This is a genomic window from Planococcus sp. TJ-302, assembly GCF_058268455.1.
In genome coordinates this window covers 1,901,245-2,016,587 of record NZ_JBZDOI010000001.1, presented here as the reverse complement: position 1 = coordinate 2,016,587, position 115,343 = coordinate 1,901,245, and the positions used below count along the sequence as shown (strand labels likewise).

Sequence of the window (115,343 nt, the reverse complement as noted above, 5' to 3'; positions counted from 1 at the left end):
CTGAAACGAAAGTGCTGGAGAAGATTGCTTCGGATGATTCAGTCGCGATCGCTGTTGGCAGCAGAGGCGTAGCGGACTTGGCGGTCATGGTCCGCGAAACGGTGGCAGCAGTCAAACAAGTGGGTGGCCGGCCTTTTATCGTGCCAGCGATGGGGAGCCACGGCGGTGCAACGGCTGAAGGGCAGATCGATGTGCTGCGGCAGCTCGGTGTGACAGAAGAAGCATGCGGCGCGCCAATCCGCTCGACAATGGAAGTCGTGAAAATCGGTGAATTGCCGAACGGCTTGCCGGTATATATCGACAAAAACGCTTACGCAGCCGATAAAATTATTGTCATCAATCGGATAAAGCCCCATACCGCCTTCCGTGGAAAAGTGGAAAGCGGCTTGATGAAAATGATCACGATCGGATTGGGCAAACAAAAAGGAGCAGAGGCGGCGCATTCGTTCAGCTTCAAATACATGGCGGAACATGTCCCGGAAATGGCCAAGATTTCTCTGGCGCAAGCACCGATCATCTTCGGCCTTGCCTCATTGGAAAATGCCTATGACCGGCCGGCGAAAATCATTGCGGTGGCGGCCGAAAACCTGGAAGCAGAGGAACCGGAGCTGCTGGAGGAAGCGAAATCGCTGATGCCGAAGATTTATTTCGACAAGTTTGATGTGCTCATTGTCGATGAGCTGGGAAAAGACATTTCCGGCGACGGCATGGATCCGAACATCACTGGCAATTTTGCAACCCCTTACGCAACGGGAGGCCCTGACATCACCCGAATCGTCGTCCTAAGCCTCACGGAAAAAACCAAAGGAAATGCCAATGGCATCGGGCTGGCTGACATGACCACAAAAGCGGTCATGGATGAAATTGTGTGGGAAAAAGGCTATGCAAACGCGTTGACGAGTACGGTAATCGACGTCATCAAGCTGCCAATGGTGCTCGAAACCCAAGAGCTGGCAGTAAAAGCGGCCATTAAAACCTGCAACGCCTTCGACTTGGAAAAGGTTCGGGCGGTGCGCATCCGCAATACACTTGAGATCGGAGAAATCTGGATTTCAGAAAGCATGCTGTTAGAAGCGAAAAATCATCCGGATCTGGAAATCGTCTCAGAACCCGAAGAATTGGTTTTTCAATAAAAGCGAAATAGAGAATTCATGCTGCATGCAAAAAGGGAGGAAAAGAAGATGGATTTTCATGGTATTATTCCGCCGGTTGTGACACTTTTCGATCAAGCGGGTGAACTGGATATAGACTTAAACAAACGGTATCTGGATGAACTGATTTCCCATGACATCGATGGCCTGTTGCTGATGGGAAGCTCAGGAGAGTTTTCGGCATTGACCTTGGATGAGCGAAGACGGTATGTAGAGGAAATGCTTGGGCATATCGCGGGCCGTGTTCCCGTCATGGTGGGCGTTGGGCATACGTCGTTGAAAGAAGTCCTCGGACTGGCTGAGCATGCTGAAACGCACGGAGCTGACGGCATTTTGGCGGTCAATCCGTATTATTGGAAGCTGTCGGAAGAACAGCTTTTCAAGTTCTTTTCAACTGTTGCCAGCCAAACGGCTATGCAAGTATTCATTTACAATATTCCGCTGCTGACCGGCCAAAATTTATCCGTCTCTCTAATCAAGAAACTGGCGGAAGCGCATCCCAATATTGCGGGGGTAAAAGAAACAGTCAGTGATTTCGGCCATCTTCGCCAAGTCATTGAAGAGCTGTCGGAAGTACGGCCGGATTTCAAGGTTTTTTCCGCCTACGACGAACATCTTCTCCCGGCCCAAATGATCGGGGCAGCCGGAAGCATTAACGGCAGTGCTGTTTTTCTTCCTGAGATTTCAGCCGATTTGTATCAGGCTTATAAAAACGGCGATTTGCAAGAAGCAGAAAAAAATCATCGGCTGCTGTCCAAGTTGATGGAAATTTACACATTCAGCCCCACGTTTTTTAGTGCAATGAAAGAGGCGGTTCACTTGAGATGGTTTGATAAGCCTGCTGGCCATCGTGCGCCATGCGATATCATCCCCGTCAATTTGCAGGGCAATGTTGCCAAGCTGTTGAATAAAATAGAACAGGAAAAAGAACGCCAAGTTTCGGGCAATCCGGCAGCGCGTTCTAAAATTACAGAAATTCATTCTACTTTTAGTAACAAGTGAAGGGAAGGAGTAGAGCCTAATGACGTTTAAAGTATTGATCACCGACTACGAATTTGAAGATCTGAGATATGAAGAAAAAGTGTTTGCGGAAAGCGGATTGGAAATCGAATTTATCAAAGCTCAATGCAAAACAGAAGACGATGTCATTGAAAAAGCGCAATTCGCTGACGCCATTCTAAACCAATACGCACCACTGTCACGGCGTGTTGTGGAGTCGCTGCAGGAGACGAAAATCATCTCCCGCTACGGCGTTGGCGTAAACACGATCGACTTGGAAGCTGCAGCCGAAAAGGGCATCATCGTTGCAAACGTACCGGATTATGGGATGGAAGAGGTATCTAACCATGCCCTGGCGCTGATGCTTTCATGGGCGCGGAAAATACCGCTTTTGAACAATGAAGTGAAGCAAGGGGTCTGGGATTTTAAATCGGGCGTGCCGATCCATCGCTTTAATGAACAGACGCTGGGTGTCCTCGGTTTTGGCCGCATACCCCGAAGGCTCATTGAAAAAGCGAAGCCGCTCCACATCAAAACCGCAGCGTACGATCCGTTTGTGACAGCGGAAGAAATGGCCGCTTGCGGCGTCGTAAAAATGGAACTCGATGAAATCATCCGGGAATCCGACTTTTTATCTGTCCATGTACCGCTTATTAAAGATACGTTCCATTTGCTGGACGCGAAACGCTTCAGCCAGATGAAAAACAATGCAGTGGTGATCAATACCGCCCGCGGACCTATCATTGACGAAAAAGCATTGATTGCAGCGCTTGAGCAAGGGGAAATAGCGGGTGCGGCACTCGACGTAGCGGAAGAAGAGCCGATCGGCAGGGATAACCCGCTGCTGAAAATGGACAATGTTATTCTTACGCCCCATAGCGCCTGGTACTCCGAAGAGGCGATGGTGGAATTGCGCCAAAAAGCGGCAATGAATATTGTCCAGGTGCTGAGCGGTAAATCATCTCCCTACGCGTTGACATAAGAGGCTGTCTGCTTTTTACAGGGCATAATTGAAGGAGTGAAAAGGATGACTTATTATTTTGACGGTTATTTAAGAGAAAGCGGCGCTGCAGGGACTCGGAATTATATCGGCATTATTTCTTCGGTTATTTGTTCAAGTGCAGTGGTCCGTGAAATTGCGGAAAAGGTGCCTGGAACGGTTCCTTTTGTCCATGCAAACGGATGCGCCCAGCTGGGAGATGACCTGAAACTGACAAAAAACATGCTGATCGGTGTCGCGTCCAACCCCAATATCCACTCGGCCCTGATCGTCGGGCTCGGGTGTGAAACGAACCAAGTCAGCGGCTTGCTGAAAAGCGCACCCACAACGAAAAAGGTAAAAGGCATTGGCATCCAGCAGCTTGCAGGAGGCGGGAATACCATTGAAAAAGGGACAGCCATTACGAGTGAGTGGGCAGCCGCTGCGGCACAGCAGGCAAGACAGCGCTTGCCGCTGTCGTCACTGACGATCGGCATTCTTTACGTAGATTTAGATGAAAGTTCTTTGTCTGTACTGGCGCCTGTTATCGGTCAAGTAACGGATAAATTAATCGATGAAGGAGTCAATGTCATCATCGGCATGTCCAAAACATTAGAGCCCGCGGGTAGTCTCTTGGCGGAACGGATGGAAGACCCGATTGAAAGGGAAAAGCTCCAAAAATCAAGCGAAGGGCTGCAGCGTTTGCGGTGGGATGATAGAAGAAACGGCAGCGCCACATTCAACGAATTCACGGAAGAGCACATCCGCCATGCTGCGCGTGAAGTGGAATTGACAGGGAGCCGCGCCATCAGCAGCCTTCTCAGCTATGGCGAAGAACCGGAAAAAACCGGTCTTCATTTGATGAATACGTCGAGCAATCTTGTGGAATCGTTATCGAAAATGGCGTCTAGCGGCTGCAGTGCGGTGTTGATCGTCAGCTCTAGAGGAGTGCTGACAGGTTCTGTCGCGTTGCCATGCATCACGATTACTGCTGAAAATGAAGAATCGGCATTCAATGAATTGGTCGACTACAGCGTGGCACCCGATGCAGCTGACCACGCCGGAAATATAATCGGGCTTGTTCAGGAAGTCAGTTCCGGAAAGCTGACGAAGCTTGAAGAACTCGACTTAGGCGAATTCTCCATTCCGCATTTAGGCACGACATATTAATAGAGGCAGGATGTGATAGAAGTGGAAAGAAAATCGAATGCGCTTTTATTAAACAACATGGACAATGTGGCTGTGGCACTGGAAAATTTAAAACCGGGCGATAGGCTGTCAATAGCGGGAATAGCGAAAGACATCGTGCTAGCCGAACACGTCCCTTACGGCCATAAAGTGGCTTTGCTGCCAATACCGGCAAACCAAAAAATCCTGAAATACGGAGAATGCATGGGAATTGCCACCACGGACATCGAGCCGGGCACCCACGTCCACGTATCGAATGTCAGGGGCTTGAATGACGAAGACAAAACGGAAGTAGTGCTGACAGGAGGCGACAGTTTTGAAAACGTTTAACGGATACCGCAGGTCCAATGGCAGCATCGGTGTACGGAATCATGTCATCGTACTGAATATCGCCGGAGAATTATCGAGCCTGACGAAAAAAATCGCCGGACTGGTGCCGGGGGTCATTCCGATTGTCCACCAAGCCGGGCAGTCCCAGTCTCTGGAAGACTTGGAACAGACGAAGAAGACATTAGTGGGCACGGCCGGCCATCCGAACGTCAGCGCAGCTTTATTGCTTGGCATGGACTCGGATCTGGCTGCGGAAGAAATGGTACAAACCTTAAAAGATGACGGCCGACACATCCATTTCATACGTTTTGGCAAAAACCAGACCATCGTTGAAGGGCTTAAAGAAGCGAAAGCGTGGCTTGAAGAAGCAGTAGAAAAGAGCAAGCAGGAACCGGTTGAAACTGCGGATGTCTCGGAACTGATCATCGGCTTGGAATGCGGCGGATCTGATGCCTGGTCGGGAATAACGGCAAATCCGGCAATCGGATCATTTTCAGACGCCATCGTCAGAGACGGTGGAACCAGCATACTGGCTGAAACGACAGAAGCTGTCGGCACCGAACACATCCTGGCACGGAGAGCTGTAAATAAAGAAGTCGGCCAGCGCTTTTTGGATATCGTGAAAAGGTACGAAGAACGAGCGCGTGCCGCGGGCGAAGATATCCGGGTTGCGAACCCTTCCCCAGGAAACAAAACAGGCGGGTTGACGACATTAGAGGAAAAATCCCTGGGCTGCATAAAAAAAGGCGGCAACTCGACTTTGATGGAAGTCATCGATTATGCGCATCGGCCTTCGGAAAAAGGATTTGTATTCATGGATACGCCGGGATACGACGTGGAATCGGTTGCCGGGCTGGCTGCAGGCGGCTCGCAAATCGTCCTGTTTTCCACCGGTAAAGGTTCGCCGACGGGCTCCCCGATTGTTCCTGTCATCAAAATCGGCACCAATACGAAACTCTATGAAAATATGCCGGAACACATCGATGTCAATGCCGGAAAAATCATCGATGCCAATTACTCGATTGACGAGATCGGGGAAGAAATTTATGCAAAAGTCTTGGAAGTTGCCGATGGGGCAGCTACAGCGTCGGAAAGGCATAAAAATCAGGAATTCAGCATTTGGCGGCTGGCTGAAACCATGTAGCCACATGGGGAGTCACGAAACCTTTTTTAGCAAGTTCATGTAGTTTCTTCTTCAGCCAGAGTCCAGTTTTACATGAGCTCTGGCTTTTTGGTTGCTGTTTTTGAAGCGAAATCATGGTAGATAGATTGGAGTTTTTGCATTATTTAAACGAATGTAGCCAATTCGGAAGATGGAGCGCCTAAAAACTGTATAATGGGACAGAAGAAAACCTTAGACTGCGCAATGCAATCCACAAGCCATATGGGCACCACCTTGTAATCAAGAAGGAGGAGATTGAAGATGCGATTGGCAATGATTCAAAACGGACAAGAAGAACAGGCCGCAATCATCAGCGGTGGCAGAGCCGCCACGGTTGCCGCTGTCAATAATACCTATAATGAAAATTGGGAAACGGATATTTTCGGGCTGATCGAATCCGGAAGGCTCGATGGGCTGACACACTGGTTCAACGAAACCGGCAAAGCCGCAATTGAAAACGGAGAACTTCCTATAGCCGATGCGGAAAGCCTGGCGTATGGCCCGCTGTACAGGCGCCCGCGCAAGATTTGGGGCATCGGCCTCAACTACGTTGACCATGCGTCAGACTTGGGTGAAAAAGCGCCGAACACTGAACCGGCGAGCTTCATGAAACCGGATACGTCGATCATCGGCCCAGGAGACACTATCAAAATTCCGTTTCAGTCAGAGCGGACAACGGCGGAAGCGGAACTCGGCGTCATCATCGGCAAAGCGTGCCGCGATGTTGAAGAAGAAGACGTAGCGGGGTACATAGCAGGGTACACGACAATCATCGACATGACGGCAGAAGATATCCTGCAGAAAAATCCGCGCTACCTGACTCGTGCAAAAAGCTTTGATACGTTTTTCAGCTTCGGTCCGCAATTCGTGACAAAAGACGAAATCGGCGATCTGCATGCGTTGGAAGTCGCAACGGTCATTAACGGAACGGTCCACCGAAAAAACACAATCGACCATATGACGTTCAGTCCGGAATTTCTGGTATCGTTTCATTCCAAAGTGATGACGTTGCTGCCGGGCGACATCATCTCCACTGGAACTCCAGGAGCGGTCCAAATCCAGGACGGTGATAGAGTAGAATGCCGCATTAAAGGCTTGGCGCCGCTGGCCAACCCGTGTGTGGATCTGAAAGCTGAAAAAACAGCTAACATCAGTGAGGTGTAAAATGAGAAAAAAATTTTTTGAACCTACTATTGGACGAATAAAACAAAATATTGAAGATCTTGCGCAGATAGTTGATAAACAAGCTCCTGGATATACGAGAAGGCCTTTTACGAAATGGCAGCAAGAAAGTCGGGAATGGCTGACTCGTGAAATGGAGGCGGCCGGTCTTGAGGTGTATATTGATGCGGCGTCCAATTTAATTGGGAAGCTTGAAGGGGAAAATAATCTTTTGCCTCCTATCATGCTTGGTTCGCATACGGATTCAGTCATTGGCGGAGGTCGTTTTGATGGCATTATTGGTGTTGTTGCTGGAATTGAAATTGCTCGTCAACTGAAAGAAAAAAACCTGCATTTAGAGCATACATTGCTTGTCGTAGATTTTACGGCTGAAGAAGCAAGTGAATTTGGCATCTCGACCATCGGAAGCCGAGGAATGGTTGGGAATTTAACAGAAACTGATTTAAATCGAGTAAATGGCGAAGGAAAAACATTAAAAGAAGCTATTGAATCAATAGGAGGCCGTCCTGATGACATATTGCCAGATGCACGCCAAGCTGGAGAAATAGCTTTGTACTTGGAATTGCATATTGAACAAGGCCCGGTCTTGGAGCAATGTGACAAAGAGCTCGGGGTGGTTACGGGAATTGTCGGAATTCAGCGCTTCCGAGTACAAGTGGAAGGTATGGCTAATCATGCAGGTACCACGCCTATGTCAATGCGAAAAGATGCCTTAGCTGCTGCAGCAGAATTAGTTTTAGCTATCGAAGAAATTGCTCAAATCAAATACAGCGAACAAGTAGTTGGAACGGTCGGCCGCTTATTCAATGAACCAAATGGAGCCAATATCGTACCTGGCCGAGTAACTTTTGATTTCGAAATCCGTTCGCTTGATTTAAACGTTTTGAATGAAATGATGGAAAAGTTTAAGGCAGAAGTAGACCGTGTGACAGAAAAGAGGAAGATCGGTATTACGTTTGAGCAGTTATCCAATGCTGAAGCTATTTATATGGATTTAGAAGTAATGATTGGCATTGAAGAAAGCTGCCAGCAAATCGGGAGCACAATGAAACTCCCAAGCGGTGCAGGGCACGATGGCACCCACATTTCCAAAGTGGCTCCTGTGGGAATGATTTTCATACCGAGCAAAGATGGCAAGAGCCATTGTGCCGAGGAATGGTCAGCGTATGAGCACGTTGCCAAAGGAATGCAGGCCTTAGGCAACGTGTTGCTATATTTTGATTCCAGACTGCAAAAAAAATCAGAAAATGAGAATTGAGTGAGAGATCAATCAGGAAGTTTTTCAAAAATAGCTAATCAGGAAAGAGGAGGAATTCTAGTGGATTTAGGATTAAAGGATAAGTCGGTAATCGTCATGGCAGGAAGCAAAGGGCTTGGCAAAGCAACCGCTTTGGAGTTTGCAAGGGAAGGTGCCAACGTCGTAATCGGCAGCCGAAATGAAGAAGAATTAAAGAAAACCGTTGCCGAAATCAAAGAAAAAACCGGCCACGCGAATGTTTCCTATCAAGTATGCGACGTAACAAAAGTGGAAGACATCAAAAACCTCGTAGCGTTTGCGGCTGAAACAAACGGAGGCGTCGATGTGTTGATCAATAATGCCGGCGGCCCGCCAGCCGGCGGATTCGACCAGTTCACCGATGAGCAATGGCAAAAAGCTTACGAACTTAACCTGCTCAGCTTTATTCGTGCAATCCGGGAAGTATTGCCGTTTATGCGTAAGCAAGGGGGCGGCCACATCCTCAACTTCGCGTCTTCTTCCATCAAACAAAGTCTGGATAACCTGTTATTGTCAAACACATTCCGCGCAGGCATCGTCGGTTTGGCGAAAGGCTTGTCCCAGGAATTCAGCAAAGACAATATCCTCATCAATACGCTAGGCCCGGGAAGAATTGCCACGGACCGCTTAGCCGAGCTGGACCACATGCGGGCTGACAAACTGGGACAGAACTACGAAGACCTGAAAAGCGAAACCGAAAAAAGCATTCCGATGGGCCGGTATGGACGCCCTGATGAATTCGCCAAACAAGCGGTCTTCCTGTGTTCCGGCGCCAACACTTACGTAACGGGACAGACGTTATTGGTTGATGGCGGGCTTGTTAAGGCACTTTAATCTGTAAATTTTAATGAACAGCTGAAAAAGGCTGCCACTTCTGCATGAAAACGGAGTGGCAGCCTTTTTAAGTGGATTGCATGGGAGAAGGATCTTAGACTTTCCAGCTCCAAACGTATTACTGCATCTATCGAAAATTGACTTTCAAATGGGATTCCTGCATCATACAATTCAACTTCACTGACAATGGAATCGGAAGGGGGAAGAACGCATGGACACGACGGGAAAACCTTGTTGTTCAGCAAGCAGACCGCGCCAAGCACAAGAAAATAAAGGCGAACCTAAAAATGGATTTCCTGAAAAGAACAGTGAAAAAATCCGTTTCAAAGAAAAAATGATTTTCATCAACGGCGGAAATTTTTTGATGGGCACGAACAGCGTGGAAGGGCATCCGGCAGACCTTGAAGGTCCTGTACGAAAACAGCAGGTGGAGCCGTTTTATCTGGACAGCTATGCTGTGACAAATCAAGAATTCATGCAGTTTATAAAAGAAACCGATTATCAAACAGAAGCCCAAAATTTTGGCTGGTCGTTTGTCTTTGATCAGTTTATTGCCCCGGAAATAAGAGCGGCTGCCAGGCGAGTGGCCGGTACACCGTGGTGGTGCGCAGTGGAAAGAGCTTACTGGTTTCAACCGGAAGGGCCAGGAACCAGTATTGAAAACCGTATGGATCACCCTGTCGTCCATGTTTCATGGACGGATGCAAATGCCTATTGCAACTGGGCAGGCAAGCGGCTTCCGAATGAAGCGGAATGGGAATATGCGGCACGCGGCGGGCTGGAACAAAAAAGGTATCCATGGGGAGATGAGCTGAATCCGGATAACGAACCCCTCTGCAATATTTGGCAAGGGGAGTTTCCTTCTTTGAATACGGCTGCAGACGGCTATAGCGGGACAGCGCCCGCTCGTTCTTTTCCGCCCAATGGATTCGGTTTCTTTAACATGTCGGGAAATGTTTGGGAATGGTGTTCAAACTCCTTTTCAGAAATTCAAAATTCAGTTGGCAGCCGAATGCAAGATGCCTCAGGGCCGGCCGAAGCCAAGGCGATGCGGGGCGGCTCTTACTTATGCCACGAATCTTATTGCAACAGGCACCGTGTAGCGGCGCGTTCTTCGAATACGAGTGATAGTTCAGCTGGCAACATCGGTTTCAGGTGTGCAGTGAGTGTATAGCAAAAAGAAGGAGGCATTTCACGAATGGAAAAACCGAATATCTTATTGGTCATCTCGCATGATACAGGCAGGCATTTAGGAAGCTACGGGCGCAAAGTAGAGACGCCGGAACTCAACAGAATGGCGGAAGAAGGAATCCAGTTTGACAATTACTTTTGCACACAGCCGCAATGCAGCCCAAGCCGTGCCAGTATCTTAACCGGACAATACGGGCATAACCATGGGCTCATCGGCTTGACGCATTTAGGCCATACCATGAAAAGCGGAGTCAAAACCCTTCCTTCCGAGATGAAAAGAGCGGGATACGGCACGTGGCTCTTCGGTTTTTTCCATGAATCGATAGACGGTATTTACGAAGGGGAAAAACTGGGCTATGACCATGTCGTGAAAGTCCCAGGAAATGCGGCAGAAAAAGTAACGGATCGAGTGGAGAAATTTTTACTCGAACGAGTGGCAGCCGGCGATGGGTCTCCTTTTTATGCGTCAGTCGGATTTGAAGAAACCCATCGCCCTTTTGATAATTTTGAGCCAGATCCTATTGATGAAGTGGAAGTTCCGCCTTACTTGCCTGACACAAAAAAAGTACGGGAAGATATCGCACGCTTTCAAGGATCTGTAAAAGAACTGGACCGTGCGCTCGGCAGGATCAGAAAAGTGCTGGAAAAAACCCAACTGGATGACAACACCCTTTTGATTTATACGACGGATCACGGCATTGCTTTTCCACGAGCCAAAGGGACGCTGACGGATGCGGGGCTGGAAACGGCTTTGATCATGAAGTTGCCGAAGGGGATGGAGCGAAAAGGAATCAGGCAAAACGCGCTCTTGTGCAACATAGATTTGATGCCGACTCTGCTGGAATTTGCGGGTGGAGAGATTCCGGCTGGCATTGACGGGAAGAGCTTTCTGCCGTTGATCAACGAGGAAAGCTACACGGAACGGTCGCATTTTTTCTGCGAGCTGACGTGGCATGACCGATATCATCCGATGCGAGGCGTGCGGACTGCCAAATACAAATACATTAGAAACTTTGAAGATGGCCCGAAAGTGTATCTGCCATTCGATATTCATGAAAGCTTATCCGGGCAAGCGGTCAGAAAAGGATATTATGTTCCCAATGCAAAAGAAGAATTGTATGACTTGGATGCGGATCCACAAGAGCAAACCAATCTCGCGAAAAGCAGCGAACACCAACGGATTTTGCAAGAGCTGCGGGGGGAAGTCGAGCAATGGATGATAGAAACGGAAGATCCCTTGCTGTCAGGCCCTGTCGAAGGGCAAGAGGCAGAAGAGTGGGAAAAAGAAATCCGCGATGGCAATGTCTATAAGCCGTGAAGTAAATCCGGAAAATGAATAAGCAGAATTCTTTCGACGCTAGCCGTTGTGGAATTCTGCTTTTTGTTTTACCTATTTGATTTTCTTGACTATTCAAATTTGAGACTCTATAATGAAAGAATGAAAGCACTTTCCATAAATATGCCAGAAATTCATTTATTTTAAAAGGCAAGCGTGTTTGAAGAGAAGCTGGAAATGTTTCTCAAAAAGCAGCTTGAATATTTTTTTCCGAAAAAACTAAAACGTTTTCGTAAAAGCGAAAGGAGGCAGCCGCAATGATGGATTACTCGACTGGAACCGGTGATTTGAAAGACTGGATTGTGGCAGATACAGCCTTCTCAGTCGATTCGCTGGGTAAGAGCGAAGCCGTTATGATGCTCGGGAATGGCTATATGGGCTTGCGTTCCGCAGCAGAAGAACCGTACATACGAGAAAAGAGAAATTTGTTCATCAATGGAACGTTCAATAAATCACAGGAAAATGAAGTGACCGAGCTGCCAAATGCAGCGGACGTCACCCAGTTGGACATCCGGGTCGACGGCGAATGCTTCAGCCTGGAACTGGGAAAAACAACTGAATACATCAAGGGGCTCAATTTAAAAACAGCCGAACTGACGCGCTCGTTTGTATGGGAATCGCCGAAAGGCAAAAAGCTCCGGTTTCAATTTAGCCGTTTCGTATCGCTCGCCGACTTGCATGTGATTGCGATGAAGGTCGAAGTGGAAAGCCTGAACGATTCAGTGGCCATTTCTTTTACCAGCGGCATCAATGGACGGATGACCAATTCAGGGGCGCAGCATTTTCTTGAAGGCGAACGGAGAATACTGGAAGATCGCTTTATTCAACTGGATCAGAAGACCAGCGAATCGGGTGTGGAGATGGTGTTCAATGCCGTACATAATTTCAGCTTAAATGGCGTGGCGATTACGCCGGCTGCAGACAAGGACATGGGGCGCCGGAAAGTGTGGATGGCGTATGATTTCCAACTTGAGCCGAATGACAAACTGACAATGGAAAAATTGGCCACGGTGCATACGAGCCGGGACAGCATTGACTCACAGGAGCCGGAAAATTTCCAGTCCTTGCGCGAAGGGTCACTTCTTGAATTGCAGCAGCATGCAGAAAAAGGATACGACGCGCTGTTCCGTCAGCATTGCGAGGCATGGCAGGAAAAGGTCTGGGACAAGTACAACTTGGAAGTGGAAAGCGATCATGCGTATGATCTTTTGGCGCTCCGGTTTTCACTGTATCATTTGACGGTGATGCAGCCGCCTCCCGCCCAAGAGCATTTGGGCGTCGGAGCGAAAGCGATGAGCGGAGAAGGCTATAAAGGCCATACGTTCTGGGATTTGGAGATTTTCGTCTTGCCGTTCTTCATTTATTCCAATCCTGCAGCGGCAAGGTCCTTGCTCACCTACCGGTATCACGGCCTCGCAGGAGCCCGCAGGAAAGCGATCGACAATGGCTATGCCGGAGCGATGTATCCCTGGGAAATGGCGTGGCCGGAAGATGGCGAGACGACGCCGGTGTGGGGAGATATTGATATCGTGACAGGAGCGCAGTCGAAAATCTGGTCGGGTTTTATCGAACAGCATATTTCGGCGGACATCGCTTTTGCAGTGTATCAATACGAGAACGTGACAGGCGACCTCGAATTCATGGAACGCTGCGGCTACGAAATGGTGTTCGAAACCGCGAACTTCTGGTCTAGCCGGCTGGAATGGAACGCGGAGGGGAACCGCTATGAAATCCGCAACATCATTGGCCCAGACGAGTACAAAGAGCATGTGAGCAATAATGCTTTCACAAATTACATGGCGTATTTCAATTTGAAGCTTGCGGAACGCTACGCTGAAGAGCTTTCCGTCCGGAATCCGCAGCTCCTCCAAACATTCGGTTTGGGAGATGCCCGTCAGGACTGGAAAAACAAAGCAGAAAGTCTGTATTTGCCCGAGCCGCGCGAAACGGACTTGGTCATTCCGCAAGACGATACGTATTTGCAGCTTCCGGAAATCGACCTCTCGAAATACAAAAACCAAGCAAAAGTGAGAACGATTTACCGGGACTTCAATTCACAAGGGATCAACGGCATCCAAGTGACGAAGCAAGCGGATACGGTATTGATGTTCTACTTGCTGGAGCAGACATTCCTTCGCGAAGACGTCCGCTTGTCGAATGCGTCGAAGCTGGCGAACTACCGGTATTACGAGCCGCGGACCTTGCACGATTCTTCGCTGAGCCTGGCGGTGCATGCCGTTGTCGCGAACGACCTCGGAGAAGCCGATACGGCATACTCCTTGTTCCAGCAAGCGTGTGACATCGACCTCGGTGAAAAAATGGACACTTCGGATGACGGAATCCATGCAGCGGCAATCGGCGGGATTTGGACATCGGCGGTGTTCGGCTTTGGCGGTGTCCGGTTCTCGGAAAAGATGCTGCAGATTAATCCAAGGCTGCCGAAACACTGGCGCCGGATGCAGTTTGCAATTTGCTGGCAGGGTACGGCATTAACACTCGAAATCACCCGAAACTCACTCAAAGTCACCGCACACGGTGGAAAGGCGACATTTGAGGCAGGCGGGCAGATCTACAATGTGCACGGCGTGATCGAAGTGCCGATCGGCAACGGGATAGCGATCGATTCACGATAATCAAGGCAGTAATAAAATGATCTAATCATTTTATTTACTATATAACAACCAATTCAAAGGGGGCATTACACATGGTGTTTAACAAGAAGTTCATGACTGGCGTAGCTTTTGCTGCGATGATGACAGGCCTGGCTGCATGCAGCGGCGGCGAAGAAGCAACTGAAGGCGGAGGAGAAGGCGGCGGCGAGAAGATCACGATTTTCCAGACAAAGGTGGAAATTTCCGATCAGCTTGAAGCAGCGGCAGAAACTTATACGGAAGAAACTGGCGTAGAAGTGGAAGTTATCGGAACGACCGGAGATGACTATCTTCAGCAATTGCAAATCCGTTTGAATAACGGAACGGGACCTTCAATCATGAGTTTGCAGAACTCTACTGTAGCTGAAAGCTTGAAATCGTATGTACATGACTTAAGCGACGAAGAATTCGTCAGCAATATCGCACCGAACATGGCGTTGGAGCTTGATGGCAAAGTAGTTGGCATTCCGTACGGCGTAGAAGGATTCGGACTTGTCTACAACAAAGATTTGGTTAAACCGGAAGACATCAAAGACTTTGAATCATTCACCAGCACATTGGAGAAATTCAAGGCAGAAGATATCAATGGCTTAGGCTTATCATCAGAAGATTATTTCCTGATCGGCCATATCAGCAACTATCCGTTCTCGCTTCAAGAAGATCCAGAAGCATTCATGGACGGCTTGACTAGCGGAGATGTAACAATGGCAGAAACAGAAGAATTCCTGCGTTTCGGCGAATTCATGGAATCGATCAGAGAAAACACAGCAAGCCCATTGGGTGTTGCTTATGACCAGCAAGTCGGTGATTTTGCAGCTGGTAAAACAGCCATGATCCACCAAGGCAACTGGGCATCTAGCTTGCTTTCAGATTTCGAAGTGGATTTTGAAGTCGGCATGGCTCCATTCCCGCTTGAAGGAAACACGAAGCAGGCAGTAGGCGTCGGCAGCAACTGGGCAGTCAACTCTGAAAAAGAACCGGAAGAAATCGAAGCAGCTGTTGATTTCCTTGACTGGTTGCACACAAGCGAAACTGGCAAGAAAATCATCGTAGAAGAGTTCGGATTCATCCCGGCGATGACGAATATCGAAGCCAATGATTTAGATCCATTGTCCCAAGCAGTATTTGAAGCTTCAAACAGCGGCAATACCATTCCATGGTCGCATAACTACTACCCGGCAAACCTGGTACCAAATGATTTTGCACCAGCTGCTGAAGAATTCTTTGCGAATCCAGACATGACAGGCGAAGAATTTATCGGCAATTTGGATGCAGCTTGGCAGAACGCTGTAAAATAAGTGTACGAACGATGGCCTATAAATAAAGAGAGCACGCCTTTGCAGGCGTGTTCTGCTTTTTCTCAACGAAAAGACCTTTAACCAACGGAAAGAGGGGGATGGACGTGGCAAACAAGAAGAATATCGGCTGGTATCTGTTATTTACGTTACCGCTGCTCATTATTTTTACAATCATTGTCGTCATTCCGTTTCTAATCGGAATCTATTATGCGTTTTTTGAATGGGATGGGATTAATGCCAACCCGAAAGTGTTCGTCGGCATGGATAATTTCCTGGCCTTGTTCACGGATGGGCGGTTCATGAAATCGACCTGGCTGACGGTGCTGTTTACCGTGTTGTCCGTTCTTACGGTGAATATAGTGGGGCTCGCGTTTGCGTTGCTTGTCACCTCGAAGCTTAAATTGGCAAATCTGGCACGGACCATGTTTTTCATGCCATACTTGATCGGCGGCCTGATTTTAGGCTATATCTGGCAGTTTGTATTTTTGGACGTCTTTACCTTTATCGGCGAAGTGACCGGGCTCGAGCACATCTTTTTCAATTGGCTGGTCAATGAGAATTTCGCCTTGTTTGCCTTGGTATTCGTCTTTACATGGCAGATGGCAGGCTACGTTATGATCGTCTATATCGCAGGAATCCAAGGGGTGCCTGGTGAACTGATCGAAGCGTCAAAAGTTGACGGTGCAAGCCCTTGGCAGCGCTTGACGCGGATCACCTTCCCGTTGCTGATGCCTGCATTTACCATTTCGTTGTTTCTTACCCTATCGTATGGCTTCAAGATCTACGACGTCAATTTATCATTGACGGGCGGGGGGCCGGCGAATGCTACAGAGCTTTTTGCAATGAATATTTACAATGAAATCTTTGGCTACGGAAATTACGGATACGGACAAGCAAAAGCCATCCTGTTCTTCGTAATTATCTCAGCCGTTACATTGACCCAAGTTTACCTAACGAAGAAGCGGGAGGTTGAAATGTAATGCGCATACTAAGCAAATGGTCGAAAGAGATCTTACTGACGCTGGTTGCTTTGATCTTTTTGTCTCCCATCTACATCATTATCGTCAACTCGTTCAAGACGCGGCAGGAATTGTACGAAAGTGCGTTAGCCCTTCCTGAACAATTCAGTTTCCAGTATTACACGGAAGCGATGGAACAGATGGATTTCATCAACGCGTTTATCAATTCGATGTTTGTCACGGTTGTTTCAGTGGTGTTCATTGTCATCTTGTCATCGATGACGGCATGGATGCTTGCCAGATCCGGCAACCGCATCAGCACCCTCATTTTCATGACCCTTATTGCCACGATGCTGATACCGTTCCAGACCCTGATGATGCCGCTTATGCAGCTGGTTACAGGAATTACAAGAGATTTCGGCATTCCGCTGTACAATACGCTTGGCGGCCTGGTTTTCATGAACATCGGCTTCAACGCAGCTCTTTCCGTTTTTCTTTACCACGGCTTTATCAAATCAATCCCGATTTCGCTTGAAGAAGCGGCAACGATTGACGGGGCTTCAAAATTCGGCGTGTTCTGGCGGATCATTTTCCCGATTCTGACACCGATTACGGCGACCGTCATGATTTTGAATGTCATCCTGATCTGGAATGACTTCTTATTGCCGTCATTGACACTGGTCGACAAAGGGCTGCGGACGATTCCGTTGTCTGTCTTCTACTTTTTCGGAGAATTTACGATTGAATGGAACTTGGCCATGGCCGGCTTGACCTTAACGATTATTCCGGTTGTTATTTTCTATATGCTTGCTCAGAAATACATCATCAAAGGAATTGGAGAAGGGGCTGTTAAATAAGCCCTTTTTCATTAGGAGGCGGAAACATGCAGGAGACGAACGGGCTTTTGGGCGTACTTTATACAGCGAGCGAATGGTTTTTGAAGATGGCGGTCGTCAATTTCTTGTGGTTTTTAATGGGCATCCCATTATTCACTGCGTTTATGGTCATCGACATCAGCAACGCAGCTGGAATTGTGCTGTTTGGCGCTGCTGTCCTGTTGTTTACGCCTCTTTTGTTTTTTCCGGCGACGGCCGCTGTCTTTGCGTCCGCGCGGGATTGGCTGCTTGATAACGACACTTCTTCAGTGAAGATGTTCGTTTCCCATTTAAAGGCGAATTACAAAGAAAGCGTGAAAATGGGGGTGCCGTTTGCGGCCGTTTGGCTGATTTGGTACTTCGGATTTTTTTATCTCCGATCGGGGAGCGGTGCCCTCGATTTGTTGTTTCTGATTACGGGACTGGCATTGTTTGTTTACACCGTTAACTTCTTGTCCATCAGCGTCCATTACCGCATGAGCGGCATGGAACGCGTGATGAATGCATTTTTCGTGTCAACCGGCAGCCCGCTGCTGGGTTTGTTCATCCTGCTCAGCAATGGCGTGCTCATTTGGGTCAGCGTTACGAAGCTCTTATTGCTTTTGCCGCTATTGACCGGTTCTTTGAGCGCGTTTCTGTCGTTCTCGGCATTCTACAGCTTTACGCTGCGTGTCAAAAACAAACAGGCAGCCAAAACGGCTAGCTGAAACGGCGTTGTGCCTCCATAAATTCATGTAGGAAGTGAAACAGCGAATGTCCACAATAAAAGATGTTGCCAAAAAAGCGGGGGTATCCGTCAGCGTCGTTTCCAAAGCGTTCAATAATTATGCCGATGTCAAAGAAGAGACACGGCAGCGCGTTTTTGCAATCGCGCAGGAATTGCATTATTCACCGAATCTCAATGCCAAAAATTTATCGTCCAAAAAACACACAACGATTGGGCTGATTTCTTCCGGCGTGCTCAATGACAACGAAAATGACAGTAATGCGTTCAATATATTCAAAGGCGTTTACCAGGAAATTTCAACCAGCCGCTTTGAGTTGTCGATTTACCTGACCGATTCCCAGCAGCAAAAACACCAAAGCTACATCAGCTATTGCCGCGAACGAAACATCGGCGGCGCGATTTTACAGGGCATCCGGACAGACGACCAATATTACAAAGAGCTGATCGGCTCCAGCCTGCCGTGCGTCGTGCTCGATATCATGGCCGAAACGGAAAATGGGCTGATTGGCAGTGTATCCATCGACAACGCCCAGGCGACAAATGAAATGGCTGTCTATTTGCTGGAACGCCATCACCGCAAGCTGGCGGTCATGGCGGGGACGCGGCAAACCTACGTCAATTCAGAACGCATGAAAGGCTTGGCGAAAGCACTCGATCAATATGGCATGAACCTTAGCCATGTCGACGTGTTGGAAGCTTCTTTTTCGGAAGAAAAGGCGTATGAGCTGGCGAAAGCGTATTTGCAGGAAAAACAGCCGACTGCTTTTCTGTGTTTCAGCGATTTGATGGCGTTCGGGGTCATGAAGGCCGTGAAAGAAGCCGGCCTGAGGATTCCGGAAGACATCTCGGTCACGGGGTTTGACGACCTTGTGCTGAGCCGCTATACACAACCGCCGCTTACGACAATCCGGCAGAATTTCGTGGAAATCGGAAAATTATCCGCCCGTTTGCTGCAAGACATCATCGACGGCAAATTGGAACGGCAGCATATTTGGGTCCCGCATGAATTGATGGAGCGGGATAGCGTGCAACTTTTGCCGGCGGAACCCGCAGCGGAAAAAGAAAAGAGGGAGATTACATGACACATAAACCGAAGCTTTTTATCTACGATTTGGACGGCATCCTGACTGATACCGCTGAATTTCATTTTTTGGCGTGGCAAAAACTGGCTGAAGGGCTGGGTATTTCATTTGACCGCGCATTTAACGAGCAGTTGAAAGGCATTAACCGCATGGATTCCTTGGACCGCATTTTGGCGCTGGATCCTTCGATCGGCGCGCTGTCAAACGCGGAAAAGCTGAAACTGGCGACGCAAAAAAACGAGTACTATTTGACGCTCATCGAAGAAATCACACCTGCCCATATCCTCCCGGGTATGGTGGCTTTCTTGGATGCCAATAAAAAAACCGATGCCAAGATTGCATTGGGCTCGGCCAGCAAAAATGCGCCGGCCATTTTGGAGAAATTGGGCCTTGCCGGTTATTTCGATTACATAGTAGACGCAGGAAAAGTAGAAAAAGGAAAACCGGACCCGGAGACATTCACTGCTGCGGCAGATGCACTCGGGATCGACTACCGGGACTGCATCGGCATCGAAGACGCCAGTGCGGGCGTCGAAGCGGTCAACCGGGCCGGCATGTTTTCAGTAGGCGTCGGCGATGAAAATCATTTATCGCACGCAGATTATTTGGTGGCGGACACTTCTGACTTGGTGTTTGAAGAAGTGATCCGGCAGTTTGAGAAGAAAAAAGCCGGCTTGTAAAGGAGTGGAAGCATGACCTGGACATTAACGAAGTTTGAACTCGATAATCCGAATCTTTTGGTGAACGAAAGCCTGCTGTCTTTGGGCAATGGCTATTTGGGCGTCAGAGGAAATTTTGAAGAAGGCTATACCGAAGGATTCAAATCGATCCGGGGAGCGTATATCAATGCGTTCCATGATGAAACAGAAATCACCTACGGAGAGAAATTGTACGGCTTTCCGGCAACGCAGCAAAAAGTGCTGAACGTCATCGATGCGCAAAGCGTCGAGATCTACTTGGACGGGGAACGGTTTTCTGTATTTGAAGGAGAAGTGGTTTTCTGCGAACGCAAGCTACACATGGACGCGGGCTTTGCTGAACGCATCGTCCACTGGATCTCACCGCAAGGCAAAGAAGTGAAAATCCATTTTAGGCGCCTGGTGTCGTTCGTAACAAGAGAATTGTTTGCGATCGATGTGAAAGTGGAGCCGATTACGCCGATCGCAGAAGTGAAGATTGTTTCCACACTCAACGGCGACGTCTCCAACTACGTCGATAAAGAAGATCCGCGCCTCGCGTCAGGCCACACGAAGCGCCTCCACGTCACAGACGTACGCCAGGAAGGGCGGGTCAGCATCGTCAAAGACACGACCTACCAAACTGAACTGGAAGTGGCTTGTGTATCTGCAGCGGTGGTCCAGTCAGAAGGCTGTGAATACAGCAGCCATGTGACGGACGTAAGTATCGAAGAAACGTTCGTCTGTGCAGGCAACGCGCCGGTAGGGTTCACCAAATACGCCGTTTATACGGATACGCTGCGCCACGGCGACGACGTCACCGGCAAAGCGCTGGAGACCTTGGAACTTGTGCAAAGCAAGCCGTTTGATGAGTTGCTGACTGAGCAGAAATCCTATCTGGACAATTACTGGGCCATCTCGGACATTGCGATCGAGGGCGATGAAAACGTTCAGGAAGGCATCCGCTTCAACTTGTACCAGCTCCTGCAATCGGTGGGCAAAGATCCGGCGAGCAATATCGCCGCGAAAGGCCTGTCCGGCGAAGGCTACGAAGGGCATTATTTCTGGGATACGGAAATCTACATCTTCCCGGTGTTCCTGATGACCAATCCGGCCATCGCCAAAAATTTGCTGCTGCACCGCTATTCGATTCTGGACAGCGCGCGGCAGCGGGCAAAAGAAATGGGCCATGAAAAAGGCGCATTGTTCCCGTGGCGCACGATCACCGGTCCGGAAAGTTCGGCATTTTTCCCTGCCGGCACGGCGCAATACCACATCAGCGCGGACATCGCCTACAGCTATATCCAATATTATTTGGCGACAAAAGACGAAGCGTTCCTGAAAGATTATATGGCAGAAGTGCTGTTCGAAACGGCGCGTCTGTGGGCGGACACGGGGCATATGCAAAACGGCGAATTCCGCATTGACAGCGTCACCGGCCCCGATGAATACACGTGCATCGTCAACAATAATTATTACACGAACGTCATGGCGAAACACAATTTGCTGTGGGCAGCCAAAGTCTTTAACCTCCTGAAAGAAGAGGACAGCGAGCGGCTGCAGCAGCTCACTGGAGCGCTGGAGCTGTCGGAAACGGAAGTGACTGGCTGGCAGAGAGCAGGCGACACCATGTACTTGCCGTACGATGAGACGCTCCAAATCAATGCGCAGGACGACAGCTTCCTGAAAAAGGACCGCTGGGATCTGAAAAACACGCCAGCTGAAAAATTCCCGCTGCTGTTGAACTATCATCCGTTGACCTTGTACCGCTACCAGGTGTTGAAACAGGCCGACACCGTGCTTGCGCATTTCCTGTTGGAAGACGAGCAGGATTTCGACACGATGAAAAATTCCTATGATTATTACGAAGCGATCACCACACACGATTCGTCGCTGTCTTCGTGCGTCCACAGCATCATGGCGTCCAAACTAGGCTATCACGACAAAGCCTATGCTTATTTCAATGAAACCGCGCGCCTGGACTTGGAAAATACGCACGGCAACACAAAAGACGGCCTGCACATGGCGAATATGGGCGGCACGTGGCTCGGCATCGTCTACGGCTTTGCCGGATTGCGGCTGAAAGAAAGCGGCTTGTCGTTCGCGCCTGCGCTGCCAGCCGAATGGAATTCCTACGAGTTCCGGCTGCAATACCAAGGCCGCCTGCTGAAAATCCGCAAAGACCGCGAAACTGCCAGCTACACCATCCTGCAAGGCGACCGGCTTGAAATCCTCCACAACGGCGAAGCGCTCGTTCTGGAAAGTGGGAAAGAGACGGTTGTCGAATAACGAGGGAGTAGGTCAGTAAAAGAATAAATTCTCCTTCAACCGCATAGTCAACTGGCCATCCTCATGGAAATCAATCGATTTCGGGGATGGCTTTTGCTTTTCTTGAAATATACGAGCCACAAAAACGGTATAATAAAGGATAAGACTAAGAATGGCATAGCCATTTGCACTGGAGGAAATACCACATGAACAAAAAAGAACTGATTGGAGTTATTTCACATAAAAGCCAATTACCTAAAGACCAATCCGAGAAAGCGTTAAACGAAATCCTGTCAGTGCTCACGGCAGCGCTAGCAAAAGGCGAAGAAGTGAAAATCAACGACTTCGGCGCGTTCCAAGTCACTTCAAAGGGTGAGCGAAAAGGCCGCAACCCGCAAACCGGCGAAGAAATTACCATCGCTTCATCCAAAGCGCCTCAATTCAAAGCGGCGAAAGTGCTGAAAGACATCGTCAACCAGCGCGACTTTATCGAGAACTTCGTGTCTGCCGGCAAGATAACGGAACAGGAAGCGGAGATTTTAAGATTCGTAGTGGCAGAAAGCCGCAAAGCCAAAGCAGCGGGCTCCAATCCCGACGAGCCGGCAATTATCGAAACGCAGAAAATCGCCGATGCGGTAAGTTTGGATTTTCGGGAAGCGGAGATTATCGCAAACCGCTTGATCAGCAAACGAATCTTGAATACGGAAGTGTATTCGAGCCAGATTGATACTGTGTTTTTGAGAGGGAATTACCGAAAGTATTTATAAATACAATAAGAGGTCCGTGCCAGAAAAGAATAAATGATGCATGAAGGGGTAAATAAGCTTAAGTCAATTTAATTCGCTATATATCCTTCTATTATTTTCTTCTGAAGGTACAAATAAATAAAACCTTTTTCGGCTTCTTAATTGGCCGGAAAAGGTTTTTTTGTTATTCTCAGTTCCGAATAAATAAAGAGTACATGTATATTATACTTTCTATTTATTTTTGTAAAAAGCTTTATTCGCTGTATCGCCTCACTTTAAGACACAATTTATATGAAAAGTTACTTATGCCTATTTATAATTATGCAAAAATAGCCGATAATACCTGTAAGAGATAAATAGGAGTATTTTACTTTTCGTGATATAGAAAGTTAATTAATGCAATTAAAATAACGCTGTTTTAAAAAAAAAATGAATGCTCTGGGAGGAAGCAGCTTATGTTTATATTCAAAAGGAAACCATCATTAAGTGAGCACGATATGTTGGAACTTCAGAACATTGTCGGAAGAACAGTGGAGCTTGCGCTCGAATCCAATGAAGAGACGATTCACTTTCTAAAACAATACGATTTGATTTTAATCCTTTCTTGGGAATTCAATTCCATGGAATGCTCCATATATGATTATTCCACTTTTGAAATTTCAAAAAACGGATCCAGCCGGTTAAGAAATCCTGCCCTCTATACGGAGAAACGAGATTTAATAAGAAGAGACGACACCGTCGTGTACATAGACGACGAAAAAATTAAAAACTTGTCAAAACGAAATCTTCTCGTTTTTTATTGTCTCAGTGAATGGATCAATATCTTCGATGTTGAAGTTCATGCATGCAATTTGTACAAATGCATTTGGTGAAGGCTCGCCCCTTTATCGACTCGTACGATTAGACGGGGATTTTGAATTGAAAGGAGTTGCTTTACATGAAGCAAATCGCTAATAAGTTTTTCTTGAATTTGATCGAGGTTAATGCACCGATGGATAAAGAATTTTACCAGGAGATGTTCGAAGTCACCGTGCAAAACGCACCCGTGAGCATGTATGTCTTGAAGGAGAATTCCTACTCGTTCGTCAATAAGCAGTTTTGTGAACTCCTCGGATATGCTGAAGAAGAAATCCTTAATGGCCAGATTGCTTTTACGGACTTGGTGCATCCAGACGATATCGGTGTCATGAAGGAACGTTTGATCAGAAGGCTTGAGGATCAAAACAAGCACGATCAATACCGCATCCGGTTCTTCAAAAAAAGCAAGGAAATGATTGTCGTCGAAGTATATGGGAAAAAGATGGTCCGCAATGGTGAAACGTTTTTAGTAGGGGCCATCGTTGATGTGACGGCAGAAGTTCAGGCGACAGCACAGTTGAAGGAAAATCAGGAACGGTTCAAGTCGTTGTTTGATAATAACCCGGACGCTGTGTACACGTTTGATCTGGAAGGCAATTTTATCGATGCTAATCCGGCCTGTGAACGGATAACAGGGTATTCTGCTTTAGAGCTGTTCGAAATGGCTTTCATGCCGCTTGTCGTGCCGGAAGATTTGCCGACCACCCTCTATCATTTTGAGAAAGCAGCGCTTGGGGGAACCGTTACATATGAAATCTTCATTACGCGAAAAGACGGACAGCGAAGAGCTGTGGAGATTTCCAATTTTCCGATGAAGCATAATGGTGAAATCATCGGGGTTTATGGCGTAGGTGTTGATATTACCGAACGCAATGAAAACACAAATTTGATGCAAGAACTGATTTACTTTGATTCCTTGACCAAACTGCCAAACCGTAAGCTGTTCGAAGACCGCTTAAGGCAAGTCTTTCAGATTTCGCAGTTCCATGACCATAAGCTGGCTGTCCTGTTTCTCGGATTGGATCGCTTCAAATTCATCAACGACTCATTGGGACACAATCGGGGTGATGAGTTCTTGAAAGCCGTTGCACAGCGTTTGGAAGCAATAGTAGGTGAAGCGGATACAGTGGCGAGGGCGGCAGGAGATGAATTCGCTATCCTATTGCCGCATGCGACAGAAGAAGAGGTGCGCCTTTTAGCGGCAAAACTCAACGAGGTGATATCCCAGCCGTTTATCGTCTTGGACCATTCTCTGTCGATTTCCTGCAGCATCGGCATCGCATTCAGCGGCGGCGCAGAAGAGACAGTGGAAGAGTTGATCAGGAAGGCAGACGCGGCGATGTATTTCACGAAAAAGTATGGCAAAAACAATCACACGGTCTACTCAGATGAACTGGATCAAAAGACGTCATACAAGCTGATCCTTGAAAAGGACTTGAAGGAAGCGATCCGGAACCAAGAACTTGAGCTGCATTATCAGCCCATCACGAACCTGAAAACGGGAGAGCTGAGTGCAGTGGAAGCATTGATCCGTTGGAATCATCCAATGCTTGGCCGCGTGTCGCCTGATGATTTTATTCCGATTTCAGAAGAAACGGGGCAGATTGTGCCCATCGGGAAATGGGTTTTGCATACCGCTTGTGCGCAAATCAAAGAATGGCAGGAAAAGGGCTATCCGCCTTTTGAAATCTGCGTCAATACCTCAACCATCCAATTGCAGCATCCCGGCTTTGTCCAAACCGTCAAAGATGCGCTGGATGAAACAGGACTCGATGCCAAATGGCTCGAACTTGAAGTGACCGAAAGCATCTTGATGGAAGATACGAAGATCCTGAAACAAAACTTGGTGGATTTAAAGAAGTTGGGTGTATCTATCTCGATCGATGATTTCGGCACCGGTTTCACGTCCCTCAATTACTTGCAGCAATACTCGTTTGACCGGGTTAAAATCGACCGCAGTTTCGTGTCGGACATCACTACAGGGCTGAAAGGGAAAGCAATCACTTCCACGATTATTTCCCTGGCCCATCAACTGAACATGAGTGTAATTGCAGAAGGCATCGAGGATGAAGAGCAGCTGGCCTATTTGATCCAGGAAAACTGCGACGAAGGACAAGGCTATTATTTCAGCCGTCCCGTTCCGGCAGAAGAGCTGGGATTGTCGTTGGTGGCGAAGAAGTTTTGTTGATGGGAAAGACGTGAAGGCGAAGCGGCGAGTGTTAAACTCGGATGAGCATCCATTGTGCAAACATCATCTGAAAAAATCAAAAGGGCTTTCCGAGATATATGGAAAGCCCTTTTCATATTCAATTGATTAGGAGTATCTCATTTCCATATCGACAAGTTAAGGTGAAGGGGTGTCCATCTATTTAGCCTGCAATTCCTTCAACCATTTTTCGTGCTTTCGATTATCCGGTTCCCAGCTGCGAATCGTTTCTTGCAGTTTCACAAGTTCCTGCATGTAATGATAAATTTCGGCAGAAAAGATCCCGTCTTGTCCTTCAAGGCGGTAATAATCCCGAAACGGTTCGAGTGTTTCATCTAGCCATTCAATTAAATCTTTCTTCTTTGGATATCCAAAGTAAATGCTTATGTGTAAGTCCTCTTCGTAATTCATCATCCACTCGCCATAAATCCGTCTCATTGATTCATAATCATCAATGTAAGGGTGATCGAAATCATCTGGTCCTCCTTCAAATTCTTCGAAGCAATCTTCCGAACAAAAACCATTTCCAAAACTGTCTACCCGCCGTGCGATACTTGGTTTCTTTCTGCATACTTTACACCGTTTCATTCTATCCCTCCTTGTCTATTGGTAATATACATAGGGATTTTGAAAACTGTTATTTAAAAATATGTAGAAGGCTGATGAAATGACAGCGTAAATTATCTTGGAATACAAAAAAAGCCTCACATAGCCACTTTTTAGATGTATACCATGGGGGCAGTTTAATCTGTAAAATATCAAGTTTAAACTTTTATATGTTTATTAATTACTAAGATAAATATATATGCTAAATTTATCAAGATTTTTGTAGCGGAGAATTACTAAAATCTAAGAAATACGTTTCCTCATCTATTTTAAAAACTTCTACGAATGTTTTTCCGTATTGTAAAACATCTTCTACTTCTACTTTTGCACCTAAAGGAACTCCTAGTCTCCTTCTAAAGTATTTTCCCATTATACTGTTAGCTAAGCTGGTCTCAATTGCTTTTCGATTTGCTTGAGCCATAGTACAAATAAATTGTTGACCATCATCTGTTATCAAAGTAAATGGATTTTCTAATGGAGGAAAAAAGTTGGCATCGCGATTGTGTACAGAAGATGGCACAGGTATGTATGCTTGGTTTGGTTCACGGCCTGGTCTTTGGCCCCAATTAAGTCCGGATTTCTCTTGAATTTCTGTATCATTCTTAATAAGCAAGGGCAAACGCACAGAGGGGTTCACTAAAAAGTTTTTTTGATTTTCAAATTCATGAAACTTGTTAGAATTTAATTCATCTTGAGTAGGTAGTCTATTATAGAACTTAATATATCCTTCTACATTTGGATCTACACAAGAAATCGAATCAGCTTGATTAAATACGTCTTCAATATTATTAAAATTTGAACGGCTAACTAATTCTAATTGATCTCTAAAGCCATTCCATGAAAAATTTGCAGAACCTGTATAAATTATTGACTCTTGATTAATACCATTGTTTGTCCAATAGTAGATTTTCGTATGAACGCCAGGAAGTGTCTTTTGGTAATTAACAATAATATTTGGAAAACGGCTAATTATATCAACATATTGAGAGTGATCTACTTTACTTACTCCATCTTTCTTTGTCATACCAATTGTTAATTCAATATTTGCTTCAGGGAAATTATCAATAATATGAAACAGAAAAGAAGGTGATGCATAGCCGGTGAGAATTTTTAAGTCTCGATAGCCTTCTTGGTAAGGCACTAAAAAAACATGATCTTGCAAATTAGAAGTTAGGTACATTAACTTGGTCTCCTTATAATCAGATGATTCTATTTTACTCAATAATTCAATTAAATTCCATAAAATTAAAATTAAATTTTCCGTTTAAACAAACTCTTTAACTCCCTCTACAACTAAATATATATATTAACAAATTATTTGAAAAGAATTGATTTTTTTCACTTCCCTTACTCCCTAAAGACTTAGAATTAAAGATAATAATATAAGTAGCATGAAATTAAAAAAATATATGTATTTTCTTATATGAAGATTTGTAAAAAGATGTAAGGTATAATACTTATTAAAGTCAATATTGTCAAAGGGGTAATATAATAATGAGTAATTTTGCACATCCAAACTATGATCAAATTAGAGACTCTATTAAAATTATGGGTAAAAAAGAAGGATGGGAAAAAACGAAGTATGCTATGGGTTCAAACTATGACGATTTAAATTATTTTATAGAATTTCAAAAGCGTTTTCATATGATTCCAGAGTTTGCTACTCCTGAAATTTGGTTAGAAATAGTTGAATGGTCTAAAAAAACTGAAGAAGAAGAGAAATCTATTCATATAAAAAATGAACAAAGCACATTAATTGATAATGGTTCAGATAATGGCGTTCATGTTCCAACAAGTGCAAGGTCATCGTGGCAACTCTACAAAAAGAAACTTAAAAATGACAACTGGACAGAAGAATCCATTGAAGAAATAGAAAAAACAACAGTAAAAATTCTTAAAAAGCTTACATTAAACAGTGAAGAAGTTGGTTCTGTAAAAGGATTAATGGTAGGACATGTACAATCAGGAAAAACTGCTAACATGGCTGCTCTTATGGCTATGGCCGCAGATTGGGGTTGGAATTTTTTCGTTGTCCTTTCTGGGCTAATTGACAATTTGAGAAAACAAACTTCAGAAAGGCTGATTTCAGATTTAAACCATAACGGGAATTTGAGCTGGCATCCTCTAGAGAAGCCTTCTCCAAATTCGCCATCAGGTCATAGAGCATCGGACCTAGTCTGGGAGTCAGGTGCTAACCAAAGGTTTTTAACTGTCGTTTTAAAAAATCCAAGCAGATTAAGAAAGTTAATAGACTGGATGAACGAGGACATAAATAAACTGAAACAAATGAAAATTCTGGTGATTGACGATGAAGCTGACCAAGCAGGCATTAATGCAAAAGATATTGAGAAAGAAGAAAGAGCAAAAATAAACTCTCTTATTCTTGAATTAGTAAATGGAAAAAAAGATTGTCAAGATAAGCCGGGCGCAATGAATTATATTTGTTATACAGCTACGCCGTATGCAAATATATTAAATGAATCTGGGAAAGATACTCTTTATCCGAAAGATTTTATTGGCGTGCTGAAAACTTCAAATGAATATTTTGGACCTAAAGAAATTTTTGGTTTATTTGACACAGATGATCAAGGACTGGATATTACTAGATGCATCATTAAAGAAGATCTAGAGCAAATTGAAGAAATTCATGATAAGGGCCTTGGACAGATTCCAAATTCGTTTGCAGAGTCTATCTCCTGGTTTTTATGTACAGTGGCAGTAAGAAGGCATTGGGGACAGAAAAAACCAGTAAGTATGCTGATTCATACTAGCCAAAAACAAAGTCACCATAAATCAGTGGCTGAATCCGTAGAAAGTTGGATCAAAGAAAAATCTATGAAAGAGATTATTGAATTATGCAAAGAAGTATATCAAACAGAAACCAAAATATTTGATAAAAAGAAATTCAGAGAAGGGTATCCGAATTACAGTACATCGAACGAAAAAATTACTGATTATCCAGATTTTAGTTTGATTAAAGATGAAATTTCAAATTTATTGAGTGAAATTACTCATATTCCACTCAGTGATTTAGGAGAGCCTAAATACCACAATGGAATTCATTTATGTATAGATAACTGTGCAAACAATGGGATTACAGATGAAAATATGCATGTAAGACTGGTATACCCAAAAACAAGCGGAACAAATGTACCTAAAACAGCGACAGCATTTATTGTTATAGGAGGAAGCACTTTATCAAGAGGACTTACAATAGAAGGACTTACTAGTACATACTTTCTTAGAGCAAGCAAACAAGGTGATACGCTTATGCAAATGGGAAGATGGTTTGGCTACAGAAAAGGATATGAACTGCTTCCAAGAATTTGGTTAACTGATGACACATATGAAAAATTTCAATTCCTGGCTTCTGTTGAACAAGAACTGAGAGAAGACTTAAAGGCCTTCTCGGATTTCGGCTTGCGTCCAGAAGAATATGGCCCAAAAGTTAAAAATTCTCCAGAGCTATCATGGATGAAAATTACGGCGAAAAACCGAATGCAAAGTGCAATTGAAACAGAATTAGATTTTTCCGGTATATCGGCTCAAACGACCATTTTTAAAAATGAAAAAGAAATATTAGCACATAATATAAAAGTCACTGAAAAATTCTTGAAAGAATTGCCGAAACCGGCAATGACTAGTGAAAAATCAGGCTTAATATGGAAAAATGTAAAGTTTGAAGATTTAAGAAAAAACTTACTAACTCATTTTAAGTTTGATCAAAAGTCACGTATTTTTAATCAAATCCATGCATTTGCCGACTGGTATAAGCAGGTAGAAAAAGAAGAAGATTTCGAAGGATGGAATATAATTCTAAGTGGTACAGGTAAAATTCCTGAAAATAAAACAGGTTGGGATATAAATGGAGAAAAAGTTGGACTGGTAGCTCGAACAAGAAAAGGGAAGGGCGTTTTAACAAGTAGCTCCGTCAGCATAGGCGTGTTAAGAGCCCCGAAAGATCTGTATGCAGATATAGATGCCAAAGAATTAGAAAAAGCAAACATACCTGCAAATACTTTAACGGCCTCTAACGCAAGAGTGCGAGAGGTCCGTGAAAAGACAGGTTTGGAAAAGACACCGCAATTAATAATCTATAGAATCAATCAAAGCTCGAAAGCGAGCCTTGACAACGATCTAAGGTCTGACTTAAATTTTGATGAAGATATCATTGGTCTCAGTATGTTAGTGCCAGGGAAAAAGAATAAAAATTTAGCGAAAAAATTAACTATAAACTTAAAAGAAGATAATGTTACAGATTTAAATGAAGGTGATCTCGGAGGGGAAACTAGTGAAAATTGAAATTGCAAAACATGAAAGAATGTCAGAGCGAGGAAGTTCTTTGCTCAAATTGCTACAAAATGAAGATACCCCAGTATTGGATTTGCTGGTTCGAGAAGCTGTTCAAAACAGCCTAGACGCTGCAGATTCGACTATTCAACCATCCGTTATTGTAGATATTGGCTTAACAGAATTTCAAAGTAATTCTCTTATATCAAATATGGACGGAATAGAAGAAGCTTTAAATAAAAAATTTGGAGGCAGCAGTGCAAAAGCATTGTATATCTCAGACTCTAATACTGTCGGTCTAACAGGTCCTCTTCATATTGATGAAGTAGTTAATAATGACTACGGGAACCTTCAGAAACTGGTATATGAAATAAGCATTCCACAAAATAAAGAAGGGGCTGGAGGTTCGTGGGGACTGGGAAAAACAATATATTTTCGGTTCGGAATAGGTCTAGTCTTTTACTACTCAAGAATTAAGAAAGCAAACGGAGAGTATGAACATCGGTTAGCAGCAACAATGGTAGAGAATGAAGAAGGAGAATTCACCTATATACCTTCAGTAGACAATAAACCGAAACGTGGCATTGCTTGGTGGGGAGAAGAAACAAAAGATGGCTCGACGACAGCAATAACAGAAGAAACTAAAATAAGAAGCATATTGGAGATCTTTTCAGTTCCACTTTTCAGAGGAGAAGAAACGGGCACGAAAATTATCATTCCTTTTATCGATGAGGAAAAAGTGTTGCCTAGGAATCCGGACGTATGGTGGTCTAGCAGTATAGAAGATTATTTGAAAATAGCTCTTCAAAGGTGGTATGCACCTAGAATAGATAATCACTATTATCCATATGGAAAATGGCTGGATGCAAGAGTAAATAACGAATCGATAAATTACGACAATATGGAGATATTCTTTAAGATAATGCATGATTTGTATAATCAAGCTATATCAGTCGACAAAAAAGTTCCAGAATCTCAGATTCTTAAAAGTTTAGAATACGAAGTTACAGATATAAATTTAAAAAACAATTTTATTAATACGTCCAACGGAAATGCTGGAAAAGTAGCTTTTACAAAGCTAACAAAAGAAAACCTGAAAATGTTGCCGCCAGATAACGAACTAAGTCCATATAAATATTTGAATTTTGAAGAAATCGATGAAACTGTAAATATACCAATCGTTGCATTTCTACGTAAACCCGGAATGATTGTAAATTATGAAGTTGGCAGTTTGTGGTGTAACGATATTAAACAAACTCCTGAAAATGAGTTTATCATAGGACTATTTGTTCCAAATTCAGATAGTGAATTTAGAGATTTCGAAGATTTTTCAGTTCTTGAAAATTATTTGAGAAAAAGCGAAAAGGCTGACCATACTTCTTGGAAAGATTTAAGTGTCCCGGAAGGCAGGATAACAATAATCGCTAGAATTCAGACCAATGTATCTAAAGCAATAAAAAATAAATACTCTATTTCAGATGAAGAAATTGCAAAAGGGAAAAAAGGGAAATTAAGCAAAGCGTTGGCAGGAAAATTGCTTCCTCCGCAAAATTTTGGCCGGGGTCCAACAAACCCGGTTGTGCGTCCTCCTGGAGGCGAGAATACTTTTCTGAAAAACAGAAAAGTAGTTTTTGATATTCTTGAGCAGAATCATAAAAATGATGGGTCTTTAGAGATTCAATTCAAGTTAGACATTAAGAAAAAAAATACAAAAGCAATTTTAGAAATTGTAGTGCAATCGGAATCAGGCCCTATAAAGGGGAATGAATGGGAAAAGGCTGAAATAATAGGTACAACGTTTCCGCTTGAAATTAAAGAATTTACTATAACTAATGTAGATAATATGGACACATTAATTACTTTAAATAGAGAGTGCAGAACAAATAATTTGTATCCTGTAAGTTTGCATCAAACAGAGAAGTTTAGCTCAATTAACGGAGCCGAAATTTTTAACCCTGGTGACAGCATGAAAATATTGGGGACTTTAAAGCTGCTGAAGAAAGATCCGTTAATCCAAGCTTCGATCTCTTTGACATCAGAGGAGCATAGCCAATGAATAATGAAATACTTTTTCACAAAGAATTAAATGAAAAGCTATTTATGAAAATCGGATATGAAGCAGAACCTTACGCTTTTTCTTACTCCGATGATGGCGAGATAAAAAAAATCTCTATTAACCAAACTCATGATATTGAACACAAAGGCGATCATATATTTATACAAGATGAAGATGGTATTTGGGAACCTAATAAGTACAACTTAATAATTGAAAAGAAATTCTATATAAATAATCCTGCATTTCTTTTTACGGAGAATGGTATTGTGGCTCCTGATGCAGTATTAGGAATTGCATTAAACTGGTTTTCTAAAAGCTCCAATCAAAGAGGAACTATAAAAATAGATTCAATTAGCAGAGACCATAGTGGTCCATTTTCAGCCAATCTAAATCAAAAGTTCGATAAAAATCAGCTTAGTGGGGAAGTCACTCTAGAGCTTATACTTTATTTAGAAAAAGCAGCTAAATTCCAGGCATCTTGGTACTCTAGTCAAAGTGGTACAATTTTAGGTAAGCTTGATACTCAATTACTCATTCTAGATGGGGCGGGATCCTCATTTCCTATCTTGGAAGTTTCAGCACCAAATATGCCGTTATGGTATGTAACTTTTAATTATACTGACCTATTAACAGATCCGTTTACTGAAGAATTTGTATGTATTAATATCAATACAGCCCACAAAAATTTTAAATATATAAATGATAAAAAAGGAGATTTCAATGGGCCTATGCTAGTGGAAGTATTGGCCAGTGCATTGCAGGTAATTGTCCAAAAAAGTTTAGATAGTCCTGAAAGAGAAAATATTATTAATGGTATGAATTTAGAAGAAGGTTCCATTGGCCAAGCAGTGTTTTATTTCTTGAAAACATTTAACTGGGATGCTTCTTCACCAGAAAAATTGGCAGAGACGATCAGAAAAGATTTAGAATCAAGAATAGAAGGTGAATAAATTGCTATCAGTAATAACTAAAAAAGAAGCAATTTCTAAATTTGAAAATTTTAAAACAGAAACCATTCAAGATTTTAAGCCGGAAAACAAATACAGTGTACTGCGGAAAGAATTTGAAGAAATTCATGAAAGCGTAAATCTTGAATTAGACAGTATGGGCGATTCTTATACTGTATCAACATATGATTTTGACTTATTATTCGGTAAACAGATGTATCAACTATTATCAGAGAAATATCAAATTTCCGAAAGACAAGCGTCACAAGATGGAACATGGATGTTTTTATCGATTGAGATTGTTCCCGATATCGTCTTCAAAAGATGGAAAGGACTCAATGAAAATCGCTATTACAAGGAATCGCGTAGAATATGGCTGAAAACACTTTGGTGGTATATGCACTTATCATGGCAAGGTGATTATGACGGCACATATAAAATATTAAAAGATAATACTACTGACGACTTGGTACAATTAGTTGAAAGATCTGGAAGACAAGGGTACCGGATTGAGTTATATCGCGAAATTATGAGAAATTACTCACAAGTTAAAGATGATGAAAAGGGAAGGAAAAATCAACTTTTTCGTAAAGTAATGAAACTTAATACAGCTAGAGCCCGTGTAGTAGAGCCTGCTTTGACAGAAGGCGGAGAAAAGCAGTATGTAAAGGAGCTATTTGAGTACTTTGATAAAGATACAGCAAAGAAAGTTTGAAGTTATTGATTTGTTTTCTGGATGCGGCGGTCTAGCATTAGGTTTTAAAAAAGCCGGCCTAAATATTATGAGCGGCATGGAACTCAATGAGCCGGCGAGTATAACAGCTTCTTACAATCTTCATTGGAAAGACGGAATTGATAAGGAACATCTTTGTGGAGATCTAACATTAAATTCGCCGGAAATTTTTAACCACTATCAAAACCCCGTAGTAATTGGAGGGCCCCCCTGTCAAGCATATTCTCTTGCTGGCAGAGCCAAACTGAATTCGTTGGGTGAAGAGCGCGCTGCATTTAATGACAGCAGGGGATTTCTCTTCGAAGATTTTTTGAGATTTGCCCTGGATTTAAATGCCAACGCAGTAGTTATGGAAAATGTCCCAGAATCTGTTAATTACAATGGTATGAACATTCCAGAAAAAGTGTGTGAAATACTAACTGAAAATGGTTACAATGCTTTATGGACTGTATTAAACTCAGCAGACTATGGAGTGCCCCAAATCCGTGAAAGAGTATTTGTGATAGCAGTAAAAAAAGAATTTGGTGAAATTAGCCATTTACCTATACCGACTCACCAGCGGTCAAATAAAGAATACAAAACTATGCATGAGCAACGCTTTCTTAAATTTGAAAAAAGCAGGTTTTTCAGAACGCCAAATATCCCAGTAAGCAGCGTTCCGGCGTGGGTTACTGTTGGAGAAGCATTATCAGATCTGCCATCTTTATTTCCAAAATACGATGGAAAATATACTCTGCACCCACCCCATTTGAAACTTAAATACAGTAGCGAACCTCGAAATGATTATCAGTACAGATTGAGGATGAGTAATAATGGAATCTTAGATGCCGTAAGTGGGAACGGATTTAGAAATACAAAAAGAGATTTTATTATTTTTAATAAAATGAAACCAAATGATAACTACCGAGATGCACATGATATTGCGATGAAGTTGCTTGCAGATGAGTGTAGAAAAAATGTTGTAGCAAAAAAATCTAATCCGGAAAAGTATGCTGAACTAAAAAAGAAAATAGTGCCGCCATATTCGATAGAAAAGTTTCTTGGGAAATGGAAAAAACTTGACCCTGAAAAACCGTCTCATACTCTTGTGGCTCATTTAAGCACTGATACTTATAGCCATATACATCCTTGGGAACCCAGAGGAATATCGGTGCGTGAAGCAGCACGATTGCAGTCTTTTCCAGACGATTTCTACTTCAATTGCAGTATGACAGAAGCATTTAAACAAATTGGAAATGCAGTGCCACCGTTGCTTTCGCAAGCAGTTGCAGAGGCACTTTTGGAAAATCTAAGCCAAAAATAAGGTGATTAAATGAATCCGGTAGAAGAAATTAGAAATTATTTTTCATCATTAAATGAAGGGAAAATTATTCAGCTAAAAAGTTTTGGTGACGAATATTCTTCGTGGGCAATAAAGTTAAATAGTTCTTTCGGTGTTGCAATTACAATTGAGCCGAAATATCTCATTAATGAAAGTTTTTCGAATGTTAGGTATCATACAGAAACATTTGAAGTTGATGGGAAAGAAGCGCATTTACTAATGCTAACTTCCAGTGTGATGGAGCTAAGATATGAATTTGCTTCTTTATGTGCCATGTTTTTAGATCCAGGCAGAGAAAGTGAAGAGAGAAAAGAAATTTTAATTGATCCTATTAAATGGTGGATTAATTTTAAAGAGCTTATCGGCAATAAAACTTATGAAAAAACAGTTCATAGTGTTTTGGGAGAATTGGTTACATTTTTCTATTTATATTCAAATAACAAGAACTTGGAATGGAATGGACCGAACGGCGCTTCTGTTGATATTGAAGATAGTCATTCTTCACATGAAGTGAAATCAACGTTATTGAGGTATGATTCAGTTATTGAAATTTCGAGCCAGTTTCAGCTCTCTGCAAAAAATCAGTTTCTTTACTTCTGCAGGTTTGAAAAATCTAATACAGGGATTTCGATAAATCGAATTTCTCATATGATAGCCAATTTAGGGTATCCGAGAGTGAAACTTGAAGATATGCTAAAAAAAATGGGGTTTGAGGAAAATAGTTTGGTCCGTTCTGAAAATTTTAAACTGCTTGAAATGAAGAGATACGTTATAGACGAGAATTTCCCTAAATTAATCATCAATGATGTTTTTGAGCAACGATTTATTGATCATATAGTACAAGTGAAATACAAATTAGATTTAAAAGGATTACCTTTAGAAGTAATTAATACTAACTATTTTAAGTTTTAACCATTCAAATACAGCAATAGACCATGCTCTTTGCTGTATTTTGGAATTTAAATATAATTGAGTAGGTGTAAACAATGATTGCGGATGTAATCTTAGGTAATAATATTGATACAATTCCTTGGATAGAAGAGTTAGTTAAACAAGATTTTGAAAATATTATTGTTATAGATTATGATTATTACGAGGAAGCAATAAAAAAAAATAACGTAGTGTATATTTCGTCAAATGAAGCCCAAATATACCTTCGGAAATTTGATACAATAAATTTTTACAAATCGCTTTATGCATACCCTGGTATGCATGGGAGAATGTCTAATCTGCATAAACGGCCTAATAGTAACAAGTAAACTTATAATATGTAAGGAATTCTTATAAACACAATACTTGAAAATTTATAAGATATATTAAATTAGATAATATGATTTTAAAAAATATTAAAATAGATATAGATTAATAAAAAAACTGAGTTCTCAGTTCATAAAAGCCAAAGGGTTTCTTCTTTAGGAAGAATGCTCTTTGGCTTTTTGAATAAATTGAGACAGTTCTTCGGCTGTTTTTTCAAGATCTTCCTTCACCTGATGCTCCCAGATCCTTTTGATGAACCACCCTTTTTCCTTATAGTATGCCGTGACTTCTTGGTCCCGTTCTTTATTTCTAGCAAGTTTCTTATTCCAGTAATCCTGATTGCTTTTCGGCTGGTTTCCGTGAATCTCGCAGGCGTGCCAAAAACAGGAGTCAATAAAAATAACAATTTTATACTTCTTTATGGAAATATCCGGTTTGCCGAATAGTGTCCGGTCATTTTTCCGGAAGCGGTAGCCTTTGTTCCAGAGTATACGGGAAACCTTATTTTCCAGTTTTGACTGAGACCGGATCGCCTGCATGTTTTTTCGGCGCTGTTCTTTGCTTATTGTATCTGCCATAGCCTGACCCCTCGCTTTGCTAATATTATTCCCCGTAAAATAAGTAATACACTAAACAAAATCCGGATTTACTAGAATAAACTGACATAAAGGCTGGGGGCTGCATTTTTTTGAGTTAACGTGTACAATATAAAGCATAGAGGTATGCAAGAACATACTTTCGTATAAAACCAACCACTAAGGAGCGATTTTCATATGATATTTAAAAAAGGCGAACTTTTTAACGGTCCAGGTGGGCTAAGTTTAGCAGCAAAAAAAGCACGGGTGGTTCATCCGGAAACAGGAGAGGAATTTCGAGTTGAGCATCTTTGGTCAAACGACTACGATGCTACAGCTTGTGAAACCTTCCGACTAAACATATGCGAAAATCCAGACGATCCTTCTGTACACTGGGTACCTGTGGAAGACCTGCCGATCGGCGATAAATCCATTCTTGGGGATATCGATTGTTTTGCTTTCGGTTTTCCTTGCAACGACTACAGTATAGTAGGCGAATCAAAGGGGCTGGAAGGTAAGTTTGGTCCTTTATATACGTACGGAGTCAAAGTGCTGAAAGACTACCAGCCGAAGTTTTTCGTGGCTGAGAACGTCGGCGGACTTCAAAGCGCCAATGAAGGAAAAGCCTTCATTCAAATCCTGACGGAACTGGAAGAGTGCGGGTACAAACTGACGCCTCATTTGTACAAATTCCAGGAATACGGAGTACCGCAGGCAAGACACCGCATTATCATTGTCGGCATCCGAAATGATCTGGCTGAAGAAGGAATTGAATTCAAAGTTCCGGCGCCGACTACACTGGCCTCAACCGAATACAAAACGGCATCTGAAGCCATTCTGAATCCGCCGATTCCGGAAGATGCACCGAATCACGATATGCCGAAACATTCGGCCAAAGTAAAAGAAATGCTGAGCTACATACCGCCGGGTAGCAACGCCTGGTATCCGGGAATTCCTGATCATTTGCAGCTGCAAGTAAAAGGCGCGCGAATGAGTTCTATTTACAAGCGTTTAGATCCGGAACGTCCGGCATACACGGTGACTGGCAGCGGCGGCGGCGGAACGCATATGTATCACTGGGACGAACTGCGCGCTTTGACGAACAGAGAAAGAGCCCGTCTGCAGACGTTTCCGGATGACTTTGTATTTGCCGGCAGCAAAGAAGCTGTGCGGAAACAGATTGGTATGGCCGTACCGCCACTTGGGGCACAGGTTGTATTTGAAGCCATCCTAAAATCTTTTGCAGGAATTGAATATGATTATGTAGAACCGGCTCCAAAACTACAATTAGAGAATTTGAGAGGGAAAAAGAAAGTCGTCATTAAAGAAGTGGTAGAAAGCGTCGTATAATAATAGAGGTTATGATTTAAAGTGATGCAGAAAATATTTCTGCGTCTCTTTTTGTATTGAATTTTACAATTTCCTTTAAAAGTATTTAGACTATTTAGAACTTAATGGTATTATTAACTTTAATGACCAAAGTCTTTGTGCCTAAATACTGGAGGGTGACGTATGATAATAGATTTAGAGAGTGAAGAAATCTCAATGTGTGTAAAGTTTGCTGAGGACGCATGGAATCTGAGAAGTCAAAGTCAAAAACATTTTGGAGGTTCAAAAAGAACAAAAGAACAATTTATCGCGGATCAAATTGAAGGGAAGCTTGCAGAATGTATTTTTCTAAAGTATATGAAAGAAAAAGGGACAGAGATTAGTCTTGATTTTGATCATTACGAAGGAGAATTGAATACGGATTCGGGAGATCTTACATTTAGTAAAAATGGGGTTATTTTTGAGGTTCCTGTAGATATAAAGGGAACCTCGCATTTTGCACAATGGCTTTTAGTTGAAGAGTACAAGTTTTTCGATATAAATACACGCCTTCACAAATCACGTGCCTTTGTACTAATTGCTTTTGATAAGACATTTCCAGGAAATCGCGTATTGAGAGAAAACCCGAGAGCTATATTGAATCAGAGAATCTCCGGAGAATGCAAAGGGTGGGCAAAAATTGAAGACTTTTATGCCCATGATAAAGGTTTATGGTTTTCGTGGAGAAGAGGTGACTATCCTTGGCAAGGGCGTGTTTTGCCTGCAACTGTTCCTTACAATCGTGTGGCACTCGAAAGATACTTGCAAAAATCTGTTCCTGGATGTGAGGAACGAGGAAGAGCTACTAAAATTTCTGTTCCTTTAGATGCCGAGTTAAATTATGGATTACCGGTAAAGTGGCTGAAAAATAATTGGACTGATTTTATATCAGAGTACATAAAATAGTGAAGCAGTTGTTACACAAAAGTGCAGAGATTTATTGTCCTCATTTTTATTAATAAATATTCAATACAAGTGCAACAAATAATTATATATTTAAGTCTGTATCTAGGAATGCAGTTTGCTTAAGAAACTGATGAACGAGAGTATGGAGTGAGAAAAGGGAGGCAGAAATAACCATGAAAATTCTAAAAGATTTAAGCAACGAAGTTCTAACAATACTCAGAACTGGTATTACTAAAGAGAGTGATTTACTTCCCTTTTTCGGGCAAAGAGACGGTTGCGAGTGGTTAGAAATAAACAACGTGGTTGTACTAACGCGGCAAGAATTAGCTAAATTTGCTAATGATTACTTCTACTCAGAAGAAATCTCTGATCTAAGAGGGGTATCGGTAATAATGCTTGAAGCAGATGCAGAACTGCCATCGGAACCTGAAAATTTGCCTTATACAATTATTCAGCGAAAAGGCGCTTCTGCTGAATTCAAGGTAGGTTTACCTATTCACTTAAACCTAACACACTCTTCAGGGGATGGTTTAATTATGGTGGACCACTATTATCATGATGGAATAGATAATGACGATTTAGACGAGGAAGAAATTGCTGCTGAGTTATGGAAAGACTATCATTTCACACCGGATGTATCGTAAAAAATTAGAAGACACCTTTGAAAAGGTGTCTTTTTTTTAGTAAAATTTAGCACTGATAATATGTAAAGCGATTATATGTTTTAGATCAACTAAAATCTGAGCCACCTCAAAAAAAGAGTATCAAGTTTCTAAGCTTCCAGATGCTCTTTTCTATTAATACAATTCCGTTTGTCAATATAAGCTAGACAACTCTACTCCATTCAGGTGACTCAAAAATGCCTCCAAGGGGTACGGTAATCCAGCGACTTCCTTGGGATAATATTTCGCTTATCAGCGTATAAGATACTGCAAAAACCAAAGATACAAGATTGAAATCTCCTCCTACCCCGCATCTGTCACCATCGCGTCATCGATGAGAAGCTCTTAAAATCGACCAGCAATAATGGTCTAATACTTCTGCATAATATTGCTATTCCGTTTATCACTTCAAGTATTCTATCTTTTTTAATTTCACATAAAAAATATCTCCGTTAAAATGATGAAGAAAACTGTACCCTTTGGGTAGATAGCATTGAAAATAAAATTTCAAATTTAATTGACTTAGTACCAACTGTATAATATATTTAAATTAATATAAAGTACTAAATCACTAATTATTTAAAATAGCTTTTTAGTACTTTTAGTAAATACTAATACACTAGTGAATGGAGAGGAAAAGATGAAAAGAGTGATTGACGGTACAGTCTATAACACAGAAACTGCTAAAAAAATCGGTGAACAACAAATAAGCGAAGATTCTTTTGATAAAGGTGCTTATGTAAACCAATTAAAACAGCTTTATAAAACAAAAAATGGAAACTACTTCTTTTTCATTAAGAACGAGTTTCCCGCTTACGTTGATGTGAATGAGGATGATTTAAATCCAAAATTCGAACTCATGGATATGGAAGAAAAGAAAATCATACCCGTCACTTACGAATTAGCAGTTCAATTCGCAAGTGAAATTATTATATCTGATCCTGAAACAAAAAAAGTTATCGGTAAGTTTTTCCCCGAACTAATCCGGAATGAAAAGGATGGAAGCGACAAGGTTCAAAAAAAAGTTTACATGTCTGAAAAAGCAAGTTGGTATTTAGAGATGATGTTAACTGAAAACAAAGAAACAAACAGCAGCTTTATTGAAAAGCTAATTGTCGACAAATACCGAAGCCTTTACAAAGAAGGGGTTATGCAAAACGATCCTTATTATGAGATGGACGATGAGTAAACTTATTATATGAGGGAGGCAGATGGGGTGACAGGACAACTAGTCGCAATGAATACAGACGGAATTGCTTTAACCTCGGACAGCACAGTTAATGGAGAAACATGGCAGAACTCAGTAAACAAACTATTTGGTTTATCGGATGAGCATTCAATCGGTGTTATGGTATATGGCACCGCTTCAATGTTTCAGACTCCATGGGAAACACTTGTACAGGACTACAAAAGCAAACTTCCTAAACCATTTGATACAGTACACGAATATGCAGAAGACTTCTTGCAGTTTCTTGATCAACATGAACACCAAGAATATATGGCTGAAGCAAATGAAATAGTCTATGCAGAAGACTCCTTATACTTCCTGATAATGAAAATCTATAAAGATTTAACTAATATGAAAATGCGCTTATATAGTGAAGAGTATATGTTGCTACCGCAAGGCGAATTCCAAAAAATATATTTACAACACGCAGAAGATTACTTGGACAATCAAATTGAACGAATAGATGACAAAAATTTACCGAAAGGATTCACCACTTTCGATTATGAATGTTTGTCTGGAAAGTATGCTGAAAAAATAACTAAAATGGTATTTCGTACATTCGAATTTCATCTCTACTGCATTGAATGGCTTGAAAAAATCATTCACCTGATAAGTGTTTCACTAATCAAAAAGTTCTTAAATAAATTATCTGGTGTCATTTTTACCGGATATGGAACTACTGAAATTTTTCCATCGATGTGCGTACTGAGCATCGATGGGAAACTTAATAATAAAATCAAATACCATATTAGAAAAAGAACCATAAGTCATTCAACACCTGGAGCCATTTTCCCTTTTGGAGAAAGAGACACCCTAAAAAGCTATTTGACTGGCATTCGCAAAGAAATGATAGGCTCTATCGCGCCATTTTTGAAAAAAGAAGTTAATAGGCTGTCCGCTATCATGGTCGCCGAGTTAAAAGATCATCTTAAGACAGAGAGTGATTCGGGTGTAATCGCAACGGAGCTGGCAAATGCATTTATGCAAATACACCAGCAGTATCAAAAAGAACTGCCTCACTATGAGCGCCAAAAATTCAGCGACCCGATTGTAGGATTTATCGAATCTTTACCGGTAACAGAGCTGGCGTATCTCTCTGAATCTTTACTAAAAGCAGCATCTCTAAAAAAGAAAATCTCAAAATCTATAGAGATGGCCAGCGATATTGTTGAGGTAGCCGTAATCACAAAAGACGAAGGGTTTAAATGGATCAAAAAAGAGTAAGCACTGAACTTCCAAGACCCGAAAGACGCAGTATGAATGAGCAAGGTCTATAAACCGAAAAAGGCCTGCAAATAGTTTTAGGAGATAATTTCAGAAATCATTAAATGATACATTATACCCTGGTTAGTCATTACGAATAATAGGTCTTTAGTGTATAATTCAGATAAAAGAGGAGGTAGAATATGAATAGAAAAATCAATGCATGGGTATCGGAGGAAATACCAGAAGATAAGAAGTTGCTTTTTTTTGCCTTAACTTTAATTTTAACTTTCTTTTCAATTAATATTGCAAATAGAGGATTAAGTAATCTGATTAATTTTGTTAATCAACCAGCTTATCCATCTAACTATTCGTTCGGTATTTTCGCGATATTACTAATAATTCCTGCAGCACTACACTACTCAGCGTATGGATTGTAAAAAGGATAGATAGTTTACAACAGAGACTTTTAAATTCACGAATTGGCGATAAGATTTGGTTTATAACATATTCGTTCAAAAAAAACAGGGTCAATAAAAACAAGCGTAAGAAATCTAGTGTTAGAAATTCAAATACTATGCAAGGTTTCCAAGCTCCCCCACAACGGCAGGCTCAGAATAGCCAAGAAGAAACTGACTTTGCCAATAAGCAAAAATGGCAGGCACACATGAGGCAAGAAGAAGACTCCGCCTATAAGCAAAAACTACAAGCTGACACCCAACGAAAAGAACATAAAAGAAAAGCAGAAGTTGATTTAGCCAATAAGCAAAGTTTACAAGCCAACGCAGAACGGCTGGCTCAAAAAAGGCAGCAAGAAGAAGACTTAGCCAATAAGCAAAGATTAGAAAAAGAGGCAAGATGGCAGGCCAGAAAAAGACAAGAAGAAGCTGACTTTGCCAAGAGACGTGCAATTGAACAGGCTCAATATAATAGCAAACTTCTTCTTCAAGAAGAAACCAACAGAGCAAAGGTAATGCAACATGAGGCTAACGAAGCAAAGAAGAGAGTGAGAAAATTTTAATTATATATTGCACATGATTAAACTGAAACTAACTGAGAGCAGGGATGAAATGTTTAGAGAGAGCAAGATTTTTGAAAATGAAAGGTCTGAATATCAAAAAGTTGTTGATTACCAGGGCATCTATCCAATGGGTACATTTATGCCACAAGAAAAGCAGAAACTTCAACAAACCTTTGTTCAAATGGTGCCAACACCGAACACGGTCTTGATGTATAATTCGTTACGAGAAAATTTGGGGTATGCAGAGTTTGAAGACAGTTATAACGATGACCCAACAATCTATACCTTGTCTGGAATGAGTGCCGGTAGGATTGTTCAGCGCTTTTACAATGCAACCACTCGCATCACCAACATGACTGGAGAATTTCTGGACACTGCAGGAATCTACATGACCAACCACACCATTCAATTAGTAGAACTCACCGAAGACGACGGAATCTATTACTATGTCTTAACAGGGGGCAAAGGGGCCATTGAAGCGAAAGCAGACGAATTGTATAACGCAAATAAAATGCTGACAGAGGGATTGCCTTTTCAATTAGAGAATGGAGAAATCAGTATTAACAGCATGTCGATTGTTGAATTAGCACTTGCTATGGCAAATGATACGTTTGATCGAAAATGGACAGTTATGGACCCTTTGAATGCACATGAGTTATTTGCTGTCGAGTCAGACCAAGCGACCGACATAGCAGAAAGCACTAAATGGCTTCCACTTCGAGACTTTGAAAACTGGACAAATGCGAAGCGATTGGGGATTGTTTTTAGGATTCAAACCTATTAAATCCGAACTGTTATTATACTACTTGCGAATTAGGTCTGAGTCTTATATTTAAAGTAGAGCGCTTATATTTTTGCGAAAAAAAGAGCACTTCAACCAATTCAAATGAAGTGCTCTTTGCTTTTGGGTTTATCCAGAGTATATTATGGTTTGGCTTCATTTAAGAAACTGTGTTTTGTTTCTTCTTATTATTAATAGAGGATTGTCGATACTATTCTCATTTTCTATTACAACAATGAACGCATCAAACAAAAAATGACTGGCATGAACTCGGTATTACACCGGGCTCATGCCAGTCATTTAGCTGCATAAACTAAAGCTTTGGCTTTATGGGCTCACTATCTAACTACTCTTTTCTAAAACTTTTGTTTAGTTAACCATGAGTCCCCATTCCTCTGTGTATCCTTCATAGGGTTTACTTAATTCGTCAAGTCGTTTTTGTATATCAATTATCTCTTCGTAATTTAAAAGCATTGTTATAAAACAATAACAAGTCCATTCTTCAGTTTCCTCATCTTGTTCTAATTCACAAGTAAATCCATCACTTCTTAAAGTTTCTAAAACAGCTTTACCGTTCTTTTTATTTGGAACTGCAACCACAAAATTAACATTTTGTGGTTCTTTAAAATCAACACCTTGTTTATATAACATTTTTAATACTTGTCCATCTTCATCTTTAGGAAATACTGTCATGTTTTCGTCTCCTTCAGTTCTTGAGTAGCGAATTAGTTATTGTTGATATTTTACCACTTTTTATGATTAAACTACTTCGTTAGAAAAGTAATCAAAAAAGTGTCGATTATTTTTGAACTAATGCATGTATTAGCAAAAAATATAACTGAACTGTTCATTTATATTTGAAATTCAAATACACTAGCCGTCGTGTTAAACAACAGAGGATCGTCTTAATTAAAAATTCGGAAAGCAACTTATATACCAATGTGATAAAATTTAGTATGAAATTAACTATAGAAGTGAGTATTATTTGAAATAAATAAAATGGCAAAATTGACTTTGTAATAATTAGAATTACATCTTTGGAAATCATTAGCTTTTCATCTTTACTTCCTATATTTAAATATATAATAAGCAATTTTAAAAAAGAACTAATGAAAGGAAGAAGATATGGAACCAATAATTATAGGGAAACTATTGATGATGTCTGTTACTACATTGATTAAATATAAAAAATCAGAAAATGCCTCTGATGTTTTAAAGGAAATGCTTTTATTAAAAGAGAAACAAGAAGAGTTATTTCAATCGCTCAAATTAGAGATAAAGTCACTTCAGGAAGGACCTTTTTATACAGGATTAATATATTTGAAAGAAGCGAATAAACTACACGGTACAGAGGAAGAACGAAAAGAAAATCTTGTTCTTGCAAGACAACAATTTATTAGTTGTTTAGGTATTTTAAATGTAAAAAAAAATAAAAGCTCTTCCGAATTTTATCAGATTGGTTTTATTCAATCTTATGTAGGGTTTTGCTGGTTATTGCTGAGTAAACCACTTGATGCTTATAATTGGTTTACTGATTCCCTAATTACAATTGAGGAATCTTTAAGCATGAGCACAAGAGAAATTGATGAAAATAAAATAGAGTTAGTTAAAGAAAGAAATATAAAAGTTGAATTTGAAGAAAAGTTTGACAAGATTGATTGGTATAAAACAAACGTAATAGATCGAGCCTTTATTTTTGCACCATATATGAAAGTTGGAAATGATTATACTTTTAAATTGATGAAAAAATTATCAAGAAAAACTATGGAAAAAAGACTTAATGAATTAGAAGAAAATATACATAAAAGAAAAGTAGAAATTCTTACTTTGAAGCAATACCAAGAAGCACCCTTAAGTTATAAAAACAATTTAGAAATCATAGTAAATAACTTAAAGAGTATCCATTTAGAAAACTAAGATATTGGTAGAAGTTATTTAAAGTTGTCTATACTACTATCAAAAACGATGGTTTTTTAAAGGATAATAATTGTTAATGATTTTTGTACCACTGGTTAAATTATTAACTCAAAACACTTTTCAAAATTATTCTTTCAAAGAGGTACGATTTTGACTCTATAAAGCAATAAGAGTTAATCAGTTAAAGTAAAAGTAATTAGAAAGATATAAAATAAAAATGGCAGCACTTCAAAGATGAAGATGCTGCCATTTTCATAAAAGAGAACAGAAAACGTTAACTCATTGAGTGATTTCTTAAAAACTGTTTATGCGGCTTGATTTGCTTTTAAAATCTCTACAAAACGTTCCTTATCTGCCCACATTTCTTTAAATCGAATAGCGTCTCCTGTAGGTGAATCTGGATGGTACTCTTTAGCTAATGATCTAAAACGTTTTGCAATGAAAGTTTCATCTGCCTCCAGAGGAATATCATACTTATTAAGAATTAATTCTAATATCTCTAATGAGGAAAAATCCTTATTTTGATAAGCACCTTCTTGATAATTTGAAGAAGTTTCTTCATGTTGATAGCTATCCTTTTTATCATTCATTTTACTAGAAGATTCATCTTGGTTACTTGTTGAAAAATCAGCGAAAATATCCTCTAGTTCTTTAATGAGTTTCAAAGTTGCAATACTGGAAAGGAAAACAAAACCTGCAATAACACCAGTACCTACAAATTTCCCGAGCTCGACTAGCTCTTCTTTTGTTACCAACTGATTTTTATTTCTTAAGATAGCCATTTTACAAATTGTTGTTTGAAAATAACACTGAAATGAAAACAGTACAATTACTATAAAACCGTAGTAAACAAATAGGCCAGTTTCGTAAAAGAACTGCGCTATCGTTCCAAGAATCAAAACAGTGACAAATGGAAATATAAAGTTTGAAAGTAATAGATAAGGATAAATTTCCTCTAGCTGACTGTCCCTTTCTTTTCCTTTCTCTAGGTCATATATTTTCCAAAAATAAAAAGCTGCGCTAAATCCATCGTAGTCTGACTTTAACAAAAATTTTCTCCTCGCTTCATTCTTCTCCTAAATTGAATAGATTATTTAAATTCCTTTTTCTATTTTATTCCAAAAAGTAGTGGCAGTCTATATCTAAATAATTATAATAAATTTTATCGATCTTTTAGCTAATCTCGCTTTTCCTCCAGTACCCGTTGCGCCCAGTCCTTGAACGAAAGACCCTTCGCCGCAGCAATCCCCCGCAGCTCCTCATAAACCGCTTCCTCAAACACCAACTGAACGGTCCGATCACTACGGGCAAACACCCAGTAACCGTCTTTGCTTTCCACTTTCCCAGATGTGATGGCTGCTTGCAGCACACGGAACACCTCATCCGTCGCCAACCCATTGACCAGATAGCGCCCGTTCCGAAAAGACGCCACCAGCTCCCCGTCCCGGATTTCCGCATTGGAATTCTCTACACCGCAGACTGCATATAAGACATCAAGAATTTGATAGAAGGCTTTCTTTCCAGTCGAAACCGTCAGATCCGTGAAGCCGAGCTGGGCCACTTGCCGCTCTTGGTGGAGATCATACCGCGACTCGAGATCATGGGAGCGGAGCGTCTCGAGGTACGGGAGAAACACATGGTCATCCAGGTAAAAGCCGATTTCTCCTTGCTCATTCCGTCGCAAACGGATCAGCTGCTCGCCGGCCAATAAAAAGGACTGGTAGAGCGCCGTGTCGGAAGCAGGGAAGTAGAGGTGGTTCCGCTTAATTCGCGTCGTTTTCTGCCGTTTCAGGTACTGGCCGATTTCCCGTTCCTGCTCCTGGGTGATGGCGTACCGCTGCTTCGCGGATTGGATGCTGCTGGGTACCTGTTGAATATCCAGCTTCAGCGTGGCAATGGCGTCCTTTACTTTCTGCGGATAGACGCCGACGCCAAAAACGACCGATCGGCTCGAACGCGAACGGAATACGAAAACGAACTGCGGCAGTTTATCGAACACCTTCTGCAGCACAGTGCCGAAATTGGGCTGGACATTGAAAAGATCGAAGAAGGATCGCTGTTCAAGTCTCTGGAAGCACGACATTTGCGCCGGTATCAGGAATGGCTGGTTTCAGCCAGCCCCTATGTTCAAAAAGGGAAGATCTACAGCCCCGCGACAATTGCCCGGAAAACGACCATTCTCAAATCATTTTTTCAGTACTTGTACCAAGTGAAGTACATCCAACAAGACAGTAGTAACGGTTTCCGGATTGCGACCGTGCGGAAAGACGACCGCCCGGATCGGGATCTCGGGCCGCAGGATGTCGTGACGATTTTGCGCGGGTACCGTACAATTAACCATCCGGTGCTGTTCGGCATCGTATTGGTCCTGACAGCGACCGGTATCCGCAACGAGGAGTTCTGTAAGCTCCGGGTCGGCGATGTCAAGGCGGACCGGATCCACGGTGGCCAATACTTGGAGGTGACGGGAAAAGGCAACAAGAAGCGGCAGATCCCGCTGAAGCCGAAGGTCACCGACAGCATCCGGCACTTCCGCCAGGCGCGGGGCTTGCCGATGGGATCCGGCAGCGCCGCTGTTCACTACCAGCCGAGGGACGGCGTTCTCGCCGTCCTATTTGGTTTCTTATATGGCGAAGGAACTGACGAAGATCAAGCTGGAGGGGATTGACGTCAAATTGACGCCGCACGTGTTCCGCCATGCGTTCGCCATCACGTCGCGGCTGAGCGGGACGGACCTGTTCGACATCATGCGCTCGCTCGGCCACGAGAAGATGGAGACGACGATGATCTATTTGGAGAAAGTCTTTGCGCGGGAAGGGCATGCGGTGAATCAATGGTCAAGCAATGCACTCGAAGAATTTGTCTAAATAAGTTTTCAATATGTGCAGCTTTTTTTAGAAATATGTTAACCCCTCTAACCGAAGTTAAAGGGGTATTATTTTTGAAGCGTATTCGGTTACATTAGTAACATATTATTAGGGCATTGAACTTCTTAATCTTTAGAAATTTGTTAAGAATATTGCTTGTTGTAAGTTATAGTGCTATTAACAGGATTATCAATTGAGATTCTTTATAAAATCTTTCCTGAAATTAAAGTTAAGATAACATCATCTTAATTTTGGCAGATCTCTATAAGCTTCAATCAAGAAAACAATATTAGTAGCACATAGATGCAAAGTATAACTAACAAAATGTTCCGGTACAGGAACAACATTCTCCCCTTGACCATGGCTAGCTTTTTTATTCCGAACATTGGAGATACCCGAAAGCATATTCCTTAAAGAATTCACATGCGTATCCAGATAACTAGGAATTAATTCGTTTTCTACCAGTGTATTTATCAATTGTGATGCAGTACCAGTTCCATTTACCTTCCAATCTTGCTTAGCACATATCGTTTTCATTGTACTTTCAAAAGCATTAGAGGCACTGACGATGCATGGTTTGTATTCTCTGTTCCTGAAGTGATCGTGAGCTTCTAAAAATTCTTCTAACGCTCCTTCGAAGCCTTCCTCTTGAAGTAAATAAAGGGCAGGCTTCGTAGTTTCTTGATGAAGAAACTCAGAATCTTTACGAATCAAAATTTCATTTGAAAATTCATATCCAACACCATTTTCTCTAAATCTCTGATTTAATTCTTTTATAGCGTCTTCTTCATTCATCGTTATTAAGTACCTATCTAAGTTTGGCCATCCTACAGTATTTCGTAAAGGCTCAATTAAACGAATCGATAATTCAATCATATCTAACAATATTTCAATACTATGGCCGTTTCTCAGATACAATTCGCACTCCGATACCCTGTCTATTCGTTCTGAATAAAGAAATTGAAGTCCATGTTCTCTGCATAAAGTATCTCGAATAGTAGCAAAGGCTTGAAATGGTGGACTTGAACCATAAGTCTTAGCATATTCAATTCCTAAAGCATATTTCCAAATGTAATATATTTGATTTCTCAATTTATTCGGCAATAAGTCGTATTCTAAAACATCGAATTGAAAAGTTTTATTTCTTTTCGAAAACAGGTCGAACGTTTGCATTAAATCACTCTCCATAAAACGTTAAATTTTCTTAATTATACCTTAAATTGTTCGTAATAGTGGATTCGAATAAGCGGACGTTCGTAAAGTGTTTTGATACGTTATCGAACGTTCTTTTTATGGATTTTGGGGTAGGTTTATGGCGTTCGTAAAAGTGTACTTTTACGAACGGTTATCTATAGAATCCAATTCATGAAGGTGAAGATGGGTTGGTACGTCCACTACTACAATCACTAACGTATCAAAGAAAAATTGGCCGGCATGAGTCAGGTGAATTACCGACTTCATGCCAGCCAATTAGCTGCATAACTGAAACTCTAACTCTAAGGGGTCACTACCTTAAACTTTATCCCATAAGACCAGAAGTTTAGTATTCCAAGAATTAAAGAAATAGTAAATAATGATGATTGTTCGTTGTAAAAATTATGCAAGAAATTCCCCAAAAGATTACCCATATAACCTCCAAAATAGAACTCCTCTATATCCTCTTACCTTCCTACCGTGCTACGTAATTCTTCATCAGAATAACCTCTGCTTTTCAACTCTTCGAACGCCACACCAGCTTCGGCCGTTAAACTTCCAAACGGATTTGCACCTGGTCCTAAATTTGAACGAAGGATTGAAATCAGAAAACCATCACTTTTACTAGAATACTGATCTTTAAGATTTGATATATTTTCTCTTCTTTTTTCTAATGATTTACCTAAAATTTCAAAAATACCCATGAATACATCTCCTTTTGTATAGCGTAAATTTCTATTTTTGAACGTGTATTGTATACAGTTAAAGTTTTTTAAATAAGCCATTATCGAATTAGAAAGACAATATGGTGAATTTTACGACCTATCATACAGTCATATTAATGAGTAATCAAAAGAAAAATGAGTTAGTTCACAAAAAAGAACTAACTCTTTAAAACCAAGTTACCACCCTTTTTGGTCTTTATATTTATCAGCTTTATTACGATTTTCTTTTGCTTGGTCTTTAGCCCAACTTACTTTTTCTGTGTTTCCTTTTTTTGCATATCTATCAGCTTCTTTATCAAAACGCTCAGCTCGGTGATTAAACATATTCTCTTTATCTTTAAAAAACGCCACTAAATTTCTCCCCCTAAAAGATAATATTCTAAATATTTGAATCATATGTATATTATAACTTTTATTTTCTGGAAAAATAGGTTTTTTTTAAAAAAAGAAGAGTATTTTTTACTAGTGAAAATCATTATGGTAAGTCTAATGGCTGAGAAATTAAATAGCTCAAATAGATATACGACAGTTAACGCCGATCAACTATGGAGTATGTCTAAATGAATTATGCACCTATCGTAATCCCGAAACATGTGTTAATCGAGAGTTATTCTCTGAATTTCCAAAGCGACAGCTACTCGAAAATTACAGGGAGACGTTGCATGAAAACCAGTTAGTAGTTGGCCCAATATTCTGTTTTTTACGTCCTGGCGAGCTCCTGAGCGCCGTCTGAGCGAAGCGATGGCTGACTCTTAAAAAAAACGAAAAGGCGCCGGTCTCGTGACGCTTTATGGTATACACCAACAATAGAATCTCTCGCCAGTAATTTACCTGTGATGCCTTGGCTTTAGGTCTCAGTCTTCGCTCTAGTCCCAATCTCAAGATGCTTGTAACCCTTCAAACCGTTAAGAAAGCCTTCTAGGCGATTCCCGTGCCGACACCGTACCGTAAAACGGGGCATTCAACCGACCACACATTATTTATCACTTTTGAATCGTTAAATTCTATCCAGCTAAATTTTTTCCTTTAGCATGTATATATAAATATATACATATAAAAATATACAAATATATGCCCTTTTGCGTACGGCATCTCGTCTACTGTAACCGCTAAACTAAAGAGAGCAATTTATCACAATTAAGATAGGGCAGTTCCCCACAAATAAGATTGACCAATTTCCCGACAAATATGACAATTTTAATAGACTGCGACTAATTTATTGAAAGTGAGGAAATTGGAGTGAACAGATTCATGAAATACGTAGAAATTCGAAAGCTACAAGCAGAAGGGTTTTTCATCAACTCGATTGCGAAGAAGCTGAATATGTCGAGAAATACCGTAAAAGATTATTTGAGTCACAAAAACATTTAACATACGAAAAAACACCCCAATAATAGGATGGGCACTGAGTATCGTATTTGAGACAGTAAGAAAACACCTTTTTATTAGGCAGTCAGTTGTCGGTAGTTTACCGGCGACTGGCTGTTTAATTTCGTCTGGATTCGGATATGGTTATAATAATCTAAATAGGCTTCGACGGTTTGAATGACACATGCATTAGTCGTGCTGTGAATGCCGTCAAGGTAAAACGTTTCAGACTTTAGCGAGGAGTGAAACGTTTCGATTGGGGAATTATCAGCGGGCGTGCCTTTGCGGGACATGCTCATGATCATTCCTTTTTCTTTGACCGCTTTCTGGTATTCATACGACGTATAAACGGACCCTTGGTCGCTATGCAAGAGAATGCCTTCCGGCACTTCTTCAAGTTGGCGAAGCGTATCCAAGACAAAGTCAGTGTCTTGTGTTGTTCCAATGGTATGGGCAATGCTTTCGCCGTTGTAGAGATCCATGATACTTGAAAGATACAAGACCGACTGGCCGAAAGGCAAGTACGTGATATCCGTGGCGAGCTTCTGAAACGGAGCTGTTGCGTGAAAATCGCGATTTAGCTGATTTTCGGCAACGTGCGCAGGTTATCCGGTCCGTTTCCGTTTCTTCACTTTCACACGGCATGACCACCTGTATTTTTGCATGACGCGCTGAACTGTCTTTTCACAGGCTCCTGGGAATAAAGCAGCGATCTTTCGGTAGCCATAGCGGAATTTATTAGCTGCGCACAGCTGGCCGATTGCTTGATCTCGTTCGTCTTTTTTCGCCGTTTTGTTTCTGTTGTTTTTCCATCGGTAATACGTGGAACGCGCGACGCCCATATGCCCGCAAATGGTTTGGACGGACATCGTTCCCTTCAATTTTTCGGCCAATTCTACGAACGCTCCTCCAACCACTTCCTCTCCAACTCCTTGTACTTTTTTAACACTTCAATCTGTTGTTTCAAGTAACGGTTTTCCACCTGCAGGCGATCTGTTTCTGACTCATATTCGGGTCCTTTGCCGTATACATACTGTTTGCCTACCGGTTGGTGCAACCGATGATGCGCACCTTCCCGGTGCCATTTCATCCATTTCTTCAGTGGGAATAGTTTTTAATAGTTAATTCCTCCATGACGACTTTGACCGGTATCCCGGCCAGTCTCATTTCAATCGCCTTCATTTTGACTTCTACTGGATAACTAACTCGCGTAGCCATAGAAAAAACACCTCCATGTTGATTTACTGGTATTTTCATACCCGTTTTTCAACGAAAGGTGTTTTTATTTGTCTCATACTCTTAGGTCAGTGCTATGCATAAATAGTCCTATTATTGGGTGTTGTGTTTGCTCAACACTTCTTACTTGTCGCAAGGAGGCGAGGCTTTTTTATTTAAATTATTCTAACGTGGATAGATCAATTTCTGCTATATAAGGATTACTATTGAATGAGAATAGTTCATCTAGTTCCAATTCTAGCGGCTTGGTTGTATCAGATATACCCACTGTGCTCTGGGCACCTTCGATTCCCCCCCTAGGTCTTACTTCTTTTTGTCCAATCCCTAAATCTACACCTTCAACCATAATTGCATGATCAGTTTCAACATCATCTTGGAACCCTTTTAACATGAAGGTCATGAACGGTGAAACTGTATCTTCCGAATTATTGACCCAGTCATAATCAATGATTAAAGCATTATTTCCTTCATAATCTTCACCAAGGCTATATTTTTGAATAGTTAATGTGTATTCTCCTAATTTTATAGGTTCTCCTAAAACAATCTCGTTTCCAGCAGACTCCTCAACTTCTTTCTCTTCTACCTCTTCATCAGCGTCATCTGTAAATTCTATTGAACTAAGTATGTTTTCAAATTCATTGCTATAATCTTTATCTGAATTTGATAGCGTTCCCATAAAAAATCCCATTATTCCATCATTATATTCGAAAATAACTAAAGAAGATTTATACTTTTCGTTGGACATTTCATTATTAAAATCGTACTGATATGCTGTTGTATCTGCTACGGTTGTTTCTGAATCTGAAATTAAATTGAATGAATCAAAAGAAGTAGCAACACCCTCCATAAAATCCGCTCTTGTTACATCATCGGAAATAGTTCCGTCTAACGCCTGAGACATAACCATTAGCATACCTTCTTCAGGGTAATAATATTTCATGTTTTCATCAGATACCTCTTCAGTCCAACTTTCAGGAACTGAGTACCCCATGTTACTCATATCATATGATTTAATTTTTTCATCTACTAAGTTAGTTTCGGTCTTTGAAACTACTTCTTCCGTTGTCTCAGTACTCGCATCCGAAGAGCAGGCACTCAATACCCATATAGCACTTAATAACATCAAAGAAATTTTTTTCATTTTTGTCTCTCCCTTTCAATCAGTAATTTCATTTGTAACGGTTTTCATTATTGATGTACTAGACTAATTATATCACAAAAAATCATTATTTTTCCAATTTTCACTTTGTTAATAAAGTGATTAATACTCTTAATTTCGAGAGAAGGGGCTAGAAACAACTCCCCTGAAAGTAGTTTCACTTTTAAGTGTTGGTATTTGTCTATGAAAGTGTACTTTGGAGAACGTTTGAGTTGAAGAGCAATTGGGCAACTGCGTAGAACTGGATAGGAGGAAGTGGTTGTGAGTCTCCTTAATATGTTTTTCAATTTCAATAACTAGTGATTTTTTCCTTATATATAAATACCTTCCAATTGCTGATTTTCGTATGATATACTTTTTCCGAAGCAATCGACAGGAGGAATGGATATGAAAAGATGGATTGGAGCATTCGGTGCTTCGTTGTTATTGGCAGGCTGTTCGGCTTTCGGGGAGGATGTGCCTGAAGGCTTTACCGAGGAAAGCTATGAGGATTTTGTGAATGCCTACCGCACCTATGAAAAAGCCGAAATTGCCCATGAACTACCGACTTCAGTGTTAGATGACTTGTTTGAATACAGAGAGAAGGCGGAGAGAGGGGAACTGACCGAAACGGAAATGGAGGTCAGGGATGCCATCAGCGGACTCGCCTACGCCTATATCAGTGCCTATCAAGGGCTCAACAATGAAACCTACGACATCGTTACCTTGACCCCCGATACACTTACAGCCGAAATTATATCAACTTTATCCCTGGAGGCCATCAAAGAAACTGAAGAACGGGTACTTTCCCAGCTGAAATTGGAACCGCTCCCTACGGACGAAAAGGACGAAGAACTGAAACGGAGTGCCTATACGGAATCCACCACACGTGTACTGGATATTGCAGGCGTTGGAAGTGCAGGAACACCTGCGTCCTTTGAGGACAGTTTGGTCGTTTACCGAAAAGAACGGGATGAATACTATATCGCCTCCTCATTCAGCTACAACGGAGGAACCTACAAATACGATATGATGTTGGACGGAGAACTGTCGTTACGTGATGCCTATCTTGTAGGTTCGGTTGGAGACCTTTTCAGCGAACCGATGAATGACGACGATCGACTTGAATTTTTAAAACCTGACAATGCAACTGTGGGGAGTGGAACGGCGGATGAAACAATTGAGGAACCAAGCCCACCTGCCGAAAGCGCAGAAGAGGAAGAACAAAGTGCTGCCATGGAAAGCGTATACGGGGCCGATAAGGAAGTTGAAATGGGTGCAGATGGTGTGCAAGTCGATAAATCCGAAACTTCAGAAACGGTTGAAACACCTTCAACCGAATCCGAATGGGATAAGGAACTTTTCCTTGGTGGAGCCATTTCGGAAACCGCTGCTACTCTGGAAACCTTCCGCCACATTAATGCGGATGCGATGTCCTTGGATATGAATGTTGCATCTGCAACTGAGGCCCTAGCACTCCTTGGGAATTGGCGGGATACATTGGATCTTATACGAATTGACCCCACAACAACTCCGTACCTTTCCGACAGCGAAAAAGAGACCCTTGAACTGTTGGTTGTTGAACTGACTGAAGTCATGGAGACGGAAGAACGAATGATCAGTGACCCGTCAACGCAGAACATCCGAATGGCGGAAAGTACAACGGAAATGATGCAAGGGACAGTAGACCAAGCACAGTTCGATTATTAACGGATAGGACAATTGCTGGTAGAATGCATTTAATAAGTTTTTATGTAAGGCTATAGAGTCAAATTTTCGAATAGATACCAATCTACATATCAAGACTTATCGGAAGCTATTAAAGAGAAAGAAGATGCTGAACTAAGAGCATCTTCTTTCTCTTTCTTTACTTTATGAACGCAAATAAAATACGAGTGTCCATGGAATTGTGCCGCTCCCTGGGAACAAAAAGTAAATATGCTAAAATATTTGGCACAAAACTTCAGCCTAAGAACCCAAAAATTTTGGTGCTAAGCGGGTATAGGAAACAAAAGGAGGCGAGTAACATGAATGATGACTTGTTTTCAGCAGCCTTATACAAAATCCTTATCTGGCGTATTCAAAACTGCGGAAGATGGATCCGGTCCATTATGTCCACTTTCCGGATGGGCAGCGGGGCTGGCGGGTGACAGGTTTTGAAGACGGGGCAGCCGTTTTGAAGGATGCCCTGTTTCATGAAAGACTATTCGAAGCTCTGCGGCCGCAGCACAGAAGAGATGTCTGTCTTCACAAAAAATATGCTGTTCTCTGATCCGCCAGATCATAAACGACTGCGCGAGCTCGCATAAAAAGAGTTCCCGCCGAAAATGATTTCCGGCATGCGCAACCGCATCCAGGAACTGAAAGACGAGTTGCTCGATGGCCTTGAAGGAAAGGGGACTGTCGATCTCATCGATGACTTAAAATACAAAAACTGAGTTCTCTATTAAGAGCCAAGTTTTTATTTTTTAATAGATTTTCTTAGTCTACCTATAATTCATCTATTAATTCATTCGTGTTCTATTCTTAAAATCAAAAAGCTCTTTCCACAAACCAAACTAATCCGAATGCTAAAATGGCTGTTGATGTTCCTGGAATGACCCATTTGGCCGGTTTGAATGTCAGTCGCTTGAGCCATAAGATGACTGGGAATGCCAAGCACACAATCAGCAGTTGCCCGATTTCAATTCCAATATTGAACGACAACAGTGATGTGACCAGCTGGCTTCCATCAAGCCGCATTTCGGAAAGGATTCCCGCAAAACCGAATCCGTGGATCAGCCCGAAACCAAAGGCGAGCCATGGCTTATGTTTGGAGTTGGGGTTGAAAATATTCAGCAGCGCTATGTAGATAATGCTCAACGCAATGGCGGATTCCACAAGTTTGCCAGGCAATTGCACAATCTCCAATGTGGCAAGAACCAACGTGATGCTATGGGCGATTGTAAAAGCGGTGACCAATCCGAGAATGTGTTTGATGGTCCTCGCTCCAAATAATAAGCTGATAACGAACAGGATATGGTCATATCCAGTAAAGATATGCTCCAAGCCGAGCAATAGAAACTGCTTGGCGTTTTGCACAAAGCCAATTTCTCCGATTTCAAGCTCTCTTGATTCGTACGAAAGAATGCCTTCTTGCTGTTCGCCGTCTAAATTGACCGTTGCGTAGTTGGCATGGCTTGGATCGGAATCATCGAGGAATATATTGTAGACCAAGCTCAATTTTTCCGGTTTATGGTCCAGCTTATAACTTAAGTTGATAACAGCAAATTGGCGTTCTTCCATCGTCTCGACGCTCGTGCTTTGGATGGTTCCTTCTATTTTTTCGCTATCTGCATAAAGTTCAATATGGGTATTGATATAATCCTGGACGGTTTGATCATCGAATAGTTGCTGATCGCCCATTTCTTTATTCATGGAATGACCAAGTTCTGTCAGGTCCAGCTTCAATTCATAATCCAGGGTGTTGCCATTCACATCAATGAGGGAGTATCCTACACTATTGTTCGTATGTGCGAATGCGGTGGGAGATAGAATAGATGTCATCGAAATAATGAGCAACAGAAATAAACAAAGCTTTCTCACAAAATCCACTCCAATTTTTAAGGTTATGTATGTAGGGTAAAAAATAAGGAAAGACGAGGAGATAGGAATCTCCCCGCCATCTAGCAGTACAAGAACTTACTTTGCGGTCTTGAGGAAAACTGGGTTCGAGTAGAACCAAAGGTCAGTCCATGGATCTTCGCCGCGCGGGTCGATTTCCGGCTCTTTTTGTTGCGTATTGGTGCCACGCAAGCGGATATAGCTGTCTTTCTCTACATCTTTCAATGTATACGAGATTTCAATATACTCGCCTTTTTGCGTCCAATCTTTTTCGGTGAACGTTTTGATGACTTTCGTCGTCGGGTTTGATGCGGTTGAACGGTCTTCCACTTTTCCGTTGACTTCGCCCATGATCAAATCGATATGGTCAACTGAAGGCTTGTCGCCGTTGGCATTTGCCGCATTCGGGTCTTTCAAACGAATCGTCACGGTCGCATCTTTGGCCTTTTTGCCATTCAACGTCAAGGTTTCGCCGATGGTCGCTGAATTCCCTTTGGATTTCGCGAACAACGGCGATTTGCCGTTTGCTTGAACTTTCATATCAAGCTCCGAGACAAGGTCGCCCGTTGACACGAATACATTGCCGTTGCGCAGGCTTTCCATGATGTCCTCGTAATCTTTTTCGGCTTTTACGTAAGTTTTCGAGTACTCGCCCGGCCAGAAATCACTGCCGCCCTCGCGCCAATTGACATGCGAGTCAGAAGTCGCAGTGATCCACCAATGTCTTCCTTCACCCAGCATCGAATCCCACAGTCCGCCAACCTTCGCCGTCATCTGGTCAAAGCCCCCAAGCGTCGGGTAGTTGCCGTAACCGCCTCGTGCGCCATCATCCAGCGTGCCATCCGGGCCCAACGCGGCAGCTTGGTGGCCAGGAGCCCCTTCCATGCCGATAGAGATATTCGGTGCCAGATCGTTCCAATTGCGGAATTCTTCAGGTGTATCTTGGCCCCATTCGCCGTCACCTTTTGCTGAACGGGAAGGGTGGTGCGCAATATGAATCGGCTGCTCGCCTTCATCCAATTGTTTCATGTAATTGAGCGCTTCGATCATCGTGGACTCTGTATCCCTGCTGTTATCGTTCGGGAAAGGGTCGCGTTTATTGAATTTGCTTTCAATGTTATAAAGGACCTGTGATTCCTGATCGCCTTTTGGAATAATCAGCGAGCTGTGGTCAGCGGCTGGCGTGTCGAATTCCATGCCGTAAAACTGAAGAACGTCAGGAATGGCTTCGCGGGATTTCAGCAATTCAGGATAAGCCTGCTCCAGATTGACCTTGGAGTGGTTCGGGCCGCCGTGATCTGTTGTGACCATCCAGTCAAGCCCATACTTTTTAGCGTTTTCTGCATTTTTTACCGTCGGGTAAATGGCATCCCCGGCACGGATAGGCGTTGGCGGGTTTGTGGAATTGTCCCAGCCGACGCTCCATTCGCTGTGGATATGATGATCGCCAGCAAGCCAAGAGGCATTATTCCGCTTTCCCTCTTCTTTTGACACTTCGTTTGCTTCGACTTTTTGTCCACTGTCGGCAGTGAGAAAAGTTTGGGCTGTAAAGGAAGTAGCGGCCAAAACCGTTGTAGCGATGATTGGAAATGTGTTCTTTTTTACGCGAAATCCCATGTTTTATTCCTCCTAACATTTTTTGGTTACTCATGTAATGATAAAGAGGCGTTGTTGTTTGCGAATGAATTTAATGTAAAAATTTTGTAAATGTTTTAAGTTGTTATCTATATTTTGTAAGTTAAAAAAGGCTTTTCTCTATACAATTTTGAGTTGTTAAATCGAGCCTCGGTGTAAATGAGAACTCGATCGGTTAACGGGGGCAACAAAACAATTGATTGAAATTGACGAGTTACTTCGTAGAGGTGGATTGTAAGCAGTACGTGCCAGGGGGAGACGGCGTAGGAGACCAAAAGTAAATCAGCTGAATCAAGCGATGGCTCCCTGCCATTCTCAAAGAAAGCGTGTAAAAGAAATACAAGAGGCAACGGGGATTTTAGCAGCAACATTATAACGAAAACTTAATAAAAGCTTATCAAATCATTAGGAATTTGTAACATTAACCTTTATAGTAAAGCAGGGAATAAAACTTAAAATCATAACTTGATACTTTAGTTCCGCTGGTTTACACGCCGGAGCACTGTTCCTGGCTCCACTAAACCGAATGCTGGTTCAATATGATCTACAGTATTTATTTAATCCACGTAATACTGATCACATCGTTAAGCTGTTTTGTTCGACCTATAGAGGATGTAAATTTGAGGTGTGCTTATTTATTTGAGCCATACGGCACCAGTTTTTTGATCATACCTCATTGCTAGAAAAGAAAAAGATATTCTATATTAATTGGAGGAAATAATTTTGGATAAAGAATTTCACTCATTTGGCTGGTATGCATCTAAAGTATCGCCGCATCTGCCCAAAAATGCATATAAACCGGTTCCAGCACGTTTGCTTGGCGGCCTGGCTTATTTACTTATTACAATTGCAGGAATGCTTGCTATTGGCATATATGATTTACCCTTTCTTGCGAACATAGCCATTTCCTTTGTCATTGGAACAAGTTTTGCCGCGATGGGATTCCTGGGGCATGAAATTTTGCACGGAACGGTAGTGAAAAAAGTTTGGCTGCGTGATTTTCTGGGAGCTGTTTTCTTTTTTCCGCTTCTTACGGGACCAAAACTTTGGCGCAAATGGCATAATATGACGCATCATGTTCACACTCAACATGAAGAGAAAGATCCGGATACGTGGTTGTCAAAAGAAGATTTAGACAAAAATCCTGCGCTGAAAATTATCTATCGATTGCCGTTTTCAGTCCGTGCATTTCTGGAGTTTTTCGCTTTGAGTTTTACCTTCACAATGCACTCGACTAAAATATTTTTCGCTTATATCAAGGAGTTTAAGCCTGAAAAACGAGCGGCAGTTTGGTTCCAGTTCTTGTTGCCGTGGATTGCTTGGCTAGGTTTGATCTTCTTTGTCGGAATCACAAACTGGCTATTTATGTTTTTAATCCCTCATTTAATTGCGAATGCGATTGTAATGGGCTATATTTCGACTAATCATCGATTGAATCCACTTGTTCCGGTGAATGATCCGTTAGCCAATACCTTATCGGTGACGGTTCCTCGGTGGGTTGACTTTTTGCATTTCAATTTTTCTTATCACACAGAGCATCATATATTCCCGAGTATGAGCTCGAAGTATTATCCTTTAGTAAAAGAACATATAAAGGATAACTGGCCAAATCGCTATCATGAGATGCCGATGTCGAGTGCTTTGAAAGCGTTATGGAAGACTCCTCGAGTTTATTACAACGGGAAAGACTTAATAGATCCGCAGGCACAGTTGGCCTATGGATCACTCGGGAATGGCCTTAATCCCGAAGCCATTGAGCCGCGGCCGATGAATTACAGCGACACTAAAGATAGAATAAAACAGGCTTAAAGTAAGCTTGGTACAGAAAGAATTTAATGAATGAAAAAAGCCGGTTCACGATGAACCGGCTTTTTTTCTATGGACGAATTTTAATGTGTTGTTTACTATTTTCACTCAATTCGTTTTCTCTATTCGTTGGATGACCAATCCGTATGGAAAACGCCTTCTTTGTCTATGCGCTTGTAAGTATGGGCGCCAAAATAATCCCTCTGTGCCTGAATCAGGTTCGCTGGCAATACCGCAGAACGGTAGCTGTCAAAGTAAGCTAAGGCGCTTGAAAAAGCGGGTGCTGGAATTCCTTGCTGGATGGCCAACGCCAGTACTTGGCGGAGGGAGGACTGGTATTCTTCGATAGTTTCCTGAAAGTACGGGTCTACTAATAAGTTAGGCAGTTCGGGATTGCGGTCGAAAGCTTCTTTGATGTTGTGCAGGAACTGAGCACGGATGATGCATCCTCCGCGGAAAATCATGGCGACATCGCCGTAAGGGATGTTCCAGCCGTATTCAAGGGAAGCTGCGCGCATTTGGGCGAAGCCTTGAGCGTAAGAACAGATTTTACTCATATACAATGCTTTGCGAATGGCTTCGATCAATTCCTGGGAATGTCCCGCAGGAAGTTGGGGTTCAGGGCCTTTCAATAACGTGCTTGCCGCCACGCGCTCTTCCTTGATAGAAGATATGAACCGGGCAAAGACAGATTCTGTGACGATCGGCAGGGAGACGCCTAAGTCCAATGCGTTTTGGCTTGTCCATTTCCCTGTCCCTTTTTGTTCTGCCGCATCCAGCACCTGGTCGAGGAGCGGATTGCCGGTTTCGTCATCTTTTTTGGCCAAAATGTCTGCGGTTATTTCGATGAGGTAACTGTCAAGTTCCCCTTTGTTCCATTCCGCAAATATGCCATGCATTTCCTCGGCGCTAAGTCCGAATGCCTGTTTCATGATGAAATACGCTTCGGAAATCAGCTGCATATCGCCGTACTCGATGCCGTTATGGACCATTTTCACATAATGGCCAGCACCGTCAGGGCCCATGTACGTGCTGCACGGAATCCCGTCCACTTTCGCTGAAATGGCATCGAGTATCGGTTGGACGTGTTCGTAGGCTTCTTTCGATCCGCCTGGCATGATGGAAGGGCCGTTGCGGGCACCTTCTTCACCGCCGGAAATGCCTGCCCCGATAAAATGCAGGCCTGCCGCTTCGATTGCCGCTGTCCGTCTGTTTGTGTCTTTAAAGAACGAATTTCCTCCGTCCATCAGGATATCCCCTTTTTGAAGATGGGGAATGAGCGATTCGATAACCGAATCGGTCGTGTTGCCGGCCTGGACCATCATTAAAATCTTGCGGGGTGTTTCCAAGGAAGAGACAAACTCATCGATGCTGTATGCGCCTTGGATGTTTTTTCCCTGGGCTTCTTTAGCGGACAGCTCATCGACCCGCTCTGTCCAATAGTCATAGACGGCTACCGAATAACCTTTGCTTTCCATATTCAATGCGAGGTTCGTGCCCATTACGCCTAAACCGATAACGCCGATTTGCTGTTTCATAGTATGCTGCTCCATTCTTTTATGATAGGTTGAACACCGATTTTTCTGTGTTTCTTTTTCAAATCCTTCTGTGCTGAAAGCTTATATTACCACCATTTGTGCTGATCTTTCTGCAGCAGCTCTTCTGCAGCTTCGGGACCGGTTGAACCTGCGCGGTAAGAATGCAAAGGCAGCAGATCTTCCTGATACGCGTTTAATAATGGCTCAATCCATTCCCAGGAAAGCTCGACTTCTCTCCAATGGGCGAAGAACGTTGAATCGCCCAGGATAGCATCAAACAGCAGAAGTTCATAGGCTTCAGGATGATTTTCCGAACTGGTGGAGAAGTCGATCCACACAGGCTTAAACTGATTGCCAGAGGGTTCTTTTAAGTTGACGCGCAGCGAAATGCTATCGTTTGGACTGATTTCAAGCACTAGTAAATTTGGAGAAGTTCCTTGCAATCTATCGGAAACGACCATCTTGTGCTTAAATTCGACCACAATCTGTGTGGACTTCTTGTTCATCCGTTTCCCGGTGCGTATATAAAAAGGGATTCCCTCCCAAGCTGGGTGGTCAATCGACAAGCGTGCCGCGAAATAAGTGTCATTCTTAGAGGAAGCGTCGACCCCGGGTTCCTCTGTATAGCCGATGGCCGGGGTATCATCGATCTCGCCGACTTCATACTGGCCGCGGACAACATGCTGATGCGCCTCTTCTTTCCGGATCGGCCGAAGAGACTCGATGATTTCTGTTTTCTTGGCCCGGATCTTATTCTCCGTTAAGTTCTCCGGCAGGTAGAGGGCTGTCATCATGACAAGTTGAAGAAGGTGGTTCTGCACCATATCCCGGATAGCGCCTGCTTTATCGTAATAATCAGCCCGGGTTTCCACCCCTACAACTTCACTTGCTGTAATCTGGACGTTGGAAATCAGTTTTTGGTCCAGCAATGAGTCCAACACCGGATTGGCTAAAATCAAGGTATTGAGGCTTTGCACCATTGGTTTCCCCAGGTAGTGATCAATTCGGTAAATTTCATCGTCGCTGAATGTTTTCAGTAATTTTTGATTTAATTGTCTGGCAGTTTCCACATTGCTGCCAAATGGTTTTTCAATAATGAGGCGCTTCCAGCCTTGGTTTTGGTCCAGGCCGCTAGAGTGGAGGTTGGACGTAATGACACCCACTAAACTTGGCGCCACTGACAGATAGAACAGCCGATTCTGCGGAATCCCCAGCTCATTTTCTCGTGTTTCAACCAATTCGAGCAGGCTCTTGTAAGATTCTTTAATTGTCGCGTCAAAAGTGAAATAACGGAACTTTGTTAAAAACTCCTGCAAATTTGAAAGTTGAACGCTTCTTCTGGAATAGGCGTGAAGCGCTTTTTCCACTTTCGATTGAAATGCCTCGTCTGAAGAATATTTTCTGCCCAAACCGATGATTGAGACCGTGTCAGGCAATTTGCCATCAAGATACAAATTATACAAAGCAGGAAATAATTTTCGCTGCGCCAGATCTCCCGTCGCGCCGAATAAAATAAAGGTCATGTCTTCCATGGACCAATTGTTTTGAAATCCGATGAAATCATCTTCCGGATTGTATCCTGCTTTAGGACTTTCAGTGTTCATACATTAAATCCTCCTAATTTCATCGTTCTGATTTTACCATGACTAAGTATAGCAACAGTTTTAGTATAATGATTTATGCGCTTTTATGTTAGTAAGAAACATAAAAACTACTATTATACACACTAGCGTTTTTTTAAAAAATATTTCACTGGACAGCTTGATCAAAAACATGCGAAGGTGATAATACAATTATCCATAATGAGAGGGTTGATTTGATGAAAATGTACGATATCACAGGTTCGATTTATGAAGGCATGACCGTTTACAAAGACAAGCCGGAGAAACAGCCGAAACTCAATCAGCTGACAAACGGCTATGTCACTGAAACGCGTATGGAATTGGATGTCCATACCGGCACGCATATCGATGCACCGCTTCATATGATGGTTGAAGGAGAAACATTCGAATCGGTTCCACTGGATAAATTGGTTGGGCAATGCAAAGTGCTGGATCTGACGAAAGTGGAGGATGCAGTTTCAAAAGCGGACCTGGAAGGATTCAGGCTCGAAAAGGATGACTTTGTTTTATTCAAAACTAGAAATTCATTTGAGGAAGCTTTTGATTTTGATTTTGTTTACTTGGCGAAAGACGGCGCAGACTATCTGGCTGAGGTCGGAATTCGAGGGGTTGGCATTGATTCTCTTGGAATCGAAAGAAGCCAGGAAGGGCATCCGACGCATAAAGCCCTGTTCGCAAACGATATCATTATTATAGAAGGACTGCGTTTAAAGGAAATTGAGCAAGGCGGCTACTTTATGGTTGCAGCTCCTTTAAAATTGATTGGCACGGATGCTTCACCTGCCCGAGTATTGCTGTTTGAGGGACTGGGATAAACCCTTCCGTTTGGAATCAGCTGTATTTAGAGTGTAGAAGTCTCTCGAATTATTGCAACGGCAAAAGAGCAAATGATGCTCCAGTACAGATTTTTCTCTTTTGTGGATAACCACAAAAGCAGCTTAAAATTTTATCCACATGTGGATAAATCGGATTCTGCGACAAGCAAATCTAATGCAAAGAAATTCTTTATCCATCCCGAGCTATACAATGAACGGAAGAAGCTTCTCCTGAGGTCAAGGAGAAGCTTCTTCTTGTTCGAAATCAATATTTATTGCTGTAAATTTTTTATTTTAATCAAAATTGTTTAGGAGCTGTGCCATACGAGAGAGGCAATGGCCTGTTCTGTATACAGCAGCCGCAAATTTAAAAGAAGCTCCAAGTTGAAATAAAGCCGAAAGATCGAGAAGTTTTTGTTCGGAGCGGGTATAGGATACAAAAGGAGATGAAGAACATGAACGAAGACTTGTTTTCATCATCATTCATACAAAATCCTTATCCGGCCTATTCAAAACTGAGGGAAATGGATCCGATCCATTATGTCCACTTTCCGGATGGGCAGCGGGGCTGGTTGGTGACCGGTTTTGAAGATGGGGCAGCCGTTTTGAAGGATACCCGTTTCATCAAAGACTATTCGAAGCTCTACGGCGGCAGCATGGGAGAGATGTCCGTCTTCACCCAGAATATGCTGTTCTCCGACCCGCCGGACCACAAACGCCTGCGCGGACTCGCACAAAAAGCGTTTACGCCAAAAATGATTTCCGGCATGCGCGGCCGCATCCAGGAACTGACGGACGAGCTGCTCGATGGCCTGGAAGGGAAGGGGAAGGTGGATCTAATCGATGAATTTGCCTTCCCACTCCCAATCATCGTCATCTGCGAAATTTTGGGGGTCCCTTCGGAAGACCGCGATAAATTCCGCTTGTGGTCCAACTCGATGATTGAAGGAACGAGCGGAGAAGTTGGCGTCAGTGTGTATCAGCACATGAACCAGTTTATCCAGTACCTCGGGCAATGGTTCCAGAAGGTGCGAGACAATCCGGATGACGGCTTGATCAGCAAACTGATCGAAACGGAAGAAGAAGGGGACCGGCTGTCTGAAAAAGAATTATACGGCCTCGTCTCGCTGCTAATTATTGCAGGACATGAAACAACTGTAAATTTAATCGGCAACACGGTGCTTGCCCTCATTTCACATCCAGAACAGCAAGAGACCTTAAGAGAACAGCCGGAACTCGTTCCGCAGGCAATCGAAGAGTCGCTCCGTTTCAATGGCCCGGTTGAATTCAGCACGTCCCGTTGGGCAAGCGAGGACATGGACTTCCGCGGAAAGAAAATTCACCGCGGCGATGTCGTTGTGGTGGCGCTGAACGCGGCGAACCATGACCCCAATAAATTCGAAGAGCCGGAGCGCTTCGATCTTTCGCGCGAAAAAAATCCGCATCTGGCATTTGGCATGGGCATCCATTTTTGCCTTGGTGCGCCGCTTGCACGCCTAGAAGGCGAAATCGCCATATCGAGCTTGCTGTCCCGTTTCGGAGACATAAAGCTTGCAGTCGATGAAAGCGAGTTGGCATGGCGTCCTGGCATGATTGTGCGCGGGGTTAAGGAACTTCCTGTTTCTTTGTGATCTTTAAGCGTCTGTACAATCTAGCTGGGCATCGGTGTTGCAGCAAAACACATTCGGCTGCGGCTTTTCCCGTTCGCGTTCGTTTTATAGGGCGACGAATGAGACGATGCAAATCTACTGGATATGCCAGGCACTTTTCCATGAGCATTGCATCTGCAAGTCGGTTACCGGGCAGTCTCGAGGACTGAGGATCGAACGGCGGTTGCCAGAACGAAATTGGTTGATGGCCATAAAAATAAATGAAAAAAGCCGAGCGCAGTTGGCTCGGCTTTAGCATTTTAATGGAATGAGTGTCCACAATAGTAGATTGTCTATATTTACTCATTGCAACATATGCTCAATCAGAATGTCTGTATATAAGCGTACCACTCAGTTATTAAAATAATAGAATAAGAAAGGGATTTAGAGACAATGAATGCCTCCGGTCTCTTAGTAGATTTAGGGATTGGACTGGTAGTAGAAGCCTGCAATATGGTATGATTTTTAAATATAATTGGAAAACAGACAATTTATATTGTCTATAAGTAGGAGAGAGGAATGGACGTTATACTTCAAAAAGTAGCCGCCTTCATGAGAGAAGAAAACAAATCCCTGACAGAAGATCTTTTAACCCAGACGATCGGCCACTTAAATTTGGACCTGACGGATGAACAGGTTGCCAAGCACAAAAGCTTACTGGAAGTTTTGCTGGATAATGTGGCAACAGGTCTGCTTAGCACTGAGCGAGAAACAAAAGACCTGGAACTGGAATATGACATTGACAACTTCTTTTATTATGATGGGGCGTTACTAAAGGACACGATAGAAATTATTAGCACATTCCGTTTATCGCTTTTTCACGAGATTCAGCAAAGAGGTTTAATAGGGACGAGCGATGCACAGGATTTGTCTCGGCTTTACCATCTGATTATCTACATTTTTGATGATGCCATTCGAAACACAACAAAGAAATTCAATCTGGAAAACGTGAAAGTAATCGAGAGGATTGAACGGGAAATCTTGGAATTGGCAGCCCCGATTGTGGCCATTAAAAATGGAGTGGCTGTTTTGCCGCTTATCGGCAGATTCAGTGAATTACGGGCTTCTTACATTTCAACTCGTGTCATTCCCAGAGTAGTTGATATGGATATCCAAATGCTCATTATTGATTTTTCAGGAGTGGAAGATTTCGACGCGTATACAGCCCGAAAAATTTTTCAGATCAGAGAAGTTCTGCAATTCCTTGGAATTCAACCGGTTATTACAGGGGTAAGACCTTCTATTGCGCAGGCTGCAGTGAGTGTAGGAATCGATACGAAGAATTTACAGACCTATGCAACGGTTCAACAGTTTTTAAAGGAACAGGAATATCAGCAGGAAATCCATTGACTTGAATGGATTTTTTTTATTGATGAAAAATGGATTCAGCAGTTTGTGGTTATTCTCCATTGGAGCAGCGCCTTTCCTATTATGTCCATAGATGGCCGCGGAACGGAATGAGGAAGAGTTTAGCAACAGTAGAATAGTAAGCAGGAAAAACTGGGGGCTAGAGCATTCGGTATCAGGAAGATAACCGCTACTTGCTCACCGGAAAACACAGCTTCAATCCGGGTGCTGAAAAAAGCGGAGTTGAAGCAAGCGCGGAATCGAGCGCATTGCTGCATTCTTTTTACAAGAAGCGCACCGTGGAGTAAAAAAAGCGGTTACTTCTTGAAAAAAGAAGAGGATGACTTACAGATCTGCTAAGTAGCAGCAACAGTGAGTCATCCTCTTTTCATATTGTCAGTCCGTAGTTCACGGTAATAACAAGATCAAGGTGCGATTCCAAAAAAAATTATAAATGAGTGGATAATCTAGCTTCCCTGGAAAAGAAACAATTTGGAATGATTCTGGCTATACACGACATTTTATACGTTATTCATCTGCTGATCGATAAAATTAATGTTTCTAACGGTAGATTGTTGGTTTATACAAGCTTATAAATTATTTGGAAATTGTTCCGCTCCCAATCAAGAAAAATAATTTGTAAAATTATCAGAAAAATAACAAAAAATGATTATTAATCTTCGATATGGGGAACTTAAGGACTAAGAGTAGTGAAAAAAAAACGGAAAGTAGGGGGGTAAGATGATAAAATTTAATTTGAAACCCGTCCCTCAAGCCAAAAAGGAAGAGCCGCAATCGTCAGAAGGAAAGAAACGAATGGTTAAAATTCTCTTGTCGTTTGCGTTAGTGTCGTCAACTGCACTTGCTGTCCCAGTAAGTACACCAAGTGCAGCTACTGAAGTGGCCAGTTATTACATTGTCAAAAAAGGGGACACATTCTACAGCATTGCGAAAAAGTACGGTCTGGTAGTTGAACAGCTGATGGCAGCAAACTTCACCACAAGCACCAAAATAATAGTCGGGCAAAAAATCGCCATTCCGCACAAAAACCAGCCGTGGTCTGGAAACCAGGAAAATCTGGATAACAGAAATTATCGTGTAGTAAAAGGGGATACCTTGTACTCCATCTCGAAACGGACCGGCGTTTCAATCGACAGCATCAAGAGACTTAATCGCTTAACATCAGACATCATTAAAATCGGGCAAATCTTGACGCTTTATCCGGACACTGGGGTCATACATCGAACTTCTGCCTCGTACTTCGTGAAGTCAGGCGATACAAAATACACGTTACGAAGCAAGTTCGGCAACACAATCGCTTTGCCAAGTGGTACATTGCAGGTGCTTCAACAGCTTAAAGTCACAGGTGAAGTGCTGGAAATTACCACAGAGGAACCTTTCGGATTAGCAGATGGCCGCGTGATCGAAGTGAAAGTTGGCAATGATTACTATGCGATCAATCTGTATCAAGGAAACGCTCCAATCGAGCATTTGGCAAATCGGAATGATCTTCGCTTAACGTTCACGGTGGTTCGTGTAGGACCGCGATATGAGATGGTTTCTTATGCCGTGCAAGAACTGGAATAAAAAAAGTTAATTTAGTTTTTGAACTGCAGCAGATTATGCTGCGGTTTTTTTTTCTGCAGAAGAGGAGACCAACCGTTTTTTATCGTAAGCTCAAGAAAAAAGGCCATAGGCAATGGGCCACTATTTGGCTGCTTTAGCCAAGCCCTTTTATCAACCCTGGTTTTGTCCGGGGGAGGAAAAATAGGAGCAAACGAAAACCCGAAAGCAAATGTACAAATAAAGCCCGTTTCTTATATCTTCAAAGAAAAAATTTGGATCACGCCGGCATTGTATAGTTTCGGAGCCCTGATTCTATCACTGGCCATATTTTATTTTGATCTCTATATCATTGAGGGCTTGATAGATGTCATCCCCTCTGTTTTCCTCACCGATGTAGAGGCGGGGAAACCCATCCTTAATAATTTTCTCTGGATACAATTGTTTCGTTAATCCTTTTTTGAATTCAGCCAGAAAACACCTCCATCCTGGAGGTGTTTTTCCTTGTCTCGTTTTATTGGCTCACGATAAATGCTTGCTGGTTTTTGTTTTGTTAAAACCTTATATATTGCACAAGCGCAGTGAATTTTAATGTATTTTCAGCAGTTTAGTCATCATTTTATCAAGAGTTAAAAATTTTAAATATTCAAAAAATGTTTGACAACAAAAAAAGTAACTATTAGTATTGAGGTGACAATAATAATAAAAACCGAGTGCTATAATATAAAACTTTTGCAGTTAGTTTGAAAAAGTGCTAGGTCTAAAAAATGGAAACTAATTAAAAAAGGGAAAGGAATTTTAAAAAGTTTATCAATGAATTCAAAGAGGATTACATATCAGTAACAAAAAAATGATACAACAGCTTCTTAAATGCGAAATATTATGGAAGCGGTTTCAATTTATTTGATCTTCTTATCCATGGTTATTAATAACACAGGCGCTTGATCACAATATTTTTGACGGCAATTCACTGTTTAAAGGTATATGCACTGTACCGCCGAACGGCTTTATATTGAACGAACACTGCTGCATCGAAATCAAAATTCAAGGCATCAACGCTGAAAGTGCAGGGGTGGAACTTCAAGTGCCTTTCGACGGCATGAAAGGTTCAAGTTCATGGGAGCAAGGGAAGCGGCTAAAGAACTTTATCCCGCTATCAAAACGATTTTCATTTAAGACAGCAAAAAAATAAAAAAGAGATTTTCAGCTTTGGAAATCTCCTTTCAAAAAATAAGAGGAGGAATTGCATGAAACCGAAAGTTTTTATCGCGCGTCCGGTATCGAAAAAAGTGGAAGATTATATAGCGGAGCATTGCGAGTATAAAATTTGGAACAAGAAAGAGCCGATTCCCCATGAGGTGCTCTTGGAAGAAGCGAAAAATGCGGAAGGGATTCTCATTCAAAATGCTGCAGTAACGGAAGAGTTCCTCGCCCAGGTGCCGCATTTAAATATTATCTGTAATACGGCGGTAGGATACGATTCTTTCGACTTGGAAGCGATGAGAAAGCATGGGGTTCTGGGGACACATACGCCTTATGTGCTTGATGAAACTGTGGCAGATCTTGTTTTTAGCCTGGTATTGGCGACTGCAAGAAGAGTTCCGGAGCTGAATAATTTTACGAAACAAGGAAAATGGAGCAAAACGACTGAAACTCATCAAATATTCGGTGTGGATGTCCACCACGCAACGATGGGCATCGTCGGAATGGGCCGCATCGGCGAGAAAATTGCCAGAAGAGCCGTTTTCGGTTTTGAGATGAACGTTCTATACAATAGCAATACGCCAAAACCCGAACTGGAAGAAAAGTATGGAATTGTCTATAGCAATCTGGACGGTTTGCTGGAAAAATCCGATTTTGTCGTCTTGATTTTGCCGTTGACGCCATCAACCCGCCACATGATTGGAGAAAAACAGCTCAAGCAGATGAAACCGGAGGCGATTTTGATCAATTGTGCAAGAGGACCGGTGGTTGATGAGCAAGCTTTGATCAAAGCGCTGCAAGACGGGACAATACGCGGAGCAGGACTGGATGTTTTTGAAAAAGAACCGGTTGAAAAAGACAATCATTTACTGAAAATGGAGCAGGTCGTAGCACTTCCGCATATCGGATCGGCTACTGAAAACACACGTGAAGCGATGGCGATGAAAGCGGCAGAAAATTTAGTGGCTGGCGTCACCGGACAGGTTCCGGAGAATGTCGTAAAGGAATTGCAGCACCTTGTAGAAAAGGGAAATCGAATGCTATAGTGTGCGACCCACACTTCCATACCAGAACTTTTATAAATTTTTCCGCTTTCTGGAACGAAATATTAAGGAATAAACCATTTTTTACACGATGAAACACCGATAATAGGCAGCTTGAAACAATTGCTAAGTTTCAGGCTTCAGATAAATATTGAAAACCAGTAGATATATATAAAGCCCAGTAAAGGCCGGTGAAATAAAGGTTTTAAGTGATAATTCGGTTAGAAATGGAAGTGCTACTTAAACTTGAAAGGGGGTGTATATGGAAGGGGATGATACTGGAAATTTTTTTTTGGAAAAGGGGGTACATAAGTACAATAATGTAAGCGGTATCATGGTGTGTTTAACTATACAATCAACCAGAGTATACGTAGAGTCCGAAAAGCGATGATCGGAATTAGTTATTGTATCAATTAATAATGTGCCATAAAAATAAACGAATTACACAAAAAATAAAAATCAAAGTGATGGAAGGAATGAAGTTTATTGAAGAAAAAAGCTGGAAATTTATTGACGTATTGTTTAGCGCTGATTTTAATCCTGGTCTCGTTTACCGGTACCGCAATGTCGGGCAACAAAGCTTCAGCGGCAGAAATTGTGCCGCTGAAAGAAGTCTATAAGGACCATTTCCTGGTCGGCAATGTTGTCAGCCCAGGCGACTTAACCAATACAGCGAAGTATGATTTTATGAAGTTCCACTATAACGCGTTAACACCTGAAAACGCTACGAAGCCAAACTCCTTATGGCTTAATTCGACTGATGAACCGAATTTCACATCAGCTGACAGCATGTTAACTCAAGTCAATGCCGACGGTTTTTATACCTTAGGGCATACATTGGCGTGGCATAATCAGTCGACTGGCTGGCCGCCTAGCGGCCTGAATTATGAAGAGGCAAGAACCAGCTTGGAAAGGTATGTCTCAACAGTCGCTGGGCACTTTAGCGATGGTGATAATAAGCTCGACGCCTGGGACGTAGTTAACGAAGCATTCAGGGATAATCCAGAAAACCCGACCGACTGGCGGAACGCGCTTCGCTCCGGCGTTAATCCAGTGGAACGGCCGGCCAGATGGTTTGAAGCTTACGCTAACGGTGGAAACGGCTGGGATTATATCTATGATGCCTTCTTGTTTGCGCGTGAGGCTGCTCCGGATGCCACACTGTATTACAATGACTTTAACGACGAAGAGCTCACCAACAAAGCAATCGCGATTGCCTCAATGGTCAAAGAGCTTAACGAAAAATATGCAAATGAACACCCTGAGGCAAACGGCAGGAAACTGATCGAGGGCATCGGGATACAAGCGCATTACAACACACGGCTCAAAGTAGAAAATTTAGACGAAGTTTTAAAGATTTATAGTGAAACCGGTGCTGAGATCAGCATTACCGAACTCGACGTACAACTCAACGGCACTTCAGCCAACGTTCTCCCTACCGAGGCGCAATTGAAGGAGCAGGCGGTAGTGTACGCCAAGCTGTTCATGCTTTACAAGAAGTATTCTGATTCTATAGAACGCGTCACATTCTGGGGCGTGGCCGATAATAACAGCTGGCGCAGAGCGGGTCACCCATTGCCATTCGACTCCAATCGTGCACCAAAAGAAGCATATTGGGCAATCATAAACCCGGAAGCCTATCTAGGGCTCGAAGAGTCACCGCCGGAGCTCACATCGTTTGACTTCGAAGGCGATGATTTCAATGTCGCAGGCAAAACCGAATTTGATGTTAACGTGCCAAAAGACGTATCAAACATTGACTTCTCTGCCGCGGACGTCGCATACGAATACCCTGCTGATGATGTTGACGTCAACGTTACGCTCAATCCGGAAAGCGGTGCAGTGAGCGCTGGCAAGCCGGCCGTGGCGACGGTGGAAATAGCCTGGAAGGAATCTCCGGATATATCGACGACGTATACGATAAACTTTGGACATATGACGGCCGAATGGGAGCAGGATCAAAACTATCCGGATACGGGCTACCGCTCATCGGTTAATATCCGCTTCAGCGACGGTGAAACCGAACCGAAACTGTTTCAGGAATTCAATAATACAGACGACGGTAAACTGGCAATACTCAACAGCAAGGAATTCCAGCCCTTGCCAAAACATACAAGCGGCACGCTCACCATTCGTACAGAAAGCAGCATAGACGATGATTATTTGAAAACATTGACGCTGAAGAAATCTCTATGGGATCAGAATTGGGCCCCGATTATTCCGACACGTATTACAGATTTTAATACGCCGGAAAATTATTATAGATTGGCCAAAAATATAGAATCTGGTAATACGTATATTGTTGTCCCTGTCGACTCAAGTCTGGCTCTAACCAATAAAAGCGTAAGTTCTGTTGAGCCTACTGGCAAACGCGGGCTTGCAGGCAGTCCGGTCGTCATAGATGACGGCATTATTATAGAGCCGGAGCTGATCCAGGACAATATGAGGTTCATCTTTAATGAGCAATCCAGCCCCGATCCGGGACCATACACAAGCGCGAACGGATATACTGGATACACCATGTTAAGCTTGGTTCATGGCGGCCTTGTCGCTCCTTCTATTATGTACCGGGATTTGGGCAGCGACAATACGGCTGCTTTACGCACAGACTCAACTATTACAAATAGTGCATTAGATCGAGCGGTATGGTTTAACACCGGCATAGATCCTGAAACAGGCGAGACGACGCTGTTTTCACATACGGGTTCTAGCGATCAAACTTATGCACTGTACGGAAACGAATACGGTTTCGTGACTCAAAAAGTTGACTCACCGGAGGACGATGCAGGCCTTCGTGTTAAGCTGTATGAGTACGTGTCCAACTCTTTATACGAAGACTTAACGAGTCTGGGCTTAGAAATAAGCCTCTCCCCTGTGGAGCGTATCGTTAGTGGACGTGACGCCAATATCCCTCTCACGGCGGATGTCCCAGACGGTTCTGAAGCCGTGTTGAAAAAGGATGGCGTTTCAGTGGCTTCCGCGACATTCGCAGACGGCCGAGCGGTGATCGATGTTAACGGCAGCGATGTTGACGCCGGCGCAAATTATGCAGTTGTTATCTATGATGGTTCCGAGATCCTTGGCGCGAAGATTCTTCCGGTAGTCACTGTCGACAATGCAACGCCGACAGCTGCGGTAGAGAAACTCAAGGGGAACCAGAATAAGCTGACAGTTAGCGTTACAGAATCATATTCCGACGGTTCGACGGAAGAGGCTTTCACTGAAGAGATACGAATCAGCAACAACGCAACAGACACCTATCAGGTGGGACCATATGAAGTTTATGTGGACACTAAAGGCAAGCAAGTCCGTGAATGCTATATTGTAGAGGAATAATCACCGACACATGAAGCGACATCTGATGATGATAATCAGTTAGCCAGTTCCCTTTGCAAGCACCTAACAACAGTGCTTGCAAAAAAGCTTGGCTTGCGGGGATAAAGTGAATTCGGAAAAATAGACAGAAAGAAAAGAGACCATTGTGGAATTAAGAAGCGGAACGCCGATTTCAGGCTGTGTCAGCTTTTAAAAAAAGATGAATACGTTCATAATTGTAAAAATGGCTATATTTATTAGTCAGAAAGCCTACCTGCTCGATGTTCAGAAGCTTGGTTCTGTTAATACATTTGGTCCTAGCTGCATCTCTACCGTTAGAAACCAATCTAACAGTGGAGGTGCAGCCTTTTTATGTTAATTGATTTGAGTGGTCGAATGTGACTGCGGTTTAAACAGTGAAAATTTCCTGTTCTTTTTTCTCTCTAATGCCTTTTTAAAAAATGATTTAAAATGTAAAGGGCCTTTTGCGGTATTAAGAGAAAGAAGAAGTAAAAGAGAGCCTTCTAAATTAAAGTAATCGTTCAAAATTACGTAAAGCGCTTCCTAAGTCAATATTATTCCCAGATATATGAAAGTTATGGAAACTCTAATGAAGCTCTATGGAAAATTCATCACAATAGAAGAATGCGGTAAAATTATGGCTCTTTTCTTGACTGAAATCCAACAAGAAAGCCTTAAAAATCAGGGGAATTTATTACACGGAAAACAATAGCTTTATAGAAATTAAAGAAAATATGGAAATATTGGATCCAGAGTTGCAAAAGAGATTGTGGGAAATCAGCCTCGAATTATGCACAGATGAAAAAACAAATGAAATTTCAAAATCTTTTTCGATTAATCGGTAATTTGAGAAATAAAATGAATCCACACTCCCTCTTTTAATATGAATCTGTTCCAAACGAATCGGCATTTTTTACTGGAAATTTCATCGCGATTTTTGAAATTATCATTCATTATAAAAAATAAAAAAGCATATATATGGAAGTTGTAATAGATTATACTTAGTACAAATCCTCAAGCAATATTTGCAAAAGATGATTTGTATAAGATGGAAGAAAGAGGTTAAAGCATTCTTTTTTTGAAACCTAATACTTAGATATTGAACTATGGAATCTTTTTATTGAGGCTGTGTAAAATAAAAAAATATAAAAATTTTTTTAAGAGAATTATCCAGCGAAAGTGTGGCAAAGGGCTAGGCGGAGTAATGAGAAGGATGTACTTTCCGGCTCATTATATGCACCAAGGAGGTGCCAAAACTTTTGGCACCTCCTTTGCGACGAGCTTGCGCAGAAGCAACGCACTTTCATGTTTCGAAGCTAGCTGGCGAAGCGATGCAGAAACAATCGTCTTTGCTCTACCCAAAGCGTCTTGAGCGGTATTAATAGTATTTTTATATGAACCATAGAAACAGAATCCAGGAGGCACGTGCATGCGGAAATCAGCAGAAAAAGGGATCAGGCATAAATATTTACGGTTAACCATTTCGTCGTTGTTAATTTGTTCGGTTCTGATCACCGGCATTTACTTTTACATCAACGCGCAGCAGCAGGCACAAGAAGCTGAATACAACGAATTGATCGACAAGCGGGAAAAGCTGAAAAAGCTTTCTCAGTCGTTGAATCAGCTGTTTTTTCGGGTCCGGGGCTTTTATGCGTTTCAAAACGAGCGGGAACTGGAACTTGCCTATGTTGAACTGGAAAGCTTGAAAAATACCATTAAACAGATGAACGCGCTGAACTTGACCGCGGAAGAACGGGGACCGATCGCAGATTTGAGCGAGTTTTTGGTCGAATATGAAAACGAAGTGTTCCCCAATTCCATTGCGGCTGTGCGGGCGAATGATTATGCGCTGCTACGGGAATTGTCGCGTAATGGCACCAACTCGACGGTGAATGCCTTTGTGGCGTTTGCGGCTGACAACGAGAGGGATTCTGAAAATGCGCTGCAGCAATTGAACCAGGATATTTTAAAGCAAGCCGAGAATTTCGCCTTTTTGCTGACGCTGTTGTTTCTCCTGTTGTTCGTCATTATCGCGATGATCATTTTGCGGGCGTTGAATGATATCGTCAAGCCGGTGGAAGGAATGCGGAAATCGATCGAGGGCTTTGTCAGCGGTGAGGAAGTATCCTACAAGCCGCTTGACCGCTCGGATGAACTGGGCGTGTTATCGATGACGTTCCACAACATGATCAAGACCATCCAAGGCAACCAGGAAGAGCTGACTGCACAAAACCAGGCCTTGCTGCTGAATCGAGGGGAATTGCAGGAAAAGCAAAGCAAGCTTGAGGAATCGCTTGAAGAAACAGAGAAAACCAAAGATCGTTTGATTCGCTTCAACGATTTAAATCACGTGCTGTCTTTTACTTTAGACAAACAAAAACTGGCGAATGCGACGATTCAATATTTCAATGACGTGTACGACATCGACACCGGTGTGCTGTGGCTTCCGAAGTCGGGCGAATTCGCATTGACGGGAGTTACCGCCGTGATGTTCCAGCAATTCCAGGAAGAGCGCATGCCGTATCTCACGGACCGGTTAAAGGACCGCGAATCGTTCACGATGAAGCGGGAAGCGCAGCATGAAAAAGGTTTTGCGATGGATAAAGTCTATGTATACGATTTATACGCCTCGGTGAAAAACGAAGAAAAAGACGACATCGCACTGATCGGCTTATCGAGAGTGGGCCGGCCTTTCTCGAAAGAAGAAGAGCAGGACATCAGCGGCCTCTTAAACCAGACGCATCTCGCCATCGACCGCATTCAATTATACGATGCGGCGATCCATGAACGGATGTTAAACGAACGCATTATCAACAACATCAATGAAGGCATTCAATTCATTTCAAAAAATGGCAATATGGTGCAGCACAACGACACGATGTGCACGATGCTGAATTGCGGCGACATGCCGCTCGATACAAGTGTCGACCAGGAGGTATGGATCCAGGCCATGTCCAAACAAACGACGACGCCTGAACAGATGCATGAATTCTTGCGCAAATGCATCGATGAAAAAGATTCGACGTCGAATACCTTCCAATACACCGTTAAAAAACCGTATGAGCGCGTGATCGATGTCTACAGCACATCGGTTATCGTAGACAAAGAGAAAACAGGGACCATTTTTGTGCACCGTGACGTGACGCGCGAGCACGAAGTGGACAAGATGAAATCTGAACTAGTCAGCACCGTCAGCCACGAACTCCGTACGCCGCTGTCGAGTGTGCTCGGATTTACGGAATTGCTGCTGAACAAGCAGCTGAAACCGGAAAAACAGGAACGCTATTTAAAAACGATTTACAAAGAAGCGAAACGCCTGACCAATTTGATCAACGACTTTTTGGACTTGCAGCGAATGGAATCCGGCAATCAGGTCTACCGAATGGGCAAATTGTCGATGAGCGAAATGATCATCGAGACGGCTGAGAAATTCCGTACACAAAACTTGCACCCGATCGTCTTTATCGATGATGCTTCCGATGTCAATGTCGAAGGCGACCGCGAGCGCCTGGCGCAAGTATTGATGAATTTGATCGGCAATGCCATCAAGTTTTCACCGCAGGGCGGGAATGTGACGATTTCGATGAAAAACGACTTGAAAAACCTGCAGGTAACGATTCAAGATCAAGGAATCGGCATTCCGGCTGAAGACATTCCGAAGCTGTTCTCGAAATTCCAGCGCATCGACAATAGTTCGCGGCGCAAAATAGGCGGCACCGGCCTCGGCCTGGCGATTTGCCAGGAAATCATCCTGAAACACGACGGAAAAATCTGGATCGAGTCGCAAGAAGGGCTTGGCACGGCAATCCATTTTGAGCTGCCGCTGCTGTCTGAAACGGTCGAATACGCCACTCATGAAGGGGCGGAAGAAAACCCACCGGTGATGATTGTGGAAGATGATATGAGCCTTGCCTTGCTGCTGTCGGAGGAATTGAAGTTGAACGGCTTCAAAGTGATTTACCACACGAGCCCTGAAGAAGCGTTTAAAGAAGCGAAACGGACACCGCTCGTCGGGGCCGTGATCGACATTATGCTAGGCGAAGAATTGAGCGGCTGGGACCTGGTCGACATGATGAAAAAAGACGCAACAACAAACGATATTCCGATTGTCATTTCATCGGCCCTGGACCCGATTGCGGACGTTCAGAAAATAACGAAAATCAGCCATTATTTGACGAAGCCGTACGCACCGATCGATTTATCGCAAGTGATGAAAAGGCTGCTGAATGGCCAGCACCAAAACGGCGTTATTTTTTACCCGGAAAAAGAAACGGTGCCAGGCGAAAAGGACTGAATACCAACAAATTTCAACGCAAATACAACGAAAAAAACGAACAGCCTCCCGGTGGGGGCTTGTTCGTTTTTTTTTAGGAAGCGAGTATTTTCTCTACAAGTGTCAGCAATTCCATCGGGCTGAACGGCTTGGACATGAAATAGTCCGCCCCTTTGAGTATAGCTTGTTCACGGTCTGCGTCTTGCGCTTTGGCTGTCAGCATCAGCACACGGGTGTTGTTTTGGTCTTTCCTGACTTCTTCGAGCACTTCGATGCCGGTCAAGTAAGGCATCATATAATCAAGGACAATTAGGTCGTAATCGTTTTCCCTGATTTTTTGCAGCGCTTCTTTGCCGTCTTCCGCTTCTTCGATCTTAAAATCGTCTTCGAGCGTATCGGTGATCAGGATGCGCAAAATGTCTTCGTCATCTGCCACTAATATTTTTTTCATAGGTGTGCCTCCTTAAACTAAGATGAAATGCCTTTGCGTTTCATGTCGCCCCAATGTGCTTTTTTCTGAAACACGGCGAAAATCCCTTGGACGCGCCATAGAACCATCAGCGGGCGGTACCAAAAAGCCTCGGTCAGCGCCCAGAAATAGAGGCGCGCGAGATGGGACGCTTTCGGGTATTTATGAAGCGTCAATTCTTCCAGCAGAACGGCCAGTGCTGAAATGAGCGAGCCGTAGAATATGGTCACTAAAAAGAGCACGCCTGCCGTATTCGGGTCGACGAGCGAGAAGAAAAAGCCGCCGAAGATGATGAAGTAACCGGTAAACTCGAACACGGCGCCGAGGAGTTCCACAAACAGGAAGTAGGGCATGGAAACCAATCCGATGGCGCCGTATTTCGGATTCAACATCATTTTTTTATGGGCCCAAAGCGTTTCGAATAATCCGCGCTGCCAGCGTATCCGCTGCGACCGAAGAACTTCGAGCGATTCGGGTGCTTCGGTCCAGCAAACGGGATCTGGAATATATTCAATGCGCTGCTTGGACTTTTCTTCCCGCAGCAGGCGGTGCAGCCTGACCACCAATTCCATGTCTTCGCCAACGGTGTTTTTATTGTAGCCGCCGGCTTGGATTACGCGTTCTTTGTTGAAAACGCCGAAAGCGCCGGATACAATGAGCAAAATGTTTAAATGGCTTAAAGCGAGCCGACCGATTAAAAAGGCGCGAAAATACTCGATGATCTGCATCAGGACAATTGGATGCTTTGGCAGGTCGATAACTTCCACTTTGCTGCGCGAAATGGTGGAGCCATTGGCAATCCGTACAGAGCCGCCGGTGACGATGATTTGGCCATCCGACTCGATGATGGGTTTCATCGTTTTCAGTAAGCCGTCATTTTCCAGGATCGAATCGCCGTCAATGGCGCAAAAATAAGGGTAGGAAGACAAATTGACGCCTGCGTTTAGGGCATCCGCTTTTCCGCCATTGGCTTTTTTAATCAAGCGGATATACGGGAATATGGTCGATTGGTAAATGGACACGATTTCGGCTGTTTCGATGTGGGTGCGGACAGCGAAAGGGATCTGTTTCATATTAAACGCTTCAATCATGCGCTCGGATGTTTTGTCTTTCGAACCGTCATCGATGACGATGACTTCTTTTTCAGGATATTCCAGTGCTAACAACGAGCGTACGGTGCTGACCACACCAACTTCTTCATTATAGGCAGGAACCAAGATCGAGACGGGGTATGTATTCTGGTTCCCCAGGAAATCTTCTGTGGATTCTCTTCGATCGAGTTTGTCTTCTCTTTTTACTTTTCGGAATGCCAGCAAAAAAAGGAGCAGATAGCTCAAGCTTGAAAAAAGCATATAAGCAATAATGACGTAAGCTGCTATTTGAAAAAGGGTATGCATTATTTTTCACTTCCTAAGAGGGACGATTTCCACTGGGTTGCCATGTCCCGGGCAAAGCGGTCCGAATGGGTGGCGGATAGATGGGCAAGGAGGATATCTCCATCCGCAAACTGCACCAGCGCTTCGGCAGAGGAATATCTGACCCACCAAACAGAATCGCCAAGCAGCTCGCTAAGCGTTTCTTTAAAGCGGGACAATTGCAGCCTGCCGGCAATTCGGGAAGCAAACATCCGCTCTTGCCAGGAAGATGACTGGAAAAATGGCAGCAATAAGCTGGGATCACTTAGATATTGCAAATGGAAAATGGCTTTTAATGCCTGAATGCGCATCTCGGCGTCATTGTTTTGCAGCTCGCTTTCAATGCGCGGAAGAAACGCTATTAATCCGGTCATGCCAATATAAGAAATGGCTGCGTGCTTCAATGTCTTGTTGTTTGTTTCATTTCGCAACGCAGCACTGAGCTCTTTTGATCTCGTGTGCTTTTCCAGGCGCTTGAAGATATCCAGATAAAGGCGGACGGGCGCTTCGGGATATTGCGCCAAGACAGCAAGGGTTTCGGGCTCATTCAAAGAAGCCAAGGTTCGAAGGAGTTGCTGCGTTTCCTGGTCCAATCGAGTGGTTTTGTAAAGTTTTTCTTTCAGCATGGGCGTCATCGACTGCATATGGAAATCTTCTATATAGTACAGTGTATTCATCCGGATCGCCCAGCTTCTCTGCGTCAGCTGTTTGGCGTAGCGCTCTTTCAAGAAATCTTCAGACAGTTTGGCGACAAGCGGGGAAGTGGTGCTCCCTTTTGTCACCGAAACGTAACCATTCAGCAAACGCTGAAGAACGACTGTCTGGTGAGAGGTGGTGCTGATTTTCTGGAGGAACCGGTCATCGGCAGGATCCATCATATAAGAGCTGAAGGCATCGGTTAAGGCATCGTATTGCTGGTTGATCGTTCGTTCTTTTGCCGATAGCTTTTGTTTGCGCAAAGCTAATACGAGCAAAAGGACGAGCTGGCTCAGGAATAGGAAGACATTCAGTATCCAAAAAGAATAAATAGTCAATTGAACATCCTCATAGTAAGCCGCTGAACGCGTGCCACGATTTCCTGTGCATAAAATGGTTTGAGGATGTAATCGTCTGCACCGCTTTTTAAAGCCAGTACAATGTCGGATTCGCTGTTGCGCGAAGTCAGCATGGAAATGACGATATTTTCATGCGGGTACTTGCTGCGCACTTGGTTCAATACTTCCAGGCCATCCATTTTTGGCATGACGCCGTCGAGTAAAATCATGTAATTGTCGTCCGGTTTATACCACTCGGATTCAACGAAACTGGCGCCGTCCGCATATTCCTCTATATAAATGTCGAAATCGTCCGGCTTCCAGCTGGAAAATTGCCTCGAAACCAATTTACGCACAAGTGAATCGTCGTCGATGATGATGATGTTAAGGTGGCGGCGCAGGTCATCGTTCGCCAGTTCGTAGACGATTGTTTGGTTTCGCCCATTCTTTTTCGCTTTGTACAGAGATTGGTCTGCCATGCTCACCAAGGTATCGTGTTTAAGGCGGTATTCACTGATGCCAGCGGAAAAGGTCACTTGGAACGGCTCGAAGGCGACAATTGAAAAATCGCTTTCAGCAAAAGCAGCACGAATGCGCTCGACTAAAATGACGGCAGCCTGTGCTTTTGTGTCCGGAAGGATCAACGCGAATTCTTCTCCTCCGTACCGGAAGAAATAATCCGATTCCCGTTTCATGTTCAATACGAGCTGGCTGAATGTCTGCAGCACTTTATCCCCAACCGGGTGGCCATAGGTATCGTTGACTTTCTTGAAATGGTCCAGATCCATCAAGACGAGCGTAAAGGTGCTTCGGGTCCGCTCCGCTAAAGTCGTCATGTGCGCCAAGACATTATTGAAATACTTCCGGTTGCCTGCGCCTGTCAGTTCATCGAAAAGCGTCCCTTTTGAAATCGCTTCTTGGTTTTGCAGACGATTGATGACATAAGCTGTAAAAAAAGGCATGTTCATTGGCTTGGCAAGAAAATCGGTTGCCCCGATTTCCATAGTGCGGATCCGGTTTTCGATGCGATCATCGGCACTGATTACAGCAATCGGCAGGTAGCGGCTTTTGGCCGCTTCGGAAATGCGGGAAGCCAGGTCAAATCCATCAACATCAGGCAATTGCAGATCCACAATGACCATCTGCGGCTGTAGAGTATAAACAAACTCCATGCCTTTTTTGCCGGTAAGTGCAATAACGACCGGAATGCCTTTTTCTTCTAGGGATTCTTTTATGGAAGAGGCGAATTCTGCGTCCGCGTCAATGATTAAGACAAACGACTCTTTTACCGTAGGGTCTTGATCGAAGTTCGCTGCTGCTGGCAAGTCGGGCTCTTCCTCGGTGAAAAACGCGGTCAGCGAGGCCATGAAAGAGTTCAACGAAACGACCGGCAGCAAGGTAGTGCTGTCTTCTGCAAAAAACGCCATTTGCGCGCCGCAAAACTGGGACAGCTCCATGAGGCCGATTGTACCGGCCGTGCCTTTCATCGTATGTAAAAACCGGTAAATTTCCCGTTCTTGAACGTGTTGCTGTGCCGTCCATTTGGAAAAATCTTGCTCCATCCGATTGGCAAGCATTGCTTTATAATTTATTGGGGACATCCCAATTCACCTACTTAAAAAAGATTTCACTGTCTCCTATTATACTATATTGGCTCGTGTAATATAATAAAACTAAACCATAATATGTAAAGTTCTGTATAAAAAGAAAATTTTTTATTTCATAAATTTCAGAGAATCTGGCTTTTGTTCGGCTTATTGCTGTAATTCTTTACCGGGTGAAGGAACGGAAATTGCCGAATGGCCAACAAAAAAAGACCTGTTGATGGCATGCATCAACAGGTCTTGCGTGTTTATGGCTGCAGCGTCATCCAGCTGCCGACGTGGTGTATGGCATTTCCTTTGTACGCCGGATTTCCTGCGTAATGGGCAGCGACTTTGGAAAGTTCCTGTTCCATAAAGGCTTCGCCTTCTTCTGCAAAGGTGATGATGCTGCCTTCATTCGTAACATCGGTTTCTACGCCGACAACAATGCTTTTGCCATGGCGTTGAGCCATGGCCATTTCGTTTTTGACAACGTCGATAATCATCGGTGCTGAATCACGGTAAGCCATGATGGTGACGCCAGCCGTATTGGCGATGACCCATTCAGCGAGTAGGCCCGTACCGTACGTGTTTTTGTATTTGATCTCATCAAACCAAAATGGCATATCGGCTTCTAAGGGAAGGGCCAGTTTTGCGGTGCTTGTGTGGGCTCTTTGGACAAGCGATTGAAACGCTTTTACGGTTGCTGCCCGGTTTGTGTTCCAGCCGCTGTATAAATAAGGTTCAACGTCCAAATGGACACCGGCAAAGCGAGCATTTGCCGTAGCCTGGCTTTGGTAATCAGCCAGCCAAGCCATGAGCCGGTCTTGGTTTACATAGCCCTTCGGCGCGACCCATGAAGGGGCTCCGTCGAGCGCGTAAACGTTGATTCCCAACGCTTTCGCTTTGCCGATGAAACTGCCGTAGGCGGCTTTTGGAATGTCCTGGTCGATTTGAACATACACTTTGTTCAGTTGTTTGCTTTCTAGGAAAGCCAATGTGCCTGCCTCATCCTCTACAAACATCCAAGGATTCCAAAGCCATGTAGCACGAACTTGTTGCGGCGCTTCACTTGCTTGGACGTGACCGGGGCTGCTAAAGGCCGCCAATGAAAATAATGCCATGACAATTACCACCGCTTTTTTCAACATTTTGTGGGTTCCTCCATTCTGTTAGCCAAGGCCCACAGAAGGGGTGCCTGGCAGCTTGACGGCCGTGCACTGTGTGATCAGTGTGTAGGCTCATAGCTTTGCGTCCTTACCTTTCGGATAAGTTTGCCTTTTTCAGATTATTAATACTTATTGTAACGCTTGTGGATGACTTTAGTCCAATTACTATAGAACTATTAATAGGTGCTTGTCTAAAATTCATCTTTTTCTAGATGAAAGTGGTGAAGAAGGCAGGCTCCGCAGGATGATGGAAAATAAGGGCCTCTTAGGAGTTGGCTAAAGCGCCATCAAACGGGTATTATAAAATTAACAGCTGCAGGTCGCATGCCAGTTGCTAAGCTCTATAATAACGAGTCGGCTATCAGGTTTTATAAAATAAATCTTTGCGGAAGGGGACTGTAAGGTGCCATACCAATTAAGAAAAAACTTTAAATTGTTCTCTTTGAATTCAAATCCCGAATTAACCAAGGAAATTGCAGATTTGCTCGGCTGCGAACTTGGCAAAAGCTCCATCACACGTTTCAGTGACGGGGAAGTCCAGATCCACTTGGAAGAAAGTGTACGAGGAGCGGAAGTTTACCTCGTGCAATCGACATCCCAGCCAAGCAATGAGCATGTCATGGAATTGTTGATCATGATCGATGCGTTAAAGCGGGCATCCGCGGAAACGATTAATGTGGTCATCCCTTATTACGGTTATGCACGCCAGGACCGGAAAGCGAGTTCGCGTGAGCCGATCACGGCAAAACTGGTCGCCAATATGCTGGAAACTGCTGGAGCGACCCGTATCATTACGATGGATCTCCATGCTCCGCAGCTCCAGGGCTTTTTCGATATGCCGGTGGACCAGCTATTGGGTGAAACGATTTTAGCGGCGCATTTCCTGGAAAAAGGATTAAAAGATGTTATCGTTGTCGCGCCGGATAACGGTGGATTGGGAAGAGCCCGTAAACTGGCAAGCGATTTGGACGTCCCGATTGGTTTTATCGACAAGCGCCGGATGAATCCGGGCGAGCCCGAAACGGTCAACATCGTCGGGGACATCCAAGGCAAAAACGTCATCATCATCGTCGATATCATCGATACGGCATCCACGATCGCTTTGGCTGCCAATGTTCTCGTTGAAAGAGGCGCGAAAGCCGTCTATGCCTGCTGCACGCATGCCGTTCTTTCAGGCCAGGCGGTTCAACGGATCGAAGAGTCGGCCATCACGGAACTGGTTGTCACCAATACCATCCGCATCCCTGAAGAGAAACGCATTCCGAAACTTACGATTCTTTCCGTGGCGCCTTTATTGGCGGAAGCGATTGAGCATGTCCACAACGAAAAACCGGTAACTCCTTTATTTGAGTAATTCCAGAGAGTTGCCGTTTGTATGATAGAAAATGATCAAAGAAAAAGAACTCGCTTTAAAAATGATATAGCAGACAAAGGAAATGAGCTCACAGAGTTGTGAGCTCATTTTTCTTTGTCTTTTATTTAGCATCGTTGCACTTTCTAGGCCATCAACCGCATTTCTTTTACCGGGTATACTCGAAGATGAAAGTGCAAAGTTTCTCTGAAGTATATAAGAGGGCTGAATAGTATCGTTGAAAATGATATATTATCTGAAAAATCAGATAAATATGATATACTGGAAAGAAAATGGGTTTTCTCTACATAGAAGCTATATGTCTGAGGTAACAAGAAAGAGTGCATGGCGTTTCATTAAAATCCGGGCGGCACGCGATGGAGGTGAAAACTTGTAGATGAACGGAGTAAGACCAGTTATAGAAAGGAGCAGTTAACGTGACTAAACTGCATGGCAACATCCTTTTAGCTGTATTGTTGGTTTTATTGCTGGGGGCATGCGGGCCGGAACAGAAAACCTCCACTGCCGAACCTGCCGAAAAACAAGCGGTTGAGGAAAGCGGAGAGCTTAACATGATCGAACTGCCAAAAGCGCGGAGTGCCGAACCTGGAGAAACAGTGGACTACGGTTTTACGGCAGATAAAAGCAGTGGGGCAATGACCAGTTTTCTAGAACTGGCGCTCAATGATGTCCATAACTTTTGGGCGGAGCTGATGGTTCAGGGAGGCCACGATATGCCGTTTGTCGATTACATTCTGCCGTATGCAGGTGATACGGAGGCAACCAATTGCACTTCTACGGGCTCTACAGGTCCGGACGACGCCTTCTATTGTGCTGAGGAAGATTTAATTGTTTTTGCGAATGAACGGGCTATGAATATATGGGAAAGTGAAGTGGCATCGAACGAGAATCCGGAAGCCGGCGCTGCCGCCGGGAATTTTGCGGTAGCGGCTGCCTTGGCCCATATATACGCGCATTCGCTTCAAGGTGAATGGGGGTGGCTGCCCGCTCAAGCGGATCAGGAAAGGCTCGTACCCGTTGAAAGAACGGAACTCAATGCGGAATGCCTGACAGGAGTGTGGGCGCAATCTGCGTATGCCGGTGACATGTTGGAAGCCGGTGCTGTTGAAAGCGCGATGGAAACCTTATCCGGTGCTATACAACATGATTTGTCCGAGGACAAAGATCATGGCATGCCAGCCGAGCGCACGGCCGCTTTCATGACCGGATTCGAAAGCAGAATGGCCAATAGCTGTGATTCGTATCTTCAAAGCGGCGATGCACCGGAACAATGAAGAAAAGATTGAGGTCCTTAATTCTTCTGAGGCAGTTTGAGGTTCCTTTTTTATCATTTTGCAGCTGTCTTTAAAATAATGCATTCTCAAAATCATAATGAAAACCAGAATGCATCAGAAAAGAGGCAGACAAACAAAGAAAATGAGCCCACAGGATTGTGAGCTCATTTTTCTTGGGTGGTTATTTGTTATTTCTGCACTTTCATGTCTACAAATCCGCCATCGACCAGCGCTATCTATTACCTGCGGAATTTTTCTGGTGACATCCTGTCGCTAAGTTCGTCAACGCAGCCCAAGGCATGTCTTCTTGGGAAGGCGCCATGGACTAACAGCCTGCTCGAAGAATGAATTGAAAGGGATGTCTCTTCCGTTTATTGCGGAAGAGACGTTTTTTATTTGCATGAAAAGGGGCTGTTTGCGTTGTTTTCCTCTATATAGAAAGTGACTGCATGGGCGATTCCACCCTGCGGCATGGATAAGAGGAGGGGGAGGGAAAATGGCTCAGGAATACGTAATCCGGAAAGTGGCGCATGAAATTTATGGGGAGGTGTATCAGTTTTTGGCGGTCGATGCGGAGGCCGGGACGCAGGAGGCGGTGGATCCCTATGAATCGGGTTTGCTGCAGCGGGTGGTGCCGTTAGAACCAGCGCCGGAACTGCTGTATATCACGTCAAAACGCGGTACGGAAGCGGAGGGCTTTTATAAGGGGGAGCATTTTGTCGTCAAGTTGGGGTCGAAGTTCGCGGCCTCGACTTCACCGAAATGCCCGAAGAAATACGTGCGCTTGCGAGAAGAGCTGCTGCTCAGCAAGTTGCTCATTCCGCTGCATGGCCGGCTGCTGGTGATGGAAGACATCGAGTTCGACAGTCCAATGTCGGCGATGGGCGCGGCGATCGGCGGCTGGGTAAGAGGCGCTCATGACTGGAAAAAGCTCAGGAAAAAGTGAAGAGCAAGAAGAGAGAATCGGTTTTTCAGCCGAAACCTGTGGAAAAGCCTGCACTTATTTTCGGACATGAGTTATCTACTTGTGGATAAGGGGGCGAAGTATCCCGTAACGGGAAAGTTATCCCCGGTTCTGGCTGGATCTATCCACATATGCAAGAATCCGTTAGTAAGTAGACCGCAGCTCCATTGTCAGAACAACTGACGATGGGGCTGCGGATTTTTTTATGCGTAAATACGCTGGCGCGTTTAGTCCTCTACGACAACCGCGCCTGCATACATCCTGCCATGCAACTCGGCCAGTTTTTCTGCCATGGCGTAGGGGGATTCCTTAAAATCCTCTTTGACCCAGTGGATGAAAAAGCCAAGGCTGCCGTAAACCATGAAGTAATTGAGGGCCCGGATTGCCACGGTGCTCGCTTCCTCCAGCCGCAATTCGTTGGCGGAGATTTCGACCAGGCTTTCGCAAAAATGGTTTTGCGACCCCGGCAGCGTTTCCCCCCGGATGATAAGAGCAGAGAGAAACTGATTCTCGTAAAGGAATTCAAAAATGGGAAGATGGCGTTCGACATCGGTGGAGGAGAAGCGCTCCTTGTTTTCAAAGCTCTTGCGGAAATAAGCCTGCAGCTCCTGCAGGTAATCACCGGCAATGGCATGGAGCAAGGCGTTCAAATCGGTGAAATGCGCGTAGAACGTCACGCGGTTGCATCCGGCGCGCTGCGTGACTTCGGTGATCGACAGTTCGTGCAGCTCTTTTTCCTGCAGCAGCGCAAGCAATGCCGTCTTCAGTTTTTTCTGTGTGCGTATAATACGGCGGTCTTCGCTAGTTGTCATGTGGGAGCCTCCTGTGGGTCCGAAAAAGAATGGATCTATGAACTTATTATGACATCTCTTCAATTAAGTAGACAAGCATGATATTTATCTGTAAATTTACAGATGTAGTTTATTTGTTCTTGAGAATCTGAGGAGGAATTAACCATGGCACGTTTAGAAGGAAAAATCGCTATCATTACCGGAGCGGCGCAAGGCATGGGAGCCGCACATGCGAAAAAGTTTATCGAAGAAGGCGCAAAGGTCGTTTTGACCGATTTGAATGAAGAAAAAGGCAAGGCGTTTGCGGCGGAGCTTGGCGAAAGAGCCTCGTTCATCAAGCATAACGTTACAAGCGCGGCCGACTGGGAAACTGTCGTGTCACAAGCCGAAAGAGCGTTCGGCCCGGTGGATGTGCTTGTCAACAACGCCGGCATTACGATGGCCAAATCGATCTTGCAAATGACGGAAGAAGAGTATCGCCGAATTGTCGACATCAATCAGGTATCCGTATTCTTGGGCATGAAAGCGGTCATTCCCTCCATGCAGAAAGCCGGCGGCGGATCGATCGTCAACATCTCGTCGATGAACGGGCTTGTGGCTGGCGCAATCGGTTATACCGATACGAAATTCGCAGTGCGGGGCATGACCAAAGCGGCTGCGATGGAATGCGCAAACTACGGCATCCGCGTGAATTCCGTGCACCCGGGCGTTATTGCGACTCCAATGGTGGTACAGGAAGACACGAAAGCGGCAGTGGAGGCGTTTGCGAAACACATCCCGCTGAAACGCGTCGCCCAATCGGAGGAAGTGTCGAACATGGTGTTGTTCCTGGCGTCGGACGAAGCCAGCTACTCGACCGGTTCTGAATTTGTGGTGGACGGCGGCATGACGGCGCAGTAACCAATATGACATAGGAATTATATAGAACAACCCCGCCGATCAAATCGATCGGCGGGGTTGTTCTGGTATTTGCATAAAAGACGAATGGACTTGAAAAGAGTTGAAGAAATAAACAATTTGAAATTAGGCTGAAAAGAAATTTTTAGTTGTCCAGTATTTCAAGAAACTCAGTCCGGTGGCTCTTCTTAGCGACTCGTAATACGGAATTTTCAGCCGGCCAAACTAAAAAAACGTTCAGCCCTGGATGATTCCAAGCAAGAAAACCGTCAGACATGCCATTCTCATAATAAACCGTAATCTTGTAATCCTCGCGTCTGCTCATGTCGTAATGAACATTGGTTTCACGGTTCGCCCGGTTAAGCATCTTCGTAACTTTCTTGACCGTGGCCTCGTCGGTGATGATTTTTGCTTCGCCATATTCATCGGTGCTGCTGTCAAAGGCCTGCACTTTGATGTTTTCGATATTGGAAAACCCATTCGACAGATAGGCATACCCGCCAAGCAATAAAACCGCTATGCCGATCATTGCCAACACCCATTTTTTCATGAACGTATCTCCTTTTTCCTCAAAATTGGCTTTGAAAAGCTTCTTATCAGTAATTGTCCTAGAAGGAAAACAACTGCTGTAAATATGACTGCGCCATCTCTGCCTACTGGCTTAAACCAACCGTCATCAGGGATGAAATACATAGCCAAAATTAATGAAAAGGAGCCGGCAATAACGTTAACCAAAATAATGTAAGCAATTTTAATGCATCTGGACAAAATTCCTGTTGCCACAATAAACAGCACAGAACCGATAAATAAAAAAGAAGCATCTTCACCCTGGACATGTTGCCCAAATTCGTAAAAATGAAAGAAGAAAGCTGCAGGCAGCAGAGACAGGATCAGCCATAAAATTTTCATAAAAACCTCCGTTGAATGGAACAGTAATTTAAGTAGGAGTTTAATCGTTCAACAAGTTTTATTAAACTTTAACATAAATATCCAATTAAAGGATGTTTATGTTTTGTGGATAAATATTTTATTTTAAGTGATTGATTGCGTATCCTATTAATACTCAGCAGCACACATAAAAAATCCGCTCTTCGATTTTTCGAAGAGCGGATAAATATTTTATTTCTATAGGTTCTTGCCGCTTGTGGATACCTGTTTCAAGAGCGGAATCACGTGATTCGTGCCTGCTGTTTCCACGGCCGATTCGCGCTTCAGCTCGAAATGGCTGATCGCGTTGCCGATGGTTTCGGCGCGTTTATTGAGCTCCGGGTCGTGCAAATCGATAAAGTCGATGGTCATCGAATCCTCCGAGATTTCGATGAGGCGCACGGCTTGTTCATCGAGCACGGCGGCGAGCTGCAGGAAATGCCATTGCTCACGCGCGGCGGTGGAGTTGACGTGGTTATGGCCGTTGACGTAGAGTCCGCTGCCGGCTTTTTTGCTCAGGATGTCCCAGACGGGGATATTTGGTGGGATGCTACGTTTGTCGCGCGTGGAATTGGCCGTGGTGCCGTGGACAGGATGGTGGCCAAAGACGATGAGCGGCTTGTCGCTTGTATTGGCGACGGTGGTTTCGAGCCACTCGAGCTGCTCGGCATCGAGTGTACCGCCCCAGTCGGTGAAATCCTGTTCTCTTGCCGTGTCGAGGAATGCCAAGGCAGCGGTGTCGGTTTCAATGAGCTGGAAGCGCGGCTGTCCGGTCGCAGCCAAAACTTCGCGGCGTGTCATGGCATAGGCGTCGTGGTTGCCAAGGACCTGGACGAACGGTTTTTGGTGGCCGCTGATGATGGCGTAGACTTCCTCGAACTCATGGCGCCAGCCGAAATTCGTCAAGTCACCAATGGATACGTACAGATCGGCCGGTATCGAAAAGAATTGTTCCAGGAAACGCGCGTAAAACACATCACGGTCTTCTGCGATGTGGGCAGAGCCCTCTTCAAGCGCTGGATAATGCAAATCTCCCATGACGGCAATCCTCATATTCGTCTCCATCCCCTCTCAGTAGTTTCTGTATTCAGTATGGCAGGTGATTGCTGAGGGGCTGTAAAGGGAGCGTAAATGTTTGTAAAGTTTATGTGTCAGAATATTCCGGAATTAATGGAACTATTCTCCAAGTGTTCCGTATAATAGAGAAGAAGTGATAAAAGGAATTGGGTGAGCGGAATGGGGATTTTCAGTTTTTTGTTCATATTAGCAGGGATTATCGGGGTGGCTGTTATCTTTGATCGATTGATCAAAAAATGGTTTGCGGTTGATGAAGAAGTGCTCGAAAGTGCGCCTGCAAAGAAAATAGAAAGCTGGACAAGATGGACAACGGTGATCGCCCTTCTCGGTCTTTTCCCGCTCGTGGATCAAGACTTCGATGCTTATATTTTTTGGCTTCTAATTGTTCTTACTGCTATTACAGCAGTCGAAGTGTTTTTTGAATGGAAGCTATTGAAAGGTTCTAGAAAATACCAAATGACGATTGTTTCCTATGTTTTTGGGATGCTGCTGATTGTCACCATGTTGAGTTTACGGTGAAAGTCAGTCTGAGAATCGGATTTTCTTCAAAGTTTGCTGAATAAGAAAATAGAAAAATAGGCTTAATCGTTGGTGAGTATTCGGGGGAGGGGGAGCGGCATGGAAATTGGGCTTTTCAGCGGTTTGTTATGGATAATCGGAACTGCGGTTGTCTTTATGCTTTTGGACAGACTGAACAATAGATGGTTTGCGATTGATGAAAAGGTGCTTCAAAGTGAGGATGCTAAAAAAATAACCCGCTGGAGCAGCTTTGCTATGGCCATTGCCTTGCTTGTTTTCCTTTTTTTCCGGAGACAGCTGCAAGGCGAATATGACTATATTCTTGAGCTTGCTGCAGTTGTAACGGTGATTTTTGTTACACAAAGTTATTTTGAATGGAAGCTATTGAAGGGATCGAAAAAATATCAAATGACGCTTGTGACTTTGGGGCTTGTGTATTTTGTGATTTTTTCCGTAATCGTTTTCATTTGAGGAATTCAGTGACATAGATCTATTTTTAGTTGCGGTGTAATAAGAGAGAAGGCACAATAATACATTTAATGGCTAATTGACAATCAGGGGGAGACGCAGTGGAATGGGGTTTTTAAGTTATTTTTTATGGTTCAATGCAGCCATGTTTGTACTATTTATTTTAGAAGGCTTGAATCGAAAATGGTTTGCGATTGATGAAAGAGTGTTGGAAAGTGCGCCTGCAAAAAAGATCAATCTTTGGAGCAACAGGGCATTGTCTTTCGTATTGTTGCCCATTCTTCTGATTATGCTGCTGCAGGGCGCAGGAGCCTACGTTTTTTGGTTCGCAGCATTCTTCACAATGCTGATGGGTGTGAAAGTGAATTTTGAATGGAAACTTTTGAAAGGGTCTAAAAAATACCAAATGACTCTAGTAACGTATGGGTTATCGATGGTTTTTCTTTTTGTCGTGATGGGTTTTAGTTAAGAGGTGACTACATAAGAGACAAGGAGGGGAATTGGCATGGAGTTTGCATCATTTTTAATTATTTTAGCTGTATGTCTCGCTTTTATATTCGCACTTGAATTTGTTTTAAAAAAATGGCTGAAGATCGAAAAAGTGAAGATATCTGAAACCGAAGGAAAAAACATCAACCGCTGGGGAAGAGGCATCATCTTAGTGGTGGCGCTTGTAATGCTGCCGTTCGTAATCAGCGCAAGCTTCGAGCAAATGCTGTGGTTTTGGATCATCTATTATAGCGTATTAAGTTTGTTCGACGCGTTTCTGCAATGGAAATACGCCAGAGAATCAAAAGAATACATAATGACGCTGATCTTTTGGCCAGTCGTGATGGCTTCTTTAATCCTCTTCGCTTTTATGGCGGCGGATAGGATCTGAGTGATGCCAGAAACTGCCAAGTGCAAGACGCTGTCGGTTCTATCCGTTGTTCATTTATAATGGCGGAAAGGGGGACTCGGCATGGAACAGAAATGGCTAGGAACGGCGCAAGCACTTGACCGCATCACGGTGACGACAAATCCCAATAACGAGCCGGTCACAATCGAAGGGGCGGTGGATGGATTCAGCTGCATCGGCGTCGGCACGGATGCCGCAGTGTTCCAGTCGCTGACGGTTCCGGGCTATGCGTTCAAAATCTACGCAGAAGGCAAGAAAGACAAGCTCGAAGCGGAAGCGGAAGTTTACAGCACGCTCGGCTCGTCGCCGTATTTTTCTGAATGCTACGGCGCAACGGATCGCCTGCTGGTGCTGAAGTTCGAGGAAGGGCTGACGCTGTTCGATTGCCTGCTGCAGGGCGTTCGCGTCCCGGAACAGGTGATCAAGGATGTCGAAAGCGCAAGGGCGTACGTAAGGGAAAAAGGGCTGAACCCGCGGGACATCCACTTGAAGAATATCCTTTTGCAGAACGGCCGCGCCAAGCTGCTCGATGTCTCGGAATACATCAAGCCCGGCAACGATTTCCGCTGGGAGCATCTTTCCAGGGCCTACCGCGAGTATTACCGGCTCATCGACGGAACCCCGATGCCGTTCTGGCTGCTTGATACGATTCGAAAATGGTACAACCAGTGGACCAAAATCGCGCCGTCGTTCGACGAGTTTATGCGCATCGTCTCGAAGCAAGTCAATTACCGGAAATAAAAGCGTCAATAGGAACGGATCCTGCCACTTAGGCAAGGTCCGTTTTTTGCGTTGGTGAGCAAAAAGGCAGCATGCAGGAAGTTTAGCGTCTTTTGGCGAACAATACTCAATAGCAATTTAAAAAAGGAGGCATTCCATGTTTGCAGAAGTTAGTGACGTGTTCAAAAATTACGCGGATGCGGTGTTTGAAAAAGATGTCGAGAAATTTCTTGCCGGCTATGCGCCGGATGTCCATCTCTACGATTGCTGGAACAGCTGGGAATACAACGGTGTTGAAGAATGGAAGGCTGCCGTAACGGAATGGTTCAGCGGTCTGGAAGAAGGCGTATTGCTGCGAACGGAATTGTTTGATGAATCCCGCAAAGAAAACGCAGAACTTGCACACGTGCAGGGCAGCATAAGTTTTGCTGCAGTGGACGGGGAAGGCCAGGAACTGCGGAAGATGGTCAACCGCTTTACGTTCATGCTGGAAAAAGTCGATGGTTCTTGGCGCATCATCCACGAACATTCATCGCTGCCGATCAGCACAGAAGACAGCAAAGCGATTTTTGGATGAACGCAAGTCTAGTTTTCGGAAAGAACAGAAAAACGCCTTTGGTCCGTGGAAATTCGGCCCAAGGCGTTTTTCATTGAAAGTTCTCTCGGCTTTCATCCGGATGAAGCAGCTGCCGGTTGCCAAACAGCACCAATACCGGGCCAAGGATCGGAATCCAGGCTAACGCTTTATTATGCGCGTCCGGATAAAAACGGTAGACAGTATAGACCGACAGCCCCCATAGCACAAACCAGTCCACGCTCATGACGGATACCAGGCTGGAGGCGAAAAAGGCTTCGCGGTAAGCTGCCAGTGAGAAGCCCTGAAGCAGCGTAAGAAGATTGCCCGCCCAAAGCAAAATCAATGCGCCGAGCCAGATGCGCGAAGACAAAAAACGCACGAGCCATTTAGGTGTCCGCAGCTTTTTTTGCGGTGGCTTTGCGCCGAATGCAAAATACGGCAGCAAGGCGAAAGCGCCGATAACGAATGATGCTATCGCTGCCGGCCATGCGGGCCGGCGCTGGCGGTCATTGAGCAGGAGCAGCGTCAAAAAAACTGCCGGAAACAGTCCCAGGGAATTGAACACCGCGAGGACGAGCGGATCAATATCCGCCAATTGCCCGCTGAAGATTTGGGACAGCACCGGGTCGCTGTCGCCGCCAGGGGCAAGGAATACGGCATAGCCGATCAACGCTAGCCAAATGGCAAAGAACATCACGGTCATCACCTCTTTTTAATTTCATCATACAGGACCAGGCCAAAAGCCGCTATGTGGGGCAGGAAATGAGAAAATACCGCAAAGACCTAGGAATTCAAAGGGACGTTGTCGAACTAGTGGATAACGCAAAACAGAGGAGGAAGAAAAATGAACCATTTAACGAAGAAAAGACTGAAAGCGATGCTGATTGACATGGCTGTATCATCTGCGGTGTCTGCTGCATTAGAGCCGCTGGTGAAAACGAAAGTGAAAAGCGGTTTTGTCCCTAACGTCATCATGCCATCCGTTGTGTTATGGAGCTTGGAAGCGGCGGAAATCGGCCTTGCTGGGCAGACGCTCGGCCAGAAAGCGATGGGCATCAAGATTGTCACAACAGGCGGCGCCAAACCGACAACGGGGCAGTTGTTGAAACGTGCGATGCACCGGGATTCGCTCAGCAGCATCAGGTATTTGAAAGATCGCAAAGGATTCGAAGCAAATGGTGGAGCTGTGTATCCGCATGACCGCTACGCGGGGACGCTCGTCAAAGAACTCTAGGCAAAGGGGAGACGCGCCATGAAACTGTACAAGGAATTGGCTGGTTGGTGGCCGCTCATGTCGCCGCATACAGAATACGAGGAAGAGGCGTCATTGTACCTGGAAATCATCAGGCGCCATCATCCGTCTGTGAAAAAAGCAGTGGAATTCGGCTCGGGAGGCGGCAGCAATGCTTTTTACCTGAAGCGGCATTTCGCTATGACGCTCAGCGATTTGTCCCAAGACATGCTCGCGGTAAGCCGGAAACTGAACCCAGAGCTGCCGCATCTCCAAGGCGATATGCGCACTATCGACGCAGGCACCGGCTACGACCTGGTGTTCATCCACGACGCCATCATGTATTTCACGGAAACAGCGGATCTGCTTGCGGTGATGGAAAACGCTAGAAGGCATCTGCGTGAGGATGGCATTTTGTTCATCATGACTGACCAGTTCACTGAAACGTTTCAGCCCACGACGAACCACGGCGGCACCGACGACGGGTATCGCAGCATGCGCTATTTGGAATGGACATTCGACAGCGATCCACTCGATCATGTGACTGAAACGGAATACCTATACATCCTGAAAGACAGCGGAGATATTACGCGAGAGCATGACAGTGCACGTTCCGGCTTGTTTTCCATGCCAGAATGGCAAACACTGCTTGAGCAGGCAGGTTTTCAGGCAGAATTTGAACGTGTCGCGTATTCGTCCGAACCTGGCAATTATTTTGCGATCGTGGCGAAGCTGATATGAAAGAATCCGTAATTAAAATGATTTAATATCTAAAAGGAAATGTGATAGCGATAAACTGAAAAGCCCGTTTCCTCTCAACAAGGAAGCGGGCTTATTTTGTGTTTGGATGATGAAAAGAGAAAAAAGTTCAGTCTCCTGCGCCGGAATTTTGCCGCGCAAGCGCGAGCTGATGAAGTTCAGCAGGCATCGGGCGGCTGAAGTAATAGCCTTGCCCTTCGTCGCATAGTTCATCCCGCAGGAAGGACAATTGGGCAGCGTCCTCAATGCCTTCAGCGACGACACCCATGTTCAGTTTATGGGCTAGCGAGATAATGGTGGACGTAATCGCCTTGCCGTTCAAATCGTTGCTGATGTCCGCAATAAAGCTGCGGTCGATTTTGACGCGGTCGAACTCGAATTCCCGCAAATACCTGAGAGAGGTATAGCCGGTGCCGAAATCATCGATGGCGATAGATACGCCGAGTGCTTTTAAGTTCTTCAAGCAGCTTTTGATCATCTGGGTGTTTTGCATCAAGATGGTTTCAGTCACTTCGAGCTCGACCCATTTTGCATCGAGGCCGGTCTCTTCTAAGATAGCGGCGACTGTCTGGACAAAGTTCTGCTGCTGCAATTGGATGGTGGAAACGTTGATGCTGATTTTGAAAGGCCCGTATCCGGCTTTTTGCCATGCGTTGTTCTGCACGCAAGCTGTACGGAGGACCCATTCGCCGATGGGAACGATGTGCCCGCTTTCTTCAGAAACCGTGATGAAGCGGTCTGGCGGCACCAGCCCCAGTTCCGGATGGTGCCAGCGGATCAACGCCTCCATAGAGCTGATTTTGCCGGTTTTCAAGTCCATGATCGGCTGATAATGCAAAACAAATTCATCGTTCTGGATGGCAGATTTCAAGCCTTTCTCAACAACAAGTTTAAAGGCGCTTTCTTTATCCAGTTCCGCGGCATAGACGGTGTAATTGTTTTTGCCGCATTTTTTTGTGTAGTACATCGCTGTGTCCGCTTTTTTGAGCAAGCTGTCGACGCTTTCCTCTGTCGCGCTGTTAAAGGCGATTCCGATGCTCGCGGAGACCGACAGGGAATGGCCGGTGACATCAAAAGGTTCAGCTAAGGCTGCATTGAGACGCTGGGCTAATGAAACCGCATCTTCCTCATTGGCATTGGGCATCAGAATGGCGAATTCATCTCCTGCGAACCTTCCGACCGTATCAGTTGACCGGATTTGGTTTTGCAGCCGCTGTGCCGCGATTTTCAGGAATTCATCTCCTACGTGATGTCCCAAAGAATCATTGATGAACTTAAAGCGGTCGACATCCAGAAACAGGACAGCAACCAGATTTTCATTGGTTTTTGATAGGTTCAGCACTTGGTTCAGCCGGTCTTCGAATAATTTCCGGTTGGGCAGCTTGGTCAGCGGATCAAAATAGACCATGTCTTCCATTAGCTTCTGGTGCTCGATTTTTTCGGTGATGTCTTTGGCAATGCCGTACACCCCGGTGATTTCCCCGCGTTGTTTTATCGGAAAGGCAGTGACTTCCAAACTTCTCCGCTGTCCATCTAAGTGCATGACCGCCAGTTCATAACGGGACGAAATGCCTTCTGCCGCCAGCTGGAAATGGCTGAAAGCGATTTGCAGGTCTTCTGGAACGACGATGGGTGCAAATGACATTTCCAGCAACTCATCTGCGCTGTATCCGACCAATTCGGTGCAGCTTGGATTGACGTCGATAAATTTGCCCTCCAGGTCAAATTTAAAAATAGCATCGGGATTGTTATAGAAAAGCGACTCGAAGCGTTCCTGGTTTTCCTGCAGCTGGATTTGAGCGGCCACCTGTTCCGTGACATCAATGATTGTGCCGCATGTCAGCGTCCGGCCGTTCTGGAACATTTTTGAAGCATGCACTTCTACATACTGCAAAGTACCGTCTTTTCTAAGCGACCTCACACGGTAGCGGTCTTCTTTAGCGCTCCCATTGAGCCGTTCATTGACACTGGCTTTGACAATGTGCAAATCTTCGGGGTGAATCAAATCAGATAATGATACTCCGCCGCCCATCATTTCCTCTTCTGTATAGCCGTTGAGATCGCAGAGCTGCTGGTTTACATAGGAGAAAGAAGGACCGTCTAAAATATACATGGCCACCGGTGAGTTCTGGATCATCGCATCAAACATTTCTTTATGATAAGGATCAAACGCAAAAGATTCTTCGCTAGACCTTGTATTGCTGTTCGTCTTTTTCATGAGCATTGCCTCCTGGCGGTAAAAATTTACGGGTAAATAGGAATGGATCTATTCTGTGAGCCGCTTTTGGGATTAGATTCACGGAAACGGGTTGAGACGGATTTGGATGGAAGAAAATTATTTACTATAAATGTAAATAAAAAAAGTGAATTCACTAAAATTTCTTCCTATTTAAAGTTGATTATACGTCAAATGCCCTTGAAACGACAATGTAGAATGCATAAAAAACAGCGCTAAGCGTTTTGATGTACGGACCTAAAGCGAAACGGGGCAATAAAGAAAATCCCCGCCAGAAGGCAATGCCAGCCTGTCGAGGATTTTTTGGAGTTAAACGAATCCGGGTTGAGGCAGGCCGGTTTTCAGCATAAGTGTAAACTGCTCCGCCGACAGCGGCCGGCTGAACAAATAGCCTTGAATTTCATCGCAGTCGAGTTTCTGCAGCGCCGCCAACTGGGAAGCCGTCTCGACGCCTTCTGCAATCACAGACATGTCCATGCTGTGAGCCATGGAAATTATTGTAGCGACAAGCGCTTTGTCAGCGTGGCTATTTTCTATGTCCTGGACAAACGGCTGCGCAATTTTTAAATTTGAGACAGGAAAACGTTTCAGGTACATCAGAGAAGAATAGCCGGTGCCGAAATCATCAATCGCGATGCCAATGCCCAGTTTCTGCAGCACCTCCATTTTAGCAATGGCTGCTTCGGCATCGTAGACTGCGACCCCTTCTGTAATTTCAAGTTCTAAAGAAGAAGCGGGAAAACCGGTTTTTTCCAATGCCGTCCCGACGATATCCAAAAGGCTGTTATCCAGAAATTGCAGAGGCGACAAGTTTACGGCTAATTTCAAATGGCGATGTCCATTGTCATGCCAAAGTTTGGCTTGCCGACAAGCGGTAGTGAGCACCCATTCGCCAATCGGCAAAATCAAGCGCGTTTCTTCTGCAAGCGGGATGAATTCGCCAGGAGAGACGATAGCGCCGTCAGCGGATTGCCAGCGGATTAGTGTTTCCATGCCGGTCACCGCACCGGTCGCCGCATTGACTTGCGGCTGGTAATGGAGAAAGAATTCCTCGTGGAGCAATGCCCTGCGCAGCCCGTTTTCCAGTTGGATCTTGCGGCTCAGCGTAGCATTCATGTCTTCCGAGAAAAACTGGAAATTGTTCCGTCCCTGTTCTTTTGCGTGATACATGGCAATATCGGCGTTTTTCATCAATTCCTCGGTCGTCCGCCCATCTTCGGGAAAGACGGCAACGCCAATGCTCATAGAAATATTCAAGTCTTGCCCATTGACGGTGACGGGCTGTTCGACGACGGCCTGGATGCGGCTGATGAGCGGAACGATGTTTTCTTCTTCAGAAATCTTGTTCAAAATGAGAGTGAATTCATCGCCGCCTTGGCGGGAAACGGTATCTTCTTTACGGAGGACCTCCGTAATTTTTTTGGAAAAGCTTTTCAGTAGCATGTCGCCGAATTCATGCCCATACGTATCGTTAACGTTCTTGAAACGGTCTAAATCGACGAAAACGACGGCTACCTTGTGGGAATGGAGCCGCGCTTCGGCCATGGCAACTGTTAGCTTATCAAGGAAAAGGCGGCGGTTCGGCAATCCGCTTAAAACATCATGGTACGCCATATGCTTCATCTGATGCATCGCTTCGTACAATTGTTCGTTTTTGACGCTGAGCTCGGATGTGCGCTGGCCGATTTTCTGCTCGAGCTTTTCATTTAGCCCATGGTATTGATCGAGCAGTCTCCGGTTTTCGGTGAGCGTTAAAACCTGGCGAGCAATGATCAACAGGATTAAAACTGCAGCACCGGCAATCAAACCGTTCATGCCATTTTTTTGTTCGAAGATCATGACCACAAATAAAATCGCCATGCTCAAATAGGGCAACAGCAGTTCAACGCCAGAACTTATTTTGTCGAGCGGCGGAGCCGGTGAAGATATTACTTGTTCTTCAAGCGCAAACAGGCCGGCAAGTGCCATCAGCAGCAGTGCGAGCGACCATAGCGGATCATAGATGGTCCCGGAAAAGTAGCTGCCGGTTGCTGTTGCGTAAAGGTAAATGCTGTCAGCGGCAATCTGGATTAACAAGCTGGTTGCTATCAAATTCAGAACATTGCGGGAGAAAAGCGGGAAAGAGCCTGTGTAAAAGCTGATCAGGCCGAACAGCAGCATTAGGCTGCCGATGGGATAGCTGGCGGAAACGATAAGCGCTAAAACAGAAGCCGGTCCGATTATGAGGTCACGAATGATGAAATGCCAGCTGAGCGCAGTGAACACGGCCATAATGATGCCCATGTCAAAGATGACTTTTAACGGCTGCAGATTTCTCCGTACCTGCCAAAGATGGTACAAAATCGCGGCCAGATAAAAAGCGACTTGTAGAAAATAGAACAGGTCGGTCCATCCCGGGTATTGTATTTCTTTCCCGAGGACGTTTTCTGTGTAAATCCACAGGCCTTCCGCTATCACGTAGCTTAAGCAGCCGAGAGAAACCAGCAGCCAGAAAACTTTTTCCTTGCCGGAAATCTTTCGGTAAACAGCGAACAAGACGGCAGCTGCAACTAAGGGCGCGAAAGCGGAAACCAAATTGATCGCCAGCAAAGTGGCCGGGTCATTGGCTGTACTGTGCAGCACCAAGTAATAGAAAACGCCGATGTGCAGGACTATGTACAGCATGAAAGCATTTTTGATGGATAAACTGGTAATGGCGTTTCACCTCCTTATTTTTTTGAAATGAAATGGCTAGGAATAAAAAATTGTTTTGAAAGTATATTTTTCCTTATTATAGTTAATTATTCCTTAAAATGGAATAAGTTTATTCGCATTTGGAAAACAAAAGAATGGGTTTTTATTCCTTTATTAAGCCTGAAAAGCCAAGGATAAAAGCGGCAAGCGGATTAGTAACATCTACGCCGGATGGAAGATATACTGATGCTAGGGCATTTAAAGTACATATGGAAGGGACGGATGAAGATGGAGAAATACCGCATTGACCAAAGCAAAGGGATGGAGTTCGGCATTTATACGCTTGGCGACCATTTGCCGGATCCGCACACGGGCAACCGCATTACTGCGGGGCAACGGATCAAGGAAATCATCGAAATGGCAAAGCTCGCGGACCAAGCCGGGCTGGATTTCTTCAGCGTCGGCGAAAGCCATCAGGAATTTTTCGCCACACAAGCGCATACCGTCGTGCTGAGTGCGATTGCGCAAGCAACGAAGAACATCAAGGTGGGAAGTTCATCGACGATCATCAGCACATCCGATCCGGTAAGGGTATACGAGGATTTCTCGACGATCGATTTGATTTCGGACGGACGTGCGGAAATCATTGCGGGACGCGCTTCGCGCATCGGGCTTTTTGAACTGCTCGGCTATAATGTCCATGATTACGAAGAATTGTACGAAGAGAAATTCAATCTTCTGCTGGAGATCAACCGGCAGGAAAAGGTCAATTGGAGCGGAAAATTCCGCGCATCGCTGCGCGACGCCGAGGTCATCCCGCGCCCGCACAATGGGTCATTGCCGATTTGGCGGGCAGTCGGTGGCCATCCGTCGAGCGCCATAAAGGCCGGACAGGCAGGCGTGCCGATGATGCTCGCCACACTTGGCGGGCCGGCTGAAAGTTTCGGGCATTCGATTGATGTTTACCGCGAAGCATTAGCTGAAAACGGCTTCGATCCCGCTGAGTTCCCGGTCGCAACTGCCGGCTTTTTCAACGCGGCCGAAACGACGCAGCAGGCATTCGAAGAAAGTTACCCACATGTGGATAAAGGCATGATGCGCACCAACGGCCGAGGTTTTCCACAGCCTCATTTCATGCAAGGCGCGCATCCCCATCATGTGATGAATATCGGCAGCCCGCAGCAGATCATCGAAAAGATTCTCTACCAGCACGAAGTGTTCGGCCACCAGCGTTATATCGCCCAAATGGATTTCGGTGGCGTACCGTTCGGCCGGATCGAGCGCAACATCGAGCTGATTGCGACCGAAATTTTGCCAGCTGTGAAAAAATTCACCGCCATAAAATAACTACAAAACCTAAAAACGGCTCATCCGCAGGGGATGAGCCGTTTTTTCGCGTTCAATCGAATTCTTTCTTTTCCCATTCATCATCCGGAATCTCCAGGTCTTCTCCTGAAAACCGTTCTTCTTTGAACGGGTCGCCGTTCAGGTGGAAGCCGTTCTGCTCCCAGAATCCAGGATGGTTCTCGTCGACAAACTCGATGCCGCGCACCCATTTGACGCTTTTCCAGAAATACAGATGCGGCACGACAAAGCGCAGCGGATAGCCGTGCTTGGCCGTCAGCGGTTCGTCGTCCAGTGAATGGGCGAGCAGCACATCTTCGCGGTCCAAATCGCTGAGCGCGACATTCGTCGTGTAATCGTAATCGCCGTGGAGCATGACATATTGGCTGTTTGGCGTAACGCCGAGCGCTTTCATCAAGTCCTGAAACTTCACGCCAGTAAAGGAATTATCAAAGCGCGACCAGCGCGTCACGCAATGGATGTCGCGCTGCACCGTCGTTTGCGGGAGCTCCAAAATATCGTTATACGACAGCGTCACTTCCTGCTCGACGCGGCCATAGATTTTCAGTGTCCAGTCGTCCATATTGTATTCGGGCACTTCGCCTTCGTGCAAAACTGGAAAGCGCTCGGTCAGCACTTGCCCGGGCGGCAAGCGGTCAGCGAGTGCCGGATCGGCCACCGGCACGCGGGTCCGTTTGATGCGGTCTGCTTTGTTCAACTTCATCTAATCACTCCTCCACACAAAAAAACTCCCCCTCGCGAGAGGAAGAGTTAGGCGCAAAAGCAAGAACAGACTCTCCCTCATCTCTCAAAGCATCGCTGCTTTGTTGGATTTGGCACCATACTAGTCAAACTAGCGGTTGCCGGGCGTCATAGGGCCAGTCCCTCTGCCTCTCTTGATAAGGTTACGTAGTTTTATGTAATTTTTCTGATAAGACTTATTCTATCCAATTGGCCACGGGATGACAATGATGTTGAAGAATTTATTCGAATAAAACTTTTTAGAACGCCGTTCAGATAGAAAAAATCGGCTTTCTTCTATATAAAGAAAATTGGGCAGGTGGACGGATCACAGGGCAGAAAAAAGAATTTTAAGTTTTTTTAAAAAAGAGTGATCTAAAAATGAACCACGTGCGTTTTGTAGTCAGAATCAAATAAAACACAGAGAAAAAGGAGATGTTCATTTATGAAAGTCAACAAATTATTAGTAGCTCTTCCACTTACACTAGCCCTATTGGTGCCGACAGCGGCATTGGCTGACAGCCACGGATCATCACATTCAACTCCAGCGTCTAGCGAAGTTGGAGCAGGAACAGCAACACCAGCGGGCGAACTTCGCATCGCACTTGATACAGTTTTAACGGAGCATGCATTCTTAGCAGTAGAAGCAATGAGAAAAGGCGTTGACGGAGCAGAAGACTTCGACCAGGCATCTGGCGCATTGTTGGCAAACGCTGACGATTTGAAAGCGGCAGTCGCTTCTGTATACGGTGAAGAAGGCGCAGCTCAATTCGACGAGATCTGGAAATCGCATATCGGCTATTTCGTGGATTACGTAACAGCAACAGCAAATGACGATCAAGCTGGAAAAGACCAGGCTTTGGCTGAACTTGAAGAATACAAAACAACACAATCTGAATTCTTCGATACAGCAACTGAAGGACGTTTGCCAGCAGCAGCTGTGAGCGAAGGCTTGGATATGCACATTGACCAGTTGATCAAATCGTTTGACGCTTACGTTGCGGGAGACTTTGAAACTTCATATGCTCTTGAACGCGAATCAATCCAGCACATGAGCATGTTCGCTGAAACTCTTTCAATCGCAATCACTGACCAATTCGCTGATAAATTTGAAAACACAAACCCGGACACACCGGCAATCGATCTACGCGCTTCTTTGAACACAACGTTCACTGAGCATGCTGGATTAGCGGTAATGGCAATGCAAGACGGTGCTGATGGCGCTGAAAGCTTCGACACGGCAGCTGCTTCTTTATTGGCAAATGCTGACGACTTGACTGCTGCAGTAACATCCGTTTACGGCGAAGAAGCTGGAGCAGCATTCGACGAAACATGGAAATCACACATCGGTTACTTTGTAGATTACGTAGTAGCAACAGGTGAAGACAATGCTGAAGGGCAAGAAAAAGCAAAAGCTGAACTTGACGAGTACATCGTTGAACAAGCAGCACTTCTTGATGGCGCAACTGAAGGCCGTGTACCTGCTGCAGCACTTGAAGAAGGTTTGACTGCACACGTAAGCCAATTGCTAGCATCATTCGATTCTTATGTAGCTGGCGACTATGACGCAGCATACAGCTCTATGCGTGAAGCATACGCGCACATGACAATGCCTGCAGCTGGTCTATCAGCAGCAATCGTTGACCAATTCCCTGAGCAATTCGGTGAAGCAGCAATGCCATCTGAAATGCCTAAAACAGGAATGGGCGGCACTGAGTCATCAACATTGCCATTCATGTGGATCCTTGCAGGATTAATGCTTGCTGGATTGACAACTACGATCGCATTACGCACACGCAAACAACAATAATCGCAGCATTTGAAAAAGCTAGCCTTAATCGGCTAGCTTTTTTGTGTGGACGCTGATTCTCAAACTTTTTTCGCCTATAAACCACATAGTCCTGTCGTCCCTTTAGCTTCTCCATGACTTCATAACTTGAAAGTTGTGCCAGCAGCTCCCTTAGCTTTTCGAGTGGCGGAACTTTTTCTTGGTTGAACCAATAACTCAGTACACCAATCGTTGCTGAGAGTGCATATTCAAGTGTGGTAATCCAGTTCAAAGCCGTCTTTCGCTTCTTGAGCGGTCAGGGCGTCTTTCATCAAAGGCTTCAAGTTGCCCTTGATGCGGGCTTGAAAGGCTGGATCTCCGTGATTACCAAGCAACACTGCCAGGTATTTGCTGTGCTATGAATATACGCTGACCAATGCTTCAAACGGGAAGGGATGGTCAGCTGAAGACAGCTGTTTTATAGGGGCTTCTTGCAGATTTGAAATCAATGTGTTCTCTGTTTGCTCCAGAACATCGTAAACATCAGTAAAGTATTCATTAAATGTTTAATGATTGTCTCCCGCTTTCGTGTTATTCATCATTCAATGTTCAGTTCGTCTCCATAGCTCATGCAGGCATAAAACATTTAAAATCTGAAAAATAAATAGATTGAATTTAACCTGATTTTAACTTTGAGCGGCAATAATAAAAACAGGAACTGTTAGTGTTTTACAAATAACTGCATCTAAAGAAAGGGGTCGTTTATCATGACAATTGATACCCATGTTCCACATATCACCATCATCGAAAATAAGGAGCATTGGGACAAGGCGGTGAATGAATTCCCTTTGAATGATGTTTACTATACTTATGAATATTGTGAGTGGAATGCACAAAAAGAGCAGGGACAAGCAAAACTCGTCTACTTCGAAAATGACATGGGAAAAGTTATTTACCCGTTTATCCTGCGAAAAATAGACCATATTTCGGCACAGCCCGTCTACGACATCACCACACCCTATGGCTATGGAGGACCGTTGCTTTCCGGGGAAGAAGGAGCGCTGGAGGAATTCGCTGCCTTGTTCCGAAAATATTGCCTGGAGACGAATATTGTATCGGAAATCATCAGGCTCCATCCTCTTTTAGATAATGCCAGCTACCTTTCTAGCTATTGCAATTTGCATTACATCCGGAAAACCACTGCTGTTGATTTGTCGGGAAGCCTGCCGCAAATCCAGCAGCAATACAGCCACATGGCCAAGCGGAATATTAAAAAGGCGTTAGTCAATAATCTTCAATGCAAGAAAGTGCATAAGAGTGAAGCGAATATTGACATCTTCTTGAATCTCTATAATGCCACGATGAACCGAAAAGGGGCGGCAGAGAGTTATTACTACTGTTTTTCGTCCATCCAAAAACAGCTTATGGATACGGTCCTCTCCAAATCCCATCTCATATTTATCTACTCAGGAGAAAAAGTCATATCTACAGCTATTCTTTATACCACCAAACACTTTGCGCATTACCATTTGGGGGCTTCGGATAAAAATTTTTTAGACTTGCGGCCCAATAATTTGCTCTTCAACTCCATGGTCGTATTGGCTAAAAAAATGAACTGCAGCTTATTGCATTTGGGTGGTGGGTGCAGTGAAAATGACAGTTTGTTCACATACAAAACTTCCTTTTCCAACAACAATAATTACGATTACTTTTTGGGCACCAATATTTACAATCCGGAGATTTACACGGAGTTAGTGGTAATGGCAGCAAGCCGTTCCCACTTAACGGAAAGTTATTTTCCGTTATACCGAAGCATTTAACAATGAAGGAACTGAATCATCGAATCTTTAAAATACTTGAGAAGAGGTGGCAGACATGAACATTCAAGGGAAAAAAGTGACGCTGCGGGCTTTGGAAAGAGCTGATATGGAAAGCTTGAGAAGTTATCATAACGATCCCGAAATCGGCAGCTTGCTTGGGGGATGGTCCCATCCCATTTCGTCGGACCAGCAAAGCAAATGGTTTGACGGCTTGGCGTTTGATGGCCGTAATCTGCGTTTTGCAATCGATACCCCCAGCGATGGCTTTATCGGCATTTCAACCATAACGAACATCGATTTCAAAAACCGTTCCGCTTACCATGGCATCCTGATTGGAAAAAAGAATATGCAGGGCCACGGATATGGACGGGATACAGTGATGGCGACCATGAAATATGCATTCGAAGAACTGCAGCTGCACCGTTTGGATGGAGATATTGTCGAACATAATGTCCCATCTTATAATCTCTACGTCCAAAAATGCGGATGGCGGGAAGAAGGCAGAATACGTGAGCATGCCTATAGGAACAACCGGTACTACGATCGGATTATCGTGGGCATCCTAAAAAGTGAATATGAAGAACTTTGTGGGCAAAGCAATTACTGGATGGAAGAAGAAAGTGGACAGCCAGTAAATCGCTGAAGCGGAGCAACGATGCTGAAAGGGCGGGGAAAATTCATGGCCGGAAAACTTGAGGGAAAAGTAGCTGTAATCACTGGCGGAGCGGGCGCACTTGGAAGAAATACCGCGGAACTTCTACTGCGGGAGGGAGCTAAGGTGGCGTTAGTCGACATTAACCAAAAGGCTCTGGACGCAGTGGTCGAAAGCCTGAGCTCCAAAGGAGAGGTGCTCGGCTTGGCATCGAATTTAAGCGATGAACAGGAAGTCGCGCTTTATGTAAAGCAAGTTATCGAAAAATGGGGAAGAATCGATGTGTTTTTGAACAACGCTGGAATCATCGGAAAAATTGCGCCGCTGATTGAGCAGACAATAGAAGATTTTGAAGCAATCATTAATATTAATGTGCGCGGCGTCTTTTTAGGGCTCAAGCACATCCTGCCTATTATGACAGCTCAAAAAAGCGGCAGCGTCATCAATACTTCCTCCGTTTCGGGCCTTATGGGCAGCAGCGGCAATTCTCTTTATTCGGCTTCCAAACATGCCGTTGTCGGCCTTACTAAAACTGCGGCACTGGAAGTAGCCAAAGATTCGGTCCGTGTTAATTCAATCCACCCTGCACCCCTGGATTCGGATATGATGAAGGCGATTGAAGAAGCACTGAACGCTGACGACCCTTCAGCCGTTAGAAACAACATTTCGTCGCGCATTCCACTGGGTCGCTATGGAAGTATGGAGGAAGTTTCTAAGCTAGTTTTGTTTTTGGCTAGTGATGATTCTAAGTTCATTACTGGAAGCCAGTACCGAATAGACGGGGGCATGGGAGCGCGCTGAATAAACCCGTTAAATCGATGGCGAAGTGATGAATAATCTTATCTTAAGCATTTACCCTAGGGTCCGAAATAGTTCGAAGGACTTCCGTGTCCAAGTTTGCAAAATTCCATTCAACATCCAGAAAAAAGCCCTCTATTGGAGGGCTTTTTTCTTTGCTGAAATCCCGTTGGCTCTTAAGAATGATTTCAATAATAATAATCATTCATTCATGTAGAACCGGACTGCTCTGCCGGAAGATTATCGGTTTGCATTTCGCAAAATTCAACATACTATGTTTAGCGTCGGCCCTCCTGGTAGTTACATGGCGATATTTACGGATTTAGTGAATTTACTTGAAACAAGCGCGGCAGAGGGCAAAAAGGTTCTTGACTTCTTAGGCAAGGATGTCGATGAATTTTGTGATGAATTTATGCGTGCAGCAGCTACCGGTACTGAAAATTAGCGGGACAAGTTAAACAAAGAGTTCATGGAAAAATTTAATAGGAAGGGGCAATAATGATGCGGGGGCTTATTAAAAAAATGATAGGTGACAAAAAAGAGTACAGGCCGCAGCTGGCCAGGGTGGAAGCGTCGTCTGAAGACTACCGGTTCGTGTTTAAAAAAATCCAAGGATATATGTGTAGCTTAGCGAGAGGAGACGGCTCTGACATGTTGAAAACGCAGCACGAAATGCTTGGGTTGTTTGAAGCTAGCGATCTAGACGGCAAGCACGTTCTCGACGTAATAGGTGAAGACGTTGCAGGCTTCTGCGACGATTTTTTGAGCGACATGAAAAAGTGGACTGATAACTTTCGCGAAAAACTTAACCGTGACATGATGGGGAAACTCGGGAGAGGGAACGATTCTATTTAAATATACCGCACTTCTAATGGGAAAAAGAACGGGACGGATGAGGTTTTGTGACTGCATTATTTTGCCTTCTGTCTTGCTCGAAACCAGCTGGAGAAGAAAGTGATGAAAGCATTTTAAACGAAAAAACTGCAGGACCGCCGGTTTCTCGGGGATCCTGCAGTTTTTATGTTATTGCTGTGCTTCTGTTTTTTCGGACTCTTTCAAGTCAACATCAACCGCTGTTACGTAGTAGCGCTTGTTGGGATCCTGTTCGATTTCAATATTCTTGCGGTCGAACAATGACACAGTGGCAATTTTTTTGCTTTCGCCTGTTTTGATGTCTTCCTCGTAGACGCGGTAGCCGATAATGGCATCGTCGCGCACTGCGTGCCAAGAAAGGCTGAACGAAGTCGCCTCGACGTTTGTCGGTGCTTGGGGCGCTTTCTGGACAACAGCAGAATCGGAAACAAGTTCTGCGGAAACGACAAGACGCTCTTCGTGTGATCCGATCGACCGGTTAAAGTCGCCAGTACACGTAATCAAATTGATCATGCGCTTATCCGAAGGTCCGAAGATTTCTTCAATCGGCGCTTCGTCGGTTTGGTAACTCACTTTTTCTTTTATCTCGAAAACCATTTTCCGTCCATCTTTGTCTGTGACGGCTACGGTTTCACCGATTTTCACATTCTGCAATTCGTAGAAAACAGCAGGGCCAGTCAAACTGTCAACGTGTCCGGCAAGAACGGAATGCCCTTTGGCACCGGTCTTGTAGCCAGGCTCGAACCATCCCACCTGGTCGACGTTTTCAGGGACGCCCATCTCACCGTTTTCAAGGATGCCGGTCGGCTCGATCGCTGTGTCAACACCGATTGATGGAATTTCAATCCGAGCAGGTTCCATGCCTCGGATGCTTTCCTGGCGCTCACGTTGCAGTGTCTCCAGCTTCTCCCGTTGGGCAGGAAGGATGGGGAACTCTGCGATTTTGTCGGTCTTTTCCGCCGTTACGGTTTTGGTTTCCGCCGCCAATTCGGACGGAGGTTCAGCTTCAGTGACAGTCTTTGAGCCATCTTCGTAGGGTTTCATAATAAAGAACAGGATCGCAGAAAGAAGCACTGCGATGCCCATTGGAGCATAGGTCTTCATAGTCCATCCTCCCTTTCCATAGGAATAGAGGGAACGCTTGGCTCCCTCAAGAGTTTATTGCTGTTTCGTTTTCTGACGGTACGTGATAGTTCCGGCTGCAACAATCAGCAACATGCTTGAAACGATCCACAGCATCATGCTATTGGCCTCGGTTGCTGTGCCGCCCATTCCGGTTTTCGGCATTTTTTCAGGTGCCGTGTTTTGGAATTCTTCAGGGAATTGGTCGACAATTGCGCCGCTCAATCCTTTTCCGATATCGAACATGATAGCATAGCCCTCACGGTACGTGCTGTATGAAGCTTCAAAATCGCCAGCCACGTATTGCTCAAATGTACCGATGACAGATTCTTCGTGTGCGGCTACGCCGGCGATTGTTTCATCAAGCGGCATACGGTCTTCGGTTGCTGTGCTAAGGAATGTGCCCAGGTCAGTGGCAAATGTGCCAGTCAACGCTTTTTTTGCTTCGTCAATGGCAGCTTGGTCTTCTGCAGCAGTGGCGCCGGACAAATCACCTTGTACGGAAATGTGTTCATTGTTCCAGATCTGTGCAAATTGGGTTGCAGCTTCTTCACCATAAAGGGAAGCAATGGCTGCACGGAATTCTTCTGTGTTCTGGTCTTGGGCCCAATCAGCGAAATCAAAATCGGCTGAGCCGTTAAAACCTTTTGTCAGGCTTAACTGCGCCAAAGCAAAATGTTCTGCTGCAATGCGGTTGACGGTTGAACGGAAGTCGCCTGCTGCTGTGTTCGGATCAGAGAATTTATCAGGGAACTGAGTGGAAATCGCTCCGCTGATGGCACTGCCTGCGCCAAAGATCTGCTTGAAGCCTTCAAGGTATGTGGTGTAAGACTCCACGTAATCACCGGCTGCATAAAGGTCAAATGTGTTTTGGACAAAATCTTCGTGCTGGCGAAGTGCGTCTACTGCGCCATCTTCAGGCAAATTGCCTTCAGTTGCTGTGGCCAGGAATGCACCCATATCGTCAACAAAAGACTGGATTTGCTCTAATGCTTCCTGTTCCAGCGCTTCGTCGCCATCTTTGATTGCTTGTGCGTATTCAGTGGTGCCCATATTGTGCTTTGCAAAAATTTCTTCGAAAGCCGCGCCGCCTTCTTCACCGTAAACAGAAGCGATTACCGGCTCCATGTCAGCGGCATTTTCGGCCAGTGCAGCGGCTGCCGCTTCTGCGCCTTTGTCGCCGTCATAGGTTTTCATCATGGAATCGACCGCCAGTGCGTAATGCTCGGACAATAACGAATCCAGTGTCGCACGCAGCTCAACTCCTGTCGTGTCTGCCTTCGGCATTTCATCTGCGAAAGCCGTCCCCATTCCGGGGATCAATAATGCTGCACCAAGGACCGGTGCCAATACTTTTCTCCATTTCATAAAAACACTCCTCTGTTTGATCTTCTTGCATACCTAACGCAAAAAGGGGGAGAATAGATCACTTTTGGAGGTGGAAAATAAAAAAAGTTAAAAACAGCGAAAGATGTGAATTTATATATAAGGAAGCAATATTGTCAAGGGGAAAAAGTGATCTAAAACGCATGTTCTCACGTTTGGTATATAGAATTCAATAATGATCCCACTCTCTAAATTGCAGTTTTTTAAGCTAGTCAATGCATCTGCAGCAGGCATTGTAGTATGCTTGAAAGACGAAATATGAAAAAAGGGGTACGTGGATGGAGAATAGCTCAGACTTTATGCTTTACAGGCAGATTCAGGACAAGGATAAAGATGCACTGGAACAATTGTATGACCGCTACGAGAAGATCCTTTTCTCATTTTTGCTGAAAATGACGGAAGATCGTGCGTTGGCTGAAGAAGCCCTGCAGGAAGTCTTCATTAAAATTTGGCGGGGTAGTGGGGAATACGATGAAAGCAAGGGGAAATTCACTTCTTGGTTGTTTACAATGTCGCGGAATTCCGCGATAGATTTGATACGGAAACGCAAAAAGCCGACGGTTCCGCTCGATGAAATCAGCGATATGGCTGATGGGGACTCGTCAGTGGAAGATAAGGCCGAATGGCAGGAACAGAAAGACCAGATTCAAAGCGCAGTTGAGCGGCTGTCTACGGAACAGCAAGAAATGATCCAGCTCTTTTACTTTAAGGGGCATACCCACGAGGCGATTGCGGAAATCTGTGATTTGCCGCTGGGTACAGTGAAAAGCAGGATCAGGCTGGCGCTCAGCAAACTGAAAAAATCATTGCACGGTGTGCAGGAAGGGGGAGCCATTGATGACTAAGATGAATTGTGACCATGTCATCGATTATTTGAACGGTACGCTAACAGCAGAAGAAATGCATGAATTCCAACTGCATTTGAACAATTGCGAAGATTGCCGTGAACTTGTTGAAGCAGTAGGCGAACTCCCTTACC

General features: G+C 44.0%; 100 protein-coding genes, 1 pseudogene and 2 riboswitches (2 of these 103 only partly in view). Of the genes and pseudogenes, 70 read left to right on the top strand and 31 right to left on the bottom strand.

Going from position 1 to position 115,343, the window contains the following annotated elements; all coding sequences use genetic code 11:
• From AC4EHB_RS09760 to AC4EHB_RS09660, 21 genes are all read left to right on the top strand, one after another.
• On the top strand, positions 1-1,133 hold the 3' portion of the coding sequence (locus AC4EHB_RS09760; RefSeq protein WP_490975356.1) for a nickel pincer cofactor-dependent isomerase, group 22. The gene continues 118 nt to the left of window position 1, outside the view; only the last 1,133 of its 1,251 coding nucleotides appear in the window; its start codon lies beyond the left edge, outside the window; it ends in the stop codon at positions 1,131-1,133.
• Positions 1,134-1,181: 48 nt separating this feature from the next.
• Positions 1,182-2,153: a dihydrodipicolinate synthase family protein gene (locus AC4EHB_RS09755; RefSeq protein WP_490975355.1), complete on the top strand. Its 972-nt coding sequence runs from the start codon at positions 1,182-1,184 to the stop codon at positions 2,151-2,153.
• Positions 2,154-2,172: 19 nt separating this feature from the next.
• Complete coding sequence (locus tag AC4EHB_RS09750) at positions 2,173-3,132, top strand: C-terminal binding protein (RefSeq protein WP_490975354.1); 960 nt, start codon at positions 2,173-2,175, stop codon at positions 3,130-3,132.
• A 45-nt stretch (positions 3,133-3,177) separates the two neighbouring features.
• A complete protein-coding gene (locus tag AC4EHB_RS09745; RefSeq protein WP_490981333.1) occupies positions 3,178-4,299 on the top strand; it encodes a UxaA family hydrolase in 1,122 nt (373 codons plus the stop codon).
• 21 nt (positions 4,300-4,320) lie between these two features.
• The gene (locus AC4EHB_RS09740; RefSeq protein ID WP_490975352.1) at positions 4,321-4,647 is read left to right on the top strand and encodes a UxaA family hydrolase; all 327 of its coding nucleotides are present in this window, start codon (positions 4,321-4,323) and stop codon (positions 4,645-4,647) included.
• Positions 4,634-5,791 (top strand): UxaA family hydrolase, encoded by a 1,158-nt coding sequence (locus AC4EHB_RS09735; RefSeq protein WP_490975351.1) that lies wholly within the window; start codon positions 4,634-4,636, stop codon positions 5,789-5,791. The genes AC4EHB_RS09740 and AC4EHB_RS09735 overlap by 14 nt, the downstream gene beginning before the upstream one ends.
• A 279-nt stretch (positions 5,792-6,070) precedes the next feature.
• Entirely contained in the window at positions 6,071-6,973 is a 903-nt protein-coding gene (locus AC4EHB_RS09730; protein ID WP_490981332.1) for a fumarylacetoacetate hydrolase family protein, read from the top strand.
• A gap of 1 nt (position 6,974) precedes the next feature.
• A complete protein-coding gene (gene ertE / locus AC4EHB_RS09725; RefSeq protein WP_490981331.1) occupies positions 6,975-8,249 on the top strand; it encodes an N-carbamyl-l-glutamate amidohydrolase ErtE in 1,275 nt (424 codons plus the stop codon).
• Positions 8,250-8,309: 60 nt separating this feature from the next.
• On the top strand, positions 8,310-9,101 hold the full coding sequence (locus tag AC4EHB_RS09720; protein WP_490981330.1) for an SDR family oxidoreductase: 792 nt from the start codon (positions 8,310-8,312) through the stop codon (positions 9,099-9,101).
• Positions 9,102-9,312: 211 nt separating this feature from the next.
• Positions 9,313-10,275 (top strand): formylglycine-generating enzyme family protein, encoded by a 963-nt coding sequence (locus AC4EHB_RS09715; protein WP_490981329.1) that lies wholly within the window; start codon positions 9,313-9,315, stop codon positions 10,273-10,275.
• Positions 10,276-10,299: 24 nt separating this feature from the next.
• On the top strand, positions 10,300-11,610 hold the full coding sequence (locus AC4EHB_RS09710; RefSeq protein WP_490981328.1) for a sulfatase family protein: 1,311 nt from the start codon (positions 10,300-10,302) through the stop codon (positions 11,608-11,610).
• Between the two features lie 275 nt (positions 11,611-11,885).
• Positions 11,886-14,261 carry a glycoside hydrolase family 65 protein gene (locus tag AC4EHB_RS09705; RefSeq protein WP_490981327.1) on the top strand — a complete coding sequence of 792 codons (2,376 nt, stop codon included), beginning with the start codon at positions 11,886-11,888 and terminating at the stop codon, positions 14,259-14,261.
• Positions 14,262-14,332: 71 nt separating this feature from the next.
• A complete protein-coding gene (locus AC4EHB_RS09700) occupies positions 14,333-15,577 on the top strand; it encodes a sugar ABC transporter substrate-binding protein (RefSeq protein WP_490975344.1) in 1,245 nt (414 codons plus the stop codon).
• A 98-nt stretch (positions 15,578-15,675) separates the two neighbouring features.
• Entirely contained in the window at positions 15,676-16,557 is an 882-nt protein-coding gene (locus tag AC4EHB_RS09695; RefSeq protein ID WP_490975343.1) for a carbohydrate ABC transporter permease, read from the top strand.
• A complete protein-coding gene (locus AC4EHB_RS09690; protein ID WP_490981326.1) occupies positions 16,557-17,393 on the top strand; it encodes a carbohydrate ABC transporter permease in 837 nt (278 codons plus the stop codon). Before AC4EHB_RS09695 ends, AC4EHB_RS09690 begins: the two co-directional genes overlap by 1 nt.
• A gap of 26 nt (positions 17,394-17,419) precedes the next feature.
• Positions 17,420-18,118, top strand: a complete 699-nt coding sequence (locus AC4EHB_RS09685; protein ID WP_490981325.1) for a YesL family protein — start codon at positions 17,420-17,422, stop codon at positions 18,116-18,118.
• 46 nt (positions 18,119-18,164) lie between these two features.
• The gene (locus tag AC4EHB_RS09680) at positions 18,165-19,220 is read left to right on the top strand and encodes a LacI family DNA-binding transcriptional regulator (protein ID WP_490981324.1); all 1,056 of its coding nucleotides are present in this window, start codon (positions 18,165-18,167) and stop codon (positions 19,218-19,220) included.
• On the top strand, positions 19,217-19,900 hold the full coding sequence (gene pgmB, locus AC4EHB_RS09675; protein WP_490981323.1) for a beta-phosphoglucomutase: 684 nt from the start codon (positions 19,217-19,219) through the stop codon (positions 19,898-19,900). The genes AC4EHB_RS09680 and pgmB overlap by 4 nt, the downstream gene beginning before the upstream one ends.
• Positions 19,901-19,912: 12 nt before the next feature.
• Positions 19,913-22,186 (top strand): glycoside hydrolase family 65 protein, encoded by a 2,274-nt coding sequence (locus AC4EHB_RS09670; RefSeq protein ID WP_490981322.1) that lies wholly within the window; start codon positions 19,913-19,915, stop codon positions 22,184-22,186.
• Positions 22,187-22,371: 185 nt separating this feature from the next.
• Entirely contained in the window at positions 22,372-22,932 is a 561-nt protein-coding gene (locus AC4EHB_RS09665; RefSeq protein WP_490981321.1) for an HU family DNA-binding protein, read from the top strand.
• A 916-nt stretch (positions 22,933-23,848) separates the two neighbouring features.
• Complete coding sequence (locus AC4EHB_RS09660; RefSeq protein ID WP_490981320.1) at positions 23,849-25,957, top strand: sensor domain-containing protein; 2,109 nt, start codon at positions 23,849-23,851, stop codon at positions 25,955-25,957.
• 177 nt (positions 25,958-26,134) lie between these two features.
• Here the strand turns inward: AC4EHB_RS09660 and AC4EHB_RS09655 are convergent, their stop codons facing one another.
• Together AC4EHB_RS09655 and AC4EHB_RS09650 are read right to left on the bottom strand one after the other, a co-directional pair.
• Positions 26,135-26,563 (bottom strand): hypothetical protein, encoded by a 429-nt coding sequence (locus AC4EHB_RS09655; RefSeq protein WP_490981319.1) that lies wholly within the window; start codon positions 26,561-26,563, stop codon positions 26,135-26,137.
• Between the two features lie 229 nt (positions 26,564-26,792).
• Positions 26,793-27,761 carry a restriction endonuclease PLD domain-containing protein gene (locus AC4EHB_RS09650; protein ID WP_490981318.1) on the bottom strand — a complete coding sequence of 323 codons (969 nt, stop codon included), beginning with the start codon at positions 27,759-27,761 and terminating at the stop codon, positions 26,793-26,795.
• A 314-nt stretch (positions 27,762-28,075) separates the two neighbouring features.
• Between AC4EHB_RS09650 and AC4EHB_RS09645 the strand changes: the two genes are divergently transcribed.
• From AC4EHB_RS09645 to AC4EHB_RS09615, 7 genes are all read left to right on the top strand, one after another.
• Positions 28,076-30,883, top strand: coding sequence for a Z1 domain-containing protein (locus AC4EHB_RS09645; protein WP_490981317.1), 2,808 nt, complete (start codon positions 28,076-28,078; stop codon positions 30,881-30,883).
• Positions 30,873-32,927 (top strand): hypothetical protein, encoded by a 2,055-nt coding sequence (locus tag AC4EHB_RS09640; RefSeq protein ID WP_490981316.1) that lies wholly within the window; start codon positions 30,873-30,875, stop codon positions 32,925-32,927. Before AC4EHB_RS09645 ends, AC4EHB_RS09640 begins: the two co-directional genes overlap by 11 nt.
• The gene (locus AC4EHB_RS09635; protein ID WP_490981315.1) at positions 32,924-33,877 is read left to right on the top strand and encodes a hypothetical protein; all 954 of its coding nucleotides are present in this window, start codon (positions 32,924-32,926) and stop codon (positions 33,875-33,877) included. Before AC4EHB_RS09640 ends, AC4EHB_RS09635 begins: the two co-directional genes overlap by 4 nt.
• A 1-nt stretch (position 33,878) precedes the next feature.
• The gene (locus tag AC4EHB_RS09630) at positions 33,879-34,589 is read left to right on the top strand and encodes a DUF6339 family protein (RefSeq protein WP_490981314.1); all 711 of its coding nucleotides are present in this window, start codon (positions 33,879-33,881) and stop codon (positions 34,587-34,589) included.
• Positions 34,561-35,910, top strand: a complete 1,350-nt coding sequence (locus AC4EHB_RS09625; RefSeq protein WP_490981313.1) for a DNA cytosine methyltransferase — start codon at positions 34,561-34,563, stop codon at positions 35,908-35,910. Before AC4EHB_RS09630 ends, AC4EHB_RS09625 begins: the two co-directional genes overlap by 29 nt.
• A 9-nt stretch (positions 35,911-35,919) precedes the next feature.
• Positions 35,920-36,840 (top strand): PD-(D/E)XK motif protein, encoded by a 921-nt coding sequence (locus AC4EHB_RS09620; RefSeq protein ID WP_490981312.1) that lies wholly within the window; start codon positions 35,920-35,922, stop codon positions 36,838-36,840.
• Positions 36,841-36,914: 74 nt separating this feature from the next.
• Positions 36,915-37,187, top strand: a complete 273-nt coding sequence (locus AC4EHB_RS09615; RefSeq protein ID WP_490981311.1) for a hypothetical protein — start codon at positions 36,915-36,917, stop codon at positions 37,185-37,187.
• Positions 37,188-37,340: 153 nt separating this feature from the next.
• Here the strand turns inward: AC4EHB_RS09615 and AC4EHB_RS09610 are convergent, their stop codons facing one another.
• Positions 37,341-37,763 (bottom strand): very short patch repair endonuclease, encoded by a 423-nt coding sequence (locus AC4EHB_RS09610; RefSeq protein WP_490981310.1) that lies wholly within the window; start codon positions 37,761-37,763, stop codon positions 37,341-37,343.
• A 195-nt stretch (positions 37,764-37,958) separates the two neighbouring features.
• On the opposite strand from AC4EHB_RS09610, the gene AC4EHB_RS09605 reads away from it, so the two are divergent.
• The 8 genes from AC4EHB_RS09605 to AC4EHB_RS09570 all read left to right on the top strand — a co-directional run bounded on the left by AC4EHB_RS09605 (position 37,959) and on the right by AC4EHB_RS09570 (position 44,932).
• Positions 37,959-39,110 carry a DNA cytosine methyltransferase gene (locus AC4EHB_RS09605; RefSeq protein ID WP_490981309.1) on the top strand — a complete coding sequence of 384 codons (1,152 nt, stop codon included), beginning with the start codon at positions 37,959-37,961 and terminating at the stop codon, positions 39,108-39,110.
• 162 nt (positions 39,111-39,272) lie between these two features.
• Complete coding sequence (locus tag AC4EHB_RS09600) at positions 39,273-40,034, top strand: hypothetical protein (RefSeq protein WP_490981308.1); 762 nt, start codon at positions 39,273-39,275, stop codon at positions 40,032-40,034.
• A gap of 173 nt (positions 40,035-40,207) precedes the next feature.
• On the top strand, positions 40,208-40,678 hold the full coding sequence (locus tag AC4EHB_RS09595; RefSeq protein ID WP_490981307.1) for a hypothetical protein: 471 nt from the start codon (positions 40,208-40,210) through the stop codon (positions 40,676-40,678).
• Positions 40,679-41,336: 658 nt separating this feature from the next.
• Entirely contained in the window at positions 41,337-41,885 is a 549-nt protein-coding gene (locus AC4EHB_RS09590) for a hypothetical protein (protein ID WP_490981306.1), read from the top strand.
• 27 nt (positions 41,886-41,912) lie between these two features.
• Positions 41,913-43,148, top strand: a complete 1,236-nt coding sequence (locus tag AC4EHB_RS09585) for a hypothetical protein (RefSeq protein ID WP_490981305.1) — start codon at positions 41,913-41,915, stop codon at positions 43,146-43,148.
• Positions 43,149-43,330: 182 nt separating this feature from the next.
• Positions 43,331-43,567, top strand: a complete 237-nt coding sequence (locus AC4EHB_RS09580) for a hypothetical protein (protein ID WP_490981304.1) — start codon at positions 43,331-43,333, stop codon at positions 43,565-43,567.
• Positions 43,568-43,704: 137 nt separating this feature from the next.
• Positions 43,705-44,148: a hypothetical protein gene (locus tag AC4EHB_RS09575; protein ID WP_490981303.1), complete on the top strand. Its 444-nt coding sequence runs from the start codon at positions 43,705-43,707 to the stop codon at positions 44,146-44,148.
• A gap of 49 nt (positions 44,149-44,197) precedes the next feature.
• Positions 44,198-44,932, top strand: coding sequence for a hypothetical protein (locus AC4EHB_RS09570; protein WP_490981302.1), 735 nt, complete (start codon positions 44,198-44,200; stop codon positions 44,930-44,932).
• Positions 44,933-45,298: 366 nt separating this feature from the next.
• Here AC4EHB_RS09570 and AC4EHB_RS09565 read toward each other — a convergent pair whose 3' ends face one another.
• Positions 45,299-45,622 (bottom strand): ribonuclease E inhibitor RraB, encoded by a 324-nt coding sequence (locus AC4EHB_RS09565; RefSeq protein ID WP_490981301.1) that lies wholly within the window; start codon positions 45,620-45,622, stop codon positions 45,299-45,301.
• Positions 45,623-46,054: 432 nt separating this feature from the next.
• Between AC4EHB_RS09565 and AC4EHB_RS09560 the strand changes: the two genes are divergently transcribed.
• Complete coding sequence (locus AC4EHB_RS09560) at positions 46,055-46,846, top strand: hypothetical protein (protein ID WP_490981300.1); 792 nt, start codon at positions 46,055-46,057, stop codon at positions 46,844-46,846.
• Between the two features lie 305 nt (positions 46,847-47,151).
• On the opposite strand, the gene AC4EHB_RS09555 is transcribed toward AC4EHB_RS09560, so the two are convergent.
• Entirely contained in the window at positions 47,152-47,895 is a 744-nt protein-coding gene (locus tag AC4EHB_RS09555) for a J domain-containing protein (RefSeq protein WP_490981299.1), read from the bottom strand.
• Positions 47,896-48,023: 128 nt separating this feature from the next.
• Entirely contained in the window at positions 48,024-48,530 is a 507-nt protein-coding gene (locus tag AC4EHB_RS09550) for a hypothetical protein (protein WP_490981298.1), read from the bottom strand.
• 69 nt (positions 48,531-48,599) lie between these two features.
• Here AC4EHB_RS09550 and AC4EHB_RS09545 point away from each other — a divergent pair, with 69 nt between their 5' ends.
• Together AC4EHB_RS09545 and AC4EHB_RS09540 are read left to right on the top strand one after the other, a co-directional pair.
• Positions 48,600-49,514, top strand: coding sequence for a tyrosine-type recombinase/integrase (locus AC4EHB_RS09545; protein WP_490981297.1), 915 nt, complete (start codon positions 48,600-48,602; stop codon positions 49,512-49,514).
• The gene (locus tag AC4EHB_RS09540; RefSeq protein WP_490981296.1) at positions 49,474-49,713 is read left to right on the top strand and encodes a tyrosine-type recombinase/integrase; all 240 of its coding nucleotides are present in this window, start codon (positions 49,474-49,476) and stop codon (positions 49,711-49,713) included. The genes AC4EHB_RS09545 and AC4EHB_RS09540 overlap by 41 nt, the downstream gene beginning before the upstream one ends.
• A gap of 240 nt (positions 49,714-49,953) precedes the next feature.
• Here the strand turns inward: AC4EHB_RS09540 and AC4EHB_RS09535 are convergent, their stop codons facing one another.
• The 5 genes and pseudogenes from AC4EHB_RS09535 to AC4EHB_RS09515 all read right to left on the bottom strand — a co-directional run bounded on the left by AC4EHB_RS09535 (position 49,954) and on the right by AC4EHB_RS09515 (position 55,377).
• Positions 49,954-50,886 (bottom strand): abortive infection family protein, encoded by a 933-nt coding sequence (locus AC4EHB_RS09535; protein ID WP_490981295.1) that lies wholly within the window; start codon positions 50,884-50,886, stop codon positions 49,954-49,956.
• Between the two features lie 488 nt (positions 50,887-51,374).
• Entirely contained in the window at positions 51,375-51,611 is a 237-nt protein-coding gene (locus tag AC4EHB_RS09530; RefSeq protein WP_490981294.1) for a hypothetical protein, read from the bottom strand.
• Positions 51,612-51,809: 198 nt separating this feature from the next.
• Positions 51,810-51,983, bottom strand: coding sequence for a hypothetical protein (locus tag AC4EHB_RS09525; protein WP_490981293.1), 174 nt, complete (start codon positions 51,981-51,983; stop codon positions 51,810-51,812).
• 1,094 nt (positions 51,984-53,077) lie between these two features.
• Positions 53,078-54,218, bottom strand: a pseudogene (locus AC4EHB_RS09520) (IS3 family transposase).
• Between the two features lie 178 nt (positions 54,219-54,396).
• Complete coding sequence (locus AC4EHB_RS09515) at positions 54,397-55,377, bottom strand: DUF5067 domain-containing protein (RefSeq protein ID WP_490981292.1); 981 nt, start codon at positions 55,375-55,377, stop codon at positions 54,397-54,399.
• 405 nt (positions 55,378-55,782) lie between these two features.
• On the opposite strand from AC4EHB_RS09515, the gene AC4EHB_RS09510 reads away from it, so the two are divergent.
• Together AC4EHB_RS09510 and AC4EHB_RS09505 are read left to right on the top strand one after the other, a co-directional pair.
• Positions 55,783-57,084, top strand: coding sequence for a hypothetical protein (locus tag AC4EHB_RS09510; RefSeq protein WP_490981291.1), 1,302 nt, complete (start codon positions 55,783-55,785; stop codon positions 57,082-57,084).
• A 317-nt stretch (positions 57,085-57,401) separates the two neighbouring features.
• Complete coding sequence (locus tag AC4EHB_RS09505; RefSeq protein WP_490981290.1) at positions 57,402-57,524, top strand: hypothetical protein; 123 nt, start codon at positions 57,402-57,404, stop codon at positions 57,522-57,524.
• Between the two features lie 382 nt (positions 57,525-57,906).
• Here the strand turns inward: AC4EHB_RS09505 and AC4EHB_RS09500 are convergent, their stop codons facing one another.
• Together AC4EHB_RS09500 and AC4EHB_RS09495 are read right to left on the bottom strand one after the other, a co-directional pair.
• Positions 57,907-58,959 carry a HupE/UreJ family protein gene (locus tag AC4EHB_RS09500; RefSeq protein ID WP_490981289.1) on the bottom strand — a complete coding sequence of 351 codons (1,053 nt, stop codon included), beginning with the start codon at positions 58,957-58,959 and terminating at the stop codon, positions 57,907-57,909.
• A gap of 96 nt (positions 58,960-59,055) precedes the next feature.
• Positions 59,056-60,594, bottom strand: a complete 1,539-nt coding sequence (locus tag AC4EHB_RS09495) for a CehA/McbA family metallohydrolase domain-containing protein (protein WP_490981288.1) — start codon at positions 60,592-60,594, stop codon at positions 59,056-59,058.
• A 741-nt stretch (positions 60,595-61,335) separates the two neighbouring features.
• On the opposite strand from AC4EHB_RS09495, the gene desB reads away from it, so the two are divergent.
• Positions 61,336-62,421 (top strand): Delta(10) desaturase DesB, encoded by a 1,086-nt coding sequence (gene desB / locus AC4EHB_RS09490; RefSeq protein WP_490981287.1) that lies wholly within the window; start codon positions 61,336-61,338, stop codon positions 62,419-62,421.
• A gap of 119 nt (positions 62,422-62,540) precedes the next feature.
• Here the strand turns inward: desB and gnd are convergent, their stop codons facing one another.
• Complete coding sequence (gnd, locus tag AC4EHB_RS09485; RefSeq protein WP_490981286.1) at positions 62,541-63,956, bottom strand: NADP-dependent phosphogluconate dehydrogenase; 1,416 nt, start codon at positions 63,954-63,956, stop codon at positions 62,541-62,543.
• A gap of 86 nt (positions 63,957-64,042) precedes the next feature.
• The gene (gene zwf, locus AC4EHB_RS09480) at positions 64,043-65,488 is read right to left on the bottom strand and encodes a glucose-6-phosphate dehydrogenase (protein ID WP_490981511.1); all 1,446 of its coding nucleotides are present in this window, start codon (positions 65,486-65,488) and stop codon (positions 64,043-64,045) included.
• Between the two features lie 287 nt (positions 65,489-65,775).
• Between zwf and AC4EHB_RS09475 the strand changes: the two genes are divergently transcribed.
• The 7 genes from AC4EHB_RS09475 to AC4EHB_RS09445 all read left to right on the top strand — a co-directional run bounded on the left by AC4EHB_RS09475 (position 65,776) and on the right by AC4EHB_RS09445 (position 80,828).
• Positions 65,776-66,393, top strand: a complete 618-nt coding sequence (locus AC4EHB_RS09475) for a cyclase family protein (protein ID WP_490981285.1) — start codon at positions 65,776-65,778, stop codon at positions 66,391-66,393.
• A gap of 455 nt (positions 66,394-66,848) precedes the next feature.
• Positions 66,849-68,024 carry a cytochrome P450 family protein gene (locus tag AC4EHB_RS09470; protein WP_490981284.1) on the top strand — a complete coding sequence of 392 codons (1,176 nt, stop codon included), beginning with the start codon at positions 66,849-66,851 and terminating at the stop codon, positions 68,022-68,024.
• Positions 68,025-68,561: 537 nt separating this feature from the next.
• On the top strand, positions 68,562-69,392 hold the full coding sequence (locus AC4EHB_RS09465; protein ID WP_490981283.1) for an STAS domain-containing protein: 831 nt from the start codon (positions 68,562-68,564) through the stop codon (positions 69,390-69,392).
• 738 nt (positions 69,393-70,130) lie between these two features.
• A complete protein-coding gene (locus tag AC4EHB_RS09460; RefSeq protein ID WP_490981282.1) occupies positions 70,131-70,976 on the top strand; it encodes a LysM peptidoglycan-binding domain-containing protein in 846 nt (281 codons plus the stop codon).
• 1,223 nt (positions 70,977-72,199) lie between these two features.
• Positions 72,200-73,201 (top strand): 2-hydroxyacid dehydrogenase, encoded by a 1,002-nt coding sequence (locus AC4EHB_RS09455; RefSeq protein WP_490981281.1) that lies wholly within the window; start codon positions 72,200-72,202, stop codon positions 73,199-73,201.
• A gap of 507 nt (positions 73,202-73,708) precedes the next feature.
• Positions 73,709-76,534: an endo-1,4-beta-xylanase gene (locus tag AC4EHB_RS09450; protein WP_490981280.1), complete on the top strand. Its 2,826-nt coding sequence runs from the start codon at positions 73,709-73,711 to the stop codon at positions 76,532-76,534.
• A 1,429-nt stretch (positions 76,535-77,963) separates the two neighbouring features.
• Positions 77,964-80,828, top strand: coding sequence for an ATP-binding protein (locus tag AC4EHB_RS09445; RefSeq protein ID WP_490981279.1), 2,865 nt, complete (start codon positions 77,964-77,966; stop codon positions 80,826-80,828).
• 73 nt (positions 80,829-80,901) lie between these two features.
• Here the strand turns inward: AC4EHB_RS09445 and AC4EHB_RS09440 are convergent, their stop codons facing one another.
• The 5 genes from AC4EHB_RS09440 to AC4EHB_RS09420 all read right to left on the bottom strand — a co-directional run bounded on the left by AC4EHB_RS09440 (position 80,902) and on the right by AC4EHB_RS09420 (position 86,459).
• Positions 80,902-81,258 (bottom strand): response regulator transcription factor, encoded by a 357-nt coding sequence (locus AC4EHB_RS09440; RefSeq protein ID WP_490975310.1) that lies wholly within the window; start codon positions 81,256-81,258, stop codon positions 80,902-80,904.
• Between the two features lie 17 nt (positions 81,259-81,275).
• A complete protein-coding gene (locus tag AC4EHB_RS09435; protein ID WP_490981278.1) occupies positions 81,276-82,673 on the bottom strand; it encodes a glycosyltransferase family 2 protein in 1,398 nt (465 codons plus the stop codon).
• Entirely contained in the window at positions 82,673-83,725 is a 1,053-nt protein-coding gene (locus AC4EHB_RS09430; RefSeq protein WP_490981277.1) for a HEAT repeat domain-containing protein, read from the bottom strand. Before AC4EHB_RS09430 ends, AC4EHB_RS09435 begins: the two co-directional genes overlap by 1 nt.
• Positions 83,722-85,326, bottom strand: coding sequence for a diguanylate cyclase (locus AC4EHB_RS09425; RefSeq protein ID WP_490981276.1), 1,605 nt, complete (start codon positions 85,324-85,326; stop codon positions 83,722-83,724). Before AC4EHB_RS09425 ends, AC4EHB_RS09430 begins: the two co-directional genes overlap by 4 nt.
• 251 nt (positions 85,327-85,577) lie before the next feature.
• Positions 85,578-86,459, bottom strand: coding sequence for an amidase (locus AC4EHB_RS09420; protein ID WP_490981275.1), 882 nt, complete (start codon positions 86,457-86,459; stop codon positions 85,578-85,580).
• Between the two features lie 46 nt (positions 86,460-86,505).
• Positions 86,506-86,597: riboswitch (cyclic di-GMP riboswitch) on the bottom strand.
• Between the two features lie 283 nt (positions 86,598-86,880).
• On the opposite strand from AC4EHB_RS09420, the gene AC4EHB_RS09415 reads away from it, so the two are divergent.
• The 3 genes from AC4EHB_RS09415 (at position 86,881) to AC4EHB_RS09405 (ending at position 90,069) form a co-directional block, all read left to right on the top strand.
• Entirely contained in the window at positions 86,881-87,831 is a 951-nt protein-coding gene (locus tag AC4EHB_RS09415) for a ribose-phosphate diphosphokinase (protein ID WP_490981274.1), read from the top strand.
• 434 nt (positions 87,832-88,265) lie between these two features.
• The gene (locus tag AC4EHB_RS09410; RefSeq protein WP_490981273.1) at positions 88,266-89,123 is read left to right on the top strand and encodes a neutral zinc metallopeptidase; all 858 of its coding nucleotides are present in this window, start codon (positions 88,266-88,268) and stop codon (positions 89,121-89,123) included.
• Positions 89,124-89,619: 496 nt separating this feature from the next.
• Positions 89,620-90,069, top strand: coding sequence for a DUF4357 domain-containing protein (locus AC4EHB_RS09405; RefSeq protein ID WP_490981272.1), 450 nt, complete (start codon positions 89,620-89,622; stop codon positions 90,067-90,069).
• Positions 90,070-90,314: 245 nt separating this feature from the next.
• Here the strand turns inward: AC4EHB_RS09405 and AC4EHB_RS09400 are convergent, their stop codons facing one another.
• Positions 90,315-90,899, bottom strand: coding sequence for a TetR/AcrR family transcriptional regulator (locus AC4EHB_RS09400; RefSeq protein ID WP_490981271.1), 585 nt, complete (start codon positions 90,897-90,899; stop codon positions 90,315-90,317).
• 144 nt (positions 90,900-91,043) lie between these two features.
• On the opposite strand from AC4EHB_RS09400, the gene AC4EHB_RS09395 reads away from it, so the two are divergent.
• Positions 91,044-91,778 (top strand): glucose 1-dehydrogenase, encoded by a 735-nt coding sequence (locus AC4EHB_RS09395; protein WP_490975301.1) that lies wholly within the window; start codon positions 91,044-91,046, stop codon positions 91,776-91,778.
• A gap of 142 nt (positions 91,779-91,920) precedes the next feature.
• On the opposite strand, the gene AC4EHB_RS09390 is transcribed toward AC4EHB_RS09395, so the two are convergent.
• The 3 genes from AC4EHB_RS09390 to AC4EHB_RS09380 all read right to left on the bottom strand — a co-directional run bounded on the left by AC4EHB_RS09390 (position 91,921) and on the right by AC4EHB_RS09380 (position 93,755).
• Complete coding sequence (locus AC4EHB_RS09390; RefSeq protein WP_490981270.1) at positions 91,921-92,325, bottom strand: hypothetical protein; 405 nt, start codon at positions 92,323-92,325, stop codon at positions 91,921-91,923.
• Entirely contained in the window at positions 92,322-92,684 is a 363-nt protein-coding gene (locus AC4EHB_RS09385; RefSeq protein ID WP_490981269.1) for a hypothetical protein, read from the bottom strand. Before AC4EHB_RS09385 ends, AC4EHB_RS09390 begins: the two co-directional genes overlap by 4 nt.
• Positions 92,685-92,900: 216 nt before the next feature.
• Positions 92,901-93,755: a metallophosphoesterase family protein gene (locus AC4EHB_RS09380; RefSeq protein WP_490981268.1), complete on the bottom strand. Its 855-nt coding sequence runs from the start codon at positions 93,753-93,755 to the stop codon at positions 92,901-92,903.
• Positions 93,756-93,938: 183 nt separating this feature from the next.
• Between AC4EHB_RS09380 and AC4EHB_RS09375 the strand changes: the two genes are divergently transcribed.
• From AC4EHB_RS09375 to AC4EHB_RS09350, 6 genes are all read left to right on the top strand, one after another.
• On the top strand, positions 93,939-94,298 hold the full coding sequence (locus AC4EHB_RS09375; protein ID WP_490981267.1) for a DUF4181 domain-containing protein: 360 nt from the start codon (positions 93,939-93,941) through the stop codon (positions 94,296-94,298).
• 99 nt (positions 94,299-94,397) lie between these two features.
• Complete coding sequence (locus AC4EHB_RS09370) at positions 94,398-94,769, top strand: hypothetical protein (RefSeq protein WP_490981266.1); 372 nt, start codon at positions 94,398-94,400, stop codon at positions 94,767-94,769.
• Positions 94,770-94,872: 103 nt separating this feature from the next.
• On the top strand, positions 94,873-95,235 hold the full coding sequence (locus AC4EHB_RS09365; protein WP_490981265.1) for a hypothetical protein: 363 nt from the start codon (positions 94,873-94,875) through the stop codon (positions 95,233-95,235).
• Between the two features lie 36 nt (positions 95,236-95,271).
• Positions 95,272-95,646, top strand: a complete 375-nt coding sequence (locus tag AC4EHB_RS09360; RefSeq protein ID WP_490981264.1) for a DUF4181 domain-containing protein — start codon at positions 95,272-95,274, stop codon at positions 95,644-95,646.
• A gap of 81 nt (positions 95,647-95,727) precedes the next feature.
• The gene (locus tag AC4EHB_RS09355) at positions 95,728-96,405 is read left to right on the top strand and encodes a protein kinase family protein (RefSeq protein ID WP_490981263.1); all 678 of its coding nucleotides are present in this window, start codon (positions 95,728-95,730) and stop codon (positions 96,403-96,405) included.
• 136 nt (positions 96,406-96,541) lie between these two features.
• The gene (locus AC4EHB_RS09350; RefSeq protein ID WP_490981262.1) at positions 96,542-96,961 is read left to right on the top strand and encodes a YybH family protein; all 420 of its coding nucleotides are present in this window, start codon (positions 96,542-96,544) and stop codon (positions 96,959-96,961) included.
• 70 nt (positions 96,962-97,031) lie between these two features.
• Here the strand turns inward: AC4EHB_RS09350 and AC4EHB_RS09345 are convergent, their stop codons facing one another.
• The gene (locus AC4EHB_RS09345) at positions 97,032-97,655 is read right to left on the bottom strand and encodes a hypothetical protein (protein ID WP_490981261.1); all 624 of its coding nucleotides are present in this window, start codon (positions 97,653-97,655) and stop codon (positions 97,032-97,034) included.
• A gap of 150 nt (positions 97,656-97,805) precedes the next feature.
• On the opposite strand from AC4EHB_RS09345, the gene AC4EHB_RS09340 reads away from it, so the two are divergent.
• Together AC4EHB_RS09340 and AC4EHB_RS09335 are read left to right on the top strand one after the other, a co-directional pair.
• On the top strand, positions 97,806-98,195 hold the full coding sequence (locus AC4EHB_RS09340) for an RDD family protein (protein ID WP_490975292.1): 390 nt from the start codon (positions 97,806-97,808) through the stop codon (positions 98,193-98,195).
• Between the two features lie 18 nt (positions 98,196-98,213).
• Complete coding sequence (locus tag AC4EHB_RS09335; RefSeq protein ID WP_490981260.1) at positions 98,214-98,933, top strand: class I SAM-dependent methyltransferase; 720 nt, start codon at positions 98,214-98,216, stop codon at positions 98,931-98,933.
• A gap of 127 nt (positions 98,934-99,060) precedes the next feature.
• Here the strand turns inward: AC4EHB_RS09335 and AC4EHB_RS09330 are convergent, their stop codons facing one another.
• Both AC4EHB_RS09330 and AC4EHB_RS09325 read right to left on the bottom strand, forming a co-directional pair.
• On the bottom strand, positions 99,061-101,169 hold the full coding sequence (locus tag AC4EHB_RS09330; protein WP_490981259.1) for a sensor domain-containing protein: 2,109 nt from the start codon (positions 101,167-101,169) through the stop codon (positions 99,061-99,063).
• A 327-nt stretch (positions 101,170-101,496) separates the two neighbouring features.
• Positions 101,497-103,851, bottom strand: a complete 2,355-nt coding sequence (locus AC4EHB_RS09325) for a putative bifunctional diguanylate cyclase/phosphodiesterase (protein ID WP_490981258.1) — start codon at positions 103,849-103,851, stop codon at positions 101,497-101,499.
• 297 nt (positions 103,852-104,148) lie between these two features.
• Between AC4EHB_RS09325 and AC4EHB_RS09320 the strand changes: the two genes are divergently transcribed.
• Positions 104,149-105,207, top strand: coding sequence for an LLM class flavin-dependent oxidoreductase (locus tag AC4EHB_RS09320; RefSeq protein WP_490975647.1), 1,059 nt, complete (start codon positions 104,149-104,151; stop codon positions 105,205-105,207).
• Positions 105,208-105,259: 52 nt separating this feature from the next.
• Here AC4EHB_RS09320 and AC4EHB_RS09315 read toward each other — a convergent pair whose 3' ends face one another.
• On the bottom strand, positions 105,260-105,922 hold the full coding sequence (locus tag AC4EHB_RS09315) for a sulfite oxidase-like oxidoreductase (protein ID WP_490981510.1): 663 nt from the start codon (positions 105,920-105,922) through the stop codon (positions 105,260-105,262).
• 80 nt (positions 105,923-106,002) lie between these two features.
• Positions 106,003-106,110, bottom strand: a riboswitch (SAM riboswitch).
• A gap of 280 nt (positions 106,111-106,390) precedes the next feature.
• Here AC4EHB_RS09315 and AC4EHB_RS09310 point away from each other — a divergent pair.
• On the top strand, positions 106,391-107,755 hold the full coding sequence (locus AC4EHB_RS09310) for a copper amine oxidase (protein WP_490975288.1): 1,365 nt from the start codon (positions 106,391-106,393) through the stop codon (positions 107,753-107,755).
• Positions 107,756-107,982: 227 nt separating this feature from the next.
• Here the strand turns inward: AC4EHB_RS09310 and AC4EHB_RS09305 are convergent, their stop codons facing one another.
• Positions 107,983-108,111: a hypothetical protein gene (locus AC4EHB_RS09305; RefSeq protein WP_490981257.1), complete on the bottom strand. Its 129-nt coding sequence runs from the start codon at positions 108,109-108,111 to the stop codon at positions 107,983-107,985.
• Between the two features lie 369 nt (positions 108,112-108,480).
• Between AC4EHB_RS09305 and AC4EHB_RS09300 the strand changes: the two genes are divergently transcribed.
• From AC4EHB_RS09300 to AC4EHB_RS09280, 5 genes are all read left to right on the top strand, one after another.
• A complete protein-coding gene (locus AC4EHB_RS09300; protein WP_490981256.1) occupies positions 108,481-109,533 on the top strand; it encodes a GNAT family N-acetyltransferase in 1,053 nt (350 codons plus the stop codon).
• Between the two features lie 55 nt (positions 109,534-109,588).
• On the top strand, positions 109,589-110,176 hold the full coding sequence (locus AC4EHB_RS09295) for a GNAT family N-acetyltransferase (RefSeq protein ID WP_490981255.1): 588 nt from the start codon (positions 109,589-109,591) through the stop codon (positions 110,174-110,176).
• Positions 110,177-110,188: 12 nt separating this feature from the next.
• Complete coding sequence (locus tag AC4EHB_RS09290) at positions 110,189-110,986, top strand: SDR family NAD(P)-dependent oxidoreductase (RefSeq protein ID WP_490981254.1); 798 nt, start codon at positions 110,189-110,191, stop codon at positions 110,984-110,986.
• Between the two features lie 226 nt (positions 110,987-111,212).
• Positions 111,213-111,428: a DUF1048 domain-containing protein gene (locus AC4EHB_RS09285; protein WP_490981509.1), complete on the top strand. Its 216-nt coding sequence runs from the start codon at positions 111,213-111,215 to the stop codon at positions 111,426-111,428.
• Between the two features lie 56 nt (positions 111,429-111,484).
• Complete coding sequence (locus tag AC4EHB_RS09280; RefSeq protein ID WP_490981508.1) at positions 111,485-111,838, top strand: DUF1048 domain-containing protein; 354 nt, start codon at positions 111,485-111,487, stop codon at positions 111,836-111,838.
• A 168-nt stretch (positions 111,839-112,006) separates the two neighbouring features.
• Here AC4EHB_RS09280 and AC4EHB_RS09275 read toward each other — a convergent pair whose 3' ends face one another.
• Together AC4EHB_RS09275 and AC4EHB_RS09270 are read right to left on the bottom strand one after the other, a co-directional pair.
• The gene (locus tag AC4EHB_RS09275) at positions 112,007-112,960 is read right to left on the bottom strand and encodes a class F sortase (protein WP_490981253.1); all 954 of its coding nucleotides are present in this window, start codon (positions 112,958-112,960) and stop codon (positions 112,007-112,009) included.
• 54 nt (positions 112,961-113,014) lie between these two features.
• Positions 113,015-114,346 carry a hypothetical protein gene (locus tag AC4EHB_RS09270; RefSeq protein WP_490981252.1) on the bottom strand — a complete coding sequence of 444 codons (1,332 nt, stop codon included), beginning with the start codon at positions 114,344-114,346 and terminating at the stop codon, positions 113,015-113,017.
• A gap of 296 nt (positions 114,347-114,642) precedes the next feature.
• Between AC4EHB_RS09270 and AC4EHB_RS09265 the strand changes: the two genes are divergently transcribed.
• Together AC4EHB_RS09265 and AC4EHB_RS09260 are read left to right on the top strand one after the other, a co-directional pair.
• Complete coding sequence (locus AC4EHB_RS09265) at positions 114,643-115,209, top strand: RNA polymerase sigma factor (RefSeq protein ID WP_490981251.1); 567 nt, start codon at positions 114,643-114,645, stop codon at positions 115,207-115,209.
• A protein-coding gene (locus AC4EHB_RS09260) for an anti-sigma factor (protein WP_490975280.1) crosses the window boundary here: on the top strand, positions 115,202-115,343 show its beginning. 611 nt of this gene lie beyond the right edge of the window; 142 of the gene's 753 nt are visible here — the first part of the coding sequence; it begins with the start codon at positions 115,202-115,204; its stop codon lies off the right edge, out of view. Before AC4EHB_RS09265 ends, AC4EHB_RS09260 begins: the two co-directional genes overlap by 8 nt.

Bases quoted from the DNA above. Each gene is read 5' to 3' on its own strand.
- AC4EHB_RS09755 (WP_490975355.1), top strand. From the start codon at position 1,182: ATGGATTTTCATGGTATTATTCCGCCGGTTGTGACACTTTTCGATCAA.
- AC4EHB_RS09750 (WP_490975354.1), top strand. From the start codon at position 2,173: ATGACGTTTAAAGTATTGATCACCGACTACGAATTTGAAGATCTGAGA.
- AC4EHB_RS09745 (WP_490981333.1), top strand. From the start codon at position 3,178: ATGACTTATTATTTTGACGGTTATTTAAGAGAAAGCGGCGCTGCAGGG.
- AC4EHB_RS09730 (WP_490981332.1), top strand. From the start codon at position 6,071: ATGCGATTGGCAATGATTCAAAACGGACAAGAAGAACAGGCCGCAATC.
- ertE (WP_490981331.1), top strand. From the start codon at position 6,975: ATGAGAAAAAAATTTTTTGAACCTACTATTGGACGAATAAAACAAAAT.
- AC4EHB_RS09715 (WP_490981329.1), top strand. From the start codon at position 9,313: ATGGACACGACGGGAAAACCTTGTTGTTCAGCAAGCAGACCGCGCCAA.
- AC4EHB_RS09710 (WP_490981328.1), top strand. From the start codon at position 10,300: ATGGAAAAACCGAATATCTTATTGGTCATCTCGCATGATACAGGCAGG.
- AC4EHB_RS09705 (WP_490981327.1), top strand. From the start codon at position 11,886: ATGATGGATTACTCGACTGGAACCGGTGATTTGAAAGACTGGATTGTG.
- AC4EHB_RS09700 (WP_490975344.1), top strand. From the start codon at position 14,333: ATGGTGTTTAACAAGAAGTTCATGACTGGCGTAGCTTTTGCTGCGATG.
- AC4EHB_RS09695 (WP_490975343.1), top strand. From the start codon at position 15,676: ATGGACGTGGCAAACAAGAAGAATATCGGCTGGTATCTGTTATTTACG.
- AC4EHB_RS09690 (WP_490981326.1), top strand. From the start codon at position 16,557: ATGCGCATACTAAGCAAATGGTCGAAAGAGATCTTACTGACGCTGGTT.
- AC4EHB_RS09685 (WP_490981325.1), top strand. From the start codon at position 17,420: ATGCAGGAGACGAACGGGCTTTTGGGCGTACTTTATACAGCGAGCGAA.
- AC4EHB_RS09680 (WP_490981324.1), top strand. From the start codon at position 18,165: ATGTCCACAATAAAAGATGTTGCCAAAAAAGCGGGGGTATCCGTCAGC.
- pgmB (WP_490981323.1), top strand. From the start codon at position 19,217: ATGACACATAAACCGAAGCTTTTTATCTACGATTTGGACGGCATCCTG.
- AC4EHB_RS09670 (WP_490981322.1), top strand. From the start codon at position 19,913: ATGACCTGGACATTAACGAAGTTTGAACTCGATAATCCGAATCTTTTG.
- AC4EHB_RS09665 (WP_490981321.1), top strand. From the start codon at position 22,372: ATGAACAAAAAAGAACTGATTGGAGTTATTTCACATAAAAGCCAATTA.
- AC4EHB_RS09660 (WP_490981320.1), top strand. From the start codon at position 23,849: ATGAAGCAAATCGCTAATAAGTTTTTCTTGAATTTGATCGAGGTTAAT.
- AC4EHB_RS09655 (WP_490981319.1), bottom strand. From the start codon at position 26,563: ATGAAACGGTGTAAAGTATGCAGAAAGAAACCAAGTATCGCACGGCGG.
- AC4EHB_RS09650 (WP_490981318.1), bottom strand. From the start codon at position 27,761: ATGTACCTAACTTCTAATTTGCAAGATCATGTTTTTTTAGTGCCTTAC.
- AC4EHB_RS09645 (WP_490981317.1), top strand. From the start codon at position 28,076: ATGAGTAATTTTGCACATCCAAACTATGATCAAATTAGAGACTCTATT.
- AC4EHB_RS09635 (WP_490981315.1), top strand. From the start codon at position 32,924: ATGAATAATGAAATACTTTTTCACAAAGAATTAAATGAAAAGCTATTT.
- AC4EHB_RS09620 (WP_490981312.1), top strand. From the start codon at position 35,920: ATGAATCCGGTAGAAGAAATTAGAAATTATTTTTCATCATTAAATGAA.
- AC4EHB_RS09615 (WP_490981311.1), top strand. From the start codon at position 36,915: ATGATTGCGGATGTAATCTTAGGTAATAATATTGATACAATTCCTTGG.
- AC4EHB_RS09610 (WP_490981310.1), bottom strand. From the start codon at position 37,763: ATGGCAGATACAATAAGCAAAGAACAGCGCCGAAAAAACATGCAGGCG.
- AC4EHB_RS09605 (WP_490981309.1), top strand. From the start codon at position 37,959: ATGATATTTAAAAAAGGCGAACTTTTTAACGGTCCAGGTGGGCTAAGT.
- AC4EHB_RS09600 (WP_490981308.1), top strand. From the start codon at position 39,273: ATGATAATAGATTTAGAGAGTGAAGAAATCTCAATGTGTGTAAAGTTT.
- AC4EHB_RS09595 (WP_490981307.1), top strand. From the start codon at position 40,208: ATGAAAATTCTAAAAGATTTAAGCAACGAAGTTCTAACAATACTCAGA.
- AC4EHB_RS09590 (WP_490981306.1), top strand. From the start codon at position 41,337: ATGAAAAGAGTGATTGACGGTACAGTCTATAACACAGAAACTGCTAAA.
- AC4EHB_RS09580 (WP_490981304.1), top strand. From the start codon at position 43,331: ATGAATAGAAAAATCAATGCATGGGTATCGGAGGAAATACCAGAAGAT.
- AC4EHB_RS09575 (WP_490981303.1), top strand. From the start codon at position 43,705: ATGCAAGGTTTCCAAGCTCCCCCACAACGGCAGGCTCAGAATAGCCAA.
- AC4EHB_RS09570 (WP_490981302.1), top strand. From the start codon at position 44,198: ATGTTTAGAGAGAGCAAGATTTTTGAAAATGAAAGGTCTGAATATCAA.
- AC4EHB_RS09565 (WP_490981301.1), bottom strand. From the start codon at position 45,622: ATGACAGTATTTCCTAAAGATGAAGATGGACAAGTATTAAAAATGTTA.
- AC4EHB_RS09560 (WP_490981300.1), top strand. From the start codon at position 46,055: ATGGAACCAATAATTATAGGGAAACTATTGATGATGTCTGTTACTACA.
- AC4EHB_RS09540 (WP_490981296.1), top strand. From the start codon at position 49,474: ATGGCGAAGGAACTGACGAAGATCAAGCTGGAGGGGATTGACGTCAAA.
- AC4EHB_RS09535 (WP_490981295.1), bottom strand. From the start codon at position 50,886: ATGCAAACGTTCGACCTGTTTTCGAAAAGAAATAAAACTTTTCAATTC.
- AC4EHB_RS09530 (WP_490981294.1), bottom strand. From the start codon at position 51,611: ATGGGTATTTTTGAAATTTTAGGTAAATCATTAGAAAAAAGAAGAGAA.
- AC4EHB_RS09515 (WP_490981292.1), bottom strand. From the start codon at position 55,377: ATGAAAAAAATTTCTTTGATGTTATTAAGTGCTATATGGGTATTGAGT.
- AC4EHB_RS09510 (WP_490981291.1), top strand. From the start codon at position 55,783: ATGAAAAGATGGATTGGAGCATTCGGTGCTTCGTTGTTATTGGCAGGC.
- AC4EHB_RS09505 (WP_490981290.1), top strand. From the start codon at position 57,402: ATGAATGATGACTTGTTTTCAGCAGCCTTATACAAAATCCTTATCTGG.
- AC4EHB_RS09495 (WP_490981288.1), bottom strand. From the start codon at position 60,594: ATGGGATTTCGCGTAAAAAAGAACACATTTCCAATCATCGCTACAACG.
- gnd (WP_490981286.1), bottom strand. From the start codon at position 63,956: ATGAAACAGCAAATCGGCGTTATCGGTTTAGGCGTAATGGGCACGAAC.
- zwf (WP_490981511.1), bottom strand. From the start codon at position 65,488: ATGGAAGACATGACCTTTATTTTATTCGGCGCGACGGGAGATCTGGCG.
- AC4EHB_RS09475 (WP_490981285.1), top strand. From the start codon at position 65,776: ATGAAAATGTACGATATCACAGGTTCGATTTATGAAGGCATGACCGTT.
- AC4EHB_RS09470 (WP_490981284.1), top strand. From the start codon at position 66,849: ATGAACGAAGACTTGTTTTCATCATCATTCATACAAAATCCTTATCCG.
- AC4EHB_RS09465 (WP_490981283.1), top strand. From the start codon at position 68,562: ATGGACGTTATACTTCAAAAAGTAGCCGCCTTCATGAGAGAAGAAAAC.
- AC4EHB_RS09460 (WP_490981282.1), top strand. From the start codon at position 70,131: ATGATAAAATTTAATTTGAAACCCGTCCCTCAAGCCAAAAAGGAAGAG.
- AC4EHB_RS09455 (WP_490981281.1), top strand. From the start codon at position 72,200: ATGAAACCGAAAGTTTTTATCGCGCGTCCGGTATCGAAAAAAGTGGAA.
- AC4EHB_RS09445 (WP_490981279.1), top strand. From the start codon at position 77,964: ATGCGGAAATCAGCAGAAAAAGGGATCAGGCATAAATATTTACGGTTA.
- AC4EHB_RS09440 (WP_490975310.1), bottom strand. From the start codon at position 81,258: ATGAAAAAAATATTAGTGGCAGATGACGAAGACATTTTGCGCATCCTG.
- AC4EHB_RS09435 (WP_490981278.1), bottom strand. From the start codon at position 82,673: ATGCATACCCTTTTTCAAATAGCAGCTTACGTCATTATTGCTTATATG.
- AC4EHB_RS09425 (WP_490981276.1), bottom strand. From the start codon at position 85,326: ATGTCCCCAATAAATTATAAAGCAATGCTTGCCAATCGGATGGAGCAA.
- AC4EHB_RS09420 (WP_490981275.1), bottom strand. From the start codon at position 86,459: ATGTTGAAAAAAGCGGTGGTAATTGTCATGGCATTATTTTCATTGGCG.
- AC4EHB_RS09405 (WP_490981272.1), top strand. From the start codon at position 89,620: ATGGCTCAGGAATACGTAATCCGGAAAGTGGCGCATGAAATTTATGGG.
- AC4EHB_RS09400 (WP_490981271.1), bottom strand. From the start codon at position 90,899: ATGACAACTAGCGAAGACCGCCGTATTATACGCACACAGAAAAAACTG.
- AC4EHB_RS09395 (WP_490975301.1), top strand. From the start codon at position 91,044: ATGGCACGTTTAGAAGGAAAAATCGCTATCATTACCGGAGCGGCGCAA.
- AC4EHB_RS09390 (WP_490981270.1), bottom strand. From the start codon at position 92,325: ATGAAAAAATGGGTGTTGGCAATGATCGGCATAGCGGTTTTATTGCTT.
- AC4EHB_RS09385 (WP_490981269.1), bottom strand. From the start codon at position 92,684: ATGAAAATTTTATGGCTGATCCTGTCTCTGCTGCCTGCAGCTTTCTTC.
- AC4EHB_RS09380 (WP_490981268.1), bottom strand. From the start codon at position 93,755: ATGAGGATTGCCGTCATGGGAGATTTGCATTATCCAGCGCTTGAAGAG.
- AC4EHB_RS09375 (WP_490981267.1), top strand. From the start codon at position 93,939: ATGGGGATTTTCAGTTTTTTGTTCATATTAGCAGGGATTATCGGGGTG.
- AC4EHB_RS09370 (WP_490981266.1), top strand. From the start codon at position 94,398: ATGGAAATTGGGCTTTTCAGCGGTTTGTTATGGATAATCGGAACTGCG.
- AC4EHB_RS09365 (WP_490981265.1), top strand. From the start codon at position 94,873: ATGGGGTTTTTAAGTTATTTTTTATGGTTCAATGCAGCCATGTTTGTA.
- AC4EHB_RS09360 (WP_490981264.1), top strand. From the start codon at position 95,272: ATGGAGTTTGCATCATTTTTAATTATTTTAGCTGTATGTCTCGCTTTT.
- AC4EHB_RS09355 (WP_490981263.1), top strand. From the start codon at position 95,728: ATGGAACAGAAATGGCTAGGAACGGCGCAAGCACTTGACCGCATCACG.
- AC4EHB_RS09350 (WP_490981262.1), top strand. From the start codon at position 96,542: ATGTTTGCAGAAGTTAGTGACGTGTTCAAAAATTACGCGGATGCGGTG.
- AC4EHB_RS09345 (WP_490981261.1), bottom strand. From the start codon at position 97,655: ATGTTCTTTGCCATTTGGCTAGCGTTGATCGGCTATGCCGTATTCCTT.
- AC4EHB_RS09340 (WP_490975292.1), top strand. From the start codon at position 97,806: ATGAACCATTTAACGAAGAAAAGACTGAAAGCGATGCTGATTGACATG.
- AC4EHB_RS09335 (WP_490981260.1), top strand. From the start codon at position 98,214: ATGAAACTGTACAAGGAATTGGCTGGTTGGTGGCCGCTCATGTCGCCG.
- AC4EHB_RS09330 (WP_490981259.1), bottom strand. From the start codon at position 101,169: ATGAAAAAGACGAACAGCAATACAAGGTCTAGCGAAGAATCTTTTGCG.
- AC4EHB_RS09325 (WP_490981258.1), bottom strand. From the start codon at position 103,851: ATGCTGTACATAGTCCTGCACATCGGCGTTTTCTATTACTTGGTGCTG.
- AC4EHB_RS09320 (WP_490975647.1), top strand. From the start codon at position 104,149: ATGGAGAAATACCGCATTGACCAAAGCAAAGGGATGGAGTTCGGCATT.
- AC4EHB_RS09310 (WP_490975288.1), top strand. From the start codon at position 106,391: ATGAAAGTCAACAAATTATTAGTAGCTCTTCCACTTACACTAGCCCTA.
- AC4EHB_RS09300 (WP_490981256.1), top strand. From the start codon at position 108,481: ATGACAATTGATACCCATGTTCCACATATCACCATCATCGAAAATAAG.
- AC4EHB_RS09295 (WP_490981255.1), top strand. From the start codon at position 109,589: ATGAACATTCAAGGGAAAAAAGTGACGCTGCGGGCTTTGGAAAGAGCT.
- AC4EHB_RS09290 (WP_490981254.1), top strand. From the start codon at position 110,189: ATGCTGAAAGGGCGGGGAAAATTCATGGCCGGAAAACTTGAGGGAAAA.
- AC4EHB_RS09280 (WP_490981508.1), top strand. From the start codon at position 111,485: ATGCGGGGGCTTATTAAAAAAATGATAGGTGACAAAAAAGAGTACAGG.
- AC4EHB_RS09275 (WP_490981253.1), bottom strand. From the start codon at position 112,960: ATGAAGACCTATGCTCCAATGGGCATCGCAGTGCTTCTTTCTGCGATC.
- AC4EHB_RS09270 (WP_490981252.1), bottom strand. From the start codon at position 114,346: ATGAAATGGAGAAAAGTATTGGCACCGGTCCTTGGTGCAGCATTATTG.
- AC4EHB_RS09265 (WP_490981251.1), top strand. From the start codon at position 114,643: ATGGAGAATAGCTCAGACTTTATGCTTTACAGGCAGATTCAGGACAAG.